Genomic DNA, 115,343 nt, shown 5'->3' with positions numbered 1-115,343 from the left:
TTATCGTAAGCTTGCTGGTCGGCGCTGTCGCGCTCGTTACATTTGTCCTCAAGGAATGGTTCAACAAGAAGCCTTTGCTGGAATTCCGCGTGTTCAAGTACGACATGTTCTCCTTGACCACGGTGATCAACATTCTGGTTACGATGGCCATGTACGCAGGCATGATCCTGACGCCGATCTACATGCAGAACATCTTGGGATTGACCCCGATCAAATCCGGTCTCGCTCTGCTGCCTGGCGCGATCCTGATGGGGATCATGTCGCCGATTACCGGCGCGATCTTCGATAAGATCGGCGCGCGCTGGCTGTCCGTTGTCGGCCTGATCATCACCGCCGCCACGACGTGGGAGTTCACGCAGCTGACGACCGAGACGACCTATACCTTCATGGTAGTTTTGTACTCGATCCGGATGTTCGGCATGTCGCTGCTGATGATGCCTGTTCAAACGGCCGGTATGAACCAGTTGCCGCAACGCTTGAACCCGCACGGTTCCGCGATGTCCCAAACGCTCAGAACGGTCGGCGGCGCGCTTGGAACGGCATGGCTCGTAACGGTTATGAGCAACAAGACGAAGTCGTCTATTACGGATCTGATTATCGCGGGCAAAGTGGATACCACGAATGAAGCTGCTATGCAGTTAGTTAAAAATCAAGGCACAGTCGTCGGCATCAACCATGCTTTCGAATACGCCTTCTGGCTGACGGTTGCCGCGCTCGCGCTTGCGTTCTTCATCCGCAAGACGAAGCCGGGCAAGGACTTCGCGGTTGCCGCAACGACGGAAGCGAAGAAATCCGTAGAAGCGTAAGCCAAGGTTTCGCGGACTCCCCCAAAGCCTCGTTTCTCTTTTCTGAATTTCAGAAGAGAGGAACGAGGCTTTTTTTGCTTTATGGAGACTTTCGCCAGCTTTTCTCCATTCCCAGCCGTTGCGCTCGGTTTTTCTCCCCTTGTCTTATTGAACTCTTATAACGAATGTAAGGTAACATTACTAAAAATGCGTGCACAACAACAAAATCCCATCATCCATGTTATTAAATCTAACAAAAATCCCTCTAATTCATTGAAGCCGTCAAGAAACTCCCTATAAAATAGCAGCAAGGCTAACCTACAAAGGTTTAAAGGGACGGCGAATCCGGAAAATCGAACGCCGCCCTTCTTGAATCGTCGCGGGACATGGACGGTTCGGTCTTTGAAGAGAAGGAGGTTACCCGATTGGGAACGTTATTGATTCGCAATGCGAAGAACATCATCACGATGGACGGCGAGCGCCGCCGGTATCCGGGAGGAAGCTTGTACGCGGTCGACCAGCAGATCGTCGCCATCGGCTACGACCTTCCTTACGAGACCGCCGATACGGTCATCGACGCCCAGAACAAGATCGTCTACCCCGGCCTCATCAACACTCACCATCATCTCTATCAGAATTTGACCCGCAACATCCCTTTTGTCCAGAAGACGGAGCTGTTCGATTGGCTCATCACCTTATATGACATCTGGCGCCATCTGCGCCCGGAGGATATTTATACGAGCGCAATCGTCGGGCTCGGCGAGCTGCTCAAGAGCGGCTGTACGACCGCTGCCGACCACTTCTATTGCTTCCCGAACGGAGTCAGCGGAGAGATGATCGACGAAGAGATCCGCGCCGCGCAGGAGCTTGGCATTCGTTTCTTCCCGACGCGGGGCTCGATGAGCCTCGGCCGCTCGAACGGCGGACTTCCGCCGGACGAGGTGTGCCAGAAGGAAGACGTGATTCTGCGGGATTCGCGCCGGCTCATCGAGACGTACCACGATCCGAAGCGCTTCGCCATGGTGCGGGTCGGCGTGGCTCCTTGCTCGCCCTTCTCGATCACGGCCGACCTGCTCCGCGAATCCGCCGATCTCGCCAGAAGCTACGGCGTTCGCATGCATACTCATCTGGCCGAGACGAAGGACGAGGATCAATTCTGCCTGGAGAAGCTCGGCATGCGTCCTCTCGACTTCATGGAGCAGAACGGCTGGGTCGGCAGCGACGTCTGGTACGCTCACGGCATTTACTTCAACGACGACGAGATCGGGCATCTGCACACGCATCAATGCGGCGTGGCGCATTGCCCGACCAGCAACATGAAGATGGGCTCCGGCGTCATGCCGATCGTGAAGATGCTCGAGAAAGGCGTCAAGGTCGGCATGGGAGTCGACGGATCGGCGTCCAACGACGGTTCGAATATGCTGCTCGAGGTGCGGGTCGCCCACCTGCTGCACAACCTGATGCACGGAACGACCGCTCTCGGCGCGGAGGATTGCCTTCGGATCGCGACTCGCGGTTCGGCTCGGGTGCTCGGCTGGGAAGACGACATCGGTTCGCTCGAGGTCGGCAAGGCGGCGGATATGTTCATGATCGACACCCGCCAGCTTGGCTTCGCGGGAGCGCTCCACGATGACGCGACGCTGCCGGTGCTGACGGGCTTATCCCAGACGGTCGATATGACGATCGTCGGCGGCAGGATCGTCGTGAAGGACGGCAAGCTCGTGAATGTCGACGAAGAGAAGGCGGCTATAGCCGGTCAAGCGGCATCGTTCCGATTGCTGAACGAAGCGGCTCTGCGGACGAAGATCGATTACAACCGGATGCGCAGCGAGAGGCGCTATCCGAATTTCTAAATGAATCGCAAGGGGGGGAGTCCATTGTGCACGATAGGAGCTCTTGTCATCGTTGATCCTTCGGATCAATTGCGCGTGTACGGCTTCAAGAACGCGGATAACCCTCCCGTCGGGTATTGGCACGGCGTCGCGGGCAGCGGAGAGGGCTTCTCCTCTCTCGCCTTCGGGCTTCTGCCCCAGACGGGGATCAATTCGGGCATGAACGAGAAGGGCTTGCTCATGATCAGTTCCTTCTTCGGCTACAGCTCGGCGGATACGGAGAAGAAAGACGGGCTCTGGCATGGGGATCTGAGGGGCACGGCGCAGGCGGAGGCGCTCTCCCGCTGCTCGACGGCGGAAGAAGCGCTGGCGCTCATGCAGGAGCGATTCGATCGATCCGAGGGGATCTTGATCGGAGGAAGCCACGTCATAGCCGATCGGCGAGGCGGGTTGTTCGTCTTCGAGCACAGCCAGGGCTACACGGCTTGGCAGGATGCGACCGCCCAAGGCTGGGCGGCTCGCAGCAACCAATCGTTCGGGTTGTTCCAAGCGGAGCAGGAGCTGCAGCACGCGGATGTCAGCAAGGACCGGGCTCTTCGGCTGGAGCGTGCGGAATCGGTGCTTAGCGGCTTGGGCGGCAAGAAGGTCGACGCTTCGGAAGCGGTCTCGGCGCTGGAATACCTGCTTCGCATGCACGAGAACGCGGACGGCAGCGCGCTCGGAAGCGTCTGCGCCCACGGCGTTCTAAGCGGAAGATCAAACGCTCCGCTGCCGCACGATACGGTGAGCGGGATGATCTGGGACTTGGCGGAAGCCGAGATGAAGTACACGCTCGGGCAACCGTGCAAGAACGAGTGGAAGCAGCTTCGATTCGACAGGGAGGGATAGGCTCATGTTCAACTACGACGGGAAGAAAGTGCTGGTCGCCGGAGGCGCATCGGGCATCGGAGCGGCGGTGGTTAAGTCGTTCCGGGATGCGGGGGCCGAGGTGGCGGTGTTCGATATCGCCTTCAAGGAGGCGAGGGAAGAGGAAGGGCTGCTGGAGGTTCCGGTCGACTTGGCCGACTCGAAGCAGCTGTCCGCGGCTTACGGAATGCTGAAGGAGCGTTGGGGATCGCTCGACGTTCTGATCAACAACGCGGGCATCGAATGCGTGGCCGCTCTGGAGGACACGACGGAGGAAGCTTGGGACCGCGTGATGGGCGTCAACCTGAAGAGCGTATTTCTCAGCTGCAAGGAAGCCCTGCCCCTGCTGAAGGAGTCCGGCGGCAATATCGTCAATACGGCTTCGCAGCTCGCTTTCGTCGGCGCTTCTTCTTTTACCGCGTATACCGCTTCCAAGGCCGCGGTCGTGAACTTCACGCGGAGCCTCGCGCTGGAGACGGCGAAGGATGGCGTTCGGGTCAACTGCGTTTGTCCGGGCGCGATCGACACGCCGCTTCTGCGCAGGCAGTTCGAAGGCAGGAGAGGGCCGCAAGGGACGATCGACGATCTGATCGGCATGCATCCGGTCGGACGGCTCGGCAAGCCGGAGGAGATCGCGAACTGCATTCTGTTCCTCGCCAGCCCTGCGGCTTCTTTCGTGACGGGCAGCGCGATGCTGGCCGACGGCGGTTACACCATTCAATAAGTTAGGGGAGAACAACGATGGCAGACAGCTTGCTTATTACGGGAGGTACCGTTCTGACGGTCAACGCGGCGAACGAGGTCATCGAGACCGGCGCGGTCCTGATCGAGAACGGCCGGATCGCCGACGTCGGCGAGGCGGCCGTGCTGGAAGCGAAATATTCGAACGTCGAGAGGCTGGATTCCGCGGGGCATGTCGTCCTGCCGGGCCTCGTCAACCTGCATCTGCATTCCGGCCTTATTCGCGGCACGGCGGAGGATCTGCCCGTCTTCGAATGGCTCACCAAGTACGTCGATCCGAAGCATCGGGCGCTGACCGACGAGCTTGCGTTCGCGGCCGCCCGCCTCAGCTACACGGAAGGGCTTCTATCGGGGACGACCTGCGTGATGGACATGTACCGCTTCATGCACCGCTGCGCGGATGCGGCGGAGCAGCTCGGACTGAGGGCGACTCTGGCTCCATACGTGGTCGACAAGCCGGGAATGGATTACTTCGAATCCTTGGACAAGAACATCCGTCTCGTCGAGGAGCGCAACAAGACGGCGAACGGGAGGATTCAGGTTTGGTTCGCGCTCGAGCATCTAACCTATTGCACGGAGGAAGCCTACCGCCGCGCGGCGAAGCTGGCCGAGAAGTACGATACCGGCATTCACACCCATGGCGAGGAATCGATCGAGATGGCCCGCCGCTTGCACGCCGAGACCGGACGCTGGCCGGTCGAGCTGTTCTACGACCGGGGAATCCTTGGGCCGAAGACCGTGCTGGCCCACTGCGTCTGGCTGCAGGATTCGGAGATGGAGCTGCTCGCGAAGACGGGAACGTCGGTCGCCCACTGCCCGGTGAGCAACCTGAAGCTGGCTTCCGGCATCGCTCCGATCAAAGAGCTCCTGGATTTGGGAGTCAACGTCGGCATCGGGACGGACGGCGTGAAGGAGAACAACAACCTCGACATGCTGGAGGAGCTGAAGTTCGTTCCGCTGCTTCAGAAGGCAAGGCTGCTGGACGCTACCGCGATTCCGGCCGAGATTGCGCTCCGGATGGCGACAATCGACGGAGCGAAGGCGCTCGGACTGGACAAGGAGATCGGCTCGCTCGAGGTCGGCAAGAAGGCCGACCTGATCATGGTCGACTTCCGCAAGCACCATCTGACGCCGATCATCCGCGGCAAGTACAACAACGCGGTCAGCAACCTGGTCTATTCCGCTTCCGGATCGGACGTCAGCCACGTGTTCATCGACGGCAAACCGATCGTTCGGGAGCGCAAGCTGCTCACCGGCGACGCGGAGACGATTCGCCTGGAAGCCCAGGAAGCGGCCGAGAAGCTGTTCGTCCTTAGAGAGCCATACATTCCCGTCTGATCGAATTCATGCGAGAGTCACCAACTACAGAATAGGGAGGAACCCGCTATGTCTTACAAGCCGTCCGAAACCGTCATCTCCATCCTGAACGAACTTGGCCCGTCGCTGATCGAATCGAAGGAAGCCCGTTCCATGCCGGCGGAGGTTTATATCTCGGAAGAATTCTTCGAGTTCGAGAAGCATGCGATCTATGGCAAGAGCTGGCTCTGCGTCGGCCGCCAGGAGCAGGTTCCGAATCCGGGCGACTATTATACGATTACGGTCAACGACGATCCGCTGATCGTTACCCGCGACAAGAAGAACGAGATCCACGTCATCTCCGCCGTCTGCCAGCATCGCGGCCATCTGGTCGCCGAGGGCACCGGCAACTGCAAGAACTTCCGCTGTCCCCTTCACTGGTGGACTTACGGGCTGGACGGAGAGCTGATCTCCGCGCCGGAGATGATCCGGATCGAGCCGTTCGATATTCTGCGCCACGATCACAGCCTTCCTCATCTGAAGACGGAGATCTGGAACGGATTCATCTTCATCAACTTCGACGACAATGCCGAGCCGCTCGCTCCGACTCTGACCAAGTTGGACGAAGAGATGAAGAATTACCGGCTGAACGAGCTGGTGTCGATGCCGTTCGTCGATATCGACAACTGCGAGTGGAATTGGAAAATCATGATCGAGTCCTCGCTCGAGCCGTACCACACGAATTATCTGCACAAAGGGCCTCACGACTTCGCGCCGAGCCAGCTCGCCGGTTTCGTCGACTTCGACGAGGATGACGGACAGATCATGCACCCGACGGGCTTCACGCATATGGATGCGGGCTTCTCCCCGGACATGACGGCCAACTTCCCGCCGATCTCGACCCTGACGCCGGAGCAGCGCCAGAAGATGACGATCGCTTCGGTTCCGCCGATGCTGACGCTGGGCCTCATGCCGGACCAAGTATTCTGGAACATCATCCTTCCGCAAGGTCCGGGCAAGATCCTGTTCCGTTCCGGCCTAATGTATCCGCCGGAGACGGTCGCCCTTCCGGACTTCGAGGAACGGTACGCGCAAGCGAACGAAAGCATCCAGGAGATCAACGAACAAGATCTCGCGGCCAACGCTTCCTTGCAGAAGGGCTTGAAGTCCCAGTTGTCCCGCCGCGGACGCTATGCGGCGCTGGAGAGAACGCTGCCGCAGCTGAACAAGTGGCTGGCCAAGCGCTACTTCAAGTATGCCGAGCAGTTCGGCGTCAAGCCGGAGTTCCTGCAGTCGGAGAAGGGGTAAGGAGCATGGCGGATAGATACGAGATTCGCGAGTTGACGGTGGCCGGACCTGCCGGCCGCCTTCGGCTCCTAGCGGCCGGCAATCCGAAGGGGAGGCCGGTTCTGTTCGTTCACGGCATCGCCGAGAATGCCCGCGCCTTCGAGCCGATCATGCGGGAGCTGCCGTCGGATTTCTATCTCTTAAGCCTCGATTTAAGAGGCAGGGGCAAATCCGACAAGCCGAAGGCGGGGTATGCCGTTCTCGATTACGCGCAGGATTTGCTTGCGGTATGGAACCATCTGCCCGGCGGAGCCGCGAAGCCGCTGCTGGTAGGCCACTCGATGGGAGGGCGCGCGGCCTGCGCCTTCGCGGCTCTATACCCGGAGCTGCCGGAGGCCGTCGTGTTGATCGATCCGCCGATCTCGGGACCGGGACGCCCGGCTTTCCCGACGCCGATCGAACGGTTCCTCGGGCCGAAGCGCGCGCTCGAAGCGGGCGACATGGAGCGGTTCCGCTCCTTCTACTCCGCGCCGGGCTTCGATTACGAGCGGAAGGCGAAGGAGCTGCGGGAATGCTCCGAGGATGCGATTATCCAATCCTACGAAGCGATGAACTCGGACCCGTTCCATTCCTATTATCGAATGCTTAAAGTCAAAGGCTTGCTGATTACGGCGGGAGGATCGCCGCTCATCCCGATCGAAGCCGAGCGGGAGTTGAAGCTCCTTAATCCTCGGGTGGCCGTCGTGCGTTACGAGGACATCGGTCACGAGATCCACAAGCTGGCGCCGGACCGCCTCATTAGCGAGCTTAAGACCTATCTATCGTTGCTTGGCTAACGTCGCCTCGCATGACTGAGCTTTTCCTTGTAATTCTGCTTTGCCTCGCTTAACCAACTCAGACAAGCGAACTCACTTTGGAGGTGCACCCATGCAAGACAAGAATATTCAAGTCATCTGGCCGGAAGGCCTGCCAAAGCCGCAGATTCCTTATTCTCCCGCCGTTCGGGCAGGGGATTGGCTGTTCTTCTCGGGCCAAACGGCTTCCGATCTCGTGACCGGCCTTGCCCCGGAAGCCGTCGTACCCGCCGCGTTTCCGCATTATTCCGATGCGATCGGCAAGCAGGCCGCCGTACTCTATGCTCGCGTAGGAGCGATCGCGGAAGCGGCCGGACTCGATCCGAAGCAGGTCATCCGCGTCAATCAATGGTACGGCGCCGACATGAAGTCGGCAGCCTACAAGAAAGGCGATCTGACGGTCAATAACAAGCGTTATGTCCAAGAGAAGGGGAAGTTCTTCCAAACGGTCAGCCCTCCGAGTACGGGGATCGGCGTTCGCGGTCACCTCGTAGAAGGAGCCAAAGTGGAAGCGGACTTCACCGCGCGTTGGAGCAAGGACGGCAGCCTGCCGGTCAAGGTATCCGCGCCTGACGTGGCGAAGCCGGCGGCCGGCCACGCGGAAGGGGTTCGCTCCGATCACTGGCTGTTCCTCTCCGGCGATCTCGCTTCCGACTGGAAGGGCAACTGGGGCGGAGCGGGATTCGAAGGAGAAGTGAGCGCGCTGGCTCCGGAAGCCCGTTCGAGCGGCCTTTTCTGGGGCGACGAAGCGGTCGGCAAGCAGACGGACTACATTCTGGGCCGCCTGAAGAAGGTCGCGGAAGCGGCGGGCACCAGCCTGGACAATGCGGTCAAAGCTTATGTGTACCTTAGCGACCCGGCCGACTACTGCGCGTTCGAGGACGTCTGGGCGAAGTGGTTCCCGGATTCGTCGAAAGCTCCGGCCCGCGCGCTCGTTCCGAGCGTGGAGATCGGAGCCAAGGGTTGCTTGGTGGAGATCGGCATGGACATCCTGATGCCGGAAGCGGCGCATCTGCGCCAGCCGGTGACCGGCGGATGGTCGCCGAAGAGCAAGGAGCCGGCGGCGATGAGAGCGGACGACCTGATCTTCTTCAGCGGCCTGATGGCGACGGACCCCGCGACGGGATTGGCGAAGGAAGCTTCGTTGACGCCGGGGCTGCCTTACTTCGGCAATGCGGGCTATAAGCAAATGGCCTATATTCTGCAGAAGGCAAAGCGAATCGCGGATGCCGCGGGAGTCGAGCTAAGCCAGATCGTCAAGGGAACGCTCTATTTCGCCGATCTGAGCTTATACGCGGGAGCCATGGAAGCCCTTCGGGAAGTATTCGCGGAAGCGGACCATTTCCCGGCGATCACCGCCGTCGAAGTGAACCGGGAGCTGTGGGTGCCCGGCTGCGGAATTCTGGCGGACTTCGTGCTGTACGATCCGCGGGAAGGGTGAGCGGGATGGCTCGTATCGGCATGCTGACCCCGTCCTCCAACACCGTGCTTGAGCCGGTCACGTGCCGGCTGCTGGAGGACCTGCCTGGAGTGACCGCCCACTTCTCCCGCATCCGCGTGACGCGGATCTCGCTCGATGCCGGCTCCGACGGCCAATTCGCGGAATCGCCGATGGTCTCGGCCGCCGAGCTGCTTGCGGACGCGAAGGTGGAGGCGCTCGTCTGGAACGGAACCTCGGGCAGCTGGCTCGGCCTCGATCACGATTACGCATTGTGCGAGAGCATGGAGCGGGCTACCGGAATTCCGGCGACGACGTCGGCTCTCGCCATGAAGGAGGCCTATGAGCGGCTTGGCGTCCGCCGTTTGGCCTTGGTCACTCCTTATACGGAGGATGTCAACGAGAAGATCGCGGAAGGCTATCGCGCGTTTGGCGTCGAGTGCGCGATCTCGCTCGGCTCCGGTCTTGCCGTGAACGAAGAGTTCGCGAGCGTGACGGAGGCGGAAGTGGCGGCGATGATTGACGAGGCGGTCCGGAAGGCGAAGCCGGACGCGGTGGCGATCGTGTGCACGAACATGAATGCCGCCGAACTCGCTGCGAGGAAGGAACGAGAGCACGGCATTCCGATGCTGGATTCGGTGTCGGTGACGGCCTGGAAGGCGCTTCGCCTGCTGGGGCTGGACCCCGAGCCGCTCTCCGCGAGATGGGGCCGGATTTTCGAGAACTGATTCGCCGATCGGCATGAACGAAGAAGGGAAGAGGTGAAGGGGATGAAGCAGCTGGATTGGCTTCTCCGGGACTGCCTGAACGCGGCGACCGGAGAGAGGGTCCAGATCGGAATCCGGGACGGGAAAATCGCTTTCATGGAAGCCGGGGCAGGCGAAGGATCGACCGTCTCCGCCTCCCATAAGGCGGATAACGAGCTCGATGCATCCGAATATACCGCTATGCCGGGTCTGATAGAGACGCATATCCACTTGGACAAAGCTTTCCTGACGGAACGGATGCCGGGCGAAGCGGCGGACCTGAAGGAAGCGATCTCCATGACGGCGGAGCTGAAGTCGGGCTATTCGCCCGAGGACATCCTCTCCCGCTCGCGCAAGCTGCTGGACCGGGCATCCCGGTTCGGGGTTACTCGGATGCGAACGCAAGTGGAGATCGATCCGGTCCTGAGGCTGATGAGCTGGCATTCGGCGGTCGAGCTTAAGAAGGAATATGAGGGGAAGCTCGATCTTCAATTGGTGGCATTCCCCCAGGAGGGGATCTTCTGGCAGCCGGGGACGGCGCAGCTGCTCGAAGAGGCGGCAAGAGAGGGAGCGGACGCCATCGGCGGGGTGCCCTATAACGACAGGGATTCGCTCGAGCATCTCGAGTATGTGTTCCGGCTGGCGGAGAGCTTCGGCCTTCCGGTCGACCTCCACCTGGATTTCTCCGACGACCCCGAGCAGCTCGCCATCCTGGATGTCATCTCCCTGACGAAGAAGTATGGCCTTCAAGGCAGGGTGGCGGTCGGCCACCTGACCTCCCTGGGTTCGGCGGAGCTCGATACGGCCAAGAGGATCGCGGCGGAGATGGCGGAGGCGGACATTCACGTCTTTACTCTTCCGGCAACGGATCTTTACTTGAATGGACGTCAAGATACCTGCCGCATTCGCCGGGGGCTAACGCCGGTCCGAGCGCTGCTGGACGCGGGAGTGAACGTCTGCTTCGGCTCCAATAACGTTCGCAACGCTTTCACTCCGTTCGGCACGGGCGATCCGCTGGACATCGCGCTTCTTCTGGCGCAGACCGCGCATATGGGTTCGGCGAGAGAAGCGAGGCTGTTGGCGGACATGTGCACGACGAACGCGGCCAGGGCTCTGGGGAGCCGCGGAACCAAGGGGTTATTCCCCGGAGAGCCGGCTGACCTGGTTCTCGTCAAGGCGGATGGAATTCTGGACGTCATCTACGACCGTCCGAGAGAACGCCTGGTCTGGAAGTCGGGGGAACGGATTTATTAATGAATGCGCTCCATGGCGAATATATCCAAATGGAAGGCGGCTATCCCGCGCGGAAGCCGCCTCTTTTGAATTATTTTCACAAAAATAGGATGAAAAAACGTTATTATTCCTGACATAAGTATTGCGCATATGATAGTATCCTTCTAAAATGTTACTTAAACTAACATGAACGGAATGGGAACTTCCGAATCGGTTCGCGTTCATTCCTAGGAGGGCTATCTATGCATCTTACCGTCGAGCAGGCTTTATCCGTCTATCCCTTGTCCGAGGCGAAGCTTGTGGCAGGTCGAGCGGGAAGCAATCGAATCGTAAGGTCGGTTAATGTCATGGATGCACCTGACATCACGGATTGGATCAAAGAGGGCGAGATGCTGTTCACGACCGCTTATCTGATCAAGGACGACCCGGAAGAGGCGGCCGATCTGCTCGACAAGCTGGATAAGTGCGGAGCTTCGGGCTTCGGCATCAAGCTGGGGCGCTTCTGGGACTCCATTCCCGAGGCGTTGATCGCCCGGGCGGATGAACTGGGCTTCCCTCTCATTGAACTCCCCTTCCAATTTACGTTCTCCGATCAGATGAACGGCTTGTTCCATGAAGACATGAAGCGAAGCACCGGCATTCTTCAGGAGGTGCTCGACAAGCAGGTGAGGCTCATGCGGTTCGCCTTGCAGCCCGATCACATCCGGCAGTTGTTCGACTCGGTCGCCGAGGTCATCGGAGAGCCGATGGCCGTCGTCGGATCGAGAGGCCAGATGGTCTACAACAGCTCTGCCGTCCCGGACAACGAGCTGCTGTTCCAATGGCCCTGGCACCAGCATCACAGCTGGGTGAAGAACAAGTCGTGGCAAGCGTTCCGGGTTCCTCTCATGAAGCAATCGCAATGTACCGGCTTCGTCCTTTTCTTCACGCCGAGGGTCATCCTGTCCGCGATCGAAGAAAGCTTGTATTCGCAAGCGGCGGAGCTTCTATCCTACCACTTGAATTTCAATTATGAAGATTACTTTGAATTGTCTGTCCAGAAGGACCTTGGCTTGCTGATCAGACGCCACCTGAAGAACGGCCTCGCCATCGAGACGGTGAAGGAATACGCGGGACGGTGGGAGATCGATCTGATCGAACAGCCTTATCTCGGCGTTCTGATCGATTATCCGCAGTTGGCGTCGGTGGAGATTCGGCAGGAGCGGCTGGAGACGCTGAAGGCCGAAGTTCTCAGCCATTCCAAGCTCCAAGAACTCAAAGGCCTGCATATCGTCGTGGATGAGGGGCTGTTCTCTTTGTTCCCAAGCGGATCGGGCGAGGATGGGGATCTGATCGAGGCGGCGCTCGCTTCGTGCCTCTCGGGGCGGAAGCTGGAAGCGTTCGGGGAAGTGAAGATCGCGCTGAGCGGAAGAAAAAGAAAGCCGGAGCAGCTGGCTGAAGCGTTCCGGGAGTGCAGGGAGACGATGCGTTTGGCGGACGAGTGGGGCGTCGGAGAGCGTTTCGTGCGGTACGAGACTCTCGATCTCGCTTTCTTGTTCGAACACGTAACCCGCGAACGGATGCAGATGTATTGCGATCGCTGGCTGGGCGGACTGATGGGCAAGGATCCGGAATACGTGCTGGAGATGATGCGGACGCTGGAGACTTACCTCGACAACGACGGGCAGATGAACGAGACGGCGAAGAAGCTGTTTATCCATCGGAATACGGCGACCTATCGGATCGAGAAGCTCGGCGAGCTGCTGGACGTCGACTTCAAACGAATCAACGACCTGCTTCGCCTTAAGCTGGTCTTTCTCTTCCGCAAGTCGCTGAATCGCGAGGAATACGCGCAGCGAGCGATGAGGATCTGAGCGGAAGGAATAAAGAGAGAAGTACGGGGACTTATCGGAGTCAGACTCGTTCCCGCTAGACCTTAACTGGAGGTGCGACCTATGGCCAAGAAGCTGATACGCAATGCCATTATCATGACGATGAACGAGAACAACGACATCTTTACCGGGGATCTGCTGATCGAGGGGAATCGCATCGCCGGGATCGGCGACAATCTCGGGGCGGAGGCTGCCGAAGGGGGCGAGATCATCGAAGCGGGGGGCAAGGTGCTGCTGCCCGGCTTCGTGCAGACTCACATTCATCTGTGCCAGACGCTATTCCGCGGAAGGGCGGACGACCTGGCGTTGATCGACTGGCTGCGCGAGAGAATCTGGCCTCTGGAGGCGGCGCACTCGGAGGATTCGATCTATTATTCGGCCCTGCTCGGCATCGGAGAGCTGATCCGCAGCGGAACGACGACCATTCTCGATATGGAGACGGTCCATTATACGGACGCGGCTTTCCGGGCGATCGAGAGCAGCGGATTGCGGGCGATCTCGGGCAAGGTGATGATGGATCACGGAACGGAGGTTCCGCTTCCTCTTCAAGAGAAGACGGATCGTTCCCTGCAAGAGAGCGTCGATCTGCTTACGAAGTGGAACGGGGCGGCGAACGGCCGCATTCATTATGCGTTCTGCCCGCGTTTTGTCGTCTCTTGCACGGAGGAGCTGCTCGTCGGGGTTCGGGATCTATCCGCGCAATACGGGGTTCGGGTGCACACGCACGCTTCCGAGAACCGGGACGAGATCGCGATCGTGGAGGCGGAGCGCGGCATGCGCAACGTCGTTTATCTCGACCATATCGGGCTGGCGAAGCCGAATTTGATTCTGGCGCACAGCATCTGGCTGGATGAGGAAGAGAAGCGGATCATCAAGGAACGCGGCGTCAAAATCACTCATTGCCCGGGCTCCAACATGAAGCTGGCGTCCGGCATGGCGGAGATTCCCGATCTGCTCGGCCGCGGCATTCCGGTCGGGATCGGGGCGGATGGCGCTCCTTGCAACAACAATCTGGATATGTACCAGGAGATGCGCCTGACGGCGTTCATCCAGAAGGTTCAGCACGGCCCGACGGTAATGGATGCGAGGAAGGTGCTGCGCATGGCGACGATAGGCGGCGCCGAAGTGCTCGGTCTGGAGAAGGAGATCGGCAGCATCGAGGTTGGCAAGCTCGCCGATCTGCAGCTGCTCGACCTGGAAGACTTCCATGTCTATCCTTCTTATGACGCCGACCTGTTCTCGCGCGTCGTGTACGCGGCGACGAGAGGCGATGTGGATACGGTGCTGATCGACGGCCAGGTCGTCATGTCCGGCAAGCAGGTTCGGACCATCGACCGGGGAGTCGTGCTGAGAGAGGCGGATAAGTCGCTGAAGAGCTTGCTGGCTAGAATCGGTTAAGGTCTCTGACATCGGGTTTGGATCTGTAAAAAAATAGCTGTGCCGGGCACGGCGAGGGCGGAGGGACGGCGAATGGACGCTTACGAGATTCTGCGATATGCCGCTCTGGACGGCAGGCCCTCCGTACTGGCCACCGTCATCGGGGTGGAAGGCCACTCCTATCGCAAGACGGGGGCGGCCATGCTTCTGCTGCAGGATGGCGGAGAACTGGGGGGCATCAGTCCCGGCTGCCTGGAGTCCGACTTGAGGGAGCGGGTGGATTCGCTCCTGGCGACCGGGGAGACGGAACTGCTTTCCTATAACATGGAGCCGGAGGAAGACGCGATGTGGGGCGAGGCGATCGGCTGCGGCGGCAAGCTGCTGATTCTGCTGGAGCCTCTGGCGGGGGAGCTGGCGGCGCACCTTCGCTTCGCATATGAAGCGAATGAAGCGGGGCGGACGGTTTCTTTCATTAGAAAGAAGGCGAATGGCCGCATTCAATACGCGGTGAAGGCGCTTGAAGAAGACGGGACGGGAGCGCCGGAGGCGGGGGAATGGCTCTTCGAGCAGCGCTTCGCGCCGAGGGCGCGGCTAATTCTCTTCGGAGCGGGCGAGGACATGGATCCGGTCTTCCGGCTCGCGACGCGAATCGGTTTCAAGGTGGCGGTGGCCGACTGGAGAAGCCGGCTGCTGACCGCGGATCGATTCCCGGGGGCGGAGCTGGCGGCCGGCGGCGTCCCGTCGATCGTTCGAGAGCTCGGGATCGGCAGCCGCGATTATCTTCTCGTATGCGGCCATCAGCTGCAGAGAGACCGCGAGATGCTGGAAGCCGTACTTCCGCTTTCGCCGGCTTATGTGGGCGTCATGGGTTCGCGCAAGCGGATCCGGATGCTGTTCGACGGCTTGGAGAAGCCTTCGTTCGTTCATGCTCCGGTGGGGCTGGATATCGGAAGCGACGGTCCGGAAGAGATCGCGGTCAGCATCGCGGCCGAGCTTATCGCCGTCAGGCAATCTCGTGCGAGGAACCGCACGCCGGGAGGGAATTCTCGTGAGGGTAACGGCAATCTATTTGGCGGCGGGCATGAGCTCGAGAATGGGGCGACCCAAGCTGTCCCTGGAGCTTGCTCCTGGTAAACGGCTTGGAGCGGCGGCGTTAACCGAAGTGCTAGCCTGCGAGGAGATCGAACGAGTGATTGCCGTCGTTCGCGAGAATGACGGCATGGAATGGTGGCGCGAGGCGAAGGCGGGAGACTCTTTGGGGAGGCTGGAGGCGGTCGCTTGCCCGGATTCGCGCCTTGGCATGTCGTTTTCCATTCGCTGCGGCCTGGATCGTGCTCTTGCCGAAGACCCGGATGCCGTTCTGATCGTATTGGCGGATCAGCCTTTCCTCGCTTCTTCCGAGCTGACAAGCTTGGTGCGGTCGGCGCAGAAGGAAGAAGCGCTCGACTATGCGGCCTTCGGGCGGAGGGGGAAGGCTCATCCGCCTGTTTTGTTTAAACGCGCGATGTTCGCGGCGCTTGCCGGTCTTCGCGGAGACGAGGGGGCACGGAGGCTTCTTGCGGACGGCACATGGCGCGGAAAGCTGCTGGAGATCGACGCGGAACAATTCTTCGCGGACGTGGACACTCTTGACGATTGGCGGCGGGCTTCGTCCCGGTCGGCAGGGGAATCCCGCGATAGCGCCCCTGAATGAGGCAAGAATACTAAATTTCAGGGGTCATATGCCGGGTGAGAGATCGGTTTTCCTGTGAATATGTTATATAACATTACATAAAATCAGGGTAATAGGTGCATCGCGCACAATAAAAACCCGTACATTTCATTATTAAGTCCAATTCAATGTAAAGTAAGTTGACGCTATATAACCCTGAAAGTATATTGTAGATAAGTCATTCGTGCTTCCGTTCGAGAACCTCACCTGAGGGGCTGGAACGAACAGAACGCTCGGGTAACGGCGATTGCCGCAGCGGCAAGGGGCCGGTAAACCGATAGAGATGACAAAAAATAGGGAGTCGGGGAGGAAAAGTATGAAAAGAGTGAAAAGGTCGTGGTCTCTAAGTCTGGTTCTGGTGTTTATGATGGCAGCCGTTCTATCGGCCTGCGGTGGCAACAACAAGAATAACGCGCCATCGGGATCCGCATCCCCATCGGAATCGGCGCCGGCATCCTCGGCGGCAGCCAGCACATCTCCTTCCGCGTCGGCTTCCGGCAAGGGAATCGCGAACCCTCGCGTCGCGTTCGTGTATATCGGGCCTCCGGGAGACGGCGGCTGGACTTACCAGCACGATCTGGGCAGACAGTACATGGAGAAAGAGCTGGGCATCAAGGCGGATACGGTCGAGAACGTACCGGAAGGCGCCGACGCCGAGCGCATCATGAGCGAGCTTGCTCAGAACCATGACATCATCTTCGCGACAAGCTTCGGCTACATGGACTACACCCTGAACGTGGCGAAGAAATTCCCGAACGTTAAATTCGAGCATGCCGGCGGCTACAAGACCAACGATAACATGGCGACCTACTTCGGCAAGAACTGGGAAGCCAGCTATCTGAGCGGCATCGCGGCGGGCAAGACGACGAAGAACAATACGCTCGGATACGTAGCGGCATTCCCTATTCCTGAACTTATCTACAATATCAACGCCTTCACCCTAGGCGCTCAAAGCGTCAACCCGGATATCAAGGTCAATGTCGTATGGACGAACACCTGGTTCGATCCGACGACGGAACGCAATGCGGCCGTAAGCTTGCTCGACAAGGGCGCCGACGTGCTTCTTGCTTACCAGGATTCTCCGGCTTCCCTGCAAGCCGCGTCCGAGAAGGGCGCCATGGCGGGCGGCAACGACTCCGACATGACGAGGTATGCGCCTGACGCGTATCTGACGAACCCGATCTGGAACTGGGGTCCGTATTACGTGAAGAAGGTTAAGGCTCTCATGGACGGAACTTGGACGAACGAGCAATACCTCGGCGACTTCAAGGACGGAATGGTCGACCTTGCGCCTCTGGGCAAGAACGTCAACGCCGACGCCAAGAAGCTGATCGAGGACGCCAAAGCGAAGTTCATCAGCGGCGAGCTCAACGTCTTCACCGGTCCGATCGTCGACCAGAGCGGCAAGGAGAAGGTAGCTGCCGGACAAACGCTGACCGATGCGGAAGTGCTTGAGATGAACTGGTTCGTCAAGGGCGTAGAAGGAACGATCCCGCAATAAACCTGAGGCCTGTGCGGCTCATCCTTTCCAATCAAGAAATCCCTTCTCCAAGGGATTTCTTGATTTATCCCCCCGGAAGGCGATCTATCGTGGGCTCGCGAGGGGATGACAAGCCCTCTGAGGCACAAGGAGGAAGCTAAGATGAGAGAGACGTTTTCCCTAGAAATGAAGCAAATCGTGAAGCAATTCGGCAGCGTCATCGCCAACGACCATGTGAACTTCAACTGCAAACCGGGCGAAGTGCATGCCCTCCTCGGGGAGAACGGCGCCGGCAAGAGCACGATCATGTGCATGCTGTCCGGAGTGTATCGGCCGACAAGCGGCGACATCTACATCCACGGGGAGAAGGTCAAGATCCGTTCTCCTAAGGATGCGACGAAGCTTGGCGTCGGCATGGTGTTCCAGAACTTCCGCCTCGTCCAAACCTTAACCGCCGCGGAGAATATCGTGCTGGGCGAGAAGTCCTCCTTCTGGCGCGGTCCGAGATGGATGAAGAACAAGCAAGAGGAGATCGAATCCATCGCGAACCACTTCGGACTGACCTTCCCGGTCGACCGCCCGATCTGGCAGCTGTCCGTCGGAGAGCAGCAGCGCGTCGAGATCGTCAAGACGCTCTATCGCGGAGCGGAATTCATCATCCTGGACGAACCGACCTCCGTGCTCACCCCGGGCGAAGCCGATCAGCTGTTCCTGACGCTCGAGCAGATGAAGTCCGAAGGCAAGACCGTTATCCTGACGACCCACAAGATGAAGGAAGTCATGGCCGCCGCCGACCGGATCTCGGTTATGCGCAAAGGCCGCATGATCCATACGATCGACAAGTCCGATACGAACGAGAAAGATCTTGCCCGCCTGATGGTCGGCAGCGACTTCGCGCCGATCGAGATCCAGAGCAGAACCCGAGCCAGAGGCGACGTGCTTCTGAAGGTCGAGAACCTGGATGTCTATGCCGAGCATGGACGCAAAGCCCTTAACAATCTCAACCTGAACGTATACAAAGGCGAGATCGTGGGCGTTGCCGGCGTGGCCGGCAACGGACAGAGCGAACTGGCGGAAGTGCTGAACGGTCTCTGTTCCTGGAAGAAAGGCAAAATCACCTTCAATGGCGTCGAAATCAAAACCGCATCTGTGCGCGGAGCGATCGAATCCGGAATCTCCCACGTTCCCGAGAACCGGATGAAGAGCGGCCTCGCGGGCAGCCTCGGTGTTGTCGATAATCTGTTGTTCAAGTCCTACCGGTCGGAGGAACGCTCCAAGTTCGGCTTCCTCAAGATCAAGAGCAATCGCGATTGGTCCCAGCAGCTGGTCGAGCAATTCGACGTCAAGACGCCGGGGATCGACGCACCGGTTCGTCAACTGTCCGGCGGCAACCAGCAGAAGCTGCTGTTCGCCCGCGAGATCGACCGCAAGCCGGAGCTGATGGTCGCCGTTCACCCCACTCAAGGATTGGATGTGGGCGCGACGGCGGGCGTGCATCAACTGCTGCACGGGCTGAGGGACGAAGGCAAGAGCGTGCTGCTCATCTCGGAGGACCTTGAAGAGGTCATGCAGCTCTCGGACCGCATTCTTATCATCTATAACGGAAGCATCGTCGGGGAGATGACGCAGGAAGAAGCCAACCGCGAACGGATTGGCATGTACATGGCTGGCATTAGAGAGAAAGAGGAGGAAGCCGTATGAGCCATCAGCCTGCTTCCGGCACGATGCCGATAGATCAAGCGGCAAGCCCGGTTCGCCGCAAATTTTCCTTCCGGTTCGAGATCGATCCCGCGCGCAAGGAGAGCCCCTGGTGGATGACGATCGTCTCGATCGTGCTGGCCTTGCTGACTTGCGCCATCTTCATCGCCGCGAACGGCAAGAATCCATGGCTCGTCTACGAGAAAATGTTCCGAGGCGCGTTCGCGACCGAATTCGGCATTACCGAAACGCTGGTCAAAGCGATTCCGCTTCTGCTCTGCGGCCTCGGCGTCGCGATCGCCTACCGGATCTCGGTATGGAACATCGGCGCCGAAGGGCAATTCGTCGCCGGCGCCATCGGAGCGTCGGCGGTGACGATCTACTTCCCGGATCTGCCGATGATCGCAACGATTCCGCTGATGCTCCTGTTCGCCATCGTGGCGGGAGGAATCTGGGGAGCGTTAACGGCACTCCCGAAGATCTACTTCCAGGTCAATGAGCTTATCACTTCGCTCATGCTTAACTACATCGGGCTACTGCTTCTGGATTACCTCGTCTTCGACCCTTGGAAGGATCCGAAGGGCTTCAACTTCCCGGGCACGCCGATGTTCACCGACGCGCAGATGCTTCCGGTGCTGGGGGACACCCGCCTGCACTTGGGCCTCGTGTTCGCGCTCGTCATCGTTCTCCTGTACTGGTTCACGGTGAAGTACACCCGCTGGGGCTACGAGCTTCGCTTGATCGGAGCGAACCAGGACGCCGCCAAGAACGCGGGCATCAATATCAAGAAGCACATTCTGATCGTGATGATCATCAGCGGAGCGGTCGCCGGCATCGCCGGCATGAGCGAAGTATCCGGCGTAACGCACCGGCTGATGTACGGAATCTCGCCGGGTTACGGCTACACCGCGATCATCGTCGCATGGATCGCGAAGCTGAACCCGTTCGGGCTGGTCATCTCCTCCGTTCTGTTCGGCGGCTTGATCGTCGGCGGCTACAGCGTTCAGACGATGGGCCTGCCGTCTTCGATCTCCAGCATGATTCAAGGGGCGATTCTGTTCTTCCTGATCGCCGGCAATATGGTCAGCAAATTCCGGTTGCGCCGCAACGGTTAAGGAGAGGGTCGGATTATGGACTTACTAACGCAATTGCTAGTTGCCGCTATCTCTTCCGGCACCCCGCTGCTATTCGCGACGCTCGGCGGCATTCTGATCGAGAGATCCGGCATCATGCAGCTTGGCGCCGAAGGCCTCATGCTGATGGGGGCCGTCACCGCCTGCTTGACTTACATCCATACGGGCAGCCTGGGATGGACGCTTGCCGCCGTCTTCGTCGTAAGCGCGGCGCTGGGCTTGCTGCACTCCTTCCTGACCGTCACGCTGCGGACGAACCAGGTCGTCAGCGGCCTCGCGATGACGCTGTTCGGTTCGGGGCTTAGCGCTTACCTGGGCAAGTCGATTACGGGCACGCCGATTCCCGGCTCCGTTCCGAAGATCGATTTGAACTTCCTGAACGATGTTCCGGTTATCGGAGACATGTTCGCGCATCTCGACATTCTGACCTGGTTCAGCTTCGCGCTCGTGATCGCCGCTCATCTGTTTATCCACCGCACCTCTTTCGGATTGCATCTGAGAGCGATCGGGGACAATCCGGCAACGGCCGACGTCATGGGCATCCCGGTTCAGATTTTCCGCTATGGCTACATCATCGTCGGCTCGATGCTGATCGGCCTGGCCGGCGCGGACCTTCTCCTCGTCTACTCGCCGACCTGGATCGAGGGCATGACCGCCGGACGCGGATGGATCGCCGTCGCCCTGATTATTTTCGCCCGGTGGAATCCGCTCCGCGCCCTGTTCTGCGCCTACTTCTTCGGGGCCATGGATACGATCGGCTTCAAGATCCAGCTGATCGGAAGCGCGATTCCCTCGTATTTCCTGAAGATGATCCCGTACGTTGTCACCATTCTCGTCTTGATGTATCTCGGCTGGCGCAATCGCAACAAGCCTTCCGGTTCGCCGGAAGCGCTGGGAGTCCCGTATATTCGCGAGCAAAGATTCTAGTTAACGGATAGGAAGAAAAGGAGGGATGAGGGATGGCGATGAATCAAGAGGAACTCCTTCGCTCTCCTGCCGTCTGGCAGCCCCGCACCGTGGAGGAAGCGGTAGGCTTGAAGCAATCGCTGGGCGCGGACTCCGCCTATGCGGCGGGGACGACCCTGCTTCGTACGCAATGGGAGGCCGGAACGGCCGCCGTTCCGAAGCATCTGATCGATCTGGGGTCGATCGAGGACTTAAGCGGAATCTCCGAGACGGAGAACGGACTCCGGATCGGCTCGATGACCAGCCTGACGCAATGTCGCAATAGCGGGTTGGTCGGAGAGCGAGCGCCGCTACTTGCCGATGCCGTCAAAGCCATAGCCGGCTGGTCGGTACGCAACCTGGCGACCCTTGGCGGGAACGTAATGTATCGCGTCGGGGATTCCGTTCCCGCGCTGATTGCCTTGAATGCCGAGCTCGAATGGCGAGACGGCTCGCAGCTTATCCTCGAGAGCGCGGAGGAGTGGGCTTCCGCTCCTTCCGCTGCTTCTCGAATATTGACCGCCATCCGCATTCCCGGCGGAGACGGCGATCCGACTTCGAACGCAAAGCGATTCTACGCTTACCATAAAGTAGGAAGAAGAGAAGCTTTCACGCCCTCTTTGGTGACGGTTGCCATCCAGGGAACGCTGGAAGCCGACGGAAGCATCTCGGCGATTCGCATCGCCGCCGGAGGGGGCCAGACGACCCCTAGCCGGTTGACCCGGGCCGAGGAGCTTCTGTTGGGAGAATCCCTTCGCGCGGAACGTCTGCAGGAAGTGCATGAAGCCGTTCTGGACCAATATGCGCCGAAGGCCGATCCTTTCGCGACGGATCTCTATCGCAAGCAGACCGCCGCCAATCTCGTTGCGGCGGCGCTCTGGACGACATCGCAATCCACGGCCGCGAAAGGGTGATTCGAATGCTGCTTAATCGGGAATCAAGCGGAGAGCGCTGGCGAATTCGCCCGGACGGACCGGGGAAGGTCACCGGAGAGATGCCTTATTTGACCGATCTGTCGGCTCCGGGCATGCTCTACGGCATGGTGCTGAGAAGCTCTTGCCCGCATGCCCGGATCGTATCGATCTCTACGGAGAAAGCGAGAGCCTTGCCGGGGGTTCATGCGGTGCTGACGTACGCGGACGTCCCCGGGCTGAATCGATTCGGCATCGCTCATCCCGATCACCCCGTCTTCTGCGAGGACCGGGTGCGATTTATCGGAGATGCCGTCGCCGCGGTGGCGGCGGAGAGCGCCGCGATCGCTTCCGAAGCGCTTAAGCATATCGAGGTTCAGTACGAGGCGCTTCCCGTCTTGGACGATCCGGAAGAGGCGCTGCTCGAGAGCGCTCCGCAATTGCATGAACAAGGGAACATTCAGCATCGCAACGATTACCGCTACGGCGACCTGGAAGCGGGCTTCGCGGCTTGCGTTCATATCGTCGAGGAAACGTACCTGACGCCTAGGCAGATGCATACGTACATGGAGACCGAAGGAGGCCTGTTCATCCCGGAGGAGAATGGCAGGCTGACCGTCTATTCGCCGACCCAGCACGGCTTTATGGACCGCATGCAGCTGGCTCGCATTCTCGACCGGCCGGAGACGGACATTCGCATCCTCTCGAGTCCGATCGGCGGGTCGTTCGGCGGCAAGGACGAGCTGAATGTCCAGCCTTACGGGGCGCTGCTCGCGCTGGCGACCGGGAAGCCGGTCAAGCTGCATCAATCCCGCTGGGAATCGGTGCGGGCCGGCCTTAAGAGGCATCCGATGAAGATCGAGATGAAGACGGGCACCGACGCGAACGGCAAGCTTCTCGCGCATCAGGTCCGCATCGTCTCCGATGCAGGCCCATACTCGACGCTAAGCGCGGAGGTTCTCAACTTCGCGGTCGAGCACGTGCTTGGCCCCTATCGGTTCGGGGCGGCGGACGTGAGGAGCGTGTGCGTGTTCACGAACAACGGCATGTCCGGGGAGTTCAGAGGCTTCGGTGGCAACCAGGCGGTCTTCGCGATGGAAGGCCAGCTCGATCGGCTGGCGGAGATGCTGGGCATGGATCCTTGGAAGCTGAGGGAGATCAACCTTCGCAAGCCCGAAGACCCGGGGCCGCTCGGTCAACCGATCTCGCGGACGGACGGAGTTCGGCAGGTGTGGGAGGCGCTCGTAGAGAGCCGCTTATGGCAGGAGCGGGCGCATGAACAGTCGCAAACGGTTGGGAAGGCGAAGGAAGACTCTTCGCCGCCTTGGCTGAAGGTCGGCTACGGAGCCGCGTTCGTCATGCACGGCGCCGGACTGGGCGTCGGCATTCCGGACCCGGCCGGAGGCAGGCTTCGCTTGGCGAAGGATGGCAAGATCGAGGCGGTGTTCGGCTACGAGGAGTTCGGGCAAGGCTTGATCGCATCGATCGAGCAGATGCTCCTCGAGCAATACGGCTTCGCCGCCGAGGATCTTCGGATCGTTATCGGGGATTCCGATGTCGTTCCGAACAGCGGCTCCAGCACCGCCTCGCGATCGACCAGCATGCTGTGGCAATCGCTGCGCCGGCTGCGCGCGCCGTTCAAAGGAAAGCTTCGCTCGGAGGCGGCCGCGATTCTCGGGCTGCCGGAGGAGCGGATCAAACCGCTGGACGGAGGCATCCGCGACGTCGCGAGCGGAGAGCTTCTGCTCTCGTACTCGGAGCTGGCCGAACGGACCCAAGAGGAGATCGTCTCGGAGACGAGCTTCTTCTATCCGACATCTCCGGTCGAACGAGTAGGCGCGCACTTCATGTACTCCTACTCCTCCGTCGCCGTCAAGGTCGAGGTCAACACGCTTACGGGCCGAGTTCGCGTAGCGGATCAATTCCATGCCGTCGCCGCGGGGCCGGTCGTGAACCCGCAAGGGTATCTCGGCCAGATCGAAGGCGGAAGCGGGATGGCACTCGGGTTCACGATCACCGAGGACGCCGTCATGGAGAAAGGGCTCTACCTGACGAAGAACCTGGATACGTATCTCGTCCCGACGATAGCGGAGCTCAAGGGAGCCTTCGAGGTGCTGCCGATCGAAGAGCTGCCGGAAGGCGACGAGTACGGTCCCCGCGGCATCGGCGAGCTTGGCTCGGTCGGGCTGGCGCCGGCGATCACGCAGGCGATCTACGACGCGGTCGGCAAGCGCGTCACGAAGCTGCCGGTCAATCCGGAGCTTCTGCAGGAGAAGGTTGTTTTCTGACGAACCGTTTGAGGGTTTATTGGAATCTATGAGTTGGACTTAGGTGCTGCCTTTCGAGAGATAGGAACACCGGCTCGCCGTAACCCGACAAAATCGGGTTAAGGCCCCGATGAAGCAAGGACAAAGCTCAAACTATCACGTTCATCGCCATAGCAACCAGAGGGGGGATCGCGATGTTGAACCGGGCAACGTCCGGCAGCCGTTGGCGCACGCGGCCGGACGGCAAAGGCAAGGTCACCGGAGCGCTGGCGTATTTGACAGACCTGTCCGCAGAGGGCCAATTGGTCGGGCGCATTCTGCGAAGCCCGCACCCTTACGCGCGGATCAAGCGGATCGATACGGCGGCGGCCGAAGCGGTTCCCGGCGTATGGGCGGTGCTGACGCACAAGGACGTGCCCGGCGTGAACCGGTTCGGAATCGTCGTTCTGGACCAGCCGGTCCTCTGCGAGGACGTCGTTCGATATATCGGGGACGCGGTCGCCGCCGTCGCCGCGGACACCGAGGAAGCGGCGGAAAGGGCGCTGGAGTTGATCGAAGTCGAATACGAGATCTATCCCGCGATCACCAGCCCCGAACAAGCGCTGCAGCCCGAAACGATGCGGCTTCACCCGGAAGGCAATGTGCTGAAGAATATCCGCTACGCCAAAGGGGATGTCGAGACCGCCTTCGAACGATGCGCGCATATCGTCGAGCATACCTACAAGACGTCCAGGCAGATGCACGCGTACATGGAGACCGAAGGCGGCCTCTTCGTCCCGGAGGCGGACGGGCGGCTCACGATCTACTCGCCGACGCAGCACGGTCTCAAGGATCGGCTGCAGATCGCGAATATCCTCGCCGTTCCCGAGGAGAGCGTGAGGGTGCTCTCGAGCCCGATCGGAGGCTCCTTCGGCGGCAAGGACGAGCTGAACGTTCAGCCGTCCGGAGCGCTGCTCGCCAAGCGAACGGGCCGTCCGGTGCGCATTCACAACTCCAGGGCCGAATCGGTGAGGGCAAGCGTCAAGCGGCATCCGATGACGATCCGGATGAAGACGGGGATCGACGAGGGAGGCCGCATCATCGCCCATCAAGTGTCGGTGCTTGCGGATACCGGAGCCTACGCGACGCTTGGCGGCGAAGTGCTCACCAACGCGTTGGAGAACTGCTTGGGCTGCTATATATACGAGAATATCGAGATCGAAGGGCTCTCGGCTTATACGAATAACGGAGTGTCCGGGGAATTCCGGGGGTTCGGAGCGAACCAGGCGATCTTCGCTCTCGAGGGACAGCTTGACCGTCTCGCGGAGGCGTCCGGGATCGATCCGTGGGAGCTGAGGAGAATCAACCTCCGCAAGATGCAGGATCCGGGCGCCTACGAGCAGGAGATCGTTCCGACGGACGGGGCGAGACAAGTGTGGGAGGCGGTGACGGCTTCCCCGCTATGGAAGGAGGAGCGGAACAACCCTTCGCGTTCCGTTCCCGGCAAGCCGTGGATCAAGATCGGGTACGGCTCCGCCATCGCGATGATGGGAACCGGACTCGGCAAGGGCATCCCGGATCCGGGAGGCGGCCGAATCTCGCTGGCCGAAGACGGCAGGATCGAGGTGGCGTTCAGCTACGAGGAATTCGGGCAGGGTCTGCTCGCGACATTGGAGCTGATGCTGATCGAGCGGTTCGGCCTCGACGAAGGGGACTTCCGAATGGTGATCGGAGACACCGATCGGGTGCCCGAGAGCGGCTCCAGTACGGCAGCTCGAACGACGACGATGATGTGGCTGACGCTTAGCGAGCTTATGCCGGAATTCGCCGGCAAAGCCGTAGCGGCCGCAAGCGGGTTGACGGATCGGCCGGCGGAGAGCCTTCGGCTGGGAAAAGGGGGCATACGCACGGAGGATGGGAAGCTGCTGCTCTCTTATGCCGAACTGCATAAGCGAGCGGGGGCGATCGCCAGCGAAGCGACTACCCATTTTCCGGAGTCGCCTACCGGAGATTTCGCCAACCGCTTCCTCTTCGTCCAGGCCGGTACGACGGTCCGGGTCGAAGTGAACGAGCTTACCGGCCGCGTTCGGCTGATGGATCAGTATCATGCGGTCGCCGGAGGCCCGGTCGCCAATCCGCAAGGGTTCCTCGGGCAAATCGAAGGGGCCAGCGGGATGGCGTTAGGCTTTACCCTAACAGAGGATGCGGCGATGAAGGATGGCCATTACGCATTCAAGAACCTGGACCAATACCTGATCCCGACGATCGTCGACCAGAGCAAGCGGATGACGGTCGAAGCGATCGAGGACATTCCGGAGAACGATCCGTTCGGTCCTCGCGGCATCGGCGAGATCGGCTCGGTCACGCTGGCGCCCGCCATCGCGCAGGCGATCTGGAACGCGGTTGGAATCCGGGTAAGCGAGCTTCCCGTCGATCCGGCCTTGCTTCAGAAGGCTCCCCAATATCTCCATGAGGCGGTGTTAACGAGATGATCGATAAAACATTGGCGGAACGAGGAGCAAGCGCCCGTCTCGAGTGCGAGGTTAACGGGAGCCCGGTGTCCATCGGCATCTCCCCGTCAACCAGGCTTCTCTCCGTTCTGCGAGAAGAGCTTAAGCTTACGGGCACGAAGCGCTCCTGCGAGATTGGCCGCTGCGGCGCGTGCATGGTGCTCGTCGACGGCAAGCCGGTCAATTCGTGCCTGACGATGGCCTATCAATGCTCCGGCAAGAAGATTACGACGATAGAGGGCTTGGCGAACGAAGAGAAGCTCCATCCCGTGCAGCAATGCTTCCTGGAGGAAGGCGGCTATCAATGCGGCTATTGCACGCCCGGCATGATCATCTCGGTCAAAGCGATGCTCGACGAGAACCCGAACCCGACGATGGAGCAGATCGAAGAAGCGATGTCCGGCAATTTGTGCCGATGCACGGGGTACGGCGGGATATTGAGATCCATAGCGAGAGCGATAGAAATAGGGGGACAACCGAATGATCGTTGATAAAGAGCAGCATGTGAATTTTCTGCGCAGGGCCGTAGAGGTATCGCGCAAAGCAAGAGAATCCGGCAATACCCCGTTCGGCTGCATCCTCGTCGATCCGCAAGGACGGGTGCTGTGGGAACAAGGGAACATCGAGATCACGGAGCACAACTGCACGGGTCATGCCGAGAGGACGCTGATGGAAGCCGCATCGAAGCGATTCTCCAAGCAGGAGCTCTGGGAATGCACGCTGTATACGACGGCGGAGCCGTGCGCGATGTGCGCGGGCTCGATCTATTGGGGCAATGTCGGCCGGGTCGTCTTCGGGATTACGGAGAAAAGACTGGCGGAGCTGACGGGAGACGACGAGCAGAACCTGACGCTGGATCTTCCTTGCACGGAAGTGTTCGCCGCCGGACGCAAGCCGATCGTCGTGATCGGGCCGTTCCCGGAGATCGAGGAAGACGTCGTCGCGGTCCATGAGGGGTACTGGAAATGACGCAGCCTACGAAATTATCGCTGGATTCTATCAATCGGATGAGCCGATCGGAATTCGTCGTTTCTCTAGGGGGGATCTTCGAGCACTCCTCCTGGGTAGCCGAGAAGGCGTGGGAGGGGCGCCCCTTCTCGTCGGGTTCCGCGCTTCACGAAGCGATGATGCAAGCGGTGACGGATTCGCCGGAGGAGACGGTCATTGCCTTCCTTCGTGCCCACCCGGACCTTGGAACTCGGCTTAAGGTGACCGATTATTCCGCTTCCGAGCAGCAGGGCGCCGGCCTGGACCGGCTCTCTCCGGAAGAATACGAGACGTTCTCTTCCTTGAACAGGGAGTATGTCCTGAAGTTCGGTTTTCCGTTTATTCTGGCCGTTCGAGGCCGGAACAAGGAAGAGATCCTGGAAGCGATGAAGCGGCGAGTGAACAATGGGGTATCGGAAGAACGCGAGGAAGCGCTCCGCCAGATCAAGAGAATCACGAGGTTCCGGCTGGACGATCTTCTGGAATAGATAGTAGAGAGCGTATCCCTTTCTGGGAAAATGACATAGAGATCTGGAGGCGTATCCATGAGCGGAAAATTGACGACGCACGTTCTCGATACTTCGTTGGGAGCGCCGGCAGCCGGGATGAAGATCCAGCTGTGGCGGCTTGGCGAGACGGAAGAGAGCCGGAAGCTTCTGTTCGAGGGCTTCACGAATGAGGACGGGCGGATGAATCATCCGCTTCTGTCGGGAGAAGAGATGGCCGGCGGCACGTACGAGCTGCTGTTCGACGTGGGCGAATACTTCCGGGGAAGCGCCCATGTCACTTTCCTGGAGTGGGTACCCGTTCGGTTCCATCTGGCGGAGCCGGCTTCGCACTATCACGTTCCGCTCCTGGTCGCACCGGGAGGATACAGCACGTACCGCGGAAGCTAGGGGGAGGAATCGAGATGGAGAGCGGAACGGATCTTATCATTAAGGGAGGACAGGTCGTTCTCCCCGATCGGGTTGACGTACTGGACATTGGCGTGCGTGACGGCATCGTCGTCGCGCTGGCGTCGGACTTGCAAGGAGATGAAGGGACGAGGGTCGTCCACGCGGAAGGCTTGTGGGTGCTGCCGGGCATGGTCGACACCCATGTTCACTTGAATGAGCCGAACATGGGGCATTGGGAAGGCTTCGTCACCGGATCCGCGGCGCTCGCGGCGGGCGGCGTCACCACCTATGTCGACATGCCGCTGAACGGACTGCCTCCCACGGTGAACCTTCCTGCCTATAAGATGAAAGAAAGCCTGGCGGCCGGGTCGTCGGCGGTCGATTACTCGTTCTGGGGCGGACTCGTTCCGGGCAACGTCGACCAACTGGAAGCGCTGGCGCAAGCCGGCGTTCCGGCGTTCAAGGCGTTCCTCTCCAACCCGGGCGGAGAAGGCGAGGAACGATTCCGCGAAGTGGACGACTGGACGCTGCTGGAGGGGATGAAGAAGATCGCTTCCTTCGGCGGCCTGCTCGCCTTACATGCGGAGAGCGACGCCATTACCTCCAAGCTGGCGGACGAGGCGGCCGCCCAAGGCAGGACCGGGCCGCTGGACTTCGTCGCGACCCGGCCGATCATCGCCGAGCTGGAAGCGGTGAACCGGGCTCTGCTGTTCGCCAAGCAGACGGGGTGCCGGCTGCACATCGTCCACATCAGCAGCCCGGAGGGCGTGGAGCTGATCGAGCAGGCGAAGCGGGACGGCGTCGACGTGACGGTCGAGACGTGCCCGCATTATCTCGCCTTGTCCGAACAGGATCTGGTACGGCTTGGCCCGGTCGCGAAGTGCGCGCCTCCGCTGCGAGACGAAGAGCGGATCGAGCGCATGTGGAAGCAGGCGGCCGAAGGCAAGCTCGACGTGATCGGTTCCGATCATTCGCCGAGCCCTGCGGAGCTTAAATCGCTGGAAGGACGCACTTTCATGCAGGCTTGGGGGGGCATTGCCGGAGCGCAGAGCAGCCTGGAGGTCATGCTGGAGGAAGGGCACTTCAAGAGAGGACTGCCGCTGCCGCTCCTCTCGAGGCTGTTGTCGACGCAGCCGGCGAAGCGCTTCGGCTTCTATCCTCGCAAAGGAGAGATCGGGATCGGCTTCGACGCCGACTTCGCGATCGTCGATCCGAACGCCCGTTATACGCTGACCCGAGAGCACCTGCTTCAACGGCATCGAATCAGTCCTTATCTGGGAAAAACGTTCACAAGCCGAGTGGCGTCTACTTGGGTGAGAGGCAGCATGGTCTATTCGTCCGACGAGGGCGTTACGCTTCCGGGACATGGCATTCTGCTGAGCTCGATAACGAAAGGAGTGGGGACGAGATGATCCCGAATTTGCCGGAACCGAATGAGATGGCTCATGAATTGACCCGCTTGCTGGATGAGCTTGCAACGTATTCCGATAGCGCGGAGAACGAAGCCGGCGTCACTCGGCTGCTCTATTCCCCTTCTTGGCTGAGGGCTCAGCATTATCTTGCGGGCAGAATGGCGGACGCGGGGCTGGCTGCCCGGTTCGACCCGGTAGGCAACCTGTACGGCCGGCTGTCCGGACGCAGCCCGGACGCTCCCGTCGTGCTGACCGGCTCGCACGTGGATACGGTCCGCTCCGCAGGCAAATACGATGGCGCTTACGGCATCGTCGCCGGGCTTGCCGCGGTCTCTTACTTGAAGAGAACGTACGGCGAGCCGCTGCGCCCGATCGAGGTCGTTTCGTTCGCGGAAGAAGAGGGAAGCCGCTTCCCGATCGCATACTGGGGCTCCGGGAACGCGACGGGGATCTACGATTGGCGGCAGGAAGGGGCCGACCTGAAGGACGAAGACGGAGTCTCCCTGCGCGAAGCCATGCTGGCCTCGGGGTTCGGGAATCCAGATCTCGGCGAAGCCCGTCGCCGCGATCTGGGCGCGTTCGTCGAGCTGCATATCGAGCAGGGCATGGTGCTGGAGCGCACGGACAAGCGCATCGGCATCGTCGAGACGATCGTCGGACAGCGCCGCTACGCGATCAGCCTGCAAGGCGCGGCGAACCACGCGGGCACGACCCCGATGATGATGCGGCAGGACGCCTTAGCCGGAGCGGCGGACGTCATCGTCCGGCTCGAGACGCTGGCCGCGCAATGGGGCGAGCCTCTCGTCGCGACGGTCGGCAAGATCGAAGCGTCGCCGAATACGCCGAACGTCATCGCCGGAAGCGTCGAGTTCACGGTCGATATCCGGCATGCGGACGAATGGAAGCTGAACGCGTTCTGCGATCTGGCGCTGTCCGAGATCGAACGAATCGCGCTGCGCCGGAAGCTGAAGCATAAGATCACGCCGTGGCTGTCCACGAGTCCGGTGCCGATGAGCCCGGCGCTGACCCGCAGCACCGAGCGGATCTGCCAGGAGCTCGTGCTCCCTTACCGGAAGATGGTCAGCGGAGCGGGACATGACGCGCAGTTGCTGCCGCCGCTCTGCAAGACGGCGATGATCTTCGTCCCGAGCAAAGCCGGCGTCAGCCATTCGCCGAACGAATACACCGATCCGGCCTTGCTGGCGGACGGAGTCCGCGTGCTGACATCCATGCTGTACGAATTGGCTTACGAGGAGCAGACGATATGAGAACTTACACCGAATTATCCCCATCGCCAAGAACGATTATGACCCCTGGGCCGGTCGAGGTCGATCCGCGGGTGCTGCGCGCCTTGTCCTATCCGATTCTGGGCCAGTTCGATCCGGAATTCACTTCTTATATGAACGATACGATGGAGATGCTGCGAAGCGTCTTCCAGACGAATAACAAATGGGCGTTCCCGGTGGACGGAACGTCCCGTTCGGGACTGGAGGCGGTCCTCGCAAGCTTGATCGAGCCGGGGGATAAGGTGCTTGTTCCGATCTACGGCCGCTTCGGTCACCTGCTCCACGAGCTCGCCGAACGATGCGGCGCAGAGGTGACGACGATTCACGCGGAATGGGGATCGGTGTTCGATCAAGACGAGGTCATCTCGGCGATCGAGCGCGCGAAGCCGGATCTCGTGGCGATCGTGCACGGCGAGACGTCGACCGGCCGGGTCCAGCCGCTTGACCGCATCGGGCCGGCTTGCCGCGAGGCGGGCGTCCTGCTCGTCGTCGACGCCGTCGCGACGATCGGGGGCATCCCGGTCAAGACGGATGAATGGCGCATCGATGCCGTCATCGGCGGCACGCAGAAGTGCTTGTCCGTCCCTTCCGGCATGGCTCCGATCACGTTCAACGAGCGGGCGGAGAGCAAGATTCTCTCGCGCAAGCGGGTCGAGCGCGGCATTCGCCCGCCCGGCTACGAGGAGCCGGACGGCTTGGGCGCCCGAATCCAGAGCAATTATCTCGACCTGGCGCAGCTCATGGATTACTGGAGCCCGGCTCGGCTTAACCATCATACCGAGATGACGTCGATGCTGTACGGCTTGCGCGAGGGGCTTCGAATCGTCCTGCAAGAAGGCCTCGAAGCCAGGTTCGAACGGCATCGGCTGAACGAATCCGCGCTCGTGGCCGGTCTTGAAGCGATGGGGCTTCCTCTGTATGGCGACCCGGACTGCAAGATGGCGGTCGTCACCTGCGTGACGATTCCGGAAGGCGTCGACGGCGAGTCCGTTCGCTCCATGCTGCTCGACCAGTTCGGGATCGAGATCGCCAGCTCGTTCGGTCCGCTCAAGGGCAAGATCTGGCGGATCGGCACGATGGGCTACAGTTGCAGCCGCAAGAACGTTCTTCATCTGCTGGGCGCGTTCGAAGCCGTGCTGCTTCGCCACGGGGCCAAGGTGAACGCCGGCGCCGGGCTTCAAGCGGCTCTGGATGTGTATGAGAGCAAATAAAGGATGGCAAAAGAGCCGCTTCCGGTTATCCGGGGGCGGCTTCGTTGTTGGAAATTCCCGAAGCGAACCCATATAGAAACATTTTCTTAACGGGCCCGTCTAAGTAGTATCTGACTAATCTAGATCCGTAAAGGGGGATTCGGCATGTCCTTGCGTATGTTGGGCCAACTTGGGGTTCTAACAATGGTTGCAGCCGTGCTTTTAACATCCTGCGATAACTCGGGGAAGAAGAGGGAAGCCTCGGGTTCTCTACCGTCAACCCCACTGCCGGTGCCCTCTGCTTCCGCCCCAATACTCCCCTCGACGGATGGCAACTCTGCGAAGGAACCCTCCTTCATGGATCTCCTAAGGAGCAACTTTAATTACGTGGCTCAAGTTCCGGAGGACGGGTTCTCCTATCGCGATTTGAAGGTGGCGAGAGATGGTACGATTTTCTTAATTGGAGAGAACGATGAACGCCGCACGAAGCTTTTGCGGTATGATCTGCGATCTTTCCGTTTCGCCGATTGGCAGACGGTTGAAGGCGAAATTCCGCTTTATAACCTGCAAATCGCATCCCCTCAAGAAGAAGACGAGCCTCTAGCGATGACGGCATGGGGGTTCTCTAGCGAGGAGCCGAATTTCAGAAGTTACGTGTTGACGGAAGAGCATATTGCGGAATATCGCGGGATCCGGGTGCCGAGTCCGGATGGAAGCCGGGCAGCCGTCTATGCGGACGGACGCGGAGGCATATGGGGGATCGAGGCGCGAAGCGGCGAGGAGGTCCAATGGACGAAGGGAGAGAACGACGCTCAGCCGCTATGGCTTTCGGACGGATCCGGTTTTATTTTTCTCAAGGATACAGGAGAAGAACTCGGGGACGGTGCGGGACCGAATTATTCTCTAGCCAAGTACGACATTCAGAAAGCAAGGACAGAGCTTCTGCCCTTCCAGCAAGGCTTCTGGGGAACAGTCGAATGGCTGGAGCCTGGCCGCACGCTTCTGGCGCATAACGGCTTCGATGATGCGATTGGGCTTAAGCTTGTCGACTTGTCGAGTCATGCCGAGAAGCAGCTTATCCAGAATCCGACGGACCATAGGGTTCAAACCGCAAGCCATAATGGAAGGAAAAGAATAATGGTTGCGCAGCGAGGATCGTTTGATCTGTATTCGGATATGGGCGATAGGCTGTCCCGCGTTCCTTGGCCGGCCGATGCCGACGAGTTTACCGCGATTAACCCCGAGTACGATGCCGCTGCTCCAGAGAACGGAGTTCCTTATTATAAAGCGGGCTTGGCAAGTCCCTTTGGCATCAGCGACTTAACTTTCAAGCCGGATGGCAGCGGCGTCTCCTTCCTGTTAGGAACGATAGGAGAAAGCATTGACGAAGTCGTTGCTGGAACAAGGCTGTTTGCAGCCGGACCGGGAGGAGAAGAGGCCTATGCTCTCACGAAGGATTACTTGAAGATTCGGCATCACGCTTGGACCCCGGCTGGAGATGCCGTGATTTGCTTGATCGCTTCGCCTGAACGCGATGGATGCTTCTATCTCGGGGTGAAATGGTTGGACATTTCGTTAAAATGGTGAATCCGGCGCCTCTTCATTTATTTTTCTCAACTGTTAAGGTAATTGCCTTGACATCCATCCGTATATCCCGTAACATAAGGAACGGAATTAGGCTGTAAAGTTGTTTTCCTTGACAGGTCGAAGGAGTTGAACCTTTGTGCATGGGGAGAACGCTCTTAACAAGACGAATCGGATCAACGTGCTCTTCGATTTCTATGGGCCGTTGCTCACCGAGAAGCAGCAAACCATCCTAAAATGTTATTACCACGACGACTTCTCCCTGGGCGAGATCGCGATCGATTTCGAGATCAGCCGACAGGCGGTGTACGAGCACCTGAAGCGGTCGGAGCAGGCTCTCGAAGAGTACGAGGCGAAGCTCGGACTGGCGGAACGGCACGAACGCCTGCAGGCGGGGCTCGAGCGCTTGGAGCGCCAGATCGGAGAGCTTCCCGAGCCTTGGCGGAACGAGCTTCGCGGAACGGCGGAGCTGCTGCGCGGCGCGGAGAGTTGAGCGGGAACGAATAGAATTGTAGAATGTTAGAATACGAACGGAAGGAGGGAACGGACCATGGCATTCGAAGGATTGACAACAAGGCTTCAGAACGTGTTCGGCAAGCTGAGGGGCAAGGGCAAGCTGTCCGAGGACGACGTCAACGAAGCGATGCGCGAAGTTCGTCTGGCTCTGCTCGAGGCGGACGTCAACTTCAAGGTCGTGAAGGATTTTATCGCCAAGGTCAAGGAGAAGGCGGTCGGCGCCGAGGTGGAGAAGAGCTTCACGCCGGGCATGGTCGTCGTCGACATCGTTCACAAGGAACTGATCGAACTGATGGGCGGCACCCAGTCCAAGCTGGCGAAGTCGAACAAGCCGCCGACGATCGTGCTGATGGCGGGTCTGCAGGGCGCCGGTAAGACGACGCTCACCGGCAAGCTGGCGAAGCTGCTCCAATCGCAGAACCATAAGCCGCTCTTGGTCGCTGGCGACATCTATCGTCCCGCCGCGATCAAGCAGCTCGAAGTACTGGGCGGGCAGATCGGAGTTCCGGTCTTCTCCCTTGGCGACAAGGTCAGCCCGGTCGAGATCGCGAAGCAGGGCGTTCAGCTCGCGAAGGACCAAGGCAACGACTACGTGCTGATCGATACCGCGGGCCGACTGCAGATCGACGAAGCGCTGATGGAAGAGATCAAGCAGATTCACGCGGCGGTGAAGCCGGACGAAGTCCTGCTCGTCGTCGACGCGATGACCGGCCAGGAAGCCGTCAACGTGGCGAATAGCTTCCACGAGCAGCTCGAGCTGACGGGCGTCGTGCTGACCAAGCTCGACGGCGATACCCGCGGCGGCGCGGCGCTCTCGGTCAAGGCCGTGACCGGCTGTCCGATCAAGTTCGCCTCCACGGGCGAGAAGATCGACCAGCTCGAAGCGTTCCACCCGGACCGGATGGCGTCGCGGATTCTCGGCATGGGCGACATGCTCTCCCTGATCGAGAAGGCGCAGACGAACATCGACGCGGAGAAGGCGAAGGACCTCGAGCGCAAGATGCGCAACGCGGAATTCACCTTCGACGACTTCCTTGAGCAGATGGAGCAGGTTCGCAAGCTGGGGCCTCTCGATCAACTGCTGGATATGATGCCGGGCATGAACAAGCTGAAGGCGGCGCCGGGCTTCAAGATCGACGAGAAGCAGATCGGCCGCACGGAAGCGATCGTCAAGTCGATGACGAAGGCGGAGAAGCAGAAGCCGGACATCATCAACTACAGCCGCCGCAAGCGGATCGCCGCCGGCAGCGGAACGTCCGTGGCGGACGTCAACAAGCTGATCCGCCAGTTCGAGGACATGAAGAAGATGATGAAGCAGTTCTCCGGCATGATGGGACCCAAGGGACCGAAGGGCGGCATGAAGGCGCTCAAGGGACTGATGGGCCGCGGCAAGGGCGGCATGAAGTTCCCGTTCTAAGAGCAGGAAGATTTCTCGCTCTTAGAGTTTAAGCAAGATTTAAATTCGATACTCTTTCAAGGAGGTGAAATTCTAATGGCAGTTCGTATCCGTCTGAAACGTATGGGAGCTCACAAGGCCCCTTTCTATCGCGTGGTTGTATCCGACTCTCGTTCGCCGCGTGACGGCCGCTTCATCGAGGAGATCGGGATCTACAATCCGGTCGCTCAACCGGCTCAAGTCCAAATCGACGAAGAGAAGGCTCTTAAGTGGCTGCAAAACGGCGCTCAAGCGTCCGATACGGTCCGTAATCTTCTGAGCAACGCTGGCGTTCTGAAGAAGTTCCACGAGTCCAAAATCTCGAAGTAACGTCTCATTCCCGGAGGGCTGAGCCATGGAACAATTGATTCGGGTTATCGCCCGGGCATTGGTGGATCATCCGGAAGACGTGCGGATTAAGGTCAAGGAAGACGCGCGCGGCCTCGTGTACGAGCTTTCCGTCCATCCGGGCGATGTCGGCAAAGTCATCGGCAAGCAGGGGCGCATCGCGAAAGCGCTGCGCACAGTAGTCACTTCCGCTGCCGTGAAGGAGCGGAAGCGCGTCATCGTGGACATCGTATCAGAATAACGCTTGGCGAAGGGGCCGGGGGTGCCAGTTGGCATGTCCGGCTTCTTTCTGTTCCTCGACAAGGACACAATAAGAATGGCGCGCGGCGGCCGCATGGCCGGATTGGCGCTATCCATAGATTGAAGGAGGCTGTTTCCGTGGCGGAAGAGCAATTGCTCAACGTTGGCAAGATCGTCAATACTCATGGCATCCGCGGCGAGGTGAAGGTATGGCCTCAGACCGATTTTCCGGATGTGCGCTTCCGCAACGGAAGCCGCTTGCTCGTATACCCGCCGGCAGGAACGGCGGGGAGCCCGTTCGAGATCGAGGTCGTCAGCTCTCGGGAGCAGAACAACCTCTTCATCGTGAAGCTCAAGGGCTACGACAACATCAACCAGATCGAGAAGTACAAGGGCTGGGAGCTCAAGGTAACGGAAGACGAACGCGTCGAGCTGGAAGAAGGCGAGTATTACTTCCGCGACATCATCGGCTGCGAAGCGGTCACGGAAGACGGAGAGAAGCTGGGAACGATCACGGACATCCTCTCCCCGGGCGCGAACGATGTGTGGGTCGTCAAACGGCCGAAGGGCAAGGAACTGATGCTGCCGGTCATCGACGAGGTCGTGCTGGACGTGGACGTGCCTGCGAAGACCGTTAAGGTACGGCTGATGGAAGGGTTGCTGTAAATCATGAGGGTGGACGTACTGACGCTGTTCCCCGAGATGTTCGAAGGCGTGTTCGGGAGCAGCATTCTAGGCAAAGCGCGGGAAAAGGGGATCGTATCGCTGAATACGGTTAACTTCCGCGACTATGCCAACAATAAGCATAATACGGTGGACGACACGCCATACGGCGGAGGGGGCGGCATGGTGCTCAAGCCGGAGCCGATCTTCGCCGCCGTCGAGGACGTCGTGCAAGCTGCTTCCAATGGGCTTAGCCAAGCCGGCGCTCCTGAGGCCAAACCGCGCGTCATCCTGCTCTGCCCGCAAGGCGAAACGTTCAGCCAAGCCAAGGCGCAGGAGCTGGCGGGCGAACAGCATCTCATCTTTATCTGCGGCCATTACGAAGGCTATGACGAGCGGATCCGGGAGTTTCTCGTAACGGACGAGCTCTCTATCGGGGATTACGTCCTGACCGGCGGCGAGCTGCCCGCGATGGTGGCCATCGATTCGATCGTCCGCCTGCTGCCGGGGGTGCTGGGCAACGACCAATCCGCCGTCTTGGATTCGTTCAGCGACGGACTGTTGGAGTACCCTCACTATACCCGTCCGCCCGAGTTCCGCGGCTGGAAGGTGCCGGACGTGCTGCTCTCGGGCCATCACGCGGAGATCGACAAGTGGCGTCGGCTCCAGTCGCTGGAACGGACGCTGGCAAGACGGCCGGATCTGCTGGACAAGGCGGAGCTGTCCGCCAAAGAGCGGCAATGGCTTCGTTTGAAGCTGGAGGAGCTGAAGGAGCGGCCGGAAGCGGGTTCGGATTTCCAGGATTCTTGATAGGGCTCTATCCCGGACCCTCTCCCGAATGCTCTATGGACTTTCGCCTGGATTTTCGCTCGAACGAATCGGCTGGGGAAAAAACGAATAAACAATTACAGTTGATTTACTGTGGGCGATATGATAAAATTTCTACTGTTGTTTGTGCCGAGCTTTCTATTCGTCCTTGAGGCGAAGGGGAGCATCGGTTCGATAGTCGGACGGTCCTCTGCACGCCATGAGGCGGATCAATGGATTCGCGGAGCGGGGTACGAACGTCTGTGATGAGAGGAGTTGAATACTCATGAATCTGATTCAATCCATTACGCAAGAGCAACTTCGCAAAGACATCCCGAGCTTCCGTCCCGGCGACACGCTGAAGGTACACGTGAAGGTCGTGGAAGGATCCCGCGAGCGCGTTCAGTTGTTCGAAGGCGTCGTCATCAAGCGTCGCGGCGGCGGAATCAGCGAAACGTTCACGGTTCGCAAGATTTCGTATGGCGTTGGCGTTGAGCGTGCTTTCCCGGTTCATTCCCCACGTATCGAGAAGATCGAAGTGGCTCGCCGCGGTAAAGTTCGCCGTGCGAAGCTGTACTACCTGCGCGGTCTGCGCGGCAAGGCAGCTCGTATCAAGGAAATTCGATAAGAGCACACAAGAGGAGGGCTTGGCGAAGTTCAAGTCCTCCTTTTTGCATTTTCTCCGGAGATCGCCTAGATCATCCGAAGCGGAGTGTTGGACCAGGAGAGAGGCGAATAATCGACATGGATCAATCGAGAAACGGAAACATCGAAGACGAGATCAATCTGGGACGAGACGAGCTGGACGGCCGATCGTCGGACAAGCAGGATTCCATCGTTGCCGATGACATCGCCGGTTCGAACGAACCGCTCGGCTCGGGCAATAACCCGAAGAAACCGTCGAAGGCCGGCAGCGAAGCCAAAGAATGGATCAAAGCGCTGGTCATTGCGGGGATTCTGGTGTTCGTGATTCGCTGGCTGCTCGTGACCCCGTTCATCGTGGACGGAGAGTCGATGGAGCCTAATTTCCAAGACCGGGAACGCATTATCGTCAACAAGATCCTGTATAAGATTCGGGATCCGAAGCCGGGAGAAGTCATCGTCTTCCACGTGCCGGACGAGCAGCGGGACTTCATCAAGCGCGTGATCGCGGTTCCGGGCGATACGGTTCAGGTCGTAGGAGACAAGGTACTCGTCAACGGCAAGGAGATCGACGAGCCATACCTGAAGAAAGCCATCGAGCAAGCGCACGCGGAAGGCGCCAATTACAACGACGAGGACTTCCCGGAAGGAACGGTGCCGGAGAACCACTTGTTCGTCATGGGCGACAACCGTTCGAATAGCAAAGACAGCCGGATGATAGGCTACATAGATATGAAGGAAATCGTCGGCCGTGCCGAGCTTATCTTCTGGCCGGCGGGAGAAATCAATTACATCGGTCGCGGATATTAACCAGGATCGGCTCCTGCCCGATCCGTATCCGCGCGGTGGGCAGTGGGGTGTGGCATGACAATTCAATGGTTCCCCGGTCATATGACCCGGGCGAAGCGCCAAATTCAGGAGAAGCTGAAGCTGATCGACGTCGTTCTCGAGCTGATCGACGCCAGGGTTCCGGTATCGAGCCGCAACCCGATGATCGACGAGATCGTCGGTCCGAAGCCAAGGCTGATCCTTCTTAACAAGGCGGATCTGGCGGATCCGCAGCAGAACGAGAGATGGCTGGAATGGTTCCGTTCCTTCGGCCACGAGGTACTGGCGATCGACGCCAATACCGGCACGGGAACGCGGGACATCTCCGGACGGGTGAAGCTCCTGCTCAAGGAGAAGATCGACCGTCAGATCGCCAAAGGAATGAATCCGCGAGCCGCGAGAGCGCTCATCGTCGGCATTCCGAACGTAGGCAAGTCGACGCTGATCAACCGGTTGGCCGGGCGTGCCGCGGCGATTACGGGAGACCGTCCGGGGGTGACCAAAGGACAGCAATGGATCCGCACGGGCGGAGACCTGGAGCTGCTCGATACGCCGGGCATCCTGTGGCCGAAGTTCGAGGATCCCGAGGTCGGCTTCCGCTTGGCGGCCACTGGCGCGATCAAGGAGCAAGTGCTCCCGATCGATGAGGTGGCCTGCTTCCTCCTTCAATGGTTGGCGACGGCTTATCGGGATACGCTGGTCGAACGCTACGGCTTGACCGATTTGCCGGAGCAGCTGCCCGATATAGGTTCCGCGGCCGAGGTTCTGGAGCAGATCGGACGCAAGCGAGGCTGTCTCGCCGGCGGGGGGCACGTGGACTACGAGAAGGCGGCGGGAGTCGTGCTTCGGGATCTGCGATCCGGGAAGCTGGGGCGGATCACGCTCGAGGCTCCAATCATATAGCGGTATGAGACCAGCCATGGAAAGACTCCGGGCAGTGCGAGCGATCGTCGATCCTCGTCCTTTGCCGGGAGTTTTTTTTGTGGAGGTTGGTTTGAAGGGTTGCGCGAAGGGCGCAAGATGTCGGAAAATGATACGTATACGTTTGTTCGAGGCAAGAGAGCGGAAGGGGACTAGCGAAGTGGTTGCGGACGAGGGGAAGCAAAGCAAGCCCAAGCGCAGAAAGGTCGAGGTCGAGGCGGAGCCCAATCGCCTGGAATTCGAGTCCGGGCTGTGGGGACAAGGACTGACCGCGATTGCGGGATTGGATGAGGTCGGACGCGGCTGCCTGTTCGGGGATGTCGTCGCCGCCGCGGTCATTCTGCCGCCGGGATTGATCCTCGAAGGAATCAACGATTCCAAACAACTAAGCGAGAAAAAGCGCGAGCTGTTGTACGATGTCATTATCGAGCATGCGGTGGCCTGGTCGGTCGCGAGGGTGGATGCGGCAACGATCGACCGCATCAATATCCGGCAGGCTTCTCGGCTGGCGATGAAGCAGGCGGTGGAAGGGCTTCGGATCGCGCCCGAGCATCTGCTCATCGACGCGGAGAGCGTGGATCTGGAGCTGCCGCAGACGGCGATCATCAAGGGGGACGCCCGAAGCCAGACGATCGGGGCGGCCTCGATCTTGGCCAAGGTGACGAGGGATCGATTGTGCAAGGACACTTGGGATGCCCTCTATCCCGGATATGGCTTAGCGGGCAACAAAGGGTACGGAACGAAAGAGCATCGGGAAGGCCTTCTGCGACTAGGTCCGTCTCCTATGCATCGCATGAGCTTTCTGGAGGGAATTCTGGCGGAGCAGCAGGTCCTGTTCTGAAATCCGAATCGAGAGATGCCGATACATAGAATAAGCAGAAGCAGAGAGGATGTGCGCAAGCATGAGCATGAATATCGGAAATCTTATGCGTGCCATGCTGGGCGACAGCCAGCCGACGGACGTTAAAGCCTTGGAGCTTCGCATCGGCCAGATCGTGAGAGGCGTGCTCCTGGAATTGCTTGAAGATAACGAAGCGCTCATTCAGGTCAACGGAGTCCAGGTTCGCGCGAAGCTCGATACGGAGCTGCCCGTCGGACGGGGGACTCTGATGCAGGTAGCGCAGGAGTCCACCTCGGGGATGATCGTGCTCAAGGCGCTGGCGGATCCGACGGCGGCTCCGACGGACGAAGCGTTGAAGGACGTCGCGAAGTCGTTCGGGCTCCCCGATCAGAAGTGGAGCTTTGAACTGATGAAGGGGCTCAAGCGAGACGGTTACCCTATCGATAAGGAGACGGCGAACTGGTTCAAGCAAGCCGTCTCGGCCAAGCCTCCCGGCGAAGATGCTCAGAACTGGATGAATGCGGCGGGCGTTGCCTTCCGTAGAGGGCTGGAGCCGACGGAGTCGACGATCGCGTCACTTAAGGCTGCCCTATACGGCGCTCCGCTTGGCGAGCAGTTGGACAATCTGGAGAAGCAACTGGCTTCCTTCCTTCAGCGAGGGCAGGATGCGGGCGCTAGCCCCAAGGCAATGGAGGCCGCTCAGCAGGTGCAGAAGCTGCTGGCTCAAGGACAGCAGCTGTTAAGCGAAGGCGCGCAGCAGCTTGCGGAGGGGGCCGCCGGCCGCATGGGTGCGGATGATGCCGGCGGCGCTTCCGGACGCGCCGCTCAGCCCGGAGGATCGGCATCGACGGATGCCGCGGCGGTTGCCGGGAGGCCGACGCAAGAGCAGACGGGGCAGGCGGCGGCTAGATCGGCTGCCAATGCCGCGGAAGCGGGAGGCAGCGTTCCGGGAACGGACGCGCAATCGAAAGGCACGGCCGCGGCGGAAGGCGGACGAGTGCCGCCGGACGCGCGGAACGAGTCGGTGGCCGCGTTGGCGGGCAAGCAGGGAGCGGCCGCGCAGGCGTCCGATTCCGCGGCGACGCGCGACCGTTCGGCTGGGAATGCGTCGCCATTCAACGCCGTTGCTGCAGCCGGCGACGAGAGTTCGGGCGGCGCGGCGAACGAGGCGAACGCCAAGGCGGCCAGATCCGGATCGGAAGGGTCTTGGATCGGAAGATTCCTTGATCTGTTGGGCGCGAACCACGAGCGGCAGGCGGCGCAGCAACTGCTCTCGGGCGACGCGCCGGCAAGGAACGCTTCGGAGGGAGCGGGACAGTCGGCCGATCGAGCGGCTGCGGCGCCTTCGGAATCGCTGAAGAGCGCTCTTCTTACGCTCGCGAACAGCAACGACGCGCCTCCAGCCCTTCGCGAGGCTGCGCATGGATTGGCTCAGCAGATCACCGGCCAACAGCTGCTGCTGGCAGCCGAACGCCAGAATACCGCGATGATGAGCCATATGACGCTGTTCGTGCCGATCAAGGGGCAGAACGGCGATACGACGGCTTCCATTCACGTTCAGACCAGGCGCGGGCGCAAGGGCGAATGGGACACCGACAACTGCCGCTTGCTTTTCCAACTGAATATGAGCCATATCGGCGATACGCTGGTGGATGTGCAGGTGATCGACAAGGTCGTCTCGCTGAGGGTGCTGAACGATCGCCCTTGGGTTGGCGAACTGATGGAATCCGCCCGCTCGGAAGCGGCGGAAGGCTTCCAGTCGGCGGGTTATCAGCTGTTGTCGCTGAAGACGGCCCCATTCCCTGTCATGCAAGCGGGAGAAGCCGAGAGCAGCGAGAAGGGGACGGCCGCCGTCGGCGGCATGCCGGAGCAAGCCGTTGCCGCTTATGCGGCGAAGCCTTACAAGGGAGTTGACTACCGAGCATGAGAGACAGCTCCGGCTTGCCAGGCGAGGAGAACGGGGCGAACCTTACGCCGCCGCGCAAGGCGGTGGCGCTGAAGTACAGCCCGGAACGAGGAGCGGCTCCGGTCGTCGTGGCCAAAGGACAAGGCGTCATCGCGGAAGAAATCGTCAAGAAAGCGAAGGAGAACGGGGTGCCGATCCAGGAGGACAACTCGCTGGTGGAGGTGCTGTCCAAGCTTGACTTGGAACAGGAGATCCCGCCGGAGCTTTATAAGCTGGTCGCCGAAGTGCTCAGCTTTGTCTATCGGACGGATCGAAGGGCGGGGCTTCGCGGAAGCGAAAGCGATCTGCTTCCTTAAGGAGGAGTGGCGAGTTGGATCGGGATTCTACTTCGAATCGCAGAATCGCCAGGCCGGATCTGCGCAGGGCGACCGGAAGGGCGGCGGAGGAAGCGGCCGCCCTTCATCTGGAGCAGCGGGGCTACGTCATAGCCGCACGCAACTGGCGGTGCCGAACGGGAGAGCTGGATCTTATCGCGACCGACGGGGACGTTCTCGTGATCGTTGAAGTACGATCGCGCCGCAGCTCTTCCGCACGCTTCGGAACGGCGATAGAAGCGATCAATCCGCGCAAGTGCGCCCAGGTCAGAAGCACCGCGCTGGTCTATCTGTCGCATACGCGCCGGGAGTCGGCGAAGGTGCGGTTCGATGTTATCGCCATCACGTTCGCCCTCGAGGGCGGGATCGAAGAACTGAAACATATCGAAGGAGCCTTCTAGGAGGCTCCTTCTTCATGGAATGGCTCTGTTGTCTTGAGGCGAGCATAAGGGGCATCAGGCCGAGATCCCGGCTTTGCAACCCGATTGTGTCGGGGAATTGCTGGATGAACATAAATCAGTGCTACTTATTTAGGTAATCGAAGTAACAGTGGCACCAGAAGCGCTCGGAGGGCGGTGTAACAAATTGCCCATCACACGTCGTCGCATGATGCTATCAAATGGGTACTGGTTACTCAAATTCCCCGCCAACCGCCGCATGATGCTATCAAATGGGTATTGGTTACTCAAATTCCCCGCCAACTGTCGCATGATGCTATCTAATGGGTATTGGTTACTCAAATTCCCCGCCAACTGTCGCATGATGCTATCTAATGGGTATTGGTTACTCAAATTCCCCGCCAACTGTCGCATGATGCTATCAAATGGGTACTGGTTACTCAAATTCCCCGCCAACCGTCGCATGATGCCATGAAATGATTAGTAACATAGATATTTTAGTATTGGTGGCAGGGCGGAGATACTTAGAAAATCGAAGTAACGGTAGCCCCATGTATCGGCACTGCCGCCCAAGATTGTCGGGAGAGCCGAATCCAAAGTAGCTGAGGAGGAATCGGACGGGCCGTTTATGTTCCTGCCCGATCCAGGCAGCGGTATTGGATCGCTTCCGCCACATGCTCCTCGCGGATCTCGTGGGAAGACTCTAGGTCGGCGATCGTCCTCGACATCTTAAGAATACGGTCGTGCGCCCGGAAGCTGAGGCCCATTCGCGAATAGGCGGCATCGAGCAGCTTCTGGGCTGGAGCGGACAGAACGGCATATTGGGTCAGATGGCGTCCGTACAGCTCGCTGTTCCAACGAAAGCCGAGCTTGCGGTAGCGATGAAGCTGCCTATCGTAGGCGTTCTCGACGATGGAGCGGCCTTCGCCGGAGGACATGCCTCCTCTTGCGGCGTTCGGCGTGGAGGGCCTCGGCATTTCGACCTGAAGATCGATCCGATCCGCGAGGGGGCCGGACATGCGGCCGCGATAGCGGGCGACGGCGAGCGACGAGCAAGTGCAAGAGTTCTGGCCGACAGCCGAGCTCGAGTCGGCTCCGTAATAGCCGCACGGGCAAGGGTTCATGCTGGCCGCGAGCATGAACTTGGCGGGGAACCGGGTGACGCCGCGGGCGCGTCCGATCGTAACCTGACGATCCTCCAGCGGCTGGCGCAGCGCTTCCAGCGCAGAACGCGGGAACTCGGGCATCTCGTCGAGGAAGAGCACGCCATGATGAGCGAGGGTGACTTCGCCGGGCTTCGGCACGGGGCCGCCGCCGATCAAGCCGGCTGCGGAGACGGTATGATGCGGCGAGCGAAAGGGACGTTGGCGAATGAGCCCTCGCTTACGCTCGCCTTGCAGTTTGCCGCTGACGCTGTAAATCTTCGTAACGGCGAGCGCTTCTTCGTCGTCCAGCGGGGGAAGAAGCGTCGGCAGCCTTCGGCATAGCATTGTTTTGCCGGTTCCGGGCGGGCCAACGAACAAGATGTTATGCATCCCGGCGGCGGCGATGAGCAGGGCGCGCTTGCCGTGCTGCTGCCCGATGACGTCCGCCAGGTCGGGTTCTGTTGGATCGGCCGCGTCGATTATCGCGCTGCTTTGTTCGCCGAAATCGACCGGAGACGCGGCTTCGTTCCTTGCCCCACCAATAAACCACTCGCCAAGCGATCCGATTCCCCTTACGCGAATGCCGTCGATCAACGACGCTTCGGCCACGCAGGAGCGGGGAACGAATACTTGGGACAAGCCTTCTTTTCTCGCCCTCTCGACCATCGGCAGGACGCCCGGCACGGCCTTAACCTCCCCGTTCAGCGACAGCTCTCCGATCAGAAGCGTGCCTTCCAGCATGCCGGCCGGAAGCTGGCCGCTCGCGACCAGGACGCCGGCCGCGATGGCAAGGTCGAAGGCGCTGCCTTCCTTGCGCATATCCGCGGGGGCTAGATTGACCGTGATACGGTCAAGCGGGAACTTCATGCCCCCGTTCTGGATCGCCGCGCGAACTCTCTCCACCGACTCCCGAATCGCCGGGTCCGGGAGTCCGACTACGCTTACTTGGGGCAAGCCGCTCGATATGTCGACCTCCACCTCGATCAGTCGGCCTTCGACCCCGACGACGGTTGCGCTTAGCATTTTGACATACATGACAAAAAACACCCTCCTCCACAACGGTATCGTTGGCGAAGAAGAGTGCTTCCCTTCCGCATATTCCATATATTAGAATATTAATGGCAAGCGAAAAAGATGTCAATCGGGGGACGCTCGAAATCGCGGCTATCGGGGTATCGTCCCGTTAAGAAAGGAATTCCAATCATCTGGTTATCTTTCCGGTTAAATGGCAAATCTATTATCGTTTAAGCGACTATCCATCGCATTCTGATATGAAACCATTGCCGATTGGGACTAATAAAAAGATGAAAAATGGAGGAAGACTCGTTCAAAAGGTGTTACAATAGGGAAGGTTTCGGGTATGCAAAAGTACCCAGAAGATTCTTCAGATGCGTGCAAAACGGGAGGATGCTAGGCCATGAATATTCATGAGTATCAAGGCAAGGCAGTCTTGAAGCAGTACGGCGTCACCGTGCCTAACGGCAAGGTCGCTTTCACTGTCGAAGAAGCTGTAAGCGCGGCTCAAGAGCTCGGCACGCCTGTTGTCGTCGTCAAAGCTCAGATCCATGCGGGCGGACGCGGCAAGGCTGGCGGTGTCAAAGTCGCCAAGGGCTTGGATGAAGTTAAGCAATATGCGGAGCAAATTCTCGGCAAGGTTCTGGTCACTCACCAAACCGGACCGGAAGGCAAGGAAGTCAAACGCCTTCTGATCGAAGAAGGCTGCGACATCAAGAAAGAATATTACATCGGTCTCGTCGTTGACCGCGGCACGGGCCGCGTCGTTCTGATGGGTTCCGAAGAAGGCGGCACCGAGATCGAAGAAGTGGCCGCTCACTCTCCGGAGAAGATCATCAAGGAGATCGTCGATCCGGCTGTCGGCCTGACGACGTTCCAAGCGCGCCGCCTGGCGTATGCGATCAACATTCCGAACGAGCTCGTCAACAAGGCGATCAAGTTCATGCTGTCGCTGTATGCGGCATTCGTGGACAAGGATTGCTCGATCGCGGAGATCAACCCGCTGGTCGTTACCGGCGGCGGCGACATCATCGCCCTCGACGCGAAGCTGAACTTCGACTCCAACGCGCTGTTCCGCCACAAGGACATCGTGGAGCTCCGCGACCTGGACGAAGAAGACGAGAAGGAAATTCAAGCTTCCAAGTTCGATCTGTCCTACATCGCCCTCGACGGCAACATTGGCTGCATGGTTAACGGCGCCGGTCTCGCCATGGCGACGATGGACATTATCAAATATTACGGCGGCGAGCCGGCCAACTTCCTCGACGTAGGCGGCGGCGCTACGAAAGACAAGGTTACCGAAGCGTTCAAGATCATCCTCAGCGACGCAAACGTCAAGGGGATCTTCGTCAACATCTTCGGCGGCATCATGAAGTGCGACATCATCGCGGAAGGCGTCGTTGCGGCCGCTCGCGAGCTTGGCTTGGACAAGCCGCTCGTCGTTCGCCTCGAAGGCACGAACGTGAAGCTCGGCAAAGAAATTTTGAACAATTCCGGCCTGAACATCGTGGCTGCGGATTCGATGGCTGACGGCGCGCAGAAGATTGTCGCGCTCGTGAAATAACTAGGGAGAACCAACCGGGGAGTGTGAAGTCATGAGTATCTTGATCGATAAGAACACCAAGGTAATCACCCAAGGCATCACCGGCGCGACGGGTTCGTTCCACGCCAAGGGTGCACTGGAATACGGCACGCAGATGGTCGGCGGCGTTACGCCGGGCAAGGGCGGCCAAACGATCGATTTCGACTTGGAGAACGGCACGAAAGTAACGCTGCCGATCTTCAATACGGTCAATGAAGCGGTAGCGGCTACTGGCGCGACGGCATCGGTTATTTATGTCGCTCCTCCGTTCGCGGCGGATTCGATCATGGAAGCGGTAGACGCGGAGCTTGACCTCGTTATCTGCATCACGGAAGGCATTCCGGTGCTGGACATGGTTAAGGTTAAGCGTTACATGGAAGGCAAGAAGACTCGCCTGATCGGGCCGAACTGCCCGGGCGTTATCACGCCGGACGAGATCAAGATCGGCATCATGCCCGGCTACATCCATAAGAAGGGCCACGTAGGCGTCGTTTCCCGTTCGGGAACGCTAACGTACGAAGCGGTTCATCAATTGACGGCTCGCGGCATCGGCCAATCCTCCGCAGTCGGTATCGGCGGCGACCCTGTCAAGGGTTCCGAGTTCATCGACATCCTGAACCTGTTCAACGAAGACCCTGACACCTATGCGGTCATCATGATCGGGGAAATCGGCGGCACGGCGGAAGAAGAAGCGGCTGAATGGGTGAAGGCGAACATGACGAAGCCGGTCGTCGGCTTCATCGGCGGCGCAACCGCGCCTCCAGGGAAGCGCATGGGCCATGCCGGCGCCATCATCTCCGGCGGCAAGGGAACGGCTGCCGAGAAGATCGCCAAGCTCGAAGAGTGCGGAATCCGCGTGTCCCCGACTCCTTCGGAGATGGGTTCGACGCTGGTCAGCGTTCTCGAAGAGCGCGGCCTGCTGGAGAAGTGCAAGAACATCTAAGTATCGAATGGTGTCTAATGGCGCAAGCCATTGCCATAACGGATAGGCAAGCAGCCTTCCGCGCCCCTCTGACCGAGGGGATGCGGGGGCTGCTTTTTTTATTAGACGAAGCGGGGAGGAAGCGGAAAATGGGTCAAAGCAGGAGCGAGAAGGAGCTATTGATCGGCATGCACGAGACAGAGGGGGTAGGGTGGCTGACGATTGAAAGAATTCTGGCCGGAGGCGCGCTGGAAGGTGCCGAACGCCGCCGGGAGAAGGATTGGAAGGAGCTCGCGCTATCGGCGAAGCAGGCGGAGAATCTCGTACGGAGATTGTCCGCCGAGAGAATGGAAGAAGAGATCGAACGAAGGGAGAAGGCGGGCATCCAAGCGATCACCGCGCTCGATCCGGCTTATCCCGCCCTGCTCCGGCAGCTTCCCGACGCTCCGTGGGTGCTCTATTACGCGGGAAGGCTGGAGCTGCTGGACAGGCCCGCTCTCTCCATCGTCGGGACCCGGATGGCGACGGCTTACGGGAAAAAGGTGACGGAAGAGCTGTCCAGCGCCTGCTCGGCCGCGGGGCTGACCATCGTCAGCGGCCTTGCCCGAGGGATCGATACTTCGGCGCACGCCGGCGCCCTTGGCAAGCCGGGCTCGACGATCGCGGTGCTCGCGTCGCCGGCCGATTATCCCTATCCGCCGGAGAATCGGGGACTCTACCGGGAGATCGCGAGCCAAGGCTTGATTCTCTCGGAAGCTCCGCTAGGCACCCCTCTGACCAAGGGGCATTTCTATCTGCGCAACCGGATTATCGCGGGACTGAGCCAAGGAACCTTGGTCGTCGAAGCGGGGGAAGGGAGCGGCGCGATGATCACGGCCAAGCATGCATTCGAGAACGACAGGGATCTGTTTATCGTGCCGGGTCCGATCACTTCCCCCAGAAGCGTCGGACCGCTTCGGCTGCTCCGCGAAGGAGCGAAGCCGGTCATGAATGCGGACGACATTCTCGTGGACTACGAGAGAGCTCTCGGCGATTGGAATGCGCGTTTCTCGCAGCCGGAGAAGCGGCAGGAGCGCCGGTATTCCACCGATCCGGAAGAGGAGAGGCTGTCGGAAGCGGAAGAGAGCCTGTACGAGCTGCTGCTCGAGGAGCCTCGCACGATCGACGACTTGTCGGAACGGAGCGGGATGTCTCTCGGTTCGCTGCATACGATGCTGCTGAGCCTTCAGATGAAGCGCCTCGTCCAGCAGCTTCCCGGAGCCGTGTTCGCGGTCGTGTGAGCGCCCTCCCGAAACGTCGGGAGCGAGGAGCTTCGATAACGATATATTAATGAAGGAATTTATTTTTTTTCGCCTCTTCGGATTTGAGCTAAACTTAAACATCGTGGTATGATGAGCAACGAGTACATAACGCCGGTCCGGACCGCCTTCCGGAAGCGGAAGATAGACTGGCGAGGACGCGAATGAGAAGACGGATGCCACGAGCACAGAAGGGCTATGTTTGCGTTCGAACGGTTTTATGAGTATCCTTACAGATAAAGCGCAAGATTTTCACCAGCATCGCAGGTTTGTATATACTGTCCTGTTACTAGCCGTCTCTCCGTGCGAGCGGACTTGAGCTAAAGGACTTGTTGACTGTTGGAGAGGAGGAATGGACGTGGCGGATTCACTAGTCATCGTAGAGTCGCCGGCGAAAGCCAAGACGATCGGCAAATACTTAGGAAGCAAATTTATCGTTAAAGCGTCCATGGGCCACATTCGGGATCTTCCGAAGAGCCAGATGGGCGTCGAGGTCGGTAAGGACTTCAATCTGAAGTACATTACCATTCGCGGCAAGGGCAACGTTCTCAAGGAACTGAAGGACGCCAGCAAGAAAGTCAAAAAAGTCTATCTCGCGGCTGACCCGGATCGCGAAGGAGAAGCGATCGCGTGGCATCTGGCCCATTACCTGGAGCTGGACGAGAACGATACGTGCCGCGTCGTGTTCAACGAGATCACGAAGCAAGCGGTCAAGGATGCCTTCAAGGCTCCCAGACCGATCAATATGGACCTGGTGAACGCGCAGCAAGCCCGCCGGGTGCTGGACCGCCTGGTCGGCTACAAGATCAGCCCGCTGCTCTGGAAGAAGGTCAAGAAAGGCCTAAGCGCCGGACGCGTCCAATCGGTAGCCGTCAAGCTGATCATCGACCGGGAGAACGAGATCAAGGCGTTCGAGCCGGAAGAATATTGGAGCATTACCGCGCATCTGCTTAGAGAAGGGAAGGCTTTCGAAGCGAAGTTCCTCTCTCTGGGCAATGACAAGAAAGAGCTTGCCACCCAAGCGGACGTGAACGAGGTGCTCGCCGCCATCGGGAACAAGCCGTTCTCGGTAAGCGAAGTGAAGGAGAAGGAGCGGCTTCGCAACCCGTCGCCTCCGTTCATCACAAGCTCCCTGCAGCAGGAAGCGGCGCGCAAGCTGAACTTCCGCGCATCGAAGACGATGCAGATCGCGCAGCAGCTGTATGAAGGCGTCGATCTCGGCAAAGAAGGCACGGTCGGTCTTATCACGTACATGAGAACCGATTCTACACGCATCTCTCCCGTCGCCCAAGAAGAGGCGCAAGGCTACATCGTGGGCAAGTACGGGGAGAGCTATTATCCCGAGACGCCGCGAGTCTACTTGAAGAAGAACGCGAATACCCAGGACGCGCACGAAGCGATCCGTCCGACATCCGTGCTCCGCGAGCCGGAACAGATGAAGCCGTTCCTCTCGCGCGACCAGCTGCGGCTCTACAAGCTCGTCTGGGAGCGCTTCGTGGCGAGCCAGATGGCATCCGCCGTGCTGGATACGATGACGGTGGATCTCGTCAGCGGCCCGGCTACCTTCCGCGCGAACGGCTCGAAGCTCAAATTCCCGGGCTTCATGAAGGTCTACGTGGAGAGCAACGACGACGGGACGACCGAAGAGGATCGCTTGCTGCCTCCGCTCCATGCCGGCGACGCCGTGGAGACGAAGGAGATCGATCCGAAGCAGCACTTCACTCAGCCGCCTCCCCGCTACACCGAAGCGCGGCTGGTCAGAACGATGGAAGAGCTCGGCATCGGCCGGCCGAGCACGTATGCGCCGACGCTGGAGACGATCCAGAAACGGAATTACGTCGCGATCGAGGATAAGAAGTTTTTCCCGACCGAGCTTGGCGATCTGATCAACCAACTGATGGAAGAGTTCTTCCCGGAGATTCTGGATACGGAATTCACGGCCAACATGGAAGACGATCTCGACCATGTGGAAGAAGGCAAGGAGAACTGGATCGCCGTCATCGAGGAATTCTACAAGTCGTTCGAGAAGCGCCTGGAAGTCGCGGAAGAAGAAATGAAAGAAATCGAGATCAAAGACGAGCCTTCCGACGAGATCTGCGAGAAGTGCGGCCGTCCGATGGTCTACAAGATGGGCCGCTTCGGCAAGTTCCTCGCGTGCTCCGGCTTCCCGGATTGCCGCAATACGAAGCCGATCGTCAAGGCGACCGGCGTTATCTGCCCGAAGTGCAAGAAAGGCCACATCGTGGAGAGAAGGAGCAAGAAGGGACGCATGTTCTACGGCTGCGACCAGTATCCGGAATGCGATTACGTGTCCTGGGACAAACCGGTAGCGAAGCCTTGTCCGGAATGCGGCTCCATGATGACCGAGAAAAGAACGAAGAACGGCGTGCAATGGAATTGTACGCAGTGTTCGCATAACGAGATGGCGCCTGAATCCGATGATGGCTCGGAATAAGCCGGATTCGGCAGCAGGCTCAAGCAGCCTGAGCCGTTCTCTTCTTATCTAACTGACAGGATGTACCCGTAATCGACTTCAGCTTGAGGTCCTCCCTGAACATCCTGACGCCATCCAAATTACGCCGCAGGAGGTACTCAAGTGGTTCAGAATAAACACGTTACCGTTGTCGGAGCAGGACTGGCGGGAAGCGAGGCTGCCTGGCAGATCGCTTCCCAAGGAGTCGCTGTCACCTTATATGAGATGCGTCCCGTGCGGAAGACGCCGGCGCATCATACCAACCAGTTCGCGGAGCTCGTCTGCAGCAACAGCTTGAGAGCCAACGGGCTGACGAACGCGGTAGGCGTCCTTAAGGAAGAGATGCGACGCCTGGATTCGCTCATCCTCTCCGCGGCCGACAATCACGCCGTGCCGGCGGGCGGGGCGCTGGCGGTCGACCGCGAGGGCTTCTCCGGCGAAGTCACCAGCCGGCTTCGGGAGCATCCGCTTATCACGGTCGTGAACGAAGAGTTCACGAGCATTCCCGAGGACGGCATCGTCGTCCTCGCAACGGGGCCGCTTACGTCGCCGGATCTGTCCGCCCAGATCCGCGAGCTTCTGGGAGAGGAATACTTCTACTTCTTCGACGCGGCGGCGCCGATCGTCGAGAAGGAATCGATCGACATGAACAAGGTGTTCCTCGCTTCCCGCTATGACAAGGGAGAGGCCGCTTACCTGAACTGCCCGATGACCGAAGAGCAGTTCGAAGCGTTCTACGAGGCGCTGACGACGGCGGAGACGGCCGAAGTCAAAGATTTCGAGAAGAACATGGTGTTCGAAGGCTGCATGCCGATCGAAGTCATGGCGGGACGGGGCAAGCAGACGATGCTCTTCGGTCCGCTTAAGCCGGTCGGCCTGGTCGACCCGAATACGGGCAAGCAGCCGTTCGCGGTCATTCAGCTCCGGCAGGACAACGCCGCCGGAACGCTCTATAATCTGGTAGGCTTCCAGACCCATCTCAAGTGGGGAGAGCAGAAGAGAGTATTCTCGCTCATCCCTGGCTTGGAGAATGCCGAATTCGTTCGTTACGGGGTCATGCATCGCAATACTTTCATCAATTCGCCTCGTTTGCTGAAGTCCACCTATCAATTCCGCGGACGCGATACGCTGTTCTTCGCGGGCCAGATGACCGGGGTGGAGGGCTACGTGGAATCCGCCGCGTCCGGGCTGATCGCCGGTCTCAACGCAGGTCGCCTCGCGCGCGGTCTGGAGCTGCTTCCGCTCCCGGCGGATACGACGCTGGGCAGCATGGCGGAGTATATCACGACGGCAGACTTCCGGCATTTTCAACCGATGAACGCGAACTTCGGCTTGTTCCCGCCGCTCGATCACCGGGTGCGCAGCAAGAAGGAGAAGAACGACAAGATCGCGGCGAGAGCGCTGGATTCGATCGAACAATTCAAGATGAGCATTCAGAACCCAACCGACGTTCCGACACATTGAAGCAGCGGCAGCCGGACTAAGCGCCAGCTGCTTCGCGGCGTTTTCCGCCGCAGGGACATAGAAGAGGAGGAACTACGATGGAGATGTCTTTCCACGCCACGACGATATGCGCGGTACGCCAGAACGGCAAAGGAGCCATTGCGGGGGACGGCCAAGTCACGTTCGGCAACAGCATGGTCATGAAGAATACGGCCAAGAAGGTTAGGCGCCTGTACCGGGGGCAAGTTCTAGCCGGCTTCGCCGGATCGGTCGCCGACGCGATCACGCTCTTCGAGAAGTTCGAAGGCAAGCTCGAGGAGCACCACGGCAACCTGCAGCGCGCAGCCGTCGAGCTGGCCAAGGATTGGCGCTCAGACCGGGTGCTTCGCCGCCTTGAAGCGATGATGATCGTGGTGGACGCCACCGGGATGCTGCTGCTCTCGGGCAACGGCGAAGTCATCGAGCCGGACGACGATATTCTGGCGATCGGTTCGGGAGGCAGCTTCGCGCTGTCCGCAGCGCGAGCGCTCAAGCGGCATGCTCCCCAGCTGGAGGCCAAGGATATCGCGAAGAATGCCCTTCAGATCGCATCCGAGATCTGCGTATTCACGAATAACAACATCATCGTAGAAGAAATCTGATAAGCAAACCGAATAGAATCGGAGGGATCTTAATGAGTGAGCAATGGACTCCCCGCCAGATCGTAGCGGAGTTGGATAAATACATCGTCGGCCAGAAGCAAGCGAAGAGATCCGTCGCCGTCGCGCTTCGGAACCGATACCGCCGCAGCAAGCTCCCGGAAAGCATGCGGGACGAGGTTGTCCCAAAGAACATTCTCATGATCGGACCGACCGGCGTCGGCAAGACGGAGATTGCCCGCAGGCTTGCTAAGCTGGTGCATGCGCCGTTCATCAAGCTCGAGGCGACCAAGTTCACCGAGGTCGGCTATGTCGGCAGGGACGTCGAGTCCATGGTGCGAGACCTGGTCGAGACCGCGATTCGCATGGTGAAGGAAGAGCGTACGGAGAAGGTGCGCGACAAAGCGGAGGAAGCGGCGAACGAGCGGCTGGCCGCGCTTCTCGTCCCATCGCCGGCGAAGCAGAAGTCGCAGCGCAATCCGTTCGAGATGCTGTTCGGAGGCGGGCAGAACCAGCAGCCCGAAGAACCGGAACCCGCCGATCCTTCGCTTCAGACGAAGAGAACGGATACCTTGTCCAAGCTGAAGGCCGGCGAGCTGGAGAACGAGACCGTCGAGATCGAAGTGGACGATACGTCGCCGTCGATGCTCGACATGTTCGCCGGAGCCGGGCAGGACCAGATGGGCAACATGCAGGAGATGCTCAGCCAATTCATGCCCAAGAAGCGCAAGAAGCGCAAGCTGTCCGTCAAGGAAGCGCGCAAGGTGCTGACGGTGGAAGAAGCGAACAAGCTGATCGACATGGACGACGTCATCTCCGAGTCGATCGCTCGCGCCGAGCAATCCGGCATTATCTTTATTGATGAGATCGATAAAATCGCCAGCACGGGCAGGGGCCAAGGCCCGGACGTCTCGCGCGAAGGCGTTCAGCGCGACATTCTTCCTATCGTGGAAGGTTCCACGGTCGTGACGAAGTACGGCCCCGTCAAGACGGATTACGTCTTGTTCGTTGCCGCCGGCGCATTCCACGTCGCTAAGCCATCCGACCTGATTCCGGAGCTCCAAGGCCGCTTCCCGATCCGGGTGGAGCTGTCCAGCTTGACGGACGAGGATTTTGTGCGTATCCTAACGGAGCCGGAGAACGCACTCACGAAGCAATATACCGCCCTGCTTCAGACGGAGGGCGTCGAGATCGAGTTCACGGACGCCGCCATCGTCGAACTGGCGAAGATGGCGCAGGATGTCAATCGCAATACCGAGAACATCGGGGCCCGCCGTCTTCATACGCTGCTGGAGAAGCTGCTTGAGGACCTCAGCTTCGAGGCTCCCGAGCTGCAGCTGACCCATCTGTCGATTACGCCGGAATATGTCCGCGATAAGCTGTCCAGCATTGCCAGCAACCGCGATTTGAGCCAATATATTTTGTAAGAGCAACGGGTTTGTTATCTAGGAGGAAAAGGTTACCATGAGTTTGTTGAACAAAATGAGATCGTTGAACGCGCTTCTGCAGGATGCGGCGGGCAAGCCGCTGAATTTCCGCGTCATGGCGGAGGCGCTTCGGGAGACGCTGGCCGGCGGCGTATTCGTCGTCAGCCGGCGCGGCAAAATTCTGGGCGCGGCTCCGTCGGCGACGTTCGCGGAAGCGTGGCTTCGGCAGAATCCTGCGGACGAGCTTCGATTCCCTGCTGAGACGAACGAACTATTTTTGCGGACAACCTCGACGGCTTCCAATGAAGAGCCCGCGAATATGCTTAGCCCTGTCGAGGCCGCGTTCGCCGGGCAGAAAGTAAGTATAGTCCCTATCATAGGAGGCGGAGATCGTCTAGGTACAATAGTCCTGACGAAGGAGCAGGGAAATGTCGGGGATGACGAGCTTATTCTGGCGGAATACGGTTCGACCATCATAGGGATGGAGATTCTTCGGGAGAGAGCCGAAGAACGCGAGATCGAAGCGAGAAGCAAGGCGGTCGTGACGATCGCGGTCAATTCGCTGTCTTTCAGCGAGCTGGAAGCGGTGGATCACATCTTCGAAGAATTGGAAGGCAAGGAAGGCCTTCTGGTCGCTTCCAAGATCGCCGACAGGGCCGGAATCACGCGTTCCGTCATCGTGAACGCCCTGCGCAAGCTGGAAAGCGCCGGCGTCATCGACACCCGTTCGCTCGGGATGAAAGGGACGTACATCCGCATCCTGAACAGCAAACTTCTCCAGGAACTGGAGTCCCGCAAAGCCTAATCGGAAATGCAAATATTTACGCAAGTCAAAAGTCCGGTCTTGTTTACAAGATTAGGGCTTTTTTCTTATTGTCACTTTTTGTGTGATATCGGATGATGGATCTTAGAAAATTTTAATTTCTACAGCAGTCGACGGCATCGGTGACAAACTTAAAATTTATGTCGAATCAAGCAGGATTCTCTCGGAGTATTGTTGAATATTGGAATGTCGAGTCGGATTTTTGCTAAGTCTTGGATGGATGATCCGCACCTTCATTGGGAGAAAGAGGCGATACTTGGTGGATTTGTTAGGCGGCGTATCCTTTCAGAGGCTGGAAGGAGCGGTTAAGGCGGCTTCTTTGAGACAGCAGGTCATATCAAGCAATGTAGCCAACGTAGATACACCTAACTTCAAGCGCTCGGATGTCGCATTCGAAGAACTGCTGGAGCAAGCGATGGGCTCGGGGAATGCGGGAAGCCTCGCCGGCACGCGCACGGACGAGAGACATATGGTCATCGGAAGCGCTTCGGGATCCGCTCCTCAGGCTCAGGTCGTTACGGATGAGAGCACGATCTTCAACAACAGCAAGAACAACGTGGATATCGATAAAGAAATGTCGCAGCTTGCGGAGAACCAGCTCAGGTACTATATGTTCATCCAAGCGATCAACCATGACGTCAAGATGATGAGAACGGCAATCAAAGGAACCTAACTTGCAAACGCATAACGATTAGGGGGATACATAGTGAAACTAAGCGGATTTGATTCAAGCGCATCGGCCTTGACCGCGCAACGGCTTCGGATGGACGTCATCTCCTCCAATATCGCCAACGCCGAGACGACAAGAGCGAGCTACGTGAACGGAGAATACGTGCCTTACAGACGGAAGGAAGTCGTCTTCGAGCCGGATCAGCCAAGCTTCTCCGACATTCTGAGCAGCAAGCTTGACGGCACGAACGCGAACACGAGCGCAAGCGGCGTTCGGGTAACGGAGATCCGCGAGGACTCGACTCCGTTCAAGCAAGTGTATAATCCGACTCATCCGGACGCGGACGCGAACGGAATGGTCAGCATGCCGAACGTCGATATCCTGAAGGAGATGGTCGACATGATCTCGGCCACGCGCTCCTACGAAGCGAACGTCACTGCGCTGAATGCCAGCAAGTCGATGTTCACCAAGTCTCTCGAGATTGGCCGATAACATCGAGGTTTGCATCCATTGATCCCGGGGAGGTCCTAGTATGATTAATATACCAGCTATAAATTCTATATCGGCAGTTCAATCGACAATTTCAAGTGCCAATCCGGCGGTTAAGAACGCGACTCCGGCGGAAGTTACCGAGAGCTTCTCGAACTACCTGCAGAAAGCGCTTGATTCGGTGGCAGCCCAAGAACAGAACGTACATAACGTAACGGATCAATTCATCATCGGACAAGCGGATGTTAACGACGTGATGATCGCCGCTTCCAAGGCCGAGCTTAGTCTCGATTTAACCTCACAGATACGGAACAAGGTTATCGACGCTTACCAGGAAATCATGCGGATAACCATCTAATCGCTTTCAAACGATGCAGCAAAGTTCGCTAGTGAGGTGGAATCGTGAACGAGAAGTTGGCCCGAATGCGGGAGAAGCTGAAGGGCTTCTGGAATCAATACAGCAAGACCCAGAAATGGGTGCTGGCCTCGACGGCCGGATTTCTCATTATCGCCATTATCCTATTAACCTATCTGTTCACTAGAACGGAATACGAATTAGCGTTTCAGAATTTGGACTCGACCGATTCCCAGGCCATCATGGATTACCTGGACAGCAGCGGCATTCCTTACAAGCTGCAGAACGGCGGAACAAGCATCTCGGTGCCGAGCGCCGACGCAGCCAGAGTGAAGGTAGCGGTTGGCTCGCAAGGGCTCGTGCAGAACGGTTCCATCGGATTCTCCGAGCTCAGCAAGAATTCCTCCTCGATCGGAACGACCGATCAGGAGTTTAACGTGAAGTACCGCAACGCCCTCAACGGGGAAGTCCAACAACTGCTCCAAGGCATGCAAGGCATCCAACGGGCGAAGGTTCTCGTTAATCTGCCGCAAGAGAGCGTATTCCTGAGCGACGAGGATAAGGAACGGGCATCCGCTTCCGTTCAGCTTACCTTTAAGCCGGGCTTCCGTCCGAAGCAAGAGGAGATCGACAGCTACTTCAATCTCGTGAAGACGGCGGTTCCTAACCTGAACGTCGACGACATTACGATCACGAGCCAGTCGAGCCAGTTGACTCCTTCCTCCGAAGTCGGAGGCAGCGGCGGGGCCGTAAGCGGAACGCTGCTCGATCAGCAATTCGAGATTCAACGCAAGTTCGAGAACGGAATCAAGACGAAGACCGAGCAATTCCTGTCGACGATGGTCGGCATGGACAAGATGGTCGTCAGCGTCGTCTCTTCGCTCAACTTCGATCAGAAGACGCAGCAGGAATCGATCGTCAAGCCGCTTGATAACAACGACAACAAGGGCATTGTGATCAGCGAGCAGAATTCGGCGGAATCGTATACCGGCTCGGACAGCTCCACGGGCGGAGTCGCAGGCGTCGGCCAGACCGATATCGCGAACTACCCGTCCAGCGGAGGCAGCAGCGGCTCTTCCTCGGAGAAGACTTCGTCGACGACGAACTACGAGCCTTCCCGAATTCAGACGAGCACGACGTTCGCGCCTTACCAGGTCAAGGATCTCTCCATCAGCGTCGCCGTCGATTCGGCTACCATGACGCCGGAGAAACAGCAGGCGATCCAGCAGAAGCTCGTCAACGACGTGCGCACCCTGCTGGCGGATTCCGGCCAGAACCTGCCGGACGACGAGCTTGCGAAGCGGGTATCCGTCATCTCGGAATCGTTCGATGTAGGAACGTCCGGCTCCGGAGGCTTCTCGGCATCGTCCTCTTCCATCGCCATCGGCGCTATCGCAGCCCTCGCTCTGCTCGGCGGAGGAGGCTACCTTCTCTATCGCCGCCGCAAGAAAGCGAGAGAGGAAGCGGAACTCGCAGCGGCAGAACTGCCTCGGGTGGAGACGCCGACGATCGACATCGACAGCGTTTCGAACGAGAACCAGGTACGCAAGCAGCTTGAAGGATTGGCCAAGCGCAAGCCGGACGAATTCGTCAATCTTCTCCGGACGTGGCTTGTTGATGAATAGAGGTGTCTATGGTGGCTAAGTTGGGAACGGGCAATTATCAATTAAGCGGCCGCCAGAAAGCAGCGATTCTGCTGATTACGCTGGGGCCGGATGTATCCGCGCAGATCTTCAAGCATCTGCGCGACGACGAGATCGAGCAATTGACGCTCGAGATCGCGAATGTCCGCAAGGTGGACAGCGCGGAGAAGGATGCGATTCTGCAGGAATTCCATCAGATCTGCCTGGCTCAAGAGTTCATCTCTCAAGGCGGCATTACGTATGCGAAGGAGATTCTGGAGAAGGCGCTCGGTTCGCAGAAGGCTTCGGACATCCTGCATCGCCTTACGGCTACGCTGCAGGTCAGGCCTTTCGACTTCGCGAGGAAGGCGGAGCCGACCCAGATCCTCAACTTTATCCAGAACGAGAACCCGCAGACGATCGCTCTCGTGCTGTCTTACCTTCAGCCGGATCAATCGTCCGCCGTGCTCTCCTCGCTTCCTCAAGACAAACAGGCGGAGGTGGCCAGGAGAATCGCCTTGATGGACAGCACCTCGCCGGACGTCATCGCGCAAGTGGAGCGAGTGCTCGAACAGAAGCTGTCGTCCACGGTTACTCAGGACTACACGAACGCGGGCGGCATCGAGGCGATCGTCCAGATCCTGAACGGCGTCGACCGCGGGACGGAACGCACGATTCTCGATTCCCTCGAGATTCAGGATCCGGAGCTGGCGGAAGAGATCAAGAAGCGGATGTTCGTCTTCGAGGATATCGTCAATCTGGACAACCGTTCCATTCAGCGCATCATTCGCGACATCGAGAATGCCGATCTTCAGCTCGCCCTCAAGGTGGCAAGCGAGGAAGTTCGGGAAGCGATCTTCCGGAACATGTCGAAGCGAATGGCGGATACGTTCAAGGAAGAGATGGAATACATGGGGCCCGTGCGGCTGCGCGACGTGGAGGAAGCGCAGACGCGCATCGTAGCGACGATCCGCAGGCTCGAAGAAGCGGGCGAGATCATTATCGCACGCGGCGGAGGAGACGATATTATTGTCTAATCTGATCAAATCCTCCCATGTGATCTCGATTGAAGACCTCAAACGGATCGAACAGCTTCGATTGGCGACCAAACCGCGAAATATTTCGGATTCCGCCGACGATTCCGAAGGAATATCCGAAGTTGATGTCGAAACACAATCGATGAAAGATCGAATTCTGCAAGACGCCCAACAGGTTGCCGAAGATATGGTAACCCAAGCCAGGGAAGAAGCGGAGCACATCCGGTCGCAAGCGGAACAAGACGCCGACGAGTGGTGGCAAGGCCGCAGGCAAGAGGATGAGCAGATCGCCGAGAACGCCAGGCAGCAAGGCTACGAAGAAGGCTTCATCCAAGGCAGCGAGCAGGCGGAACGCCAGATGCGCGAGCGATGGGAGCATACGCTTCAAGAAGCGGAAGCGATCGTCAAACAAGCGTACCTAGCGAAGGAGAGCATCATTGCGGATGCAGAGCTGTTCCTTGTCGAGTTAAGCAGCCGCATCGCCGAGAAGGTGATCGCCTCGAAGATCGAGGAGACGCCGGAGCTGACGATTCAGTTGATCTCGCGGGCTCTAGCAAGACGCAAGGAGCAGGGAGTGATCACCCTGTGCGTGGCCCCTTCCCAGTTCGCGTTCCTGCAAGCGGCGAAGGACGAGCTGGCGCTCGGCATCGATTCGCAGGCGGAGCTGCAGATCATCCCCGACCAAACGGTCGGCGAGGGAGGCTGCATCATTCGCACTTCCTTCGGCAGCATAGACGCTAGAATCGACACCCAACTGTCCGCGATTCGCCAGGAATTGCTGCGAATCGCCGCTCATCCGGCCGAAGAGAGGGATTCCGATGTCCAGACTTCTTGACGCATCCCGGTACGAAGAAGCTCTCCTGCATCTGGATCCGATCCGAGTCAACGGCAAGGTAACCCAAATTATCGGTTTAACGGTTGAATCCGAGGGACCGGATGCCAGCATCGGCGACGTCTGCGCCATCCATCCTCATAAGGGCGGCGCTCCCATCCTTGCGGAGGTCGTCGGCTTCAAGGACAATCGGGTGCTGCTCATGCCGTTAGGCGATCTTCATTCGGTCGGTCCCGGATGCGATGTCGTTGCGACAGGAGGTCCTCTGACCGTACAAGTCGGTTCCGAGCTATTGGGCAAAGTACTTGACGGACTCGGCAGGCCTCTGGACGGTTCAAGCCTTCCGGCGAGAATGCCCCGCTACTCGACGCACAATTCGCCGGGCAATCCGCTGAATCGGCCTCGGGTCGTCGAACCGTTAGGGACCGGCGTTCGCTGCATCGACGGCTTGCTGACGGTCGGCCAAGGCCAACGGATGGGTATCTTCGCCGGTTCCGGCGTGGGCAAGAGTACCCTTCTCGGAATGGTCGCTCGCAATACTTCGGCTGACGTGAATGTCATCGGACTCATCGGTGAGCGGGGGCGCGAAGTACTGGAGTTCATCGAGCGGGATCTTGGGCCCGAAGGCCTAGCCCGCTCGGTCGTGATCGTGGCGACCTCCGATCAACCCGCGCTGATTCGCATGAAGGGCGCTTTGATCGCGACTACGATCGCGGAATATTTCCGGGACCGCGGCCTTAACGTCATGCTGATGATGGACTCCGTCACGCGTTATGCGATGGCGCTTCGCGAAGTAGGCCTCGCGATCGGCGAGCCTCCTGCGACGAGAGGCTATACGCCATCCGTCTTCGCCGCTCTACCTAAGCTGTTGGAGAGGGCGGGAACCGGTCCGACCGGATCCATTACCGCTTTCTATACGGTGCTTGTCGACGGGGACGACATGAACGAACCCGTTGCCGACGCCGTCCGGGGGATTCTGGACGGCCATATCGTGCTCAGCAGGCAGCTCGCCCACAAAGGGCATTATCCCGCGATCGACGTGCTGGCCAGCGTGAGCCGGGTCATGAAGGATATCGTCTCCGAGGACCAGCAAGATTCGGCGGAACAGCTTAAGCGGCTGCTCTCTGTTTATAAGGATTCGGAAGACCTCATCAATATCGGGGCGTACCAGAAGGGAACGAATCCGGAAATCGATAAATCGATCCAGTTTATCCAGACGATCAACTCCTATACCAGGCAGAAGACGACCGAGAAAGTGACTCTCCAGGATGCCCAAGAGAGATTGATCATCGATTTCTACAAGAGATGAGGTTGACAAGCGTTGAGATTCCATTATCCGCTTCAGAAGATTGTCGATCTTAAAGGCAGCGAGAAGGCGATGGCGGAATGGGAATATGCCGCCTCGCTTGGCAAGCTTAAAGCGGAGGAAGATACGCTGGCTTCGCTGACCCGGGATTTGGAGCAGATGGCCGAAGCCTTGTCGGAGCAAACCAAGCGGCCGACCTCTTTGTTCGAGATTCAGAGAATGCAAGAATACATAGGCTGGCTGGAGCAGCGGATTCGACAGCAGCGCGAAGGCGTTCGCAAGGCGAAGGAAGCTGCCAGGCTGCGCCAGAGGAAGCTGGCCGACCGCACCGTCGACGAGAAGGTATGGCTGAACGCACGCGACAGGGCCAAAGAGCTGTTCGTGCAGCAGGCTCTTGCCCAGGAACAGAGCGCTCTTGACGAGATGGCTGTGATGAGGGCGGTTGCCTCGGCTAGGAGATAAGAGATTCCATCAAGTACAACATCCATACAGAGAAGGAGGGAATATCGTGTCGGATGCTAACGTGGAGAAAGAAGGCTATTCCGGCTTCGAGCGGTTTCTCTTTTTCCTGACTCCCATCTTGTTCACAGCCGTTCTGCTAGGTGTTTTGTTGCTCGCGTTCAATGGAGATTTAAGAGACTCGGCCCTAAAGGTAGGCAACAAGATTCCGGGGTTAAGCGCGATTCTGCCGGAACCGTCTAAACCGGATGCCGCCGCAGTCAGCGAAGAAGAACTCACGGTCAGCAACGCCAAGAAGAAGATCGACGAGCTGAACGCACAGGTGGTAAACGGACAGACCGCCCTGCAGCAGGAGAAAGACAAGAATACCCAGAACGAGAAGACGATTACCGAGCTGAAGAGCCAGCTCGATTCTCTGACCAAGCAGTCGCAAGAGCAATCGATCACCTCCGAGCAATATGATTCGAAGATCTCGGGACTGGCCGATATGTACGGCAAGATGACGCCTGGGAAGGCCGCTCCGATTCTGGAGAGCATGACCCTCGAGGAAGCGTCTCTCGTGCTCGGTTCGATGACCGATACGCAGAGAGGGCGAATTCTGGAGAAGATGACTCCGAAGGTAGCGGCGGAAGTGACGACGAGACTTAAGGACGCCGATAGCGTCGAGAATCAAGAGCTGGCGGCTCTCCAGTCCCGGATCAAGGAGCTGGAATCGGTGAATTCGGATACTTCCATTCTGGATACGTCCGAGCTTAAGAACACGTTCTCTTCCATGCAACCGGCAAGCGCGGCCGCTATCCTGCTGGAGATGTCGCAGTCGAATCAATCCAAGACTCTCCGCATTCTCGGCGCGTTGACCGATTCATCCCGATCGCAGGTCCTTGCGGCTATGGCGAATCTGGATGACAAGGATGCCAAGAAAAAAACGGCCGACCTGGTCAGCAAGCTTATGCCGGCGAATCCTTAATGATTAATGTACGGTACTTGCCAATCCGACGAGAGGAGGTGAGAACATGAACATGATCGTAACGAATACGGCTCCTGTCTCCGCTGCTTTAACGAATCAGGGCGGGACGGGAAAGTCTTCGGGAAGCGGCGGTTTCGCGGGAGCGCTCGTTCAGGCGATAGGCGGACAGAACCAGGACAACGCAGCCGGCAACGGATTGGCACTGCCAGTCGGACTTGCGGCGTTTATCGGCGGTTTAGGGACGGAAGGCCAGCAAGAAGACGGAGACTCCCTTCTGGCGGCGTTGAACGCTTTGGTTCAGCAGCTTGCGGACCCTGCTTCTGACGAAGAGACCGATGGCAAAACGCAGGATGCGTTAAGCGAACTGTTGGCGGCGCTCCAAGCCTTGCTCCAGGATACGACGGTTCCGGCGGATCTTGCCGGCGGGAACGGCGAGACTGACGGCGCGAGCACGGTGGAGGAAGGGGCTTCGGCGGCAACCGGGCAGCCGGCAAATCTGCTGCTCCTGCTCCAGCTTCTGCAGCAAGCTTCAAAGAGCAACAACGGCAAGCTGGACCCTAACAAGCTGGAGAATGTAACCGATCAATTGAAGCAGCTACTGGCGGCCGCGGGCCCGGCTTCCGGCATCGAGCTGGATGTCGAGTCGACTGCAGACAAACAGGCGGATCCGATTCGAGTCGGAACCTCGCAAGCGATTGGAACAGCTGGGGTGCAGCAGCAAGCTTCGACACAGACGATTCACCAGCAATCCGCATCGGAGATTCGCAAGCCTTCCGTCTTCAAGGAACCGGTCCTTTACTGGAACTTGCAGCAGGAAGCGACGGCATCCTCGGCGGAATCGGACTCTTCGGTCGTTAATCCGGTAGACGACAGTTCCTCTTCCGCGAACAACGGCTCGACGACGCTCGCTTGGACGCTGCAGACGCAGGACTTGGCTAACCGGAATACCGAGCTTTCCAGCTCGAAGCCGGCATTGCCTGCCCAAGTGCCTGTCCAGCAGTTCAGCCAGCAAGTCGGCAATTATCTGGTGAGGCAGTTCGTTCTAACGAACGGCAACGGCTTCACGGAAGCGAAGATTACGCTGACGCCCGAGCATCTGGGACAAGTGGACGTGCGCATCTCCATGCAGGACGGCCAATTGACCGCCCAATTCCTGACGCATTCCGGAACGGCCAAGGATCTGATCGAGAATCAGATGAGCATGCTTCGCAGCGCTCTGCAGAGCCAAGGCATTCAGGTCGAACGAATTGAAGTCGTGCAGCAGCCTCAAGACGCTTCGGATTCCACGTCCTTCCTGAACGACCAGGATCGCGGCTCCGGTTCCGAACAGAACGGCAACCGCGCCAGACAGCATAAAGACGGAGCGATTGAAGAGCCGGTTAATTTCGAGGACGAGCTGGAGAGAACCACATTGATTCGCGAAGCAGGATTTGGAGCTTCGATCAACACGACGGCATAACGGCGGGGAGGTGAATCGGAATGGCAAGCAGCGGAGTGGGCCCAGCGGCCCAATGGCCTTATTACTCCGATAAGAACGTGCAAACGGCGGCCAAGCAATCTTCTTCCAAGGAATCGGGCTCCACGTTGGGCAAGGACGAATTCTTGAGGATTCTGATTACCCAGCTTCAGAACCAAGACCCGATGCAGCCGATGGAAGACAAAGAGTTCATCTCGCAGATGGCGCAGTTCTCGGCGTTGGAGCAGACGATGAACATGGCAACACAGATTCAAGCGCTGCGGAACGCGCCTGGAATGGTTGCCAACATGCTTGGAATGAACGTCACCTGGAACGAGACGGACAACCGCGGCAATACGGTCGAGAAATCCGGCATCGTGGATTCGATCGTGTCTAAGGACGGCCTGTCCTACGCGAGAATCGGAGCGGCCGAGATCAAGGTGGATGAAGTCACTTCCATCGCCTATCCGACGACAAAAGGTTCGGACGCGGAGGTGAGCACGGGTGAGTGACCGGATGCTTGTCGGCCAACTGGCGGCTAGCCGGCTTGGACCCGTACAAGGCAGACGGACGTATCCTGCGCAATCCGATGGCGGCACTTCGGCAGCGGCAAGCCATCCAGAGACTTCTTTTCAGCAACTGCTTGATCAAGCCAGATTGAAGTTCAGCCATCACGCGGAACAGAGGCTTCAGCAGAGAGGCATTAAGCTCCAACCGGACCAGCTCGATCGCATAGCAAGCGCTGTCGATCAAGCGGAAGCCAAAGGAGCCAAGGATTCACTCGTTCTGTTCCGGGATATTGCGATGATCGTCAACGTGCCTAACCGCACTGTCGTAACCGCATTGGACGGCTCCTCGATGAAGGAGCATGTGTTTACCCAGATCGACAGCGCAGTCGTCGTCAGCTGACTTGGCGACAGCGTTAGCAAGAAGGGCTGGACCTCACAAGGGGGCCCTGGCGTCGCGGATCGATTGAAGCGAACGCTATAGTTGACAAGCCTAGGAGGTAGATGAGTTCATGTTACGTTCGTTGTATTCCGGTGTATCCGGTATGCGAGGGTTCCAGACAAAGCTAGACGTAATCGGCAATAACATCGCTAACGTGAACACGACCGGCTTCAAAGCGGGCCGAGTCATGTTCAAGGACATCCTGAGCCAGACGATGTCCGGCGTTACCGCCCCGATCGACGGCGAGCAAGGCGGCGTAAACGCCAAGCAAGTCGGTCTCGGCGTTTCGGTAGCGGCGATCGATACGGTGCATACGGCAGGCAGCGCGCAGACGACCAATGTCGCGACGGACCTCCGCATCGACGGCGACGGATTCTTCGTGGTCAGCCCGAACGGCGATCCGGAGAATGCTTACCTGACGCGTGCAGGCAACTTTACGCTGGATGCGAACGGCTGGCTGGTCAATGCCGACGGCATGTACGTTCTCGATGCAGAGGGAGGAGCGCCGATCCAGATCAATACCGAAGAAGTTACGGCATTCTCCATCTCCCAGAACGGCGGCATTATTCCGGTCGACGCGAACGGCAACGGCGGCGAACCGCTCGCTATGATCGGGGTCGCGAAGGTCGTGAACCCGGCCGGACTCGAGAAAGTCGGAGGCAATCTCTATCGGATGACTCCGAACGCCAATCCGGCGGGAGAGCTGACCATCTCGCAAGCAAGCGACGAAACGATCGGAACCGGAGCCATCATCTCCGGCCAGCTGGAAATGTCCAACGTGGATCTCACGAACGAATTCACGGAGATGATCGTCGCGCAACGCGGATTCCAAGCCAATTCCCGTATTATTACGACTTCCGACTCCATCCTGGAAGAGGTTGTCAACCTGAAACGGTAATTGATGTTCTGTTGGGGAGGCTTCGGGCCTCCCTTGACGGCACGGGGGGACTCCAATGATAGGCTTGACCCGCTTAAACGGCACCAAATTTCATGTCAACGCATTACTGATCGAGACGGTGGAAGAGACGCCGGATACGCTAATTACGCTTACGACAGGCAAGAAACTTCTGGTATTGGAAAATTCTTCGGATGTGATCAGATCCATCCGGCATTATCTGCGCAGCATCGGCGTGTTGGCAGCGGTCGCGTCACCGTCCAATGCGCAATCGGAGGGAGCAACGTCATGAAAAAAATGTTACCTTGGCTGGTTTCACTGCTTCTGGCGATTACCTTAATCGTTATCGTCGGAATATACTCATGGTCTACTCTATTCGGAGATTCGAAATCGAACGATCCGGCCAAGCAGACTCAGGAAAGCGTCAAGGACGTCTCTGCCAAACCGATGTCTGCCGATGAGAGGATCAAGGTCACATCAGAATTGAATGATATTAAGACGAATATTGCGGACACGGATTATGTCGTCATGCTCAGCCTGTCGTTCCAATTGGACAGCGCGCAAGCCAAGGAAGAATTCGACAAGCTGAAGGATATTCAGATTAAGCCGCTTGTCAATCGCGCTCTCTGGGTGCTTAAACCGGAAGAGCTTAGCGGAACGGAAGGCAAGGACCGGCTTCAAGCCGCTCTCATTAATGCAATCAATCCCGTTCTCACCGAAGGCAAGCTGGCGAGTGTAGAGATTACAAGCTTTATCATGACCCAGATTTAATAGACGTTAGCAACGAATCCACTTGATAGGAACACTTCGGAAAGGGGGGAGTAAAATTGGTTGACGTTCTTTCGCAGAATGAGATCGACGCGCTGCTTGCGGCGCTGTCATCCGGCGAGATGGATGCCGAGGAGCTTAAGAAGGAGGACGCGCAGAAGAAGGTTCGCGCTTACGACTTCAAGAGAGCCGTACGATTCTCCAAAGATCACATCCGCAGCCTTACGCGCATTCATGAGAATTTCGCACGCTTCCTAACAACCTATTTCTCAGCCCAGCTTCGAACGTTCGTACAGATCAATGTCGTCCAGGTCGAGCAATTGCCTTATGACGAATTCATTCGCTCCATCCCCAAGATGACGATTCTGAACATCTTCGAAGCGGAGCCGTTGGAAGGCCGCATGGTTCTCGAGGTTCACCCGAATGTCGCCTTCGCCATGCTCGACCGCCTTCTCGGCGGAACCGGCTCGGCCCCGAGCAAGATCGGGAGCCTGACGGAGATCGAGACCATCATCATGGAGAAGATTTTCAGCCGGGCGCTTGAATCGCTTCAGGAAGCCTGGAAGACGATCGTCGACATCGAGCCGCGCCTCGAAGCGCTGGAGACGAATCCGCAGTTCATGCAGATCGTATCCCCGAACGAAACGATTGCCTTGATCTCGCTTAGCACGAAGATCGGGGACACGACGGGAATGATCAATCTCTGTATCCCGCACGTGGTAATAGAACCTATCATGTCCAAGCTGTCCGTCCATCACTGGTTCGTCTCTCAGAAGAAGGTCAGGGCGCCGGAAGAAGTGAATCTTCTGGAGCACCGCGTCAGCAAAGCGAAGCTGCCGATCGTCGCCGAGCTTGGTTCCTCCATCATCAATATCCATGAATTCCTTAGTCTCGGAGTGGGGGATGTCATTACCTTGCACAAAGAGACGGCGGATGGCCTGGAGATCAAAGTGGGAGACAAGCTGAAGTTCTTGGGAAGCCCGGGAACGGTCCGCGACAAGATGGCGGTACAGATAGTAGAGATAGTCAGCGAAGGAGTTGAAGAATTCAATGACGAGTAAAGATTACTTATCCCAAGAAGAGATCGACGCTCTGCTAAGGCAATCTTCCGCTTCCGATGAGACGGCCGCCGCTTCGGCGAACGAGACTCCGGCGGCGACTTCGATCGACGATTACCTGACGCCGCTGGAACAGGATGCCTTGGGCGAGATCGGCAATATCACGTTCGGCAGCGCGGCAACGGCTCTATCTACTCTGCTCGGAAGAAAGGTAGACATTACGACGCCGAAGGTGTCCATGATCTCCAGAGACCAATTCGTCAATGAATTCCCTAAACCGCACGTTGCGGTTCATGTTCATTACGTAGACGGCTTCGAAGGAATCAACTCTCTTGTCATCAAGGCGCTCGATGCCCAGATCATTGCCGATCTCATGCTCGGAGGAGAAGGCAATGTCACTTCCGAAGAGTTGAACGAGATACATATTAGCGCCGTGCAAGAAGCGATGAACCAGATGATGGGGTCTTCCGCGACGTCGATGTCGACGATCTTCAACCGCTTCGTGAACATCTCGCCTCCAGGCGTCGACATTCTGGACGTCAAGGAGAACTCCGGCACCTCGAACCTGCCGCCGGAGGATGTGTTCGTCAAAGTATCGTTCCGCCTGAAGATCGGAGATCTGATCGATTCGACGATCATGCAGCTGTTGACCGTATCCTTCTCGAAGGAACTGGTTGCCTCGCTCATCGGAGCTTCCGAACCTGCGCCGCAGCCGGCGGCCGCTCCAGCAGCTCCGGCTCCGTCCGCACCGGCTGCAGCCGCTCCGGCACCGCAGCCGGCCGCGCCGATGCAGCACGCGCCGCAGCCGCCGGCTTCGATGCCGCCTGCCATGCCTTCTTACGGTTATCAAGAGCCTCATCATCCTCAATCGTTGGGTGGTTCTGGAATGAATCGGAATGTCAACGTTCAGCCCGTGCAATTCTCCAACTTCAATGCGGGAGGAAGCGCTCCTATCGACGAGACGAACTTGGGTCTCCTGATGGATATTCCTCTGAAGGTTACGGTTGAGCTCGGACGCACGAAGAAGCAGATCAAAGAGATTCTGGAATTGTCCCAAGGCTCCATTATCGAGCTGGACAAGCTCGCCGGCGAGCCGGTCGACATTCTGGTCAACAGCAAGCTGATCGCCAAGGGCGAAGTCGTCGTTATCGACGAGAACTTCGGCGTACGGGTAACCGATATCGTCAGCCAGTGGGATCGCGTACAAAAAATTCAATAAACCCTTCGGGAGGAACTTAAAAAATGGCAAATCGTATTCTGATCGTTGATGATGCTGCTTTCATGCGGATGATGATTCGCGACATTCTGACTAAGAACGGCTATGAAGTCGTGGGAGAAGCACAAGACGGCGCGCAAGCAATCGAGAAGTACAAGGAACTGACGCCGGATCTGATCACGATGGACATTACGATGCCGGAGATGGACGGCATTGCGGCTCTTAAGGAGATTCGCAAGCTCGATTCCAACGCCAAGGTCATCATGTGCTCCGCAATGGGACAACAAGCCATGGTTATCGACGCGATCCAAGCCGGAGCGAAAGACTTCATCGTGAAGCCGTTCCAAGCCGACCGCGTTATCGAAGCGATCAAGAAGACGCTCGGATAAGCACGTGAGAAGTCCAGCGGCAAGCTTATTAGCAGCGGGGAATGAGAACCTTGGAACCTCGGGCTGGGACATGTTCCGTATTCTGCTCGTTCTGGGGCTTATCGTAGCACTCATTATTTTCGTACTGAGATTTATCGGCAAGAAGAACCGAGGCTGGTGGATCAATCGCTCGCTCCGCTCATTGGGCGGAGTGGCCGTCGGTACGAACAAATCGCTTCAGATCGTGGAATGGAACGGACGGATCTACGTGCTTGGGGTAGGGGAGAACGTCAGCTTGCTGGAGGTCATCTCGGACACCGACACGGTTGCGGCTCTTCTCGCCGAGCACGACACGGTGAACTCGTCAAGCGACGCGGCGATACCGGCGTGGCTCAAACGCCTCGGCAATCGTTCCAAACCCGGCGAAGCGAGATCCGAGGAGCCCGTCTCCGGAGGCGTCAGCTTCGAGCAGACGCTGGAAGCTCGCATGCGGGAGCTCTCGGAGCGCAGGCAGAAGGTGGATCAATTGCTAAACAAGGATCGTTCCGGAGATCGGACGGATGATTAAATGAAGAAGAAATTACTAGTCAGCTCGATAGCCATGATCCTGTCATCGCTGTTCGTTGGCGGGGCCGCGTTCGCGGCGGATTCACTCGTAGGCATCAACATCAACGGCGAGAATCAGGAGATCGGAACGTCCTCCTTGTCCTTGCTGCTGATCATAACCGTGCTTAGCCTGGCGCCTGCGATCTTGATCATGATGACCTGCTTTACCCGAATCGTTATCGTTCTGGGCTTCGTCCGGACCTCCCTCGGCACGCAGCAGATGCCGCCGAATCAGGTGCTGATCGGACTCGCGCTGTTCATGACCTTGTTCGTCATGTCGCCGACGCTGTCGCAGGTGAACGAACAGGCGCTTCAGCCCTACATGAAGGGCGAGATCTCCCAGACCGACGCCTTGTCCAAAGCGGCGGTCCCGATGAAGGAGTTCATGTACAAGCAGACGAGAGAGAAGGACCTTCTCTTATTCATGAACTATACGAAAGCGGAAAAGCCGAAGACCTATCAAGACATTCCGCTAACGGTTCTTGTTCCCGCGTATGCCATGAGCGAACTGAAGACGGCCTTCCAGATGGGATTCATGATCTTTATCCCGTTCCTGGTCATCGATATGGTCGTCGCCAGCACGTTGATGGCGATGGGGATGATGATGCTTCCGCCCGTCATGATTTCGCTTCCGTTCAAGATCCTGCTCTTTGTCTTGGTGGACGGTTGGTACCTCGTCGTCAAATCGCTGCTAACCAGCTTCCAGACTTGATTCCGGATCACGACTTGCACGAAGGAGGATGAATGATGAGCTCGGAATTTATTATCGGCTTGGCGGGGAAGGCGATGTACATCATTCTGACGGTCAGCGCGCCCATGCTCGGCCTTGGCCTGCTGGTCGGCTTGCTCGTCAGCATCTTCCAAGCAACGACACAGATTCACGAACAGACCCTTGCTTTTATCCCGAAGATCATCGCGGTATTCGTAGCCTTGCTTATCTTCGGTCCTTGGATTCTCACGACTCTGGTCGATTTCACGACGAATTTGCTAGGCAACTTGGCAAATTACATTGGATGACGGCGAATGGAACTGATAACGCAATACTTCCCGGCTTTCTTGCTCGTCTTCTGCAGAATCAGCTCCTTCATGGTCGTGGCTCCGATCTTCTCGGCGAAGACGGTTCCGCGGCCCTTGAAGATCGGCCTGTCGTTCTTTATCTCTTATATCGTCTTTATGCAGGTCGGATTTAACGAGAAAGTCGTCGCTGACGGCAATTTTATTTTTTCGATCCTGAAGGAAGTGCTGGCGGGCCTCCTTATCGGATATGTGTGTTACCTGTTCTTCGCGGTCGTGCAGACGTCCGGCGCGTTAATGGACATGCAGATGGGACTCAGCATGGCGAACATCGTCGACCCTCTGACGGGGATTTCCGCTCCGCTTATGGGGAACTTCAAGTCGATGCTGTTAATGCTGGTGTTTCTCTCCATCAACGGGCACCATTATCTGATTCAAGCACTAATGGACAGCTATAATTGGCTGCCGCTAGACAACGACTTGTTCGGCATCGTACAAGGGGGAACCCTTACCGAGTTTCTGGCTCGAACCTTCGCCGACACGTTCATGCTGGCCCTGCAAATCTCGGCGCCGCTCGTTGTCTCCATGTTCCTGCTGGATGTCGCGCTTGCTCTACTGACGAGAGCGGCTCCGCAATTCCAGATTTTCGTCATCGGCGTCCCTATCAAAATACTGCTAGGACTCGCCATTCTTATTCTGATTCTCCCCGGCTTCGGAACGTTGTTCCAGATGATCTTCGATCGGATGTTCGACGCCCTGGAGAAATTGTTTGTCGTCTTAAAGGCTTAAGCAGCAGGAGAGTTTCGGCGGAGGAGGTCGTTTCGGTGTCAATGTCTCGCTATCGCCTGCCGATGAATCTGCAGCTGTTCGCCGGCGAGAAGACGGAGAAAGCGACGCCTAAGAAGCGAGAAGATGCCCGCAAGAAAGGCCAGGTCGCTCACAGCCAAGAGATCGGCTCGTCTCTCCAGCTTATCGTAAGCGTCAGCATCTTGATGGTCCTCGGCTCCTTCTTCTGGGATCGAATCCTTGCCATGTTCAGCGACACCCTGCTTCATCGATTGCCGATGGACGTTACGAAAGGCAACGTCATGGACATGTTCAAGCGGTATGCCCTTCAGATGCTGCTGTTTCTATCGCCGATCTTCATAGGAGCGATCATCGTTGCTTTAGCTTCCAGTTATTTTCAAGTCGGATGGCTGTTTACGCTGGAACCGATGAAGTTCAAGCTGACTTCGCTCAATCCGATCTCCGGATTCAAACGAATCTTCAGCTCCAGGGCGCTCGTGGAGCTCGGCAAGAGCATCCTGAAGCTCTTGGCCATCTCCATCATCGTTTACCTGGTCTTATGGTCGGAGAGAGACAGCGTCATGGCGTTGGCCCATGTTCCGATCATCGATATTTTCGCTTATGCCGGTTCATTGGTCACCCGATTGGGCTTGATGGTTGCCGTCTTGCTGTTCATTCTCGCGATCGGGGACTTCTACTATCAGAAGTACTCTTACGAGAAGAGCCTCAAGATGAGCAAGCAGGACATCAAGGATGAATACAAGAACGCGGAAGGCGATCCCAAGATCAAAGGCAAGATTCGAGAAAGGCAGAGGCGCATGGCCATCATGCGCATGATGCAGGAAGTGCCCAATGCGGACGTCATCATCACGAACCCGACCCACTTCGCGGTCGCGATCAAGTATGACTCCACGAACATGGACGCTCCCAAGGTGATTGCCAAAGGCCAGGATTACCTGGCATTGCGGATTCGGGAGATCGCCAAAGCCAATGAAGTCATAATTATGGAAAACAAGCCGCTGGCCCGTGCGCTGTACGAAAGGACGGAGGTGGGGGAGACCATTCCCGCCGATCTCTTCCAGGCGGTCGCCGAAATACTGGCTTACATATATCGGTTGAAAGGCAAACGCAAGGCTTGAAGCCATTTAGGGAAGCAGCTGCCGCAAGAAGCCGCATCCATATTCGCAGGGTTATAGAAAGGGAGGGAACGTCTTGAAAGTTCGGGACATTAGCATACTAATCGGCGTCATAGGCATTGTTCTGATGATGGTCGTCCCCATCCCAACAGGGCTGCTCGATATTCTGCTCATCATCAACATCTCGCTCGCCATCATGATCCTCTTGATCTCCATGAATACGCAGGATGCGTTGCAGTTCTCGATATTCCCGACCTTGCTGCTCATCACCACGTTATTCCGGCTGGCGCTCAACATCTCGACAACCCGCCTCATTCTGTCCAAAGCGGAAGCCGGCAAAGTGGTCCATACGTTCGGCCAGTTCGTGGCCGGCGGCCAACTCGCCATCGGCTTCGTCGTCTTCCTCATTCTGGTCGTCGTGCAGTTTATCGTCATCACCAAAGGCGCCGAACGCGTATCCGAAGTCGCGGCGAGATTCACGCTCGACGCGATGCCCGGCAAGCAGATGAGCATCGACGCGGACCTCAACGCCGGCTTGATCAATGAACAGCAAGCCAAGGAGCGCCGCACGAAGATCGAGAAGGAAGCGGATTTCTACGGCGCCATGGACGGCGCGAGCAAGTTCGTCAAAGGGGACGCTATCGCCAGCATCATCATCGTGATGATCAACCTGATCGCCGGCATCATCGTCGGCATGGTCATTCACGGAATGCCGGTAATGGATTCTCTCAATACATACTCCATCCTGACGATCGGCGACGGTCTCGTCAGCCAGATTCCCGCCCTGCTTATCAGCACCGCGACCGGTATTATCGTGACCCGCGCGGCGTCCGAAGGGAACATGGCCCAAGACCTGTCCCAGCAGCTTCTGCGTTATCCTAAGCTGCTCTATATCGTTGCAGGAACCATAACGCTGCTCGGCATTGCCACTCCGATCGGCCCTCTGGCAACGATTCCTTACGCCGCTATTCTTGCTTTCGTCGCCTATCGGCTTCAGAAGAGCGTATCCCGCAAGAAGAAGGAAGAAGATCTGCTCGTCGAAGAGAAGGAGATCGAAGAGGTGCGGAGCCCCGAGAGCGTCATCAGCCTGCTTCAGGTCGATCCGATCGAATTCGAATTCGGCTACGGTCTTATCCCGCTCGCGGATACGCAGCAAGGCGGGGATTTGCTCGATCGAATCATCATGATCCGCCGCCAATGCGCGCTCGAGATGGGACTTATCGTCCCGGTTATCCGGATTCGCGACAATATTCAACTAAAACCGAACGAATATATTATCAAAATGAAAGGAAATTTGGTAGCTCGTGGCGAATTATTGCTTAACCACTATTTGGCTATGAGCCCAGGCTATGACGATGATTCCATTACGGGCATCGAGACGAAGGAGCCTGCGTTCGGCCTCCCGGCCCTCTGGATCGACGAATCGACCAAGGAACGCGCCGAGATGTCCGGCTATACGGTGGTGGATCCTCCGTCCGTCGTGGCAACCCACTTGACGGAGATTATCAAGAGGAACGCTCACGAGCTGCTTGGACGGCAAGAGACCAAGTCCCTTATCGACAGCGTCAAGGAGTCGTATCCGACGCTTATCGACGATCTGGTTCCGTCGACTTTGTCGATCGGCGACATTCAGAAGGTGCTCGCCAAGCTGCTTAAGGAGAAGATCTCGATCCGGGATCTGGTCACGATCTTCGAGACTCTCGCCGATTACGGCAAGTTTACGAAAGATCCGGACGTGCTGACGGAATACGTGCGCCAGGCGTTGTCCAGGCAGATCACGCTGCAGTACGCGTCGCCGAACGAGCCGCTAAAGGTGATCACGGTCAGCCCGACGGTCGAGAAGAAGATCTCCGATTCCGTCCAGCAGTCCGACCAAGGCAGCTATCTTGCGCTGGATCCTCCATCGACGCAAGCGATTTATTCCAAGCTGTCGGAGCAGGTGAACCGGGTGCTCCAATTGGGGCAGCAGCCGATCATACTGACTTCGCCGACCATTCGGATGTACATGCGCCAGATGCTTGAGCGCAGCATGCAGGATATTCCCGTTATTTCGTACAGCGAGCTCGAACCGAATATTGAAGTGCAAAGCGTCGGGGTGGTGAACGCATGAAGGTCAAACGATATTTAGTCCAGGATCTGCCGGAAGCCGTCCAGATGATTCGCACGGAACTGGGATCGGACGCTGTCATTCTCAATACCAAGGAAATCCGCATCGGCGGATTTCTTGGCATGTTCCGCAAGAAGCGTATGGAAGTGATCGCGGCGGTGGACGAAGCGGCGGCGAAGCCGAAGCCGGCCCCATCGCTCGGGCCGATCGTGCGCCCTAACCGCGGCCCGGCGGCACTGGCGACGGCATCGGCAGCGGCGGCGCCCCCGTTGGCTCTCGCGGAGGAAGCGCCGGCCCGAATTCCTAAGGCGATGGCAGAACTCCCGCAAGACGGCGCGCCTTCCTATATGCCTCCTCAAGCGGTTCGCAATCGATACAGCCAGGGGACGGCGCCGATGGGAGGCTCGCCGACGGCAACCTTGGAGCCGGCGGCGGCCGCGATGGCCCCGGCGGCTCCTCGATCCGATGATTCACCGGGCAAGGCGGCGGAAGCCGCGCTCGAATTGATTGCCGGCTTCTCGGCAACCCGCTCGCCGGAAGCTTACGCGCCGAGAGAAGAGCGCCGCGAATCGTTCGCGATGGAACCCGCTGCGGCTCCGGCAAGCTGGAAGGAAGAGCCCAAGGCGGCAGAGAAAGCCGGTAACGGCAAGGCGTTGGAAGACGAGACCGCCACGCTGCTGCAAGAGCTGCGGGCGATGAAAGATATGATGAGGGAGATGAATCGCCAGCAGAGCTTTCGAATCATTCCCGAGCCCGTCCTGAAGCTGTCCAAGCAACTGGCGGAGCAAGGAGTCGAGCCGCAACTGGTCGAGCGGTTCGCCGAGACCGTCATGGAATCGTGCGGCGGATCGGCGGACCCGGATCCGAAGCTTGTTTACGAGAAGGGGGAAGAGGTGCTGAGAGGTTGGCTGGCGCCGGCGGCCGGCCAAGGAATATCCGCGAACACCCGAATCGTGAATTTCGTCGGGCCGACAGGCGTTGGCAAGACGACGACGATCGCGAAGCTCGCGGCGGATCAGGCATTCGTGCATCGGCGATCCGTCGGTTTCATTACGGCGGATACCTACCGTATCGCGGCCGTCGACCAGCTGCGGACGTATGCGGACATCCTGAACGTTCCCCTGGAGGTTGTCTTCTCCTCCTCCGAGCTGCCTAAGGCATATAAGAAGCTGGAAGACAAGGATCTCATCTTTATGGATACGGCGGGGCGCAATTACCGGAACGAGATGTTCGTCTCCGAGGTGAATACGCTTCTCGCTCCGGGCGAACAGTCCGAGAGCGTCCTCGTCCTTAGCCTGACGCATAAATTCGAGGACATGAAGAAGGTCGCGGGGCAATTCGCCAAGTACGGAGTCCGGAGGTTGTTGTTCACCAAGATGGACGAGACGGAATCCTACGGCGCCATTCTGAACCTGGTGATGGCGTTCGATTACGAGGTTTCTTACGTCACCAACGGACAGACCGTTCCCGACGACATTCGAGCTTTCGACCCGGAGGATCTGGTCCATCGATTGTTGGGAGAGCTTCACGATGAATGATCAAGCGGAAGCCCTGCGTAATCTGGTGACGATTCAGGAGAAGCTGGCGGCTGCCAAGCAGACCCGAATCGTTACGGTCACCAGCGGCAAAGGCGGAGTGGGCAAATCGAATTTCAGCCTGAACTTCGCTCTAGCTTTGCAGAAGAGAGGATACAGCGTGCTGCTGTTCGACGCGGACATCGGCATGGCGAACATCGACGTTCTGCTCGGCACCCCGGCAGAGTTCAATCTCTTCCATCTCCTCAAGAGGGAGAAGACGATCTGGGAGATTATCCAGACGGGTCCCGGAGGCCTCCGGTTCATCGCGGGAGGCTCCGGCTTCAAGGATCTCGTTCGGCTCAGCGAAGCCGATCTCGACTATTTCGCCGCCCAGATCGGCCAACTGCACGGCCACGTAGACTTCCTGATCTTCGACACCGGCGCGGGATTATCCAAAGAAACGCTTCGGTTCATCACGGCGGCTCAAGAGGCGGTGGTCATTACGACGCCGGAGCCGACCTCGATCACGGACGCATACGCCCTAATCAAGATGGTGAAGACGATGGGGCACGACGTTTCGTTCCGGCTCGTGATCAATCGGGTCGCGGACGAGCGGGAAGGCCAGCAGACGGCAAGCAATATCCAACAGGTATCCAAGAAGTACTTGAATATCGAGCTGCCCTTGCTCGGTTACGTTCCGGACGACAGCCACATGATCAAGGCCGTCAAGCGCCAGACGGCGCTGTCGATTGCCTATCCGGACAGCGCAGCCAACCGGGGGATCGAGAGAATCGCCGCTGCTTATTTATCCGAAGACAAAGCCGTCGAAGCAGGGGGAGCGAGAAGCTTCCTTCAGAGAATTCGCCGTTTATGGGGTTGACTGGAGCCAGATGAACAGCATGACATCCTAGAGAAGAAAGGGGATTCCCTCATGGCCCGATTCAAAGTGCTCGTCGTAGACGATTCCCCTTTCATGCGCAAAGTTTTCAGCGATTTTATCTCCGCCGATCCTTCCTTTGAAGTCGCGGCAACGGCCTCCAACGGCAAAGAAGCCATCGACAAGACGTTGGAGATCGAACCGGACGTCATCACGATGGACCTGGAGATGCCGTCCATGAACGGTCTGGAGGCGCTTCGCAGAATCATGAAGCTTAGGCCGACCCCCGTCATCATGCTCTCCGCCGTGACGGACAACGGAACCAGGGACACGATCAGAGCCTTGCAGTACGGCGCCTTGGACTTCATCCGCAAACCGGACGGCTCCGTTAAGCTCGATATCCGGCAGGTCGGAGATCAACTGCGGGAGAAGCTGCACGTCGCGGTAGAGATGGCGCGTAACGATAACGTGCGAATGCTGGCTTCCGCGGACGATCTCTCGGAGCACGATCAAGAGGAAGAGATGGAAGCGCTAGATTCGAAGGAACCGCCTGAAGCGGCTTCGAACCTTGCGCATCTGCCGCCGGCCGGGCCGATCGCGCCCGAATCCCTTCCTCTAGAGAAGGCGAGAGAGAGCAAGCCGGCGGAACCGAAGACGGTGCCCGCACCGAAGGATGGTTCGCAGCCGGGCGGGAAGAAGGCATTCCGGCTGCCCGAAACAAACGCGGGCTTGACCTCGGAAGTTCCGCGAAGAACCGCCGAACCGAGAAAAGGACCGGCCTCGGCAGACAAGCCGTCTTCCAGGCCGATGCCGGCCAAGGCGCTTCAGCCGGAACCGCGCATGCCGGAGACGGTTAAGCCGGCAACGCGCAAGGAATCGGTACATTCGCCTCCGGAAACGGCAAGGCCGTCAATCGCTCCGGAAGCCGCTGCCGAACGCCGAAGAGCCAAGGTCGAACAGAAGGCGGAAGGCCGTACGCGATTCGGCCATATCGTCGCGATCGGCACATCGACCGGCGGACCCCGGGCGCTTCAGGAGGTGCTGACGGCGATCCCGCCCGATTTTCCGGCCCCGATCCTGATCGTGCAGCACATGCCGCCGAAGTTCACGCATTCGCTCGCGCAGAGGCTGGACAGCTTTACGAACATTCACGTTCGCGAAGCAAGCGAAGGAGAGCCCGTCCTGACCGGAACCGCCTATATTGCTCCGGGAGGGCTTCATATGACGTTAGTACGGGATTCGGGAGGAACCTATCGAATCTCCTTGTCGGAGGATGCGCAAGTATCGGGGCATCGGCCGTCGGTCGACCGGCTGTTCGAGTCGCTAGTCGGGCTCAAGGAGATCAAACGCCACGTCGTCATCATGACAGGCATGGGAAGCGATGGCGCCAAAGCGATGAAGGCCCTGCAAGAAGACGGGGCCGAGACGCTGATCGCCGAGTCGGAACGGACCTGCGTGGTCTATGGAATGCCGCGTTCGGCCGTGGAGCTTGGAGCCGCATCGCAGGTGCTGAACCTGCAGCAGATCGCTCCGGCGCTTGTCTACGAAGTGACTGCTAGAAAGAGGTAGATCGAGGCAAGACTAGTCGCCCAGGAGGTGTCCGTACAGTGGAAATGAATCAGTACTTATCCATCTTTATCGACGAGGCAAACGACCATCTGCAATCTCTCAACGAGAGCATGCTGCGGTTGGAGCAGTCGCCAGAGGATTTAAGCATCGTCCAGATTATCTTCCGTTCCGCCCACACGCTGAAGGGAATGTCCGCAACGATGGGCTTCGAGGATCTGGCATCGCTAACCCACGAAATGGAGAACGTTCTCGATCTGGTCCGCAACTCCAAGCTCTCGATGAACGAGACCATCTTCGACGCGCTGTTCAAGTGCTTGGACGCGCTGGAGGGCATGGTGCAGGACGTGGTCGGCGGAGGAACGGGCAAGGCGGACGTCAGCGACCTGGTCGAGGTGCTCAAAGCGATCGTCCGGGGAGACATCGCGGGACCGGGAAGCAAGGCGGTTAAAGCTTCCGCGGAATCGGACAAGCCGATCGTGGCGACCGAGCTGCTGCTTGACCAGTACCAGCTGTCCATTCTCGAACAGTCCGTCGACAGCGGAATGAAGGTTTTCCACATTCAGGTGTTCATTCGCGAGGACTGCGTGCTCAAGGCGGTCCGCGCATACATGGTATTCGATTTCCTGGAGAAGAACGGGGAGATCGTCAAGTCTCATCCTTCCGTTCAGGACATCGAACAGGACAAGTTCGACCGCAGCTTCTCGGTTTATTACATCTCTCAGATCGACGAAGCGGCGCTTCAAGAGAGCATCCTGAACGTATCGGAGATCGAGTCGGCCATGGTCATTCCGGTCGATCGCTCCTCTCTGGCCGAGCTTGACCAATCGAAGGAAGAAGCCGCCCAGCAGCAGGTGCAAGCGATTCAGCAAGCGGCGGCAGCGGCGGCGGCTCCAGCGGCGGCGCCGGCGAAGGCTGCGGCCAAGCCGGGCGGCGAGAGCGCGCCTGCACGCGCGGCGGCTCCGGCCTCCGGGGCGAACGCTAACCGCACGATCCGGGTGGATATCGAACGCTTGGATACGCTCATGAACTTGTTCAGCGAACTGCTGATCGATCGTTCCCGGCTCGAGCAGCTGGCTACGGAAGTGAAGCGCAGCGATCTGACGGAAACGGTCGAGCACATGGCGAGAGTGAGCGGGGATCTGCAGAATATCGTCCTGAAGCTGCGGATGGTTCCCGTGGAGAGCGTGTTTAACCGCTTCCCGCGGATGGTTCGGGACTTGGCCAAGTCGTTGGACAAGAAGCTGGAGCTGGTCATCACCGGCGCCGAGACGGAGTTGGACCGGACGGTTATCGACGAGATCGGCGATCCGCTCGTCCACTTGATCCGCAACTCCGTCGACCACGGCGTCGAGATGCCCGCGGCGCGGCTTGCGGCGGGCAAGCCGGAGACGGGAACGATTCGCCTTCGCGCCTTCCACAGCGGCAACCACGTCTTCATCGAGATCGAGGACGACGGCGCCGGAATCAACCGTCCGAAGGTTCTGGATATCGCGATTAACAAGGGAATCGTCTCGCCTGAGGACGCGAAGAAGCTGAGCGACGACGAGATCAACATGCTTCTCTTCGCACCGGGGTTCAGCACGGCGGACAAGATCTCGGACATCTCCGGCCGCGGCGTCGGCCTCGACGTCGTCAGGTCCAAGATCGAATCGCTCGGCGGCCAGGTCAGCGTCACTTCGACGATGGGCCAGGGCTCGATCTTCTCGATCCAGCTTCCGCTCACGCTGTCGATCATCTCGGCCATGCTGATCAAGCTGGGCTCCGAGAAGTACGCCTTCCCGCTCTCCTCGATCGTGGAGACCGGCGCCGTCAAGAGAGAAGATATCCGGGATCTCCACGGCAACAAGGTGATCGAATACCGGAAGGCGATCATTCCGGTCGTGTCGCTCGCGAAGGTGCTGGATTCTCCGGACTACCGGGATGACGACGAGAAGGAGACGGAGATGCTGGTCATTCGCAAGGGAGAGAAGCTTGCCGCCGTCCTCGTCGACGAATTCATCAGCCAGAGCGAGATTGTCCTTAAGACGCTAGGCAAGTACCTGGCGAACCAGAAGCTGATCTCGGGCGCCACGATCATGGGGGATGGACAGGTTGCCCTCATCGTAGACCCGAACGCTCTTATCAAATAACGAACGATCATTCGAGGAGGGCTAGACATGGCAGAGGAATTGAAAGTAATCGTTTTTACGCTTGGTCATGAAGAATACGGCATCGAAGTAGACAAAGTGAGAACGATCGAACGCATGATGCCGATCACCCGCGTTCCGAAGACGCCGGCATTCGTCAAAGGCGTCATTAACCTTCGCGGTGTCGTCATTCCGATTATCGATCTGAGAGGGCGTTTCGGACTTCCCGAGAGCGAGCCGACCGAGAACACCCGAATCATCATCGTGGCGGCGAACGAACTGGAAGTCGGCTTCATCGTCGACTCCGCGAACGACGTCGTCGACATCATGAGCGACACGATCGGCGTTCCGCCTGAAGTGGTCGGCGGAATCAAAGCGAAATATTTGAGCGGCGTAGCAACCTTCGAAGAGAACCGATTGCTGATTCTCCTGAACCTGTCGGAAGTTCTCAACCGTTCGGAGATCATCCAGCTCGAGCAGATGGGAGAATAACGGGTGGAGCTGTTCAATCACAATCCGGATTTCAAGATGGATGTCCTCCGCGAGGTGGGGAATATCGGCGCTGGCCATGCCGCGACAGCGCTATCGAGACTTCTGGACAAGCCCGTCGACATGACGGTGCCGACCGTCAGCTTCGTTCCCTTCGAGGAGATAGCGGAGCGCGTAGGCGGCTCGGAAGAGGTGGTCGTCGCCGTCTTCCTTCGGGTGGACGGAGATTCTCCCGGCAATATGTTCTTCCTCATGAGCAGGGTGCAGGCCGCGATCTTGCTCCAAGTCCTTCTGGGAATCGAAGTTGCCGAGAACCAGGAGTATACCGAATTGCAGCTTTCCGCCTTGTGCGAGATCGGGAACATCCTTGCCGGATCGTACTTGTCGTCTCTGGCGGATCTGACGGGGTTAACGATGTCGCCTTCCGTGCCTTCCATCGCGGTGGACATGGCCGGCGCGATTCTCGGCTACGGCTTGCTGCAGTTCGGAACGATGGGCGATGACGCGCTGCTGATCGATACGACATTCCTGAAGGGAGAACAGGAAGCGGAAGGCCATTTCTTCTTTATTCCGGATCCTCAATCCTTCGAGCGGATGTTCGTCTCCCTCGGAGTTCCTCTCGAATGACGGAAGATAACCTGATCAAAGTCGGAATGGCCGACCTGAACGTCGCCTCCGGCGGAGCCGTCCTTAAGACGACGGGACTCGGCTCCTGCGTTGGATTAACCTTGTTCGATCCGGACCGGACGGTCGCGGGAATGGCGCATATCATGCTGCCGTCCTCCGAGATCGCCCGCGAAGGACAACTGAATATCGCCAAATACGCGGATACGGCGATCCCGGAGCTGCTCCGCCGATTGCTGGAGCTTGGAGCCAACAAGAGAAGGCTGGTCGCCAAGCTGGCCGGCGGAGCGCAGATGTTCGCCTTCGCCGGCGGAGGCGACAGCATGAGGATCGGGCCGCGCAACGTCGAATCGACGAAGCTCGCTCTTGGCAGCATGGGAATTCCGATCGTTGCCGAGGATACGGGGGGCAACTTCGGCCGAACGGTGGAACTGAACAGCCAATCCGGCATTTTCGTCATTCGAAGCGTACAGCATGGGGTAAAGGAGATATGACAATGACCCGTTCTTGGCGCTGGATCGTCGGTTTCGGCGGTTTCGGGGCGGTTTTGACCTTCCTTTTCTCCATCGGAAGCAATCCGCCTGTCACAACGATTATTCGCAGTTTTTATGCCTTTATCGCGTTCGCCGTCCTAGCGTTCGCGATCGGAACGGTTCTTGGCACGCTGCTGAAGCCGTCCGCATCGCCTCTGGGAGGGCAGCCGGAAGAAGAGCGCGGCTCGGTGCTTGACCTCGCGACGCCGGAAGACGATTCGGAGCTTTCGGATTTAATGAAGAGCCAATGGTCAAGCGAGCCGGCTCGTCCGGCAATGGATTTTCAACCCTTGCAGCCTTCCAGGCTGGTATCGGTAGACAACGTAAACACGGAAGACATGGTCCAAGCGGTTCGACGCATGAAGGACGAATAAGGAAGGTGAAGCAAAGATGATCGATCATAAACGTTCTCGACTATCCCACCAATCGTTCTGGAAGAGTTGGAAGGAAGATGGGGATCTGGATGCGAAGAAGCAACTGATCGAACATTATTTGCCGCTCGTGGATTACGTATCGAGCCGAATGGCCGTCGGGCTTCCCAAGAACGTAACGAAAGACGACTTGGCGAGCAACGGGGCCATGGGACTAATCGATGCCATTGAGAAATTCGACTATCAGAGGGGGCTGCAATTCGAGACGTACGCGTCTTGGCGAATTCGCGGCTCTATCATCGATGGTCTGCGCCAGGGCGATTGGGTACCGCGCTCGGTAAGAGACAAAGCGAAAAAAATGGAAGATGCATATGCCGTTCTCGAGCAGAGGAATCTGAGATCCGCGACGGACGAAGAAGTGTGCAGCTACCTCAATATATCGAACAAAGAGTTTCAACACATGCTTCAGGAGGTGGCGGTCTCTACCATCTGTTCCTTGGAAGATCCGATCCGGGAAGAAGAATCCGAGACCAGGCTGTCCCTGCTCGTGGACGAAAAGGCGGTCAACCCGGAGTCCAAAGTCCACGACACCTTCCTGAAAGAAACGTTGATGCAAGGAATCGACCGTCTCACGCCCAAAGAAAGAACGGTCGTCTCCCTTTTCTATTACGAGGATTTATCCTTAAGCGAGATTGCCGAAGTGATGTCTCTGTCTCCTTCCCGCATCTCTCAATTGCATTCCAAAGCGATTCTTCGTTTGAGAGCGGCACTAGGGAAGCAAAAAGAACAGCTGTTGCACAAATGAGACCTTCTACCTGGAGGAGCGAATCATGTCCATCGAGCAGATAACGAACTTGGATGACGCCGTGAAAGTAGAGCTCTCCGAGGATAAGATGTTGGCTTTCCTCGTCTTTAAGCGCGTGGAAGGCGCTATCAAAGCTTCCGTTCAGGATTTGGAGAGAATTCTGGGGAGCAGCGGAATCAAGTTTGGCATTCAACACGATCTTCTCCGCATGATCTCGGCCAAGCCTAGCGATTTCTTCTTCAGCCAGAACGTCGTGGCGAAGGGCACTCCTCCGCAGAACGGCACGGATGGCTTCATCAAGCAGCTCTATGATCAGGAGAGCGCAAGCCGAAAGCCCGTCGAACGTTCGGATGGCAGCATCGATTACCGGGAAGTCTCCCAGCTTGCCAACGTCAAGGCCGGGCAGTTGATCGCCGAACGCTACCCTCCGGTTCCCGGAGTGCCCGGCAAGGACGTCACCGGAGCGGTGATCGAGCCGAAGGACGGCAAAGAGGCTAACTTCAAGGTGGGCAAGAACGTGGTCGTGAACGCCGAGAAGACGGGCCTCTATGCGGCGATCGACGGTCTCGTCACCAAGACGGACAAGGATAAGCTCAACGTCTTCCCTGTTTACGAAGTGAACGGGGACGTCGACTATCATATCGGCAATATCGATTTTGTCGGAACCGTTGTCATTCGCGGCAACGTTCTCAGCGGCTTCAAGATCCGCGCTTCCGGCGATATTCGCGTTACCGGGGGAATCGAGGGGGCCGAGGTGGAATCCGACGGTTCCATCGAGATTTCGGGAGGAATTATCGGGAACAACAAAGGCTTGGTCAAAGCCGGACGGTCCGTCAAGTGCTCCTTTATCCAAGAAGGCATCGTTCAGGCGAACGAGGATGTCATCGTCAGCCAGAGCATCATGCATTCCAACGTGCGGGCCGGACGGGAGATTCTGTGCCTCGGTTCCAAAGGTCTGATTGTCGGAGGCACGCTGCAGGCTGGGGAGAAAATTACCGCGCGCATGATCGGCAACGCGATGTCTACGGCCACTTCCATTGAAGTCGGCGTAAGGCCGGAGCTTCGTCAGGAGCTTAACGAGCTTCGCGCGGTCATTCGCGCGTTGACGGACTCGTTGGACAAGACGGACAAGGCTCTCGGAATGCTGAATCAGCTTGCCGCCGCCGGCCAGCTTCCCCCGCAGAGAATCACGATGCGCTTGCAGCTGACCGCTACCCGCAAGCAGACCGCGGAAGAGCTGCAGACCGCCAAAGAGAAAATCCTGGAGATCGAGAAGGCGCTGGAAGATACGTCAACCGCACGAGTGGACGCCGTTCATACGATCTTCGGAGGAACCAAGATCATGATCGGACGCTACACCAGATTCATCAAAGACGGCGTTCAGCGAGTGTCTTACCGTTTCGTCGACGGGGAGATCGTGCCCGTTCCGTACGTCTGATTAAGAGCGGAAACTCACCTCTTATATAGAAAGCAGGTGCGGAGCCATGTCCTATAAACCGTTGGATTTGCAAGTTTCCATGCCGCGCACGATCGAGCTGTCCCCGCTGCAGCAGCAGCAACAGCAGCGCCCCGCGATGGAGCAGGCCGCGCTCGGGCAGCAAGCGGTCAAGCAGGCGGAGAAGCAGGCTCAGAGCAACACGAAGACGGAGGGCGCTTCGAAACGTTCCATCTCGGACAAAGAACCCAAAGAAAGACAGCAGTCCTCATCGAACCGGAAGAAGCGGAGCTCTAAGGAGCAGGAGGGAACGGAGCGTATGTCCGAACATCCCTTCAAAGGCAAGCATCTGGATATTTCGTTATAATGAGGCCTCGGAAGGAAGGTGGCGGGCCCGATGGAGCCTTGGATTAGTATCGTCATTACGGGAGCCGCGATAGCCGGTTACGGCCTGATGATTCCGAAGAGCGGGGGAAGCGGCAAGACGGAGCCGGCAGGCTTGCAAGGAGAAGCGGCCTATGATCGGCTGCTTGAGGATCTCGAAGCGGAGAATCGCGAGCTGATCGAAGCCGTTACGGCATTCAAGAGAGAGCAGGACGACACGGTCGATAAGCTGAGCCGCCGGATTCGCGAGATGGAGAGACAAATGTCCGAATGGTCGGAGCGGGGGGAAGGCGGCGAGCGGCAGTCGGCGGCATACCAGATCGCGCAAGCGAGCGTTCAGGCGACGGCAGGAATGGCGGAAGCGAGCGTTCAGGCGACGGCAGGAATGGCGGAAGCCGCGGAATCCGAGCCGTTAGACGAGCCATTAGACGAACCGGTCAACGCCGGGGAGATCTTCTCTTCCATGCTTGAGAAGACAGGAGACGCAAGAACCGAGGCGGCGCGGGAAGAGGCGGCGCCTACCGCCTCGTTAACCATCAAGTCGCGTTATTCCACGCTTCTCGAGTTGTATGAGAGAGGCCGTTCCATCGAACAGATCGCCAGAGAAATGAATATGAACAAGGGCGAGATCCAGTTGATATTGCAATTGGCCAGACGGGAGGATAATCAGCGTGTTTAAACGTCGGGGATTGCTAATTGGACTTGGTCTTGGACTCATGCTCGGCGCGTCGATGCTGCAGTTGATCCAAGCTGCGGAGAAGGGCTCGTCCTCCTTCGGCTTGTCCGGAGCCTCCTTGACCGCAGAGGAGCTTAAGCAGGAAGCCAAAGCTCAGGGGTTCGCGCTAGTCGACAGCACGGCGAAGACCTATTCCCAGGAAGAGCTGGATGCCGCCGTGCGGAAGGCCGAAGAGGAGAAGTCGGCAAGCAAGGACGCCGATAGCCAAGATCATCAAGGCAGCGAAGCTAATCAAGGCAGTCAGGATAATCAAGGCGGCAAGGATAGCCCGGCGACCGGGAATGCCGGCGCGGCCGAATCTTCGAAAGATGCGGAAGCCGGTCCGACTCCCGCTAAGGAAGAGCACACGTATTCGTTCTATATCCGCAACAACGCCAGCCTCGTCGAGGTCGCGACAGGCCTTCAGGAGCTGGGGCTTATCGAGGACAAGGACCGATTCGTCAAGCAAGCGAAGCCGTACAGCGGCAAGCTGCGCGTCGGAACGAGCACCTTTGTCGGAAAGCCTTCCTTCCAGGAGATCATCAACGAGATTACCCGCGCCAAGTATTGAGAGCAAGCGTTCTCCATTTTTTCCTAACGAAATTGGCATAGAGCCATTGCGAAGAGTTGGTAGTTATGATATAGTATTCCCCGGTGTGAAAAAACGCACGCCGTTCAATTTCGTCGGCGGTGCTTCTCATTCGAGGAGTTCCGGCGGAAGGCGCGAATGGCGGAGGGATTCACCTACAAAAAAACCACTCAGGAGGTGCAGTAACAGATGGCAGTAATCTCCATGAAGCAGCTTCTCGAAGCTGGGGTACACTTCGGTCACCAAACCCGTCGTTGGAACCCTAAGATGGACAAGTACATCTTTACTGAACGTAACGGCATTTACATTATCGACCTGCAAAAGACGGTCAAGAAAGTCGACGAAGCTTACAACTTCGTTCGCCAGCTCGCTGAGCAAGGCGGAACGATGCTGTTCGTCGGCACGAAGAAGCAAGCTCAAGATTCCGTTAAGGAAGAAGCTGAGCGCAGCGGCCAGTACTACATCAACCAACGTTGGCTCGGCGGTACGCTGACGAACTTCTCCACGATTCAGAAGCGTACGGATCGTTTGCACCAGCTGACGAAGTGGGAAGAAGACGGCACGTTCGAAGTTCTTCCTAAGAAGGAAGTTATCTTGCTCCGCAAAGAAAAGGATCGCCTCGAGAAGTTCCTCGGCGGCATCAAGAATATGCGCAAGCTTCCGGACGCCCTGTTCATCATCGACCCTCGCAAGGAGCGTATCGCGGTAGCGGAAGCTCGCAAGCTGGGTATCCCGATTGTCGGCATCGTCGACACGAACTGCGACCCGGACGAGATCGACTACGTCATTCCAGGCAACGACGACGCCATCCGCGCCGTGAAGCTGTTGACGTCCAAAATGGCTGACGCCATCGTTGAATCGCGTCAAGGCGAAGAAGCGACGGTTTAAGAGACGCCAATCAGCAAATCAAGCAAAGGGTGGTCAGAAGAGAACCTTCTCACCGCCCTTTTTTAAGACCAAATTCGAACTGTCCGCGAGCCATAGGGTGCGGCCATAAACAGGAGGTTATTCAGTTGGCAATTAATGCAGCAGACGTAAAGACGCTCCGCGAAAGAACCGGAGCTGGCATGTTGGATTGCAAGAAAGCGCTGGAAGAAGCAAACGGCGATATCACGAAGGCAGCCGAGCTCCTTCGCGAGAAGGGCCTTGCGGCAGCCGCTAAGAAGGGCGACCGCGTTGCAACCGAAGGCCGCGTTGAATCGTATATTCATGGCGCCGGCCGTATCGGCGTTCTCGTCGAAGTCAACTGCGAAACCGACTTCGTCGCAATGACCGATCAATTCAAGGATTTCGTGCGCGACCTTGCTATGCACATCGCTGCAGCAGCTCCGAAGGTTGTTCGCCGCGAAGAAGTGGACGCTGCCGATCTCGAGAAGGAACGCGAAATCCTGCGCGCTCAAGCTCTGAACGAAGGCAAGCCGGAGAAGATCGTCGACAAGATGGTCGAAGGCCGCATCAACAAATACTACGAAGAAGTCGTTCTGCTGGAGCAATCCTTCGTTAAGGATCCGGACAAGACGATCCAAACGCTGCTGAACGAGAAGATCGCAACGATCGGCGAGCAAATCTCGATCCGTCGTTTCGTACGCTTCGAACTGGGCGAAGGCCTCGAGAAGAAGCAAGACAACTTCGTGGAAGAAGTTATGGCTCAAGTCAAAGCATAAGTTTTTACAAAGCGGAGGGAACACGACGTGTTCCCTTTTTTTGGATGAAAAACGGCCGCTGAAATTCGCGAGCCTAAAAGAATGCTGGAGGTACTAACGTTGAATCGTCCCATTTACAAACGAGTGGTGCTGAAGGTCAGCGGCGAATCGCTGTCCGGGTCGAACGGCTATGGCATTGACGCTACGACCATTATCTCGATCGCCGAGCAAGTGAAGGAAGTTGTCGAACTGGGCGTTGAAGTGGCCGTCGTCTGCGGCGGAGGGAACATCTGGCGCGGAATCTCCGGAAGCCAGAAGGGGATCGACCGCGCGACTGCAGATTACATGGGGATGCTCGCGACCGTCATGAACTCGCTGGCTCTTCAGGATGCGCTGGAACAGATCGGCGTGCCGACTCGCGTGCAGACGTCTATCGCCATGCAGCAAATCGCCGAGCCTTATATCCGCAGACGCGCGATTCGTCACCTGGAGAAGGGGCGCGTCGTCATCTTCGCGGCCGGCACGGGCAATCCGTTCTTCTCGACGGATACGACGGCGGCTCTTCGCGCGGCCGAGATCGAAGCCGAAGTCATTCTGATGGCGAAGAACAAGGTCGACGGCGTATACAGCGCGGATCCGTTCAAGGATCCGACGGCGGAGAAGTTCGAGCAGCTTACTTACCTTGATGTCCTGAACAAGAACCTGGGAGTTATGGATGCAACGGCCTCCTCTCTCTGCATGGACAACAATATTCCATTGCTCGTATTCGCGATTACGGAGCAAGGCAATATTAAACGTGCGGTAATGGGTGAGAAAATTGGAACGATTGTGAAGGGGAGCGTGGACTAAGTGCCTCAATCGATCAAGAAGAATGCCGAAGAACGGATGGAGAAAGCGCTTGGAGCTTTGAAGCGCGATTTGGCGACGCTGCGCGCGGGACGTGCTTCCCCGGCTATCCTTGACCGCGTTCAAGCCGAGTACTACGGAGCGTTGACGCCGGTCAATCAGCTCGGCACGATCAATACGCCGGATTCCCGAACCATCATCATTCAGCCTTGGGATAAGTCGGCGCTTGCCGCTATCGAGAAGGCGATCCTGAAATCCGATGTCGGCCTCACTCCGGCAAACGACGGAACGATCATTCGCCTGAACATCCCGCCGCTGACCGAAGAACGCCGCGCCGACCTGGTTAAATCCACGAAGAAGTTCGGGGAAGAGGCCAAGGTTGCGATCCGGAACATTCGACGCGATGCGAACGACGACATCAAGAAGAAGGAGAAAGGCGAAATCTCCGAGGATGAGTCGAGACGCCATCAGGATGACATGCAGAAGATTACCGACCGTTACACGGCGGAAGTCGATAAGATTCTGGCAGCTAAAGAAAAAGAAATTATGGATGTGTAACGCCTTCTACTTCGACCCCTCCGTCAGGTGGGGTTTATTGTTCTTGGACCAGGGGGTACGACCATGATGAACCGTTTCAGAAGCTGGGCGCAACGCCTGAAGAGTGACAAGGCACAGGATAAGAAGAACGCGATAAAGGCGACGGAGCAGAGCGGTGAAGGGTCGAGAGAGAATGTGCCGCGGCATGTGGCGATCATCATGGATGGCAACGGCCGCTGGGCGAAAGCCAGGGGACTGCCTCGTATTGCGGGCCACCACAGCGGAATGAAAGCCATCAAGAGGATCACCAAGGAAGCGGATCGGCTTGGAGTCCGATATCTGACCTTATACGCCTTTTCTACAGAGAATTGGAAGCGCCCTAAAGCCGAAGTTGATTTTCTAATGAAGCTGCCGCAGGAATTTCTATCTCTCGAATTGGATGAGCTCATTGCGAACAACGTCCAGGTAAGAATGATGGGAATCGAGAATCTTCTGCCGGATTTTACGCTGGCAGCCATCGAAGAAGCCGTTCGCAAGACCGCCGGGAATACGGGACTTGTGCTTAATTTTGCTCTTAATTACGGAAGCCGGCTCGAGATGGTGGAGGCGGCACGCAAGCTTGCCAAGCAGACAGCGAACGGTGAATTAGACCCGGATTCCATCGACGAGAAGCTGTTCGAGTCGAATCTTCTAAGCAGCGATCTGCCTGATCCGGACCTGCTTATTCGCACAAGCGGCGAACTGCGTCTGTCGAACTTCATGCTGTGGCAGCTGGCTTACAGCGAATTCTGGTTTACCGATATCTACTGGCCTGAGTTTAACGAACAACATTTGAATGATGCGATCTGCGAGTACCAACGCAGGGCTAGGCGCTACGGGGGGCTGTAATCGATGATACAGCGTTTGATATCCGGTATTGTGGCGGGACTTATCTTTCTCGGAGTCATTTTCCTAGGGGGCGGGTATTATTCCGCCTTTCTTTCGATTGTCGCTCTTGTCGGGTATCGGGAATACGTAAAGCTGAATCAGTTCCCCTCGTTTCGGTGGGACGTTCTCGCGGGTTATGCGGGCGTTCTTCTGCTCTCCATTCCGGTTATGCCTTTCGGATGGGAGCCGGTATCGATCGAGAGCTGTACCTGGCTGCTCATGTTCCTGCTCCTGACGGCGACCGTCTTCAGCAAGAATCGCGTTCACCTCGAACACGCCAGCCTGCTGTTCCTCGGGGCGTTCTACATAGGAATCGGATTCCGTTACATGGTCGTTACGCGCGACCTGGAGCATGGCGTCTTCTGGACGCTGCTGACCTTCTTCTGCATCTGGGCCTCGGACGCGGGAGCTTATTTCGTCGGACGAGCTATCGGGAAGACGAAGCTATGGCCCGCGATCAGCCCCAACAAGACGGTGGAGGGAGCGATCGGAGGACTCGTGATCTCCGTCATCGTGGCTATCGTCTTCTACTTTATTCATCCGAATTGGATTCACTTCTGGCAGGCGATCGGAATCGCTCTCGCCGCGGCCGTCGCGGGCACGCTTGGCGATCTGATTCAGTCGGCTTACAAGCGGCTGCGCGGCGTGAAGGATTCGGGCAATCTGATGCCCGGGCACGGCGGCGCCCTTGACCGGACCGACAGCTGGCTCATCGTGTTCCCATTCGTTCATTTTCTCGGCCTGCTGCCGCACTGACGGAGATCACGCATTTCTTTAACTTCATGGAGGACGAAGATGCCGACTAGAAAAATTGCCGTACTGGGCAGCACGGGGTCGATCGGAACGCAGACGCTGGATGTCGTGTCGAGGGACCCCGAGTCGTATGAAGTCGTCGCGCTGGCGGCGGGAGCCAACGGAGACTTGCTGCTGGAGCAAGCCCATCGATTCCGACCGCGAGTCGTATCGGTCGCTTCCGAAGAGACGGCGGAGAAGCTGCGCGGGCAGCTACCGCCCGGAACGAAGCTGCTCGTCGGAGAAGAAGGGCTTACCGAGGTCTCGTCGGGCAGCGGAGCGGATTACGTCGTTTGCGCTCTGGTAGGATCGCTGGGCTTGCGCTCGACGCTGGCGGCGATCGACGCCGGAGCGGCCATCGGCTTGGCGAACAAGGAAACGCTCGTCACGGCCGGCCATATCGTAACGAAACGCGCGAAGGAGAAGGGCGTGCCTCTGCTCCCGATCGACAGCGAGCACTCGGCTATCTTCCAATGCTTGAACGGCGAAGATAGCAAAGCGATCAAGCGGCTGCTCATTACCGCTTCCGGAGGCAGCTTCCGCGACCGCTCGAGAGAAGAGCTTGTCGGCGTCACGGTCGAGGACGCCCTGAAGCATCCCAACTGGTCGATGGGCGCCAAGATAACGATCGATTCGGCGACGATGGTAAACAAGGGTCTAGAAGTGATCGAAGCTCACTGGCTGTTCGGCCTGCCTTACAATCGGATTGACGTCGTCCTTCATCCCGAGAGCATCGTCCACTCGATGGTCGAGTTCGCCGATACAAGCGTTATCGCTCAGCTCGGCAACCCGGATATGCGCGTGCCGATCCAATATGCGCTCACGTATCCGGAACGTCGTCCGTCCCCAGCCGCTCCTCTGGACTTGATCAAGGCAGGCACCCTTCATTTTCGCGAGATGGACTTTGCCCGTTATCCATGCCTTCGAATGGCCTACGAGGCCGGACGCGCGGGCGGAACGACGACAACGGCGTTCAATGCGGCCAACGAAGCGGCGGTCGCGCGCTTCCTGCGCGGCGAAATCTCTTTCCTCTCGATTGAGTCCATTATCGAGAAGGTTCTGGAGAAGCACGCGGCTTCGGCGATCGCGCTGCCCGATCTCGGCACGATTCTCGAGACGGACGCCTGGGCTCGCCGCGAGGCAGGCTCGATCAAATAATTGAGACAAACTTCCCCCCGGACCGTATTCTCTTGTAACGGCTCGGAGAATAATGTTAATCTAAGGACAGCCGTCACAGGCAACGGGGGTAGAATCGCATGGAAATGATTCAAGTCGTATTTCTGACGGTATTGGTATTCTTCGTGCTGGTCACGATACATGAGTTCGGTCATTTTTATTTCGCTAAGCGCGCGGGCATTCTCGTGAGGGAATTCGCGATCGGCTTCGGCCCGAAGCTCTTCTCTATTAAGAGAGGCGAGACTCGGTATACGCTGCGGCTCTTGCCGGCGGGCGGCTTCGTTCGGATGGCGGGAGATGATCCCGAGATCGTCGAGATGCAGCCCGGACAGACCGTCGGCCTTCGCGTCAAGGACGGCAAGGTTACCCGTTTCTATCTCGACCGGCTGGACGAACGCTCCCAGATCGTTCGAGGCGAGATCGTCAAGCTGGATATCGAGAGAGAGCTGTTCGTCACGTTGGACGTGGATGGCGATATCGAACGCTATGACGTCCATCCTCAAGCCCTCGTGATGACGAGAGGGCAAGAGACTCAGATCGCCCCGGTCGACCGGCAATTCGGCAGCGTGTCCACCGGCAAACGTGCCATGGCGATCTTCGCCGGCCCGATGATGAACTTTATTCTCGCGTTCTTCCTGTTCGCGCTCTACCTTCAGATGGCCGGCGTAGCCGTCGAGCATCCGTCCAAGGTATTCGTCAGCGGAACGGAAACGGGAGCTCCTGCGGCCGAATCCGGTTTACATAAGGGCGATTGGATCAAGACGGTGAACGGTGCGGAGATCGGCGGGGACAGCAACCTGCTGATCGAGAAGATTCAAGCGTCCGCGGGCAAACCGATGGAATGGGTTGTCGAGCGGGACGGACAGAATGTCACCATCAACGTCACTCCCGACAAGGCTACCGGCAAGGTCGGGCTTTATTTGAGGCCGGAGATGAGGCAAGCGGGCTTCTTCGAGACGTTCAAGTTCGCGGGAACGACGATGGCGGACATGACGGAGAGAATCTTCCAGAGCCTCGGCAAGATCGTCACGCTAGACTTCAAACTGGACGATCTGGGCGGACCGGTCCGCACCGCCGACATGACCGCGCAGATCGCGAAGCAGGGCTTGCCGGAATTGACCTCTTGGGCGGCCGTTCTCAGCCTATACCTGGGAATCTTCAACCTGCTTCCGATTCCCGCATTGGATGGAAGCCGGCTTCTCTTCATCGGGCTCGAGGCGGTGCGCGGCAAGCCGGTGGATCCGAACCGGGAAGGGATGGTTCACTTCATCGGATTCGCGATGCTTATGCTGCTTATGGTCGTCGTTACCTATAACGATATTTTACGATTGGTCAAAAATTAGCCGTTGTCAGGGGTTGGAGAACCGATATGTCGAAGGATAAAGCGTTCGTAAGTGAAATAACGCCGCAAGCGGAGGACTTCTCCCGCTGGTATATAGACGTCATCAAGAAAGCCGAGCTCATGGATTATTCCCCGGTTCGCGGCTGCATCGTCTTCCGGCCGGAAGGGTACGAGATCTGGGAGAACATTCAGAAGGATCTGGATCGCCGTTTCAAGGAAACGGGCCATCGCAATGCTTACTTCCCGATGTTCATTCCGGAGAGCTTCTTCCAGAAGGAGAAGGAGCACGTCGAAGGGTTTAACCCCGAGCTTCCGTTCGTCACCGAAGCCGGCGGCGAGATTCTTGAGGAGCGTTTGGCGGTTCGCCCGACGTCCGAAACGATGTTCGGCCATATGTATTCGAAGTGGATCCAGTCTTATCGGGACCTGCCGATGCTGATCAACCAATGGGCGAACGTCGTTCGCTGGGAGAAGCGCACGCTGCCGTTCCTGCGGACAAGCGAGTTCCTCTGGCAGGAAGGCCATACGGCTCACGAGGACGAAGCGGATGCCCGCAAGGAAACGATGACGATGCTCGACGTCTACACGGAATTCGTCGAGAACGTGCTGGCGATTCCGGTAATCAAGGGGCAGAAGACGCCGTCCGAGAAGTTCGCCGGAGCGGTCGATACCTACTCCATCGAAGCGATGATGAGAGACGGCCGCGCGGTTCAAGCGGGAACGTCCCACTATCTCGGAACGAACTTCGCGGTCGCTTTCGATATCAAGTATCTGAGCCGCGACAATAACCTGGAGTTCTGCCACACGACTTCGTGGGGCGTGAGCACGCGCCTGATCGGAGCGCTCATCATGGTGCACGGCGACGACAGAGGGCTTGTGCTGCCTCCTAAGGTTGCGCCTACGCAGCTGATCATGATCCCGATCGGACCACCGAAGACCCGCGAGCAAGTCATCGCCAAGACGGATGAGATTTACGCCCAGCTGAAGGCTGCCGGAGTCCGCGTCCGCGTGGACGATCGTTCCGACGTGTCGCCAGGCTGGAAGTTCAACGAATACGAGATGCGCGGCGTGCCGATCCGTCTGGAGCTTGGACCTCGCGACCTGGAGAACGGCGTCTGCGTCCTCGTCTCCAGGGTAACCGGCGAGAAGAAGCAGGTTCCGCTCGACAATATCGTCGCCGAGGTGCAAGCGGCTCTCGAAGCGGCTCATCAGGACCTGTTCGACCGCGCGCTGCAATTCCGCGAAGAGAACTTCTATTCCGTCGAGACGTTGGACGAGCTCAAGGCTTCCGCCGACGAGAAGAGAGGCTTCGCTCTTGCCGGTTGGTGCGGCTCCGACGCCTGCGAGAAGCAGGTCAAGGAAGAGACGGGCTACACGAGCCGCAACATTCCGTTCGAAGCGGCGGAGACGAAGACGAAGTGTCTTGTCTGCGGCGACGACGCCAAGCATACGGTCGTATTCGCCAAGGCTTACTAAGCCGCGGCCGATCCCGACAAGAACCGCCCCCCCGGGCGGTTCTTGTCGCATAAATAGGCATTCGGTAACGCTTGTCAAGGCGGGGGCCCTCCGGTTAAAGTAGTAGCCAAGGTACCCATAACAGCATAGTAACTTTTGGGCAATGGCGCCTGAGACATGAAGAGGGATCCGATGGGAACCCCCGTTCTTTGATCTCGGGCGCTTTTTGTTGTACGGATAACCAACCTTGTCCCGGAGAGGTGAAGATGCGTGTTGCCGATTCGCGCCATTCCGCTCGCCGTAAGAATTATACCGAACGTGGATCCGGGCTTGGCGTCCCGCTTGGAGCTAAGGCCGGGAATCCGCAGCCTGGGTCTTATGACTTCCAGCATCGACGACGTCGGCTACACGGCGATCGACGAAGCGACCAAGAAATCGTCGGTAGAGGTGGTTTACGCCAAATCGTTCTACGCGGGTTCCGCTCACGCCTCCGGCCCGTTGTCGGGCGAATTCATCGGGGTCATCGGGGGCGAGTCGCCGGCTGAAGTCAGAAGCGGGCTGGAAGCCGCGATCGAACTGATGGAGAACGGAGCTTGCTTCTATGCGTTGGATGAGCAGGCTACGCATGCGTATTATGCGCATGTCGTCTCCCGTACCGGTTCGTACTTGTCCCAAGCGGCCGGCATCAGCGAAGGGGATCCGCTGGCTTATTTGATCGCGCCTCCGCTTGAAGCGCTATTCGGTCTCGATGCGGCGCTCAAGGCCGCAGACGTACGTTTGTGCCAATTCTACGGACCGCCGACGGAGACGAACTTCGCCGGCGGTCTTCTGACGGGGAGCCAGTCGGCATGCGCCGCCGCCGCGGAGGCTTTCGCCTCGGCGGTGAGATCCGTTGCGGCCGCCCCGACAAGATTGGGCTAAGCGGATAGGAGGAAAAATAGTTGAAAGCGTATCCATTCGCGTTGGGACTGATAGAGACTTGGGGCGTGCCGGCTCTGATCGCGGCTGCCGACGCAGCCGCCAAGACGGCGGACGTTCGCGTGACGGCCTACGAGCAAGCGGATGCCGGACTTGTGACGGTATACCTATGGGGAGACGTCGCTTCCGTTCGGGCCGCGGTGGATGCCGGCAAAGAAGCGGCCAGCCGGGTCGGCAAGCTGATCTCGGCCCACGTCATACCACGTCCTGACGGGAGCGTTCCGCCGATGCTGCGAGGATCGGCGGGTTTGGCGGGTTCGGCGGGCAAAGCCGCGGAGAACGACAAGCCTCCACCGCTTCCGAGGCCGCCCGGAAGGCCTCGGAAGCCGACCGCAGGCAAAGAGGAGGGAGCGGATTCATGAGGCTGGATGCCGATTTGCATTCGATCCAGGAGGTTCGCGATTCTCTTACGGAGGCGAACGCGGCTCAGAAGAAGCTGGAACGGCTGACGCAGCGGCAGATCGACGAGATCGTTCGGGCGATGGCGAACGCGGCGGATGCGGAAGCCGAGCGGCTCGGCGCCATGGCCGTCGAAGAGACGGGGTACGGGAAGCCGGCGGACAAAGCCGCCAAGAACCGGTTCGTCGCCCGCAGCGTGTACGAGGCGATCAAGGACATGCCGACCGTCGGCATTATCCGCAAGGATGAGAGTACGAAGGTCTGGGAAGTCGCGCAGCCCGTCGGGGTGATCGCGGCGATCATTCCTTCGACCAATCCGACGTCGACCGTCATCTTTAAGTGCTTGATCGCCCTCAAAGCGCGCAACGCCATCGTGATCAGTCCCCATCCCGCCGCGTTCGAATGCTGCAGGGAGGCGGCAAGGGCGATGCGCCTGGCGGCCGAGGAAGCGGGAGCGCCCGAAGGCCTTATCCATTGCTTGTCGCGGCCGACTCTCGAAGCAAGCGAGGAATTGATGCGGCATCCGTTGACGGATCTGATCCTGGCGACGGGAGGAGCGGGGATGGTGAAGGCAGCCTACAGCTCCGGCAAGCCGGCTTACGGCGTCGGACCCGGCAATGTGCCTGTCTATGTTCACTCCAGCGCCGACCTCCCCAGAGCCGTCAGGCAAATCGTTCAGAGCAAGACGTTCGATTGGGGCACGATCTGCGCATCCGAGCAAGCGATCGTCGTCGACCGCAGGATCAAAGTCCAATTGGCGGAAGAGCTCAAGCGGCACGGCGCACACTTCCTGTCGGGGACCGACAAGATCAAGGTCGCTTCCGTCATCCTGGAGGGCTCGGGCCGGAGCCTGAATCCCCGCGTGGTCGGCAAGTCTCCGCAAGCGATCGCCGCGATGGCCGCCATTGAAGTGCCATCCGACGCCCGATTGCTGATTGCGGAGGAGAACGAAGTCGGGCTTGCCGCTCCTTGGTCGGTCGAGAAGCTTAGCCCCTTGCTCGCGCTGTACACCGTGAACGATTGGGAGGAGGGCTGCCGGAGGTGCATGGAGCTTCTCGAGCTGGGGGGGCTGGGGCACACGGTCGGCATCCATTGCGAGGAGACGGCGATCATCGAGGCGTTCGGCTTGGAGAAGCCCGCCTCGCGTATCATCGTCAACGCCGGCACGACGTTCGGCGGCATCGGGGCGGTTACCGGCCTGCAGCCGTCCATGACGCTCGGGTGCGGGGCTTACGGCAACAACATCACTTCGGATAACATCGGACCGCAGCATCTGCTGAATATCAAACGCGTCGCGTTCGGGATCCGAGAGATGCCCGATTCCGAAGCGGAGTCCGCCTATGAGCTCGCATCGGAACGGGCGGCGCGGACGCTGGCCGAACGTGGGGGACCGCCGATCAGCCGCGACGAGGTTCGGCGCATCGTGCAAGCCGTGCTGGCGGAGCTGCAGGTTCAATAAACGCAGGCAAGGTTTTGCGCCTTATTCGCGGTTAAACGGAAAGTCCAAATAACGAGATCGAACATTCGAACGATCATTCGAGGAGGAATCGGCAATGGCAGGAGAGCTCGCGGCATTGGGCATGATCGAAACGAAAGGACTGGTAGGTTCGATCGAAGCGGCGGACGCGATGGTCAAAGCGGCTAACGTCAGGCTGATCGGCAAGGTTCATGTAGGAGGAGGCCTGGTCACCGTCATGGTGCGGGGCGACGTCGGCGCGGTGAAGGCCGCGACGGATGCGGGAGCGGCAGCCGCGGAGAAAGTGGGGGAGCTGGTGTCGGTGCACGTCATTCCGCGTCCGCACGGGGATATCGAATTCATTCTGCCTAAGCTCGAAGGGTAACGTCCCGGATGGCGATTATTACCGAAGCGGACCTGCGCGCGCGTCTCGCCGAAGGCCTTCCTAATCCGCTTCCGATCGGGGAGAGTGATAGGCTGACGCCGGCCGCTTCCGACTTTCTTAAGGCCAGGGGGATCGACGTTCGGAGGGCGGAGGGCCGTTCCCGAAGGGATGTCGACGCTTACGACGATTCTCCCGATGGAATCCGTTCCATCGCCTTGCGAACGATTCCCGTGGGGGTCTCGAATCGGCATGTCCATCTCTCGCCCGAGCACGTGGAAGCTTTATTCGGGCCCGGACATCGGTTGACGCCTCTGAGGGAGCTGAAGCAGCAGGGGCAATTCGCCGCGAGGGAGACGGTGTCGTTGATCGGACCGAGAGGGATCCTGACGAACGTTCGCGTACTCGGTCCTTCCCGGGGCGTTACTCAAGTGGAGATCTCGAGAACGGACGGCTATGCGCTCGGAATTCATCCGCCCATCCGCCTGTCCGGGGATCATGCCGATACGCCGGGCATCGCCGTGGCGGGGGAGAGAGGCGCGGTCGTGCTCGGCAGCGGCGTAATCGTGGCCCGCAACCACGTCCACATGTCCGACGAAGAGGCGAGAAGCTTCGGCGTATCGAACGGCGATCGGTTGTCGGTACGTTCCTTGGGAGACCGGCCTGTCGTATTCGCCGACGTCGCGGTTCGGGTGAGCCCGGCGTTCCGCTTGGAGATGCATATCGACCTGGACGAGGCGAACGCGGCGAATTTGAAGACGGGCGATGTCGTCCGATTGCTCGGCATTAGCGCCGGCGAAGACTAAAACGGGTGCCGCGAGGGGGCAGCCAAACGTGGAATTAAACAAGCTTGTGGAAACTATCGTGCGCGAGATCGTCGGCAAGCTCGGCCAATCGCCGGTTCGGCCATTCAAATTGTTGTTCGTCTGTGCGGATTCCGCCGCATACGAAGCGTATTCGGATCAATACATCCTGCTGCAGAAGCACGGAATCGCCTTCGATCTGCTGTTTCTCGACGGTGCGGCGTCGGCCTGGCTGGGGTCGCGCCGAATCGAGAGCTCCGGCTGCGGCAGGGCGATTGCCGCCGACGAATTCGCGCCTTCGCCGCTCGAGCTGCCGCTCGAATACGACGGCCTTCTCCTTCCGGAGGTCGATCTGGACAGCCTCGGGAGAGCGACGCTTGCCATTCGGGGCACCGTCCTGTCGGATCTGCTGTTCGGGGCGCTCGTTCTGGGCAAGCCGGCCTGGATCGGCGAAGATTCGCCGGGCCTTACGCGGGCGGATCGGAGGACGCTGAAGACGTTAAAGCTTCCGAAGCCTTACCAGAACCTATTCGATTATTACAAGCAAGAGCTGACCATGTACGGCGCGAGCTTCGGCCCAATGCATCAGCTTGCCGAGCTGGCGGCCGATTTCTTCGACCGGACGGAAGCCGAACGTACCAAGTCCGCCGCATTAACGATAGAAGAGACCTATTCTCCGCCCGCAACGGGAGAGCAAGCGATTCCCGCCGCTTCGAACGAAGGGGCGGCAACGATCCGGTTCGAGGGCAGGCTCGTCTCGGCCGAATGGGTCGAACGGCAGGCGGAGAAAGGGAGCTTCTCGAGGCTCTCCCTCGGGAAGAGAACTCTCGTATCGCCGCTCGCACGGGATCTGCTAAGAGACAGGGGAGTCTTCGTCTACGTCGGGGAGGAAGGGTGAGGAGACGCATATGTTTCTGGGACTCGTCATCGGCAGCGTGTGGGCAACGCAGAAAGAAGAAGGAATGGACAATCTGAAGCTGCTGATCGTACAGCCGATGGACTTTCACGATCGGGAAGCGGGCTCGACGGTTATCGCGGCGGATCGGATCGGCGCCGGAGTCGGCGAGAAGGTGATCGTCTCGCGGGGAAGTCCGGCTCGCATTCTGTTCAGCGGCAAGCAAGTGCCGGTGGACGCGATGATCGTCGGAATCATAGACAGTTTCGAGCTTGGGGAACAGCCCTAAAGCTGACTTGAAGGGAGGAGCGCCCGTTGGAGGAGCAAGGCAAGACGAGAGTCATCCAGGAGTACGTTCCCGGCAAGCAGCTTACGCTCGCCCATATCATTGCCAATCCCGACCCCGTGCTGTATACGAAGCTGGGAATCGAAGAAGCGAACGCTCTGGGCATCATGACGCTTACGCCGACGGAGACCGCCATTATCGCGGCGGATATCGCCACCAAAGCGGCGGGCGTGGGGATCGGCTACCTGGACCGCTTCACCGGCTCGCTCGTCATCGTGGGCGAAGTCTCGGCGGTAGAGATGGCGCTGGAGGCCGTGAACGGCTTCTTGCAGAGCAAGCTGAAGTTTGCGGCGGCACCGCTGACGCGGTCGTAGCGCGGATGAGAAAAATCATGATCGTCGGAGCGGTCGCCGCCGGCAAGTCCACGCTAATCAAGGCGCTGCTCGGGGAGCAAGGCCCTGCCGCCAAGACGCAAAGCCTGCTCTACCGCGATTGGACGATCGATACGCCGGGAGAGTACAGCGAGAATCCGCTTTTTTACCGGTCCCTGATGGCGACCTCGCATGAGGCGGCGGCCGTTCTGCTCGTACAGGACGCGACGCGGGAACGCCAGTCCTTGCCGCCGGGCTTCGCCGGGGGATTCCCGGTGCCGGCGCTCGGAGCCGTTACCAAGTCCGATCACCCGAAGGCGGACGCCGAGAGAGCCGTAAAGCTGCTTCGCCAGTCGTTGGGGCAGGGCGAGATCGTCCTTACGTCCGCGCGAAGCCTGCAGGGCATCGATGAGCTGCGGGAGAAGCTGTTGGCGATCGTTCGATAACCTCAAGGCGGAGGGGTTGTGCATGATACCGAGTTTCGAATGGTGCCTGTCGCGCACCACCCTGAATGAAGAGGAAGCTCGCAGGATCGCCGAATTGGCGGCAAGCTTGCAGCTCATCGCCGACGTGTCCCAATCGGATGTCTTTATCGATTGTCCGACAACCGACCCCGGCGCGGCGCTCGTCGTGGCCCAAGCGCATCCGTCCACTTTCCCGTCGATGTACCGGACGTCCGTCGTCGGGCAGATGGCCTATGCGCGCAACGAGCCGGCCGTTCTTTTCTCCTTGGTATCCGGTCAGCCCGTCGTCGGTTCCCGGGGGATCTCGCAGGAGCAGATTCCGATCCAGCAGAATGTGGTGCCGATTCGCGCGGTTGCGGGAGAAAAGGTCATCGGAGCGCTCATCATGGAGCGGGACATCAGAGAGCAGGTCGAGCGGGAGCGCCATGTGGAGCGGCTTCAGGAGACGACCGAGCAGCTGGGCGAGACCTTGCTGCGGATGGCGGTAGCAAGCGGAGGCATGCAATCGCTGATGCACGAAGGAATCGTCCTCTTCGACGAGTCCGAACGCGTGATCTACACGAATCCCCAAGCCGTGCGCATGCTTCGGGATATCGGCTTCTCCGGTTCTCCGGTCAACCGCGGCGTCGCGGAACTGTTCGGCGATCTGGCGGATTCCGGAGAGCTGCTGAGCGCGTCCGGCATCTTCGATCGGGATATTCGAACGGGTGACGCCGCGTTCGTCCTGAAGGCGGTTCCGGTGTACAGCGGGCAGCGGGCCGTCGGAGGCTTCATGCTGATTCGGGATATCTCGGAGCTGATCGAGAAGGAGAAGAGGCTGAAGCTTCAATCGGCCGTCATCATGGAGATCCATCATCGGGTCAAGAACAACCTGCAGACGGTATCCAGCTTGCTGCGGCTGCAGATGAGAAGAACGAAGCATGCGGAAGCGGAGAAAATGGTCCGGGACAGCATCAATCGGATCAACAGCATTGCCGTCATTCACGAGATGCTCGCGTACGAGGGGGACGATCGGATCTCCTTTAACGAAGTGGCCGAACGCATCGCCAAGAACGTCGTCTCCTCCTCCGCGCGTCCGGAGCAGTCGATTCGCGTGACGACGGCCGGGCCGTCCGTCTCGCTGTCCTCCGACGAAGCGACGACTCTCGCCTTGGTCGTCAACGAATTGGTGCAGAACTGCGTGACCCACGCGTTCGCCGACCGAACGGCGGGGATAGCGACGATCTCCTTCGACGCGAACGGCTCTTCCATCCGCATGACGGTAGCGGACGACGGGAGCGGAATCAAGATGACGGATGACCCGTCGGAGAAGTCCCGCAAGCATCTGGGGCTTAAGATCGTGGAGACGCTCGTCGCGGAAAATTTAAACGGAGAGCTGGCGATGGAATCCGGAGAGAATGGAACGGCCATTCATATCGCTTTTCCTCTAGATCGCGGCCCGAGGAAGGAGGAGTTCCGATGAGACCGGCCATCGTGATCGTGGACGATGATCCGATTATCCGTTTGGACCTTCGAGAGATGCTGGAAGAGGAGGGCTACCGGATCGCGGGCGAAGCCAAGAACGGCACGGAGGCGATCGAGCTCGCGGCCAGGCTGAAGCCGGAGCTCGTCATCATGGACGTGAAGATGCCGGCGATGAACGGGATCAAGGCGGCCGATGTCATTCGCAAGCTGCGGAACCAGGATACTTCGGTTCTGCTGCTGACCGCATACAGCCAGAAGGAGTTCGTGCGGGAAGCGCGGTCGGCGGGTGTGTCCGCCTACCTAGTCAAGCCCGTATCGGAGGAACACTTGATTCCGGCGGTGGAGATCGTGCTCGGCCAGCGGGAGAAAATGGCGTCGCTGCGGAGAGAGCTGCAGGAGCTCCGGCAATCCGTCGAGGATCGCAAAGTGATCGAGAGGGCCAAAGGCGCGCTCATGAGAGAGATGTCCTGCGACGAGGAGGAGGCTTATCGGCGATTAAGGGAAGCGAGCATGTTCAGCCGCGAGCCTATGCCTCATCTGGCGAAGAGGCTGCTTGCCGACGGCGTCGGAGCTTGGCGCGAGAAGGAGAGGAACGAGGCTTGACCGGCGGGTTGGACGAAGGGACGTGGATCCCCAGCGTCGGGATCGACGTCGGGACAAGCACGACCAAGCTGATCGTCAGCCGCCTTCGGCTCGCTCGCTCCTCGAGCTTGACGAGCATGCCACGGTACGAGATCAAGGAACGCGTGCTCGTGTATCAAAGCGCTATCTACGAGACGCCTCTTCGCAGCGAGGACGAAGTGGATGCGGACCGCCTATGGGACATCCTGCTCGGCGAATACGGTAAAGCCGGCATTCGGGCGTCGGACCTGAAGTCGGGAGCCGTCATCATTACGGGAGAGACGGCAACCAAGAACAATGCCCGGCAGATCGTGCATCGCTTGGCGGAGCGTTCCGGAGATTTCGTGGTCGCCGCGGCGGGAGCCGATCTGGAAGGCTTGCTCGCCGGCAAGGGAGCGGGGGCGGAAGAGCGTTCGAAGCGGACGAGGGGAGCCGTCTGCAACATCGACATCGGCGGAGGAACGGCGAACGCCGCTTTCTTCCATCGGGGCAAGCCCGCGGGCACCGTTACGTTCCATGTCGGCGGCCGCTTGATCCGGCTGGAACCGGACGGCAGAGTCGCGTCGGTCTCGTCTTCGCTTCGACCCTGGCTTGAAGCGCGCGGATGGCAGTTGCAGAAGGGACAGAGGCTCCTCTTCGACCAGTTGAAGAACCTGTGCACCGCGCTGGGCCGGGATATGCTGGATTATCTGGCCGGGGCGGCCTATCCCGGCGGGCATTCCAACAGGGCCTTACTGCTAGGGGAACCTCCGGAGAGTCTTCCGAAGCCGGAAGAATGGACGTTCTCCGGCGGCATCGGACAATTGATGCAGGGGAAGGAGATTACCGCTCTGGCCGACGCGGCCGTCTATGGCGACATCGGCCCGCTATTGGCGCACGAGCTGAAGGAGCTCGCGGCGAACTACCCGATCCGATTGGGCCGACCGGACGAGACGGTCAGGGCGACCGTCATCGGAGCGGGGATGCAGACGACGGAGATCAGCGGGGCGACCGCGCACTTGGAGCCTTCGCTTCTGCCGATCCGCAATCTCCCCGTCATAAAGGCGGAGCTCTGTCCGGAGGCTTCCGATCCCGCGGAGAAGCTGGAGGATGCGATCGAGAGGACGATTCGCCACGGCGCCGGCTTGTACGCGCTGGATTCCTCCGCGCGGTTTGCGCTTGCCCTCTCGGGCATGGAACGATTCGGCTACAAGGAGCTTCAGAGACTGGCCGATGCGTTGGCCCAAGCCTATCGGGGGCATCTGCGGGACGCCGAGGCTATCGTGATCCTGTGCGAGAACGACATGGCGAAGGCGCTTGGCCAAGCGCTGGAGCGCCGGTTCGGCACCGGGACGAGAATCGTCTGCATCGACCAGATCCGCGCGGAGTTCGGCGATTACGTCGACCTGGGAGAACCGATCTCCGGCGCCATGACGCCTGTCGTCGTCAAGACGCTGGCTTTTCACAAGAGCTTGGGAGGGAACGGAGGATGAAGCTGAAGACTTTGGCGTTCGGGAGAACGTATCAGTTCCGAGAGCTCAAGGAAGTGATGGCGAAGGCGAACGAAGAGAAGTCCGGGGACCAGCTCGCGGGCATCGCGGCGGAAGATGCCAAAGAACGAATGGCGGCCAAGCTCGTGCTGTCCGACCTGACGCTCGAGGACATTCGCAATCATCCGCTCATTCCTCCCGAATCCGACGAGGTGTCCAGGGTCATCGAGGAAGCGGTGAACGAACCGATCTATCGGCAGATCCGGCAATGGACGGTAGCGGAGCTCCGCGAGTTCCTGCTGCAGCAGGGCACGGACCAAGATCAGATCCGGCGCGTCGGACGCGGTTTAACCAGCGAGATGGTCGCCGCCGTCGCGAAGCTCATGACGAACCTGGATCTCGTGCAAGCCGCCGCCAAGATCGAGGTCGTCTCCCATTGCAACATTACGATTGGCCAACGCGGCGTATTGGCGGGAAGGGCTCAGCCGAATCATCCGACCGACAGCCTGCAGGGAATGAAGGCGTCGTTATACGAAGCGCTAAGCTATGGGATCGGCGACGCGGTGCTCGGCATCAACCCGGTCATCGATTCCCCGGACAGCGTCAAAGCCTTGCTGGACGCGACCAAGGAGATCATGGAGAAGTGGCGGATTCCGACCCAGAATTGCGTGCTGGCCCACGTGCAGACGCAGATGAAGGCAATCCGGTCCGGAGCGCCGGCAGACCTGATCTTCCAGAGCCTGGCGGGGACGCAATCCGGCAATACGGCGTTCGGCATCGACGTTGCGCTTCTGGACGAAGCGGATGACTTGATTCGGCGGGAAGGTACCGGAACGGGACCGAATCTCTGGTATTTCGAGACCGGCCAAGGCTCGGAGCTGTCGGGAGAAGCGCATCACGGCGTCGATCAGGTGACGCTGGAATCTCGCTGCTACGGCCTTGCCCGCCGATACAAGCCGTTCATCGTCAATACGGTCGTCGGCTTCATCGGGCCGGAGTATCTGTACGACAGCAAGCAGGTGATCCGAGCCGGCCTGGAGGATCACTTCATGGGCAAGCTTCAGCAGCTTCCGATGGGCGTGGACGTCTGCTACACGAACCATATGAAAGCGGACCAGAACGACATGGACAATCTTGCCGTCCTGCTGTCGGCCGCCGGAGTCAACTATTTAATCGGCGTGCCGATGGCGGACGATTGCATGCTGAACTACCAATCGACCAGCTACCATGACATCGCCACCCTACGGGAGACGATGAGGCTCCGTCCCGCGCCCGCTTTCGAAGCTTGGCTGGAGACGATGGGGCTGATGGCGAACGGACGGCTGACGCCGCGCGCCGGCGATCCGACGATCTTTATGTGAGCGGCGAGGGGAGGAACGCGCGGATGAACCAAACAAGCCCGGCAAGGCAAACGCCAGAAACAAGCTTTACAAGTCATGCAAGCTATACAAGTCCTGCAAATCCTGCAAGCCCTGCGAATCATGCAAGCCATACGAGCAATACCGGTCAACCGAATCCATCGCTCCCATTAAGCCTATCGAATCCATCGAGCCAAACGAGCCAACCGATTCCGATCGAACAATTGGTGGATAAAGTGATGGCCGAGTTGGCCTATCGGTTCTCTTCCGCCGGAAGCGGGGGGATCGCAAGCGGGGAACTCGACGATGGCACGGATAAATCCAACGCGGATCATACGTCCGTCTCGGTTGGAACCGATGCATCGGACGAAGCCGAAGCTGCGGAAGCGGGCTCTCCTTTCGGGGAAGGGCTTCACCGCGTCCCGAACCCGGCCTGGGAGGAAGGCATGGGCGAACTGCTCTCCAGCACGCCTGCTCGAATCGGCGTTTGGCGCGCGGGAACGAGACCGCTCACGAAGGAAGTGCTGAAGTTCCGCTGCGATCATGCGGCGGCGATCGATTCCGTCTATGGCGAAGTCGATCCGTCCTTGCTGCAGGAATTCGGCCTGTTCACGGTACATACCCGATTCGGCAGCACCGAGAATTACTTGAAGCGGCCCGATATGGGCCGCATCGTCGCCGAGGAAGGCGTGCAGCTCATCCGTTCGCGCTGCAAGGCGCGTCCGCAGGTGCAGGTCGTCGTCTCCGACGGCTTAAGCGCGAACGCGGTGGATGCGAACCTTCGCGACGTGTATCCGTCCCTGCTCGATTCGCTTGCCGCCTACGGGCTCGAATGCGGGACGCCGTTCTTCGTTCGGGGCGGCCGGGTAGCGGTCATGGACCACATCGGAGAGCTGCTTCAGCCGGAGACGCTGGTTCTCCTGATCGGGGAACGTCCCGGCCTGGTGTCCTCGCGCTCTCTTAGCGCTTATATGTGCTACCGGCCGCGCAAGGGAAAGGTCGAAAGCGATCGGACGGTCATCTCGAACATTCATCGCGGCGGAACGCCTCCGCTCGAAGCGGGCGCCTATATCGGCTCCTTGCTGAAGAAGATGCTGGAGCAGCGCGCGAGCGGCGTTCACCTGAATAGTTAGCCCGGGGAAGTTACTGCGCTGCCTGAAGACGATGCATGCGGGAGGAGGTGGAGCTATGGAACTGACGCTTGGCATTGCGTTGATCGCCGTAACTTGTCTGTTCGCGGTATTCGTCGTAAGAGTGGCGAGCAAGAACGTGCGAGAATTCGACGAGAGCAAGCACGAGAGCTTCCTGGGCAAGTGACGTGGGATTAGCCGCTCCGCAAATTCGGTGAGGAGGTTATTCAATGAGTGCGAAACACGTTCATTCGCTGGACAAGGACAAGCATGATTTGAACAAATTCGGCTATGCCCAGGAATTGATGCGAAGCATGGGAGGCTTCTCGAACTTCGCGATCTCGTTCTCGATCATCTCGATTCTGACGGGCGCCGTCTCGCTATACGGCCACGGCCTGAGCTATGGCGGTCCCGGCATGATGGGCTTCGGCTGGCCGCTTGTCGCCCTGTTCGTCATGATCGTCGCGGCATCCATGGCGGAGCTCGCTTCCGCGATCCCCACGGCCGGGGCGTTGTACCACTGGGCCTCGATCCTATGGAACAAGCGGTGGGGCTGGTATACCGCCTGGATCAATCTGATCGGCCAGATCGGCATCGTCTCCGGCATCGACTATTCCGTCGCGCTGTTCGCCGATCCTTTGCTGGGCGACCTGTTCGGGTACGAATCGACGCTGACGACGACGCTCATCGCATTCGCCGTCATTCTGCTCACGCACGGGATTTTCAACCATATCGGCATTCGGATCGTCGCGCGCTTGAACGATTTCTCGGCCTGGTACCATATCGCCGTCGTCGCCGTCCTCGTCGTGAGCCTTGCTTTCTTCACCAAAGGAGGGCTGAACGCCTTCGATTACCTGTTCAAGGTCGGGGAGACGTTCCAGGATAAGCCTTATATGTTCGCTTTCCTGATCGGACTGCTGCAGGCTCAATGGACCTTTACGGGCTTCGACGCGTCCGCCCATACTATCGAGGAGACGATCAACCCCCGGGTACGCGCTCCATGGGGCATCTTCAACGCGGTCGCCTACTCCTTCGTGTTCGGCTTTATCATGCTGGCCTTCGTGACGCTCTCGATCAAGGACGCGGGAGCGGCGGCGGGAGCCGACAACGCGTTCATCTACGTCATCGGTCAAGCGCTCGGAGGCACGTTCGGCAAAGTCGTGCTATGGCTCGTCACTTTCGCCATGTGGTTCTGCGGCATGTCCTCCATCACCTCGTTCTCGCGGATGATGTACGCCTTCTCCCGGGACAAAGGGATGCCGGGAAGCCGCCATTGGGCGCAAATCTCGAAGAAATTCCGCACCCCCGCCAAGGCGATCTGGCTGGCCGTCATCCTGTCGTTCCTGCTGGCTCTGGTCGATTACGTGATCAAGCAAGCGAATCCGGACGCTACCTACACGACGATAGCGTTCCTGACGGCGGTCAGCGTCGTCGGCTTATACGTCGCCTACGGCATTCCGATTCTGCTGAAGCTGATCGCCAAGCGCCAGGGCCGCTTCCTCGACAAGCACCGCGGACCTTGGCACTTGGGCAAATACAGCGACGTCATCGCCGTACTCGCGCTTATCTGGATCGTATTCATCTCGGTGATCATGGTCATTCCTCCGAACGAGATGGCCGGGTACGCGCTCGGCGGCATGATCGTCGTCCTGATCATCATGGATTACGCCTACTATCGCAACAACTTCCCGGGACCTCAGGCGGCGCTGGGCACGTCTATCGAAGAGATTCTTCGCAAGGAGAGAGAGTTGGAGCAATCCAATTCCCAGGACGGCGGCGCCCCGTTCAAAGCCTAGTTCCGCGATGCGAGCCCGGTCGGCGGACCGGGCTTTTTTGGCGTTCCCGTCCATTGTCCGATCTCGCCCGCTGTCGATCTTTGTCTATTGCTGGCCGGCGTGCCGATAAGGTACAATAGACTCCAGTTGAATTTTCCAAGCACGCGTTTAGATGGTTGAAGAACGAACAGCTTCCGTTACTTAAGACGGTCGGAGTGCCGCGTAAGGCGCGAGGACCTCCCTTTGCTGCGGAAGTTTTTGTATTTATACGCGAAGTCGATGGGAATGCGGGGAGGAACGAACATGCAACCGACAGCGGATCAGAAGAATCGATTTGAGCTGCTGCTTAAGCAGTCCGGCATCTCGGCAGAATGGATGGATACCTATTTTCGCAACGGCTACATAGAGCGCGTCGAGATCAACAAAGCGAAGCAGGAATGGCGGATTCACCTCGGACTCGGGGCGATCGTTCCGGCTAATGTTTATGCGGATCTATGGACCAAACTTAAAGGAGAATTGGCCAAAACCGCGGCGAAGGCGATCGAGATTACCGTGAAGTTCCCGGACGAGATCGGGACGAAGCAGATTCTGGAGGAATATTGGAACCTTTTCGTCGTCTGGATGCAGTCGGAAGTCGCTTCCGTCAACGGCTGGCTCGCCAAGGCGAGGATCGAGGCGGAGAACGACCTGGTCACCCTTTACATGCTCGATCAGACCGGACTCGAGATGGCGAAGCGCAAGAATATCGACTCTTACGCGGTGTCCTTCTATGAGACGCGGTTCGGGCGTTCCAGCCGGGTGAAGCTGACGGTCGGCGAGTCGCGCCATGAGGCTTACGAGGAATGGAACCAGAAGATCCAGAAAGAGGAGTCGCTGGCCATTCAGCAGCTCATGGCGAGCTCTCGGGAGGATGCTCCCCTGGAGGAAGCGTCGGGCGATTCGCCTACGACCCTGCAGCACGGATACGAGATCAAGGACAATCCGGTGCCGATTCAGGACATCCGGGAAGAAGAGAAGAAGGTAACCGTCCAAGGGACCGTCTTCGGCCTTGAAGTGAAGGAGCTGCGCAGCGGCAGCACCCTGTTCACGTTCAACGTGACGGATTATACCGATTCGATCTCCGTCAAGATGTTCGCCAAGAACAAGGATGACGTGAAGATGCTCTCGCTGATCGAGAACGGCAAGTGGCTGAAGCTTCGCGGCCGTATCGAATACGACCGGTTCCTCAACCCGCCGGAGCTGGTCATGATGCCGAGCGACGCGCGGGAGCTGCAGCCAAGGCCGCCCCGCAAGGACGAATCCGAGGAGAAGCGGGTCGAGTTCCACCTGCACACGACGATGAGCACGATGGACGCGGTAACTCCCGTCGGCGAATACGTCAAGACCGCGGCCAAGTGGGGCCATAAGGCGATCGCCGTAACCGACCACTCGAACGTGCAGTGCTTCCCGGATGCCGCCAAGGCGGGCAAGAAGCACGGCATCAAGGTCATCTACGGGGTCGAGGCCAACGTCGTGAACGATTCCGTGCCGATGGTGCTGAATCCGCGCGAGCAGCAGCTGGCGGATGCGACCTATGTCGTGTTCGATATCGAGACGACGGGCCTGTCGGTAACGGCGAACAAGATCATCGAGCTTGCCGGCGTGAAGATGAAGGACGGCAAGGAGATCGATCGCTTCGCTACCTTCATCAACCCGCACGAGCCGATTCCATATAATATCCAGCAGCTGACGAACATCAACGACGATATGGTGAAGGACGCGCCGGAGCTGGAACCGAAGATCAAGGAATTTATCGAATTCATCGAAGACGCGATTCTCGTCGCCCATAATGCCCGGTTCGATATCGGGTTCATGCAGCAGGCGTGCAAGCAGCTCGGCCTGCCTCCGATTCCGAACCCGGTGCTCGATACTTTGGAACTGGCCCGTTTCATCCATCCGACGATGAAGAACCACCGATTGAACACGTTGTCGGCTCTTTACAAGGTTGCGTTGGAGAGCCATCACCGAGCCATCGACGATACGCTCGCGCTCGCGGGAATCTTGAACGGTCTCCTGAAGGACGCCGCGGCGCGCAGCGTATTCGACCTAGGGAAGCTCAACGAGGTGAACGAGAACAGCTGGAAGACGACGCGCCCGTTCCACTGCTCGATCTATGCGACGAACGCGGTCGGCAAGAAGAATCTGTTCAAGCTGATCTCTCTCTCTCACACGGACTATTTTCATAAAGTTGCCTGCATCCCCCGCAGCAAGCTCATGGAGATGCGGGAAGGCCTTCTGATTCTGTCGGGCTGCGAGAAAGGCGAACTTTACGAGAGCGTGCTCAACAAGTCGTTGGAAGAAGCCGAAGAGGTCGCTCAGTTCTACGACGTGCTGGAGGTTCAGCCGTTGGATTTCTATATGCACTTGCTGGACAAAGGCCTTGTCGGAAGCCGGGCCGAGCTGGAGGAGGCGCTGCGCAAGATCGTCCGCATCGGCGAGAAGCAGGGGAAGCCGGTCGTCGCTACCGGGAACGTGCATTATCTCGAGCCGCGCGACAAGCTGTTCCGCGACATCACGATTCACGGGATAACCGGCTTCAGTCCGCTTAAGGACCAGCGCAAGCCGGATGCGCACTTCCGCACGACGGCGGAGATGCTTCAGGAGTTTGCCTTCCTGGGAGCGGATAAGGCGCGCGAAGTGGTCATAACGAACACGAACGAGCTGGCGGACCGGTTCGAGGAGATCAAGCTGTTCCCCGACGAGCTGTTCACCCCGATCCTCGAAGGAGCGGACGACGAGATTCGCAACACCTGCTACGACACCGCCAAGGCCATGTACGGGGACGAGCTTCCCGACGTCGTCGTGAAGCGGCTGGAGAAGGAGCTCGTGCCGATCATCAAGTACGGCTTCTCGGCGAACTACCTGATCTCCGAGCGGCTCGTCAAGAAATCGAACGCGGACGGCTACCTGGTCGGCTCGCGGGGATCGGTCGGCTCGTCCGTGGTCGCGATGTTCCTCGGCATCTCGGAGGTTAACCCGCTGCCCGCCCACTACCTGTGCAGGAATTCGGAATGCAGGCACAGCGAATGGATTCTCGACGGCAGCGTGCCCAGCGGCTTCGACATGCCGGACAAGCCTTGCCCGAACTGCGGAACGATCATGAAGGGCGACGGCCAAGACATTCCGTTCGAGACGTTCCTCGGGTTCAAGGGCGACAAGGTTCCCGATATCGACCTTAACTTCTCGGGCGAATACCAGCCGCACGCGCACAACTTCACGAAGGTCATGTTCGGGGAGAAAAACGTGTTCCGGGCGGGGACGATCGGCACCGTCGCCGAGAAGACGGCGTTCGGCTTCGCCAAGAAATACGAGGAAGAGCACGGGAAGTCCTGGCGCGGGGCGGAGCTGAACCGGCTCGCGGCGGGGTGTACCGGAGTGAAGCGAAGCACCGGCCAGCATCCGGGCGGCATCGTCGTCGTTCCGGACTACATCGAAGTGGAAGATATCACGCCGGTCCAATATCCGGCCGACGATACGAGCGCCGAGTGGAAGACCACTCACTTCGATTATCACGCCTTCGACGCGAACCTGCTGAAGCTCGATATTCTGGGGCACGACGATCCGACG

Annotated in this window: 113 protein-coding genes and 1 pseudogene (2 of these 114 running past the window's edge); 113 read left to right on the top strand and 1 reads right to left on the bottom strand. The window is 58.6% G+C overall.

The features are described 5' to 3' along the window. The 42 genes from ELR57_RS15250 to ELR57_RS15045 all read left to right on the top strand — a co-directional run. Window positions 1-806, top strand: the 3' portion of a protein-coding gene (locus ELR57_RS15250) for a DHA2 family efflux MFS transporter permease subunit (protein ID WP_192896577.1). Its footprint begins 688 nt before the window's first position; 806 of the gene's 1,494 nt are visible here — the last part of the coding sequence; its start codon lies off the left edge, out of view; it ends in the stop codon at window positions 804-806. Between the two features lie 404 nt (window positions 807-1,210). Next, window positions 1,211-2,638, top strand: coding sequence for an 8-oxoguanine deaminase (locus tag ELR57_RS15245; protein ID WP_202866414.1), 1,428 nt, complete (start codon window positions 1,211-1,213; stop codon window positions 2,636-2,638). 24 nt (window positions 2,639-2,662) lie between these two features. Beyond that, a complete protein-coding gene (locus ELR57_RS15240; RefSeq protein ID WP_126959953.1) occupies window positions 2,663-3,505 on the top strand; it encodes a carcinine hydrolase/isopenicillin-N N-acyltransferase family protein in 843 nt (280 codons plus the stop codon). A 4-nt stretch (window positions 3,506-3,509) separates the two neighbouring features. Then, window positions 3,510-4,247, top strand: coding sequence for an SDR family NAD(P)-dependent oxidoreductase (locus ELR57_RS15235; protein WP_126959952.1), 738 nt, complete (start codon window positions 3,510-3,512; stop codon window positions 4,245-4,247). Window positions 4,248-4,264: 17 nt separating this feature from the next. Next, window positions 4,265-5,602: an amidohydrolase gene (locus ELR57_RS15230; protein ID WP_126959951.1), complete on the top strand. Its 1,338-nt coding sequence runs from the start codon at window positions 4,265-4,267 to the stop codon at window positions 5,600-5,602. Window positions 5,603-5,650: 48 nt separating this feature from the next. Continuing rightward, entirely contained in the window at window positions 5,651-6,868 is a 1,218-nt protein-coding gene (locus ELR57_RS15225; protein WP_126959950.1) for an aromatic ring-hydroxylating oxygenase subunit alpha, read from the top strand. Between the two features lie 5 nt (window positions 6,869-6,873). Further along, window positions 6,874-7,683 (top strand): alpha/beta fold hydrolase, encoded by an 810-nt coding sequence (locus tag ELR57_RS15220; protein ID WP_126959949.1) that lies wholly within the window; start codon window positions 6,874-6,876, stop codon window positions 7,681-7,683. Between the two features lie 91 nt (window positions 7,684-7,774). Further along, complete coding sequence (locus ELR57_RS15215; RefSeq protein ID WP_126959948.1) at window positions 7,775-9,142, top strand: RidA family protein; 1,368 nt, start codon at window positions 7,775-7,777, stop codon at window positions 9,140-9,142. Between the two features lie 5 nt (window positions 9,143-9,147). Further along, window positions 9,148-9,867 carry a maleate cis-trans isomerase family protein gene (locus ELR57_RS15210; protein ID WP_126959947.1) on the top strand — a complete coding sequence of 240 codons (720 nt, stop codon included), beginning with the start codon at window positions 9,148-9,150 and terminating at the stop codon, window positions 9,865-9,867. 42 nt (window positions 9,868-9,909) lie between these two features. Beyond that, window positions 9,910-11,139, top strand: a complete 1,230-nt coding sequence (locus tag ELR57_RS15205) for an amidohydrolase family protein (RefSeq protein ID WP_126959946.1) — start codon at window positions 9,910-9,912, stop codon at window positions 11,137-11,139. A gap of 221 nt (window positions 11,140-11,360) precedes the next feature. Further along, window positions 11,361-12,971 (top strand): PucR family transcriptional regulator, encoded by a 1,611-nt coding sequence (locus tag ELR57_RS15200; RefSeq protein ID WP_126959945.1) that lies wholly within the window; start codon window positions 11,361-11,363, stop codon window positions 12,969-12,971. 81 nt (window positions 12,972-13,052) lie between these two features. After that, on the top strand, window positions 13,053-14,387 hold the full coding sequence (locus ELR57_RS15195) for a 5'-deoxyadenosine deaminase (protein ID WP_126959944.1): 1,335 nt from the start codon (window positions 13,053-13,055) through the stop codon (window positions 14,385-14,387). A gap of 72 nt (window positions 14,388-14,459) precedes the next feature. Then, window positions 14,460-15,500 (top strand): XdhC family protein, encoded by a 1,041-nt coding sequence (locus ELR57_RS15190; protein ID WP_126959943.1) that lies wholly within the window; start codon window positions 14,460-14,462, stop codon window positions 15,498-15,500. Next, window positions 15,415-16,059: a nucleotidyltransferase family protein gene (locus ELR57_RS15185; RefSeq protein WP_126959942.1), complete on the top strand. Its 645-nt coding sequence runs from the start codon at window positions 15,415-15,417 to the stop codon at window positions 16,057-16,059. The genes ELR57_RS15190 and ELR57_RS15185 overlap by 86 nt, the downstream gene beginning before the upstream one ends. A gap of 334 nt (window positions 16,060-16,393) precedes the next feature. Further along, on the top strand, window positions 16,394-17,578 hold the full coding sequence (locus tag ELR57_RS15180; RefSeq protein WP_126959941.1) for a BMP family ABC transporter substrate-binding protein: 1,185 nt from the start codon (window positions 16,394-16,396) through the stop codon (window positions 17,576-17,578). A 141-nt stretch (window positions 17,579-17,719) separates the two neighbouring features. Beyond that, window positions 17,720-19,258, top strand: a complete 1,539-nt coding sequence (locus tag ELR57_RS15175) for an ABC transporter ATP-binding protein (RefSeq protein ID WP_126959940.1) — start codon at window positions 17,720-17,722, stop codon at window positions 19,256-19,258. 23 nt (window positions 19,259-19,281) lie between these two features. After that, complete coding sequence (locus tag ELR57_RS15170; RefSeq protein ID WP_370452278.1) at window positions 19,282-20,370, top strand: ABC transporter permease; 1,089 nt, start codon at window positions 19,282-19,284, stop codon at window positions 20,368-20,370. Window positions 20,371-20,385: 15 nt separating this feature from the next. Beyond that, window positions 20,386-21,315, top strand: coding sequence for an ABC transporter permease (locus ELR57_RS15165; protein WP_126959938.1), 930 nt, complete (start codon window positions 20,386-20,388; stop codon window positions 21,313-21,315). 32 nt (window positions 21,316-21,347) lie between these two features. Then, window positions 21,348-22,247 (top strand): FAD binding domain-containing protein, encoded by a 900-nt coding sequence (locus ELR57_RS15160; RefSeq protein WP_126959937.1) that lies wholly within the window; start codon window positions 21,348-21,350, stop codon window positions 22,245-22,247. Between the two features lie 5 nt (window positions 22,248-22,252). Continuing rightward, window positions 22,253-24,532 (top strand): xanthine dehydrogenase subunit D, encoded by a 2,280-nt coding sequence (gene pucD / locus ELR57_RS15155; RefSeq protein ID WP_126959936.1) that lies wholly within the window; start codon window positions 22,253-22,255, stop codon window positions 24,530-24,532. Between the two features lie 173 nt (window positions 24,533-24,705). After that, window positions 24,706-26,982, top strand: a complete 2,277-nt coding sequence (gene pucD, locus ELR57_RS15150; protein WP_126959935.1) for a xanthine dehydrogenase subunit D — start codon at window positions 24,706-24,708, stop codon at window positions 26,980-26,982. Then, window positions 26,979-27,491, top strand: a complete 513-nt coding sequence (locus ELR57_RS15145) for a (2Fe-2S)-binding protein (RefSeq protein WP_126959934.1) — start codon at window positions 26,979-26,981, stop codon at window positions 27,489-27,491. The genes pucD (ELR57_RS15150) and ELR57_RS15145 overlap by 4 nt, the downstream gene beginning before the upstream one ends. Further along, window positions 27,481-27,969, top strand: coding sequence for a nucleoside deaminase (locus ELR57_RS15140; protein ID WP_126959933.1), 489 nt, complete (start codon window positions 27,481-27,483; stop codon window positions 27,967-27,969). The genes ELR57_RS15145 and ELR57_RS15140 overlap by 11 nt, the downstream gene beginning before the upstream one ends. Then, on the top strand, window positions 27,966-28,475 hold the full coding sequence (gene uraD / locus ELR57_RS15135; protein WP_126959932.1) for a 2-oxo-4-hydroxy-4-carboxy-5-ureidoimidazoline decarboxylase: 510 nt from the start codon (window positions 27,966-27,968) through the stop codon (window positions 28,473-28,475). Before ELR57_RS15140 ends, uraD begins: the two co-directional genes overlap by 4 nt. 57 nt (window positions 28,476-28,532) lie before the next feature. Then, window positions 28,533-28,883, top strand: coding sequence for a hydroxyisourate hydrolase (uraH, locus tag ELR57_RS15130; protein ID WP_126959931.1), 351 nt, complete (start codon window positions 28,533-28,535; stop codon window positions 28,881-28,883). Between the two features lie 14 nt (window positions 28,884-28,897). Beyond that, entirely contained in the window at window positions 28,898-30,295 is a 1,398-nt protein-coding gene (allB, locus tag ELR57_RS15125) for an allantoinase AllB (protein WP_126959930.1), read from the top strand. After that, the gene (locus ELR57_RS15120) at window positions 30,292-31,563 is read left to right on the top strand and encodes a Zn-dependent hydrolase (protein WP_126959929.1); all 1,272 of its coding nucleotides are present in this window, start codon (window positions 30,292-30,294) and stop codon (window positions 31,561-31,563) included. Before allB ends, ELR57_RS15120 begins: the two co-directional genes overlap by 4 nt. Then, entirely contained in the window at window positions 31,560-32,792 is a 1,233-nt protein-coding gene (locus ELR57_RS15115) for a pyridoxal-phosphate-dependent aminotransferase family protein (RefSeq protein ID WP_126959928.1), read from the top strand. The genes ELR57_RS15120 and ELR57_RS15115 overlap by 4 nt, the downstream gene beginning before the upstream one ends. 366 nt (window positions 32,793-33,158) lie before the next feature. Further along, entirely contained in the window at window positions 33,159-34,358 is a 1,200-nt protein-coding gene (locus tag ELR57_RS15110) for a hypothetical protein (RefSeq protein WP_126959927.1), read from the top strand. Between the two features lie 136 nt (window positions 34,359-34,494). Further along, entirely contained in the window at window positions 34,495-34,848 is a 354-nt protein-coding gene (gene ylxM / locus ELR57_RS15105; RefSeq protein ID WP_126959926.1) for a YlxM family DNA-binding protein, read from the top strand. 57 nt (window positions 34,849-34,905) lie between these two features. Continuing rightward, window positions 34,906-36,288, top strand: coding sequence for a signal recognition particle protein (gene ffh, locus ELR57_RS15100; RefSeq protein WP_126959925.1), 1,383 nt, complete (start codon window positions 34,906-34,908; stop codon window positions 36,286-36,288). A gap of 75 nt (window positions 36,289-36,363) precedes the next feature. After that, window positions 36,364-36,636, top strand: a complete 273-nt coding sequence (rpsP, locus tag ELR57_RS15095; RefSeq protein WP_126959924.1) for a 30S ribosomal protein S16 — start codon at window positions 36,364-36,366, stop codon at window positions 36,634-36,636. A gap of 25 nt (window positions 36,637-36,661) precedes the next feature. Next, entirely contained in the window at window positions 36,662-36,895 is a 234-nt protein-coding gene (locus ELR57_RS15090; protein ID WP_126959923.1) for a KH domain-containing protein, read from the top strand. A 137-nt stretch (window positions 36,896-37,032) separates the two neighbouring features. Continuing rightward, complete coding sequence (gene rimM / locus ELR57_RS15085) at window positions 37,033-37,560, top strand: ribosome maturation factor RimM (protein ID WP_126959922.1); 528 nt, start codon at window positions 37,033-37,035, stop codon at window positions 37,558-37,560. Window positions 37,561-37,563: 3 nt separating this feature from the next. Next, entirely contained in the window at window positions 37,564-38,367 is an 804-nt protein-coding gene (gene trmD, locus ELR57_RS15080; protein WP_126959921.1) for a tRNA (guanosine(37)-N1)-methyltransferase TrmD, read from the top strand. Between the two features lie 283 nt (window positions 38,368-38,650). Beyond that, the gene (gene rplS / locus ELR57_RS15075) at window positions 38,651-38,992 is read left to right on the top strand and encodes a 50S ribosomal protein L19 (RefSeq protein WP_126959920.1); all 342 of its coding nucleotides are present in this window, start codon (window positions 38,651-38,653) and stop codon (window positions 38,990-38,992) included. Between the two features lie 116 nt (window positions 38,993-39,108). Beyond that, the gene (gene lepB, locus ELR57_RS15070) at window positions 39,109-39,816 is read left to right on the top strand and encodes a signal peptidase I (RefSeq protein WP_126959919.1); all 708 of its coding nucleotides are present in this window, start codon (window positions 39,109-39,111) and stop codon (window positions 39,814-39,816) included. A gap of 54 nt (window positions 39,817-39,870) precedes the next feature. After that, complete coding sequence (ylqF, locus tag ELR57_RS15065; RefSeq protein WP_126959918.1) at window positions 39,871-40,737, top strand: ribosome biogenesis GTPase YlqF; 867 nt, start codon at window positions 39,871-39,873, stop codon at window positions 40,735-40,737. Window positions 40,738-40,864: 127 nt separating this feature from the next. Beyond that, entirely contained in the window at window positions 40,865-41,596 is a 732-nt protein-coding gene (locus tag ELR57_RS15060; RefSeq protein ID WP_126959917.1) for a ribonuclease HII, read from the top strand. 61 nt (window positions 41,597-41,657) lie between these two features. Continuing rightward, window positions 41,658-43,523 (top strand): hypothetical protein, encoded by a 1,866-nt coding sequence (locus ELR57_RS15055; protein ID WP_126959916.1) that lies wholly within the window; start codon window positions 41,658-41,660, stop codon window positions 43,521-43,523. Continuing rightward, a complete protein-coding gene (locus tag ELR57_RS15050) occupies window positions 43,520-43,858 on the top strand; it encodes an EscU/YscU/HrcU family type III secretion system export apparatus switch protein (RefSeq protein ID WP_126959915.1) in 339 nt (112 codons plus the stop codon). The genes ELR57_RS15055 and ELR57_RS15050 overlap by 4 nt, the downstream gene beginning before the upstream one ends. A 14-nt stretch (window positions 43,859-43,872) precedes the next feature. Further along, on the top strand, window positions 43,873-44,277 hold the full coding sequence (locus ELR57_RS15045; RefSeq protein WP_238162537.1) for a YraN family protein: 405 nt from the start codon (window positions 43,873-43,875) through the stop codon (window positions 44,275-44,277). A gap of 623 nt (window positions 44,278-44,900) precedes the next feature. On the opposite strand, the gene ELR57_RS15040 is transcribed toward ELR57_RS15045, so the two are convergent. Then, the gene (locus ELR57_RS15040) at window positions 44,901-46,454 is read right to left on the bottom strand and encodes a YifB family Mg chelatase-like AAA ATPase (protein WP_126959914.1); all 1,554 of its coding nucleotides are present in this window, start codon (window positions 46,452-46,454) and stop codon (window positions 44,901-44,903) included. Between the two features lie 382 nt (window positions 46,455-46,836). Between ELR57_RS15040 and sucC the strand changes: the two genes are divergently transcribed. The 71 genes and pseudogenes from sucC to ELR57_RS14690 form a co-directional block, all read left to right on the top strand. Next, window positions 46,837-47,997, top strand: coding sequence for an ADP-forming succinate--CoA ligase subunit beta (gene sucC, locus ELR57_RS15035; RefSeq protein WP_126959913.1), 1,161 nt, complete (start codon window positions 46,837-46,839; stop codon window positions 47,995-47,997). Window positions 47,998-48,028: 31 nt separating this feature from the next. Further along, window positions 48,029-48,958, top strand: coding sequence for a succinate--CoA ligase subunit alpha (gene sucD, locus ELR57_RS15030; RefSeq protein ID WP_126959912.1), 930 nt, complete (start codon window positions 48,029-48,031; stop codon window positions 48,956-48,958). A 128-nt stretch (window positions 48,959-49,086) separates the two neighbouring features. Continuing rightward, the gene (dprA, locus tag ELR57_RS15025) at window positions 49,087-50,217 is read left to right on the top strand and encodes a DNA-processing protein DprA (protein ID WP_158630042.1); all 1,131 of its coding nucleotides are present in this window, start codon (window positions 49,087-49,089) and stop codon (window positions 50,215-50,217) included. Window positions 50,218-50,593: 376 nt separating this feature from the next. After that, window positions 50,594-52,690, top strand: coding sequence for a type I DNA topoisomerase (gene topA, locus ELR57_RS15020; protein ID WP_126959910.1), 2,097 nt, complete (start codon window positions 50,594-50,596; stop codon window positions 52,688-52,690). Between the two features lie 135 nt (window positions 52,691-52,825). Further along, window positions 52,826-54,172: pseudogene (gene trmFO / locus ELR57_RS15015) on the top strand (FADH(2)-oxidizing methylenetetrahydrofolate--tRNA-(uracil(54)-C(5))-methyltransferase TrmFO); the annotation flags it as partial. 77 nt (window positions 54,173-54,249) lie between these two features. Then, window positions 54,250-54,792 carry an ATP-dependent protease subunit HslV gene (hslV, locus tag ELR57_RS15010; RefSeq protein ID WP_126959908.1) on the top strand — a complete coding sequence of 181 codons (543 nt, stop codon included), beginning with the start codon at window positions 54,250-54,252 and terminating at the stop codon, window positions 54,790-54,792. A 32-nt stretch (window positions 54,793-54,824) separates the two neighbouring features. Continuing rightward, window positions 54,825-56,216, top strand: coding sequence for an ATP-dependent protease ATPase subunit HslU (gene hslU, locus ELR57_RS15005; RefSeq protein WP_126959907.1), 1,392 nt, complete (start codon window positions 54,825-54,827; stop codon window positions 56,214-56,216). Window positions 56,217-56,253: 37 nt separating this feature from the next. Beyond that, window positions 56,254-57,021 carry a GTP-sensing pleiotropic transcriptional regulator CodY gene (gene codY / locus ELR57_RS15000; protein ID WP_126959906.1) on the top strand — a complete coding sequence of 256 codons (768 nt, stop codon included), beginning with the start codon at window positions 56,254-56,256 and terminating at the stop codon, window positions 57,019-57,021. Between the two features lie 277 nt (window positions 57,022-57,298). Beyond that, window positions 57,299-57,712, top strand: a complete 414-nt coding sequence (flgB, locus tag ELR57_RS14995; RefSeq protein WP_126960028.1) for a flagellar basal body rod protein FlgB — start codon at window positions 57,299-57,301, stop codon at window positions 57,710-57,712. A 33-nt stretch (window positions 57,713-57,745) separates the two neighbouring features. Further along, a complete protein-coding gene (gene flgC / locus ELR57_RS14990; RefSeq protein WP_126959905.1) occupies window positions 57,746-58,201 on the top strand; it encodes a flagellar basal body rod protein FlgC in 456 nt (151 codons plus the stop codon). Between the two features lie 40 nt (window positions 58,202-58,241). Next, window positions 58,242-58,556 (top strand): flagellar hook-basal body complex protein FliE, encoded by a 315-nt coding sequence (fliE, locus tag ELR57_RS14985; RefSeq protein ID WP_126959904.1) that lies wholly within the window; start codon window positions 58,242-58,244, stop codon window positions 58,554-58,556. Window positions 58,557-58,600: 44 nt separating this feature from the next. Then, on the top strand, window positions 58,601-60,178 hold the full coding sequence (fliF, locus tag ELR57_RS14980; protein ID WP_126959903.1) for a flagellar basal-body MS-ring/collar protein FliF: 1,578 nt from the start codon (window positions 58,601-58,603) through the stop codon (window positions 60,176-60,178). A gap of 20 nt (window positions 60,179-60,198) precedes the next feature. After that, window positions 60,199-61,212: a flagellar motor switch protein FliG gene (fliG, locus tag ELR57_RS14975; protein ID WP_126960027.1), complete on the top strand. Its 1,014-nt coding sequence runs from the start codon at window positions 60,199-60,201 to the stop codon at window positions 61,210-61,212. Further along, on the top strand, window positions 61,205-62,047 hold the full coding sequence (gene fliH, locus ELR57_RS14970) for a flagellar assembly protein FliH (protein ID WP_126959902.1): 843 nt from the start codon (window positions 61,205-61,207) through the stop codon (window positions 62,045-62,047). Before fliG ends, fliH begins: the two co-directional genes overlap by 8 nt. Next, window positions 62,031-63,353 carry a flagellar protein export ATPase FliI gene (gene fliI, locus ELR57_RS14965; protein WP_126959901.1) on the top strand — a complete coding sequence of 441 codons (1,323 nt, stop codon included), beginning with the start codon at window positions 62,031-62,033 and terminating at the stop codon, window positions 63,351-63,353. Before fliH ends, fliI begins: the two co-directional genes overlap by 17 nt. 12 nt (window positions 63,354-63,365) lie before the next feature. Beyond that, window positions 63,366-63,812 carry a flagellar export protein FliJ gene (locus ELR57_RS14960; protein ID WP_126959900.1) on the top strand — a complete coding sequence of 149 codons (447 nt, stop codon included), beginning with the start codon at window positions 63,366-63,368 and terminating at the stop codon, window positions 63,810-63,812. Window positions 63,813-63,858: 46 nt separating this feature from the next. Further along, a complete protein-coding gene (locus ELR57_RS14955; protein WP_126959899.1) occupies window positions 63,859-64,776 on the top strand; it encodes a MotE family protein in 918 nt (305 codons plus the stop codon). A 46-nt stretch (window positions 64,777-64,822) separates the two neighbouring features. Continuing rightward, the gene (locus ELR57_RS14950; protein ID WP_126959898.1) at window positions 64,823-66,235 is read left to right on the top strand and encodes a flagellar hook-length control protein FliK; all 1,413 of its coding nucleotides are present in this window, start codon (window positions 64,823-64,825) and stop codon (window positions 66,233-66,235) included. 20 nt (window positions 66,236-66,255) lie between these two features. After that, on the top strand, window positions 66,256-66,744 hold the full coding sequence (locus ELR57_RS14945) for a flagellar hook capping FlgD N-terminal domain-containing protein (protein ID WP_126959897.1): 489 nt from the start codon (window positions 66,256-66,258) through the stop codon (window positions 66,742-66,744). Then, the gene (locus ELR57_RS14940; RefSeq protein ID WP_238162536.1) at window positions 66,737-67,141 is read left to right on the top strand and encodes a TIGR02530 family flagellar biosynthesis protein; all 405 of its coding nucleotides are present in this window, start codon (window positions 66,737-66,739) and stop codon (window positions 67,139-67,141) included. The genes ELR57_RS14945 and ELR57_RS14940 overlap by 8 nt, the downstream gene beginning before the upstream one ends. Before the next feature lie 109 nt (window positions 67,142-67,250). Next, window positions 67,251-68,078 carry a flagellar basal body rod protein FlgG gene (flgG, locus tag ELR57_RS14935; RefSeq protein ID WP_126959896.1) on the top strand — a complete coding sequence of 276 codons (828 nt, stop codon included), beginning with the start codon at window positions 67,251-67,253 and terminating at the stop codon, window positions 68,076-68,078. Between the two features lie 55 nt (window positions 68,079-68,133). Continuing rightward, complete coding sequence (locus tag ELR57_RS14930) at window positions 68,134-68,367, top strand: flagellar FlbD family protein (RefSeq protein WP_126959895.1); 234 nt, start codon at window positions 68,134-68,136, stop codon at window positions 68,365-68,367. Beyond that, entirely contained in the window at window positions 68,364-68,846 is a 483-nt protein-coding gene (locus ELR57_RS14925; RefSeq protein WP_126959894.1) for a flagellar basal body-associated FliL family protein, read from the top strand. Before ELR57_RS14930 ends, ELR57_RS14925 begins: the two co-directional genes overlap by 4 nt. Window positions 68,847-68,902: 56 nt before the next feature. Beyond that, window positions 68,903-69,904, top strand: coding sequence for a flagellar motor switch protein FliM (gene fliM / locus ELR57_RS14920; protein WP_126959893.1), 1,002 nt, complete (start codon window positions 68,903-68,905; stop codon window positions 69,902-69,904). Next, window positions 69,894-71,120: a flagellar motor switch phosphatase FliY gene (gene fliY / locus ELR57_RS14915; RefSeq protein WP_126959892.1), complete on the top strand. Its 1,227-nt coding sequence runs from the start codon at window positions 69,894-69,896 to the stop codon at window positions 71,118-71,120. Before fliM ends, fliY begins: the two co-directional genes overlap by 11 nt. A gap of 23 nt (window positions 71,121-71,143) precedes the next feature. Beyond that, window positions 71,144-71,506, top strand: a complete 363-nt coding sequence (locus tag ELR57_RS14910) for a response regulator (RefSeq protein WP_126959891.1) — start codon at window positions 71,144-71,146, stop codon at window positions 71,504-71,506. 4 nt (window positions 71,507-71,510) lie between these two features. After that, the gene (locus tag ELR57_RS14905) at window positions 71,511-72,053 is read left to right on the top strand and encodes a flagellar biosynthetic protein FliO (RefSeq protein WP_126959890.1); all 543 of its coding nucleotides are present in this window, start codon (window positions 71,511-71,513) and stop codon (window positions 72,051-72,053) included. Next, window positions 72,054-72,803 (top strand): flagellar type III secretion system pore protein FliP, encoded by a 750-nt coding sequence (gene fliP / locus ELR57_RS14900; RefSeq protein ID WP_126959889.1) that lies wholly within the window; start codon window positions 72,054-72,056, stop codon window positions 72,801-72,803. Between the two features lie 35 nt (window positions 72,804-72,838). Beyond that, on the top strand, window positions 72,839-73,108 hold the full coding sequence (fliQ, locus tag ELR57_RS14895; RefSeq protein WP_126959888.1) for a flagellar biosynthesis protein FliQ: 270 nt from the start codon (window positions 72,839-72,841) through the stop codon (window positions 73,106-73,108). A gap of 6 nt (window positions 73,109-73,114) precedes the next feature. Further along, window positions 73,115-73,894, top strand: coding sequence for a flagellar biosynthetic protein FliR (gene fliR, locus ELR57_RS14890; RefSeq protein WP_126959887.1), 780 nt, complete (start codon window positions 73,115-73,117; stop codon window positions 73,892-73,894). A 41-nt stretch (window positions 73,895-73,935) separates the two neighbouring features. Next, window positions 73,936-75,030: a flagellar biosynthesis protein FlhB gene (gene flhB / locus ELR57_RS14885; RefSeq protein WP_126960025.1), complete on the top strand. Its 1,095-nt coding sequence runs from the start codon at window positions 73,936-73,938 to the stop codon at window positions 75,028-75,030. A 73-nt stretch (window positions 75,031-75,103) separates the two neighbouring features. After that, on the top strand, window positions 75,104-77,137 hold the full coding sequence (gene flhA / locus ELR57_RS14880; protein ID WP_126959886.1) for a flagellar biosynthesis protein FlhA: 2,034 nt from the start codon (window positions 75,104-75,106) through the stop codon (window positions 77,135-77,137). Then, window positions 77,134-78,672 carry a flagellar biosynthesis GTPase FlhF gene (gene flhF / locus ELR57_RS14875; protein ID WP_126959885.1) on the top strand — a complete coding sequence of 513 codons (1,539 nt, stop codon included), beginning with the start codon at window positions 77,134-77,136 and terminating at the stop codon, window positions 78,670-78,672. The genes flhA and flhF overlap by 4 nt, the downstream gene beginning before the upstream one ends. Then, on the top strand, window positions 78,665-79,531 hold the full coding sequence (locus tag ELR57_RS14870) for a MinD/ParA family protein (protein WP_126959884.1): 867 nt from the start codon (window positions 78,665-78,667) through the stop codon (window positions 79,529-79,531). Before flhF ends, ELR57_RS14870 begins: the two co-directional genes overlap by 8 nt. A gap of 51 nt (window positions 79,532-79,582) precedes the next feature. Then, complete coding sequence (locus ELR57_RS14865; RefSeq protein WP_126959883.1) at window positions 79,583-81,097, top strand: protein-glutamate methylesterase/protein-glutamine glutaminase; 1,515 nt, start codon at window positions 79,583-79,585, stop codon at window positions 81,095-81,097. A gap of 38 nt (window positions 81,098-81,135) precedes the next feature. Continuing rightward, entirely contained in the window at window positions 81,136-83,226 is a 2,091-nt protein-coding gene (locus ELR57_RS14860; RefSeq protein WP_126959882.1) for a chemotaxis protein CheA, read from the top strand. 27 nt (window positions 83,227-83,253) lie between these two features. Continuing rightward, entirely contained in the window at window positions 83,254-83,715 is a 462-nt protein-coding gene (locus tag ELR57_RS14855; protein ID WP_126959881.1) for a chemotaxis protein CheW, read from the top strand. 3 nt (window positions 83,716-83,718) lie between these two features. Further along, the gene (locus ELR57_RS14850) at window positions 83,719-84,339 is read left to right on the top strand and encodes a chemotaxis protein CheC (protein WP_126959880.1); all 621 of its coding nucleotides are present in this window, start codon (window positions 83,719-83,721) and stop codon (window positions 84,337-84,339) included. After that, the gene (locus tag ELR57_RS14845; RefSeq protein ID WP_126959879.1) at window positions 84,336-84,830 is read left to right on the top strand and encodes a chemotaxis protein CheD; all 495 of its coding nucleotides are present in this window, start codon (window positions 84,336-84,338) and stop codon (window positions 84,828-84,830) included. The genes ELR57_RS14850 and ELR57_RS14845 overlap by 4 nt, the downstream gene beginning before the upstream one ends. Window positions 84,831-84,832: 2 nt before the next feature. Beyond that, window positions 84,833-85,243, top strand: a complete 411-nt coding sequence (locus tag ELR57_RS14840) for a hypothetical protein (protein WP_126959878.1) — start codon at window positions 84,833-84,835, stop codon at window positions 85,241-85,243. A 16-nt stretch (window positions 85,244-85,259) separates the two neighbouring features. Continuing rightward, the gene (locus tag ELR57_RS14835) at window positions 85,260-86,045 is read left to right on the top strand and encodes a FliA/WhiG family RNA polymerase sigma factor (RefSeq protein WP_126959877.1); all 786 of its coding nucleotides are present in this window, start codon (window positions 85,260-85,262) and stop codon (window positions 86,043-86,045) included. Window positions 86,046-86,070: 25 nt separating this feature from the next. After that, window positions 86,071-87,483 (top strand): flagellar assembly protein A, encoded by a 1,413-nt coding sequence (locus tag ELR57_RS14830; RefSeq protein WP_126959876.1) that lies wholly within the window; start codon window positions 86,071-86,073, stop codon window positions 87,481-87,483. Window positions 87,484-87,529: 46 nt separating this feature from the next. After that, window positions 87,530-87,847 carry a hypothetical protein gene (locus ELR57_RS14825; protein ID WP_126959875.1) on the top strand — a complete coding sequence of 106 codons (318 nt, stop codon included), beginning with the start codon at window positions 87,530-87,532 and terminating at the stop codon, window positions 87,845-87,847. Between the two features lie 30 nt (window positions 87,848-87,877). Next, window positions 87,878-88,543, top strand: a complete 666-nt coding sequence (locus ELR57_RS14820) for a hypothetical protein (RefSeq protein ID WP_126959874.1) — start codon at window positions 87,878-87,880, stop codon at window positions 88,541-88,543. Beyond that, the gene (locus ELR57_RS14815; RefSeq protein ID WP_126959873.1) at window positions 88,536-89,150 is read left to right on the top strand and encodes a hypothetical protein; all 615 of its coding nucleotides are present in this window, start codon (window positions 88,536-88,538) and stop codon (window positions 89,148-89,150) included. The genes ELR57_RS14820 and ELR57_RS14815 overlap by 8 nt, the downstream gene beginning before the upstream one ends. A 207-nt stretch (window positions 89,151-89,357) precedes the next feature. Continuing rightward, window positions 89,358-90,056, top strand: a complete 699-nt coding sequence (gene rpsB, locus ELR57_RS14810) for a 30S ribosomal protein S2 (RefSeq protein ID WP_126959872.1) — start codon at window positions 89,358-89,360, stop codon at window positions 90,054-90,056. Window positions 90,057-90,181: 125 nt separating this feature from the next. Continuing rightward, window positions 90,182-90,832, top strand: a complete 651-nt coding sequence (gene tsf, locus ELR57_RS14805) for a translation elongation factor Ts (protein ID WP_126959871.1) — start codon at window positions 90,182-90,184, stop codon at window positions 90,830-90,832. Between the two features lie 99 nt (window positions 90,833-90,931). Further along, window positions 90,932-91,660 (top strand): UMP kinase, encoded by a 729-nt coding sequence (gene pyrH, locus ELR57_RS14800; RefSeq protein ID WP_126959870.1) that lies wholly within the window; start codon window positions 90,932-90,934, stop codon window positions 91,658-91,660. Next, window positions 91,661-92,215 carry a ribosome recycling factor gene (gene frr / locus ELR57_RS14795; protein ID WP_126959869.1) on the top strand — a complete coding sequence of 185 codons (555 nt, stop codon included), beginning with the start codon at window positions 91,661-91,663 and terminating at the stop codon, window positions 92,213-92,215. It abuts the gene before it with no gap. A 63-nt stretch (window positions 92,216-92,278) separates the two neighbouring features. Then, complete coding sequence (locus ELR57_RS14790) at window positions 92,279-93,082, top strand: undecaprenyl pyrophosphate synthase (protein ID WP_126959868.1); 804 nt, start codon at window positions 92,279-92,281, stop codon at window positions 93,080-93,082. Between the two features lie 3 nt (window positions 93,083-93,085). Next, on the top strand, window positions 93,086-93,877 hold the full coding sequence (locus ELR57_RS14785; protein ID WP_126959867.1) for a phosphatidate cytidylyltransferase: 792 nt from the start codon (window positions 93,086-93,088) through the stop codon (window positions 93,875-93,877). A gap of 39 nt (window positions 93,878-93,916) precedes the next feature. Continuing rightward, window positions 93,917-95,071, top strand: coding sequence for a 1-deoxy-D-xylulose-5-phosphate reductoisomerase (locus ELR57_RS14780; protein WP_126959866.1), 1,155 nt, complete (start codon window positions 93,917-93,919; stop codon window positions 95,069-95,071). A gap of 98 nt (window positions 95,072-95,169) precedes the next feature. Beyond that, entirely contained in the window at window positions 95,170-96,432 is a 1,263-nt protein-coding gene (gene rseP / locus ELR57_RS14775) for an RIP metalloprotease RseP (RefSeq protein WP_126959865.1), read from the top strand. Window positions 96,433-96,458: 26 nt separating this feature from the next. Further along, window positions 96,459-97,907: a proline--tRNA ligase gene (gene proS / locus ELR57_RS14770; protein ID WP_126959864.1), complete on the top strand. Its 1,449-nt coding sequence runs from the start codon at window positions 96,459-96,461 to the stop codon at window positions 97,905-97,907. Between the two features lie 249 nt (window positions 97,908-98,156). After that, on the top strand, window positions 98,157-98,807 hold the full coding sequence (gene eutL, locus ELR57_RS14765; RefSeq protein WP_126959863.1) for an ethanolamine utilization microcompartment protein EutL: 651 nt from the start codon (window positions 98,157-98,159) through the stop codon (window positions 98,805-98,807). Between the two features lie 20 nt (window positions 98,808-98,827). Beyond that, window positions 98,828-99,226 (top strand): BMC domain-containing protein, encoded by a 399-nt coding sequence (locus tag ELR57_RS28540; protein ID WP_126959862.1) that lies wholly within the window; start codon window positions 98,828-98,830, stop codon window positions 99,224-99,226. Continuing rightward, window positions 99,223-100,722: an acetaldehyde dehydrogenase (acetylating) gene (locus ELR57_RS14755; RefSeq protein WP_126959861.1), complete on the top strand. Its 1,500-nt coding sequence runs from the start codon at window positions 99,223-99,225 to the stop codon at window positions 100,720-100,722. Before ELR57_RS28540 ends, ELR57_RS14755 begins: the two co-directional genes overlap by 4 nt. Window positions 100,723-100,816: 94 nt before the next feature. Further along, window positions 100,817-101,104 carry an ethanolamine utilization microcompartment protein EutM gene (gene eutM / locus ELR57_RS14750; RefSeq protein WP_126959860.1) on the top strand — a complete coding sequence of 96 codons (288 nt, stop codon included), beginning with the start codon at window positions 100,817-100,819 and terminating at the stop codon, window positions 101,102-101,104. Window positions 101,105-101,112: 8 nt separating this feature from the next. Beyond that, on the top strand, window positions 101,113-101,907 hold the full coding sequence (gene pduL / locus ELR57_RS14745) for a phosphate propanoyltransferase (RefSeq protein ID WP_126959859.1): 795 nt from the start codon (window positions 101,113-101,115) through the stop codon (window positions 101,905-101,907). A 28-nt stretch (window positions 101,908-101,935) separates the two neighbouring features. Next, window positions 101,936-102,802, top strand: a complete 867-nt coding sequence (locus tag ELR57_RS14740; protein WP_126959858.1) for a hypothetical protein — start codon at window positions 101,936-101,938, stop codon at window positions 102,800-102,802. Window positions 102,803-102,812: 10 nt separating this feature from the next. Next, on the top strand, window positions 102,813-103,088 hold the full coding sequence (locus ELR57_RS14735; protein ID WP_126959857.1) for a EutN/CcmL family microcompartment protein: 276 nt from the start codon (window positions 102,813-102,815) through the stop codon (window positions 103,086-103,088). A gap of 26 nt (window positions 103,089-103,114) precedes the next feature. Further along, the gene (locus tag ELR57_RS14730) at window positions 103,115-103,459 is read left to right on the top strand and encodes a BMC domain-containing protein (RefSeq protein WP_126959856.1); all 345 of its coding nucleotides are present in this window, start codon (window positions 103,115-103,117) and stop codon (window positions 103,457-103,459) included. Between the two features lie 5 nt (window positions 103,460-103,464). Then, window positions 103,465-103,902 carry a EutP/PduV family microcompartment system protein gene (locus ELR57_RS14725; protein WP_126959855.1) on the top strand — a complete coding sequence of 146 codons (438 nt, stop codon included), beginning with the start codon at window positions 103,465-103,467 and terminating at the stop codon, window positions 103,900-103,902. 22 nt (window positions 103,903-103,924) lie between these two features. Beyond that, entirely contained in the window at window positions 103,925-105,382 is a 1,458-nt protein-coding gene (locus tag ELR57_RS14720) for a sensor histidine kinase (protein ID WP_238162535.1), read from the top strand. After that, window positions 105,379-105,987: an ANTAR domain-containing response regulator gene (locus ELR57_RS14715; protein WP_126959854.1), complete on the top strand. Its 609-nt coding sequence runs from the start codon at window positions 105,379-105,381 to the stop codon at window positions 105,985-105,987. Before ELR57_RS14720 ends, ELR57_RS14715 begins: the two co-directional genes overlap by 4 nt. Continuing rightward, window positions 105,984-107,477, top strand: coding sequence for an ethanolamine ammonia-lyase reactivating factor EutA (locus ELR57_RS14710; protein WP_238162534.1), 1,494 nt, complete (start codon window positions 105,984-105,986; stop codon window positions 107,475-107,477). The genes ELR57_RS14715 and ELR57_RS14710 overlap by 4 nt, the downstream gene beginning before the upstream one ends. Further along, entirely contained in the window at window positions 107,474-108,835 is a 1,362-nt protein-coding gene (locus ELR57_RS14705) for an ethanolamine ammonia-lyase subunit EutB (RefSeq protein ID WP_126959853.1), read from the top strand. Before ELR57_RS14710 ends, ELR57_RS14705 begins: the two co-directional genes overlap by 4 nt. Window positions 108,836-109,071: 236 nt before the next feature. Next, the gene (gene eutC / locus ELR57_RS14700) at window positions 109,072-109,965 is read left to right on the top strand and encodes an ethanolamine ammonia-lyase subunit EutC (protein ID WP_126959852.1); all 894 of its coding nucleotides are present in this window, start codon (window positions 109,072-109,074) and stop codon (window positions 109,963-109,965) included. A 55-nt stretch (window positions 109,966-110,020) separates the two neighbouring features. Continuing rightward, the gene (locus tag ELR57_RS28500) at window positions 110,021-110,149 is read left to right on the top strand and encodes a hypothetical protein (protein WP_255414940.1); all 129 of its coding nucleotides are present in this window, start codon (window positions 110,021-110,023) and stop codon (window positions 110,147-110,149) included. 43 nt (window positions 110,150-110,192) lie between these two features. Beyond that, window positions 110,193-111,758, top strand: coding sequence for an amino acid permease (locus ELR57_RS14695; RefSeq protein WP_126959851.1), 1,566 nt, complete (start codon window positions 110,193-110,195; stop codon window positions 111,756-111,758). A gap of 282 nt (window positions 111,759-112,040) precedes the next feature. Continuing rightward, a protein-coding gene (locus ELR57_RS14690) for a PolC-type DNA polymerase III (protein WP_126959850.1) crosses the window boundary here: on the top strand, window positions 112,041-115,343 show its 5' portion. Its footprint extends 1,020 nt past the window's final position; 3,303 of the gene's 4,323 nt are visible here — the first part of the coding sequence; its start codon is at window positions 112,041-112,043; its stop codon lies beyond the right edge, outside the window.

Source organism: Cohnella sp. AR92 (assembly GCF_003990975.1).
Classification (GTDB): domain Bacteria; phylum Bacillota; class Bacilli; order Paenibacillales; family Paenibacillaceae; genus Cohnella.
This window is presented reverse-complemented; position numbering and strand designations above follow the sequence as displayed.

Excerpts from the sequence above, each read along its gene's own strand:
- eutC (WP_126959852.1), top strand. The coding sequence starts at position 109,072 with ATGGCCGAGTTGGCCTATCGGTTCTCTTCCGCCGGAAGCGGGGGGATC.
- uraD (WP_126959932.1), top strand. The coding sequence starts at position 27,966 with ATGACGCAGCCTACGAAATTATCGCTGGATTCTATCAATCGGATGAGC.
- ELR57_RS14720 (WP_238162535.1), top strand. The coding sequence starts at position 103,925 with ATGATACCGAGTTTCGAATGGTGCCTGTCGCGCACCACCCTGAATGAA.
- lepB (WP_126959919.1), top strand. The coding sequence starts at position 39,109 with ATGGATCAATCGAGAAACGGAAACATCGAAGACGAGATCAATCTGGGA.
- ELR57_RS14790 (WP_126959868.1), top strand. The coding sequence starts at position 92,279 with ATGATGAACCGTTTCAGAAGCTGGGCGCAACGCCTGAAGAGTGACAAG.
- ELR57_RS14735 (WP_126959857.1), top strand. The coding sequence starts at position 102,813 with ATGTTTCTGGGACTCGTCATCGGCAGCGTGTGGGCAACGCAGAAAGAA.
- flgG (WP_126959896.1), top strand. The coding sequence starts at position 67,251 with ATGTTACGTTCGTTGTATTCCGGTGTATCCGGTATGCGAGGGTTCCAG.
- ELR57_RS15175 (WP_126959940.1), top strand. The coding sequence starts at position 17,720 with ATGAGAGAGACGTTTTCCCTAGAAATGAAGCAAATCGTGAAGCAATTC.
- ELR57_RS14845 (WP_126959879.1), top strand. The coding sequence starts at position 84,336 with ATGACGGAAGATAACCTGATCAAAGTCGGAATGGCCGACCTGAACGTC.
- dprA (WP_158630042.1), top strand. The coding sequence starts at position 49,087 with ATGGGTCAAAGCAGGAGCGAGAAGGAGCTATTGATCGGCATGCACGAG.
- ffh (WP_126959925.1), top strand. The coding sequence starts at position 34,906 with ATGGCATTCGAAGGATTGACAACAAGGCTTCAGAACGTGTTCGGCAAG.
- codY (WP_126959906.1), top strand. The coding sequence starts at position 56,254 with ATGAGTTTGTTGAACAAAATGAGATCGTTGAACGCGCTTCTGCAGGAT.
- ELR57_RS15165 (WP_126959938.1), top strand. The coding sequence starts at position 20,386 with ATGGACTTACTAACGCAATTGCTAGTTGCCGCTATCTCTTCCGGCACC.
- sucD (WP_126959912.1), top strand. The coding sequence starts at position 48,029 with ATGAGTATCTTGATCGATAAGAACACCAAGGTAATCACCCAAGGCATC.
- ELR57_RS15120 (WP_126959929.1), top strand. The coding sequence starts at position 30,292 with ATGATCCCGAATTTGCCGGAACCGAATGAGATGGCTCATGAATTGACC.
- fliY (WP_126959892.1), top strand. The coding sequence starts at position 69,894 with ATGACGAGTAAAGATTACTTATCCCAAGAAGAGATCGACGCTCTGCTA.
- ELR57_RS14780 (WP_126959866.1), top strand. The coding sequence starts at position 93,917 with ATGCCGACTAGAAAAATTGCCGTACTGGGCAGCACGGGGTCGATCGGA.
- ELR57_RS15225 (WP_126959950.1), top strand. The coding sequence starts at position 5,651 with ATGTCTTACAAGCCGTCCGAAACCGTCATCTCCATCCTGAACGAACTT.
- ELR57_RS15230 (WP_126959951.1), top strand. The coding sequence starts at position 4,265 with ATGGCAGACAGCTTGCTTATTACGGGAGGTACCGTTCTGACGGTCAAC.
- proS (WP_126959864.1), top strand. The coding sequence starts at position 96,459 with ATGTCGAAGGATAAAGCGTTCGTAAGTGAAATAACGCCGCAAGCGGAG.
- pucD (WP_126959936.1), top strand. The coding sequence starts at position 22,253 with ATGCTGCTTAATCGGGAATCAAGCGGAGAGCGCTGGCGAATTCGCCCG.
- ELR57_RS14865 (WP_126959883.1), top strand. The coding sequence starts at position 79,583 with ATGGCCCGATTCAAAGTGCTCGTCGTAGACGATTCCCCTTTCATGCGC.
- ELR57_RS15205 (WP_126959946.1), top strand. The coding sequence starts at position 9,910 with ATGAAGCAGCTGGATTGGCTTCTCCGGGACTGCCTGAACGCGGCGACC.
- flhF (WP_126959885.1), top strand. The coding sequence starts at position 77,134 with ATGAAGGTCAAACGATATTTAGTCCAGGATCTGCCGGAAGCCGTCCAG.
- fliI (WP_126959901.1), top strand. The coding sequence starts at position 62,031 with ATGTCCAGACTTCTTGACGCATCCCGGTACGAAGAAGCTCTCCTGCAT.
- ELR57_RS15200 (WP_126959945.1), top strand. The coding sequence starts at position 11,361 with ATGCATCTTACCGTCGAGCAGGCTTTATCCGTCTATCCCTTGTCCGAG.
- rpsB (WP_126959872.1), top strand. The coding sequence starts at position 89,358 with ATGGCAGTAATCTCCATGAAGCAGCTTCTCGAAGCTGGGGTACACTTC.
- ELR57_RS15050 (WP_126959915.1), top strand. The coding sequence starts at position 43,520 with ATGAGAGACAGCTCCGGCTTGCCAGGCGAGGAGAACGGGGCGAACCTT.
- ELR57_RS15160 (WP_126959937.1), top strand. The coding sequence starts at position 21,348 with ATGGCGATGAATCAAGAGGAACTCCTTCGCTCTCCTGCCGTCTGGCAG.
- fliE (WP_126959904.1), top strand. The coding sequence starts at position 58,242 with ATGATTAATATACCAGCTATAAATTCTATATCGGCAGTTCAATCGACA.
- fliR (WP_126959887.1), top strand. The coding sequence starts at position 73,115 with ATGGAACTGATAACGCAATACTTCCCGGCTTTCTTGCTCGTCTTCTGC.
- ELR57_RS14715 (WP_126959854.1), top strand. The coding sequence starts at position 105,379 with ATGAGACCGGCCATCGTGATCGTGGACGATGATCCGATTATCCGTTTG.
- ELR57_RS14725 (WP_126959855.1), top strand. The coding sequence starts at position 103,465 with ATGAGAAAAATCATGATCGTCGGAGCGGTCGCCGCCGGCAAGTCCACG.
- hslU (WP_126959907.1), top strand. The coding sequence starts at position 54,825 with ATGAGTGAGCAATGGACTCCCCGCCAGATCGTAGCGGAGTTGGATAAA.
- ELR57_RS14870 (WP_126959884.1), top strand. The coding sequence starts at position 78,665 with ATGAATGATCAAGCGGAAGCCCTGCGTAATCTGGTGACGATTCAGGAG.
- ELR57_RS15220 (WP_126959949.1), top strand. The coding sequence starts at position 6,874 with ATGGCGGATAGATACGAGATTCGCGAGTTGACGGTGGCCGGACCTGCC.
- ELR57_RS15195 (WP_126959944.1), top strand. The coding sequence starts at position 13,053 with ATGGCCAAGAAGCTGATACGCAATGCCATTATCATGACGATGAACGAG.
- ELR57_RS14820 (WP_126959874.1), top strand. The coding sequence starts at position 87,878 with ATGGAGCCTTGGATTAGTATCGTCATTACGGGAGCCGCGATAGCCGGT.
- pucD (WP_126959935.1), top strand. The coding sequence starts at position 24,706 with ATGTTGAACCGGGCAACGTCCGGCAGCCGTTGGCGCACGCGGCCGGAC.
- ELR57_RS15115 (WP_126959928.1), top strand. The coding sequence starts at position 31,560 with ATGAGAACTTACACCGAATTATCCCCATCGCCAAGAACGATTATGACC.
- ELR57_RS14835 (WP_126959877.1), top strand. The coding sequence starts at position 85,260 with ATGATCGATCATAAACGTTCTCGACTATCCCACCAATCGTTCTGGAAG.
- allB (WP_126959930.1), top strand. The coding sequence starts at position 28,898 with ATGGAGAGCGGAACGGATCTTATCATTAAGGGAGGACAGGTCGTTCTC.
- ELR57_RS14695 (WP_126959851.1), top strand. The coding sequence starts at position 110,193 with ATGAGTGCGAAACACGTTCATTCGCTGGACAAGGACAAGCATGATTTG.
- ELR57_RS28500 (WP_255414940.1), top strand. The coding sequence starts at position 110,021 with ATGGAACTGACGCTTGGCATTGCGTTGATCGCCGTAACTTGTCTGTTC.
- ELR57_RS14785 (WP_126959867.1), top strand. The coding sequence starts at position 93,086 with ATGATACAGCGTTTGATATCCGGTATTGTGGCGGGACTTATCTTTCTC.
- uraH (WP_126959931.1), top strand. The coding sequence starts at position 28,533 with ATGAGCGGAAAATTGACGACGCACGTTCTCGATACTTCGTTGGGAGCG.
- ELR57_RS14840 (WP_126959878.1), top strand. The coding sequence starts at position 84,833 with ATGACCCGTTCTTGGCGCTGGATCGTCGGTTTCGGCGGTTTCGGGGCG.
- ELR57_RS14910 (WP_126959891.1), top strand. The coding sequence starts at position 71,144 with ATGGCAAATCGTATTCTGATCGTTGATGATGCTGCTTTCATGCGGATG.
- ELR57_RS15090 (WP_126959923.1), top strand. The coding sequence starts at position 36,662 with ATGGAACAATTGATTCGGGTTATCGCCCGGGCATTGGTGGATCATCCG.
- ELR57_RS14925 (WP_126959894.1), top strand. The coding sequence starts at position 68,364 with ATGAAAAAAATGTTACCTTGGCTGGTTTCACTGCTTCTGGCGATTACC.
- rplS (WP_126959920.1), top strand. The coding sequence starts at position 38,651 with ATGAATCTGATTCAATCCATTACGCAAGAGCAACTTCGCAAAGACATC.
- rseP (WP_126959865.1), top strand. The coding sequence starts at position 95,170 with ATGGAAATGATTCAAGTCGTATTTCTGACGGTATTGGTATTCTTCGTG.
- ELR57_RS14855 (WP_126959881.1), top strand. The coding sequence starts at position 83,254 with ATGGCAGAGGAATTGAAAGTAATCGTTTTTACGCTTGGTCATGAAGAA.
- ELR57_RS15190 (WP_126959943.1), top strand. The coding sequence starts at position 14,460 with ATGGACGCTTACGAGATTCTGCGATATGCCGCTCTGGACGGCAGGCCC.
- ELR57_RS14705 (WP_126959853.1), top strand. The coding sequence starts at position 107,474 with ATGAAGCTGAAGACTTTGGCGTTCGGGAGAACGTATCAGTTCCGAGAG.
- ELR57_RS14950 (WP_126959898.1), top strand. The coding sequence starts at position 64,823 with ATGAACATGATCGTAACGAATACGGCTCCTGTCTCCGCTGCTTTAACG.
- ELR57_RS15040 (WP_126959914.1), bottom strand. The coding sequence starts at position 46,454 with ATGTATGTCAAAATGCTAAGCGCAACCGTCGTCGGGGTCGAAGGCCGA.
- ELR57_RS15140 (WP_126959933.1), top strand. The coding sequence starts at position 27,481 with ATGATCGTTGATAAAGAGCAGCATGTGAATTTTCTGCGCAGGGCCGTA.
- ELR57_RS15235 (WP_126959952.1), top strand. The coding sequence starts at position 3,510 with ATGTTCAACTACGACGGGAAGAAAGTGCTGGTCGCCGGAGGCGCATCG.
- ylqF (WP_126959918.1), top strand. The coding sequence starts at position 39,871 with ATGACAATTCAATGGTTCCCCGGTCATATGACCCGGGCGAAGCGCCAA.
- eutM (WP_126959860.1), top strand. The coding sequence starts at position 100,817 with ATGGCAGGAGAGCTCGCGGCATTGGGCATGATCGAAACGAAAGGACTG.
- ELR57_RS15145 (WP_126959934.1), top strand. The coding sequence starts at position 26,979 with ATGATCGATAAAACATTGGCGGAACGAGGAGCAAGCGCCCGTCTCGAG.
- pduL (WP_126959859.1), top strand. The coding sequence starts at position 101,113 with ATGGCGATTATTACCGAAGCGGACCTGCGCGCGCGTCTCGCCGAAGGC.
- fliQ (WP_126959888.1), top strand. The coding sequence starts at position 72,839 with ATGAGCTCGGAATTTATTATCGGCTTGGCGGGGAAGGCGATGTACATC.
- ELR57_RS15210 (WP_126959947.1), top strand. The coding sequence starts at position 9,148 with ATGGCTCGTATCGGCATGCTGACCCCGTCCTCCAACACCGTGCTTGAG.
- ELR57_RS14945 (WP_126959897.1), top strand. The coding sequence starts at position 66,256 with ATGGCAAGCAGCGGAGTGGGCCCAGCGGCCCAATGGCCTTATTACTCC.
- ELR57_RS15060 (WP_126959917.1), top strand. The coding sequence starts at position 40,865 with ATGATACGTATACGTTTGTTCGAGGCAAGAGAGCGGAAGGGGACTAGC.
- ELR57_RS15180 (WP_126959941.1), top strand. The coding sequence starts at position 16,394 with ATGAAAAGAGTGAAAAGGTCGTGGTCTCTAAGTCTGGTTCTGGTGTTT.
- ELR57_RS14930 (WP_126959895.1), top strand. The coding sequence starts at position 68,134 with ATGATAGGCTTGACCCGCTTAAACGGCACCAAATTTCATGTCAACGCA.
- hslV (WP_126959908.1), top strand. The coding sequence starts at position 54,250 with ATGGAGATGTCTTTCCACGCCACGACGATATGCGCGGTACGCCAGAAC.
- ELR57_RS15055 (WP_126959916.1), top strand. The coding sequence starts at position 41,658 with ATGAGCATGAATATCGGAAATCTTATGCGTGCCATGCTGGGCGACAGC.
- rpsP (WP_126959924.1), top strand. The coding sequence starts at position 36,364 with ATGGCAGTTCGTATCCGTCTGAAACGTATGGGAGCTCACAAGGCCCCT.
- ELR57_RS14830 (WP_126959876.1), top strand. The coding sequence starts at position 86,071 with ATGTCCATCGAGCAGATAACGAACTTGGATGACGCCGTGAAAGTAGAG.
- ELR57_RS14755 (WP_126959861.1), top strand. The coding sequence starts at position 99,223 with ATGAGGCTGGATGCCGATTTGCATTCGATCCAGGAGGTTCGCGATTCT.
- trmD (WP_126959921.1), top strand. The coding sequence starts at position 37,564 with ATGAGGGTGGACGTACTGACGCTGTTCCCCGAGATGTTCGAAGGCGTG.
- sucC (WP_126959913.1), top strand. The coding sequence starts at position 46,837 with ATGAATATTCATGAGTATCAAGGCAAGGCAGTCTTGAAGCAGTACGGC.
- fliP (WP_126959889.1), top strand. The coding sequence starts at position 72,054 with ATGAAGAAGAAATTACTAGTCAGCTCGATAGCCATGATCCTGTCATCG.
- ELR57_RS15215 (WP_126959948.1), top strand. The coding sequence starts at position 7,775 with ATGCAAGACAAGAATATTCAAGTCATCTGGCCGGAAGGCCTGCCAAAG.
- ELR57_RS15170 (WP_370452278.1), top strand. The coding sequence starts at position 19,282 with ATGCCGATAGATCAAGCGGCAAGCCCGGTTCGCCGCAAATTTTCCTTC.
- flhB (WP_126960025.1), top strand. The coding sequence starts at position 73,936 with ATGTCTCGCTATCGCCTGCCGATGAATCTGCAGCTGTTCGCCGGCGAG.
- ELR57_RS14825 (WP_126959875.1), top strand. The coding sequence starts at position 87,530 with ATGTCCTATAAACCGTTGGATTTGCAAGTTTCCATGCCGCGCACGATC.